The organism is Viridibacterium curvum (assembly GCF_039544165.1).
Classification (GTDB): Bacteria; Pseudomonadota; Gammaproteobacteria; order Burkholderiales; family Rhodocyclaceae; genus Viridibacterium; species Viridibacterium curvum.
The window spans coordinates 57,672-167,942 of record NZ_BAABLD010000010.1 but is presented as its reverse complement, the minus strand read 5'-3'; the positions used below and the strand labels follow the sequence as shown (position 1 = coordinate 167,942).

Below are 110,271 nucleotides of genomic sequence, written 5' to 3'. Positions count from 1 at the left end.
TCCCCGAGATTGAATACGACAAGATTGACGCGCTGCGTGGGCTGAACATCAGCATCACGACGACCGCAAAGAACGATGCCGAAGCGCGCGCGCTGCTGGCTGCGTTCAAGTTCCCGTTCAAGAACTGAGGCTCACATGGCAAAACTGTCACTGATCAATCGTGAAGAGAAGCGCCGCAAGCTGGCTGACAAGTTTGCTGCCAAGCGCAAGTCGCTCAACGATGTCATCAACGATGCCTCGCGTTCCGACGAAGAGCGTCATGCTGCCCGTCTGAAGCTGCAGCAGCTTCCGCGTAATGCCGCTCCGACGCGTCAACGCAATCGCTGCGAAATCACCGGTCGTCCCCGCGGCGTGTTCCGCAAGTTTGGCCTGTGCCGTTTGAAGATTCGCGAAGCCGCATTCCGTGGAGAGATCCCCGGCATGACCAAGGCGAGCTGGTAAGGAGATCGAAGAATGAGTATGTCCGATCCGATCGCCGATATGCTGACGCGCATTCGCAACGCTCAGATGTCCGAGAAGGCTGCTGTTGTCATGCCCTCATCGAAGCTGAAGGTTGCCATCGCCAAGGTGTTGAAGGACGAAGGTTATATCGAGGATTTCGCTGTCCGCGGCGAAGCTGCCAAGAGCGAGCTGCACATTGCTCTGAAGTACTACGCGGGTCGTCCCGTCATTGAGCGCATCGAACGCGTCAGCCGTCCTGGCCTGCGCGTTTACAAGGGTAGCGATGAGCTGCCGCGCGTGATGAACGGTCTGGGTGTTGCCATCGTGTCGACGCCGTCTGGCGTCATGACCGATCGCCGCGCACGCGCCACGAATGTTGGCGGCGAAGTTCTCTGCATCGTCGCGTAAGGAGATAAGCATGTCGCGTGTTGCAAAGAATCCGGTTGCACTGCCTTCGGGCGTGGATGCAACCATCGCTGCCGGTGAAATCGTCATCAAGGGCGCGCTGGGTACCCTGAAGCAGCGCATCCACCCGTCGGTGACGGTCGCGCGTGAGGGTGCAAACCTGGTTATCAAGGCTGTCGACGGTGCCGTTAACGCCAACGCGCTGTCCGGTACGACGCGTGCTGTCATCAACAACATGGTGACCGGTGTGAGCAAGGGCTTTGAGCGTAAGCTGAACCTGGTGGGCGTGGGTTACCGCGCTCAAGCCCAGGGCGACAAGCTCAACTTGACGCTGGGTTTCTCACACCCTGTCGTGCATCAGATGCCGGCCGGTGTGAAGGTGGAAACGCCGACGCAGACCGAGATCGTCATCAAGGGTGTCGACAAGCAGCAAGTGGGTCAGGTGGCCGCAGAAGTGCGCGCCTATCGTTCGCCTGAGCCGTACAAAGGCAAGGGCGTGCGGTATTCCGACGAAGTCGTGGTCATCAAAGAGACCAAGAAGAAGTAAGGGCGAATGTCATGAACAAGAAAGAAGCACGTTTGCGCCGGGCCCGCAAAACTCGCGCCCGTATCGCCGAGCTGAAGGTTGCCCGTCTGACGGTGTTCCGTTCCAACCTGCACATCTATGCGCAGGTGATTTCCGACTGCGGCTCCAAGGTTCTGGCTTCGGCCTCGACCGTCGAGCCAACGGTGCGTGGCCAGGTGGCCAACGGCGGCAACGTCGCAGCAGCAACCGCCGTCGGCAAGCTGATTGCCGAACGCGCAGTGGCAGCGGGCGTCCAGACGGTCGCATTCGACCGTGCCGGTTTCCAGTATCACGGTCGCGTCAAGGCTCTGGCCGAAGCGGCGCGTGAAGGCGGCCTCAAGTTCTAAGCGAGAAGACTCATGGCTAAGCAAGAAAGAAAGAAACCGCAGGCGCAAGAAGAGCGCGATGATGGCCTGCGCGAAAAGATGGTTTCCATCAATCGTGTCACCAAGGTGGTGAAGGGTGGCCGTATTCTCGGCTTCGCAGCACTGACTGTCGTTGGTGATGGCGATGGCGCTGTTGGCATGGGCAAGGGTAAGTCACGTGAAGTGCCCGTCGCTGTACAGAAGGCAATGGACGAAGCGCGTCGCAAGATGGGCAAGGTTTCGCTCAAGAACGGTACCGTTCAGCACTCCGTCATCGGACGTCATGGCGCATCCGTGGTGCTCATTCAGCCGGCTCCGAGCGGTACCGGCATCATCGCTGGCGGTGCAATGCGCGCCGTCTTCGAAGTGATGGGCGTGACCGACGTGATCGCCAAGTGCTTGGGCTCGACCAATCCTTACAATGTCGTCCGCGCTACGCTGGACGGTGTGTTCAAGATCAACACCCCTGCCGAGATTGCCGCAAAGCGTGGCAAGACGGTGGAAGAGATTCTGGGGTAATCATGGCCGACAAGAAGATTCGTGTGACGCTCGTCAAGAGCATCATCGGCACCAAGGAGTCGCATCGTGCAACGGTGCGCGGTCTGGGCCTGCGTCGTCTGAACCATACGGTTGAACTGGAAGATACGCCCGCTGTGCGCGGCATGATCACCAAGGTCGCCTACCTCGTGAAGTGGAGTGCTTGATGGATCTCAATAACCTGAAGCCCGCTGATGGCGCCAAGCGTGAGCGTCGTCGTGTCGGCCGCGGCATCGGTAGCGGTCTGGGCAAGACCTGTGGTCGTGGCCACAAGGGTCAGAAATCGCGTGCCGGTGGTTTCCACAAGGTCGGTTTTGAAGGCGGTCAGATGCCTATGCAACGTCGTCTGCCGAAGCGTGGCTTCGTGTCGCTGACGGCTGCTCGCAACGCCGAAGTGCGTCTGTCCGAGATCAACGATCTGCCGATCGACGAAATCGATCTGCTGTCGCTCAAGCAAGCCGGCATTGTTCCGGGTGATGCGTTGTCTGCCAAGGTCATCCTGTCGGGCGCCATTTCCCGCAAGGTTTCGTTGCGCGGTGTCTCAGCAACCAAGGGCGCGAAGGCCGCTATCGAAGCGGCTGGCGGCTCTGTAGCCTGATAACGGACTCGGAAAAGCTACGTGGCTAACCAGACTGCAACGCTGGGCAAGAGTGGGAAATTCGCGGACCTGAAGAAGCGTCTGTTGTTTCTGCTCGGCGCTCTAGTGGTGTATCGCATCGGCGCACACATCCCTGTGCCGGGCATTGATCCAGATGTGCTTGCCAAGATGTTTGAGGCGCAGAAGGGTGGCATCCTCGGGGTGCTTAATCTCTTCTCCGGCGGAGCCTTGTCACGCTTCACGATCTTTGCGTTAGGCATCATGCCGTACATCTCGGCATCTATCATCATGCAGCTGCTGACGATTGCGTCGCCGGCTCTGGAGGCCCTCAAGAAGGAGGGGGAGGCTGGTCGTCGCAAGATGACTCAGTACACGCGATACGGCACGGTGGCATTGGCGTTGTTCCAGGCAGTCAGTATTTCGGTGATGCTTGAGCAGCAGGCTGGTCTGGTGATGAATCCCGGTCTGATGTTCACGATCACTACTGTGACGACGCTGGTGACTGGCACGCTGTTCCTGATGTGGCTGGGGGAGCAGATCACCGAGCGCGGTATTGGCAACGGTATCTCGATCATCATTTTTGGCGGCATTGCAGCGGGTTTGCCGACGTCGCTAGGCGGCCTGTTTGATCTGGTTCACACCGGTGCGATGCACCCGTTGGTCGCCATTATCGTCTGCCTCTTGGTGGCCGGGGTGACGGCAGGTGTCGTGTTTGTTGAGCGTGGTCAGCGCAAGATTCTGGTGAATTACGCAAAGCGTCAGGTAGGTAACAAGGTTTACGGCGGACAGAGTTCGCATCTGCCGCTGAAGCTGAACATGTCGGGTGTGATTCCGCCGATCTTCGCATCCTCGATCATCCTGTTTCCCGCAACGGCGGCACAGTGGGTGGGTAGCTCCGACAATATGCGTTGGTTGAAGGATCTGGCGGCTGGCTTGTCGCCTGGGCAGCCTGTCTACATCCTGTTGTATTCGCTGGCGATTGTTTTCTTCTGCTTCTTTTACACCGCGTTGGTGTTCAACTCGAAGGAGACAGCGGACAACCTGAAGAAGTCTGGAGCGTTCGTGCCTGGTATCCGTCCGGGCGAGCAGACCGCTCGCTACATCGACCGGATTCTGATGCGACTCACGCTGGCTGGAGCGGTGTACATCACGGTGGTGTGTCTGATTCCCGAATTTCTGATCCTGCGCTGGAATGTACCGTTCTACTTCGGTGGCACTTCGCTGTTGATCATTGTCGTTGTGACCATGGATTTCATGGCCCAAGTGCAGGCATACATCATGTCGCACCAGTACGAAAGCCTGCTGAAAAAGGCAAATTTCAAGGGCGGTGCGGCCCTGCCGGTGAAGTAACCGTATGTCGAAGGAAGATGTGATCGAAATGCAGGGTGAGGTTACTGAAACCCTGCCGAACGCGACCTTCAGGGTCAAGCTGGAAAACGGGCACATGGTGTTGGGCCACATTTCGGGAAAGATGCGGATGCACTACATCCGGATTCTTCCTGGAGACAAAGTGACGGTCCAGCTTACGCCATATGACCTCACGAAGGGCCGGATTACCTTCCGGGCCAAGTGAGAAAGATTGTTGAGGAGTTGAAAAATGCGAGTACAAGCTTCGGTTAAGCAAATTTGCCGTAAGTGCAAGATCATCCGCCGCAAAGGTGTGGTTCGTGTGATTTGTGAAGATCCACGCCACAAGCAGCGTCAGGGTTGATAGCGGCACTGCTGTTTGCTAAAATCGTTTGTTTCGCTTCTTGCGCCGTGAGGCGTTGAAGCGGCAGGTCTGGTGACAGCCTGCCAAGAACTGCAAAAAGTGGCCTCAAAGGCCCAGTGAAAGGTTAAAAGTCATGGCCCGGATTGCTGGTGTAAACATTCCGAACCACAAGCACGCTGAGATTGCACTGACCGCCATTTACGGCGTCGGTCGCACGCGTGCACAAAAGGTTTGCGACGCTGCAGGAGTTTCGCGCAGCGCGAAAGTGAAGGACCTCACCGAAGAGCAGATGGAACGTCTGCGTGATGAAGTGGGTAAGTTCACGGTCGAAGGCGACCTGCGCCGGGAAGTGACCATGAACATCAAGCGCCTGATGGACTTGGGCTGCTACAGGGGTTTGCGTCATCGTCGCGGCTTGCCTTGCCGTGGCCAACGTACCCGCACGAATGCTCGTACCCGCAAGGGCCCGCGCAAGACGATCGCTGGCAAGAAGTAATCAGGAATAAGACATGGCAAAGACTGCTGCGAAGGTTCGCAAGAAGGTCAAGAAGAACGTTGCCGAAGGCATCGCGCACGTTCACGCTTCCTTCAACAATACGATCATCACGATCACCGATCGTCAGGGCAACGCGCTGTCCTGGGCTACTTCTGGTGGCGCAGGCTTCAAGGGCTCACGCAAGAGCACGCCGTTCGCTGCGCAGGTGGCTGCCGAAGCCGCCGGCAAGGCCGCACTGGAGTGCGGTGTAAAGAATCTGGAAGTGCGCATCAAGGGTCCCGGCCCTGGCCGTGAGTCGGCTGTCCGTGCACTCAACGCGCTCGGGATGAAGATTACTTCGATCACCGATATCACCCCGATCCCGCACAACGGCTGCCGTCCGCCGAAGCGCCGCCGCATCTAAGAAGGAGTAACAAGTGGCTCGCAATCTCGACCCCAAGTGCCGTCAGTGCCGTCGCGAAGGTGAAAAGCTCTTCCTGAAGGGCGAAAAGTGCTTTACCGACAAGTGCGCCATTGAGCGTCGTGCGTACGCTCCTGGCCAACACGGACAAAAATCTGGCCAACGTCTGTCTGGCTATGGCCAGCAACTGCGCGAAAAGCAGAAGATCCGCCGCATTTACGGCGTGCTCGAGCGTCAATTCCGCAAGACCTATTTCGAAGCTGACCGCAAGAAGGGTCAGACAGGTGAAAACCTGCTGCAACTGCTGGAAGGTCGTCTGGATGCTGTCGCATACCGCATGGGCTTCGGTGCTTCGCGTGCAGAAGCTCGTCAGGTGGTTCGCCATAATGGCGTGCTGGTCAACGGCAAGCGTGTAAACATTCCTTCCTACACGTTGCGCCCCGGTGACGTGGTCCAGCTGGCCGAAGCCTCTAAGGGTCATCTGCGTGTGAAGGCTGCTCTGGAAGCTGCTGAAGGTCGTGGTTTCCCGGAATGGCTGGAAGTGGATGCCAAGGCTGGCAAGGGTGTGTTCAAGGCTTATCCGCAACGTGCGGAACTGCCTTCAACCATCAACGAGAGCCTCGTGGTCGAACTCTACTCGCGCTGATTGGCGCGAGTTTTCTGACCCGTTTCCTTGTCCTCAAGGTTTCCTTCAAGAAGGATAAGCAATGCAGAGTAACAGCCTGTTGAAGCCGCGCATCATTGACGTCCAGAACGTTTCTCCGGTTCACGCCCAGGTGGTGATGGAGCCGTTCGAGCGTGGCTACGGCCACACGCTGGGCAATGCGCTGCGTCGCATCCTGCTGTCGTCGCTTCCGGGCCATGCGGCCACTGAAGTGTCGATTGATGGCGTGCTGCACGAGTACTCGACCATTGATGGTGTGCGCGAAGATGTCGTGGACATCCTGCTGAACCTCAAGGGTGTCGTGTTCAAGCTGCACAGCCGTAGCGATACCATCGTCCGTCTGTCGAAGTCGGGTGAAGGTGTGGTCAAGGCCTCGGATATTGAAGTCTCGCATGACGTCGAGATCGTTAATCCTGATCACGTGATCGCCCATTTGGCCCCGGGTGGCAAGCTGGACATGCAGATCCGCGTCGAGCAAGGCCGTGGTTATGTGCCGGGCAACACCCGTCCGGTATCGGCTGAAAGCAAGACGATTGGTCGCGTCATGCTGGACGCTTCGTTCAGCCCTGTGCGTCGCGTCAGCTATCAGGTTGAAAGCGCTCGCGTCGAACAGCGTACCGATCTGGATCGTCTGGTCATCGATATCGAAACCAACGGTGCTGTGGAGCCGGAAGAAGCCATCCGTTACGCTGCCCGCGTGCTGATGGATCAGCTGTCGGTGTTTGCTGACCTCGAAGGTACGCCGGTTGCTGAAGTGAAGCCGACGGCTCCGACCATCGACCCGATTCTGCTGCGTCCGGTGGACGATCTGGAGCTGACGGTGCGTTCGGCGAACTGTCTGAAGGCCGAAAACATTTACTACATCGGTGATCTGATCCAGCGCACCGAGACTGAGCTGCTGAAGACTCCGAACCTGGGTCGCAAGTCGCTCAACGAGATCAAGGATGTGCTTGCTTCGCGTGGCCTCACGCTGGGCATGAAACTGGAAAACTGGCCGCCCGCAGGGCTGGAAAAGCTGAGCTGAGGCTCAGTCGGCCAAGCTGTCAGGGCATAAGGAAAATAGAAAATGCGTCACGGTAACGGACTCCGCAAGCTTAACCGCACCAGCAGCCATCGCTCGGCGATGCTGCGCAATATGACCAACTCGCTGCTGCGTCACGAGGTCATCAAGACCACGCTGCCGAAGGCAAAAGAGTTGCGTCGCGTTGTTGAGCCCATCATTACTCTCGGCAAAAAGCCTTCGCTGGCCAATCGCCGCTTGGCTTTCGATCGTTTGCGCGACCGCGATATGGTTGTGAAGGTCTTCAACGAATTGGGTCCGCGTTTTTCGGCTCGCAACGGAGGCTATCTGCGTATCCTGAAGTGCGGCTTCCGTGTGGGTGACAATGCTCCCATGGCTTACGTCGAGCTGCTGGATCGTCCGGAAGGTGGCGAGGCTGTTTCTGGCGAGGTCGTCGCTGAATAAGCAAAGCTTCTCCCTATGACAAAAGCCCGCACTTGTGCGGGCTTTTGTTTTGTACGTACTTTGTGTGGATGTTTCGGTGATGCAAATGGCCGCCCGAGGGCGGCCATTTTTCCAGGCGATGATGCCTTATTCCGTTGCGCAACCAGAGGTTGCGGGTCGGATGACTGGTGCTTAGAGCTTTGTAACGTCGCTCTTGCTGATGTCGCAGTAAGCGGTGTTCCAGAACTCACCCTTGTTGACCTGTGCTTCGCCGGGCTGTACGCCGATGGCTTGGACGCAGACCTTGGGGTTGCCGAGGCTGTAGTTCTTGATCTTCATGTTGCGAACCGTCGCCTTGTCACCGTAGTTGTAGTTCAGGCGGATGACATAACCGGCAGTGGTGCCATCCGGCTTCACGACCGGGCCGTTGATCTTGACGCCATTGGCGATCAGGTAGCGTGGGCCACCGTTGCTGGAGCAGTTACCGCAGGAAGCCCACAGACGCTGAATGCGGTCGTAGGTCTGAAAGTTGGACAGGTTGATGGTGCTGCCCTTGCCGTTGTGCTGAAAGACCTTATCGTCGGCCTTGGTGGCTGAGCCGCCGATGACGTACATGGTCTTGCCCGAGCCGCCCTTCATGGTGGCGGCGTCTTCGCAGACCTCATCCCAGACCACGTTGTTGAGTGTGCAGTTGCCGAGGCAGTGCACCCCATCCGCACCTCCACCCTTCTTGATGTGCACGTTCTTGAGCGTGGCGCCGTCGGTGAGGACGAAAACAGGTTGCTGCGATTCGGATTGGCCGTCACAGGAGGTGCCGACAGTAGCGCCGGCGTAGTCCTTCGTGCCTGAGATCGTGCTGGTGGCGGTTGCGTTGGTGATAACAGCGGCCAGGAATAGGCCCAGCAGAAGCTTGCTTTGCATGATGTTTGTCTCCGTCGTTCTGATTTGTTGGACGGCCGGATTTGGCCGGTCGCGATGAAGATTGTTCGTGCCGTGGACAAAAACCGCAAGCTGCAGCGCGTCAGACCGTGACGGGCTTCCTCAACAAGCGAGAAAGGTATCGACCAGTGTGGCTTTCCGGCACGGCTGCGATCATTTCCGGAGAGCCCGAGGCGAGGATGCGCCCGCCGCCGCCGCCGCCTTCAGGTCCGAGATCAACAATCCAGTCGGCCGTCTTGATGACGTCCAGGTTGTGCTCGATGACGACGATGGTGTTGCCGTGGTCGCGCAGACGGTGCAGTACCGTCAGCAGCAGCTCGATGTCCTGGAAATGCAGACCGGTGGTGGGTTCGTCGAGAATGAACAGGGTGCGCCCGGTGTCGCGCTTGGACAGCTCCAGCGCGAGCTTGACGCGCTGCGCTTCACCGCCTGATAGCGTTGTGGCGCTCTGGCCGAGGCGTATGTAACCGAGCCCCACTTCCATCAGGGTGTGCAGCTTGCGAGCAATGGTAGGTACGGCGTCGAAGAAGTCGAGGGCTTCCTCGACGGTCATTTCGAGTACGTCGGCGATATTGCGTGCCTTGTAGCGTACTTCCAGCGTTTCGCGGTTGTAGCGCTTGCCGTGACAGACATCGCAGGGAACGAAGACGTCGGGCAAGAAGTGCATTTCGACGCGCAGCATGCCGTCGCCCTGACAGGCTTCGCACCGACCGCCCTTGACGTTGAATGAGAAGCGGCCGGGCTCGTAGCCGCGCGTGCGGGCTTCCGCCGTGCCGGCGAAGAGTTCGCGAATCGGCGTAAGCAGACCTGTGTAGGTCGCGGGATTGGAGCGCGGCGTGCGGCCGATGGGCGACTGGTCGACGCTGATGATCTTGTCGAAGTGGTCCAGACCCTCGACGGACTCATAGGGCGCCGGCTCGATGCTTGAACCGTTGATCTCGCGCGCAGCAATGGCGTAGAGCGTGTCGTTGATCAGCGTGGATTTGCCTGAACCCGAGACGCCGGTGATGCAGGTCATGAGGCCGACGGGTAGCTCCAGCGTGACGTTCTTGAGGTTATTGCCGCGCGCACCATTCAGTTTGAGCACGCGATCCGGGTTCGGCTTGCTGCGCTTTTTCGGTACCGCGATTTCACGGCGTCCCGAGAGATAGTCGCCGGTTGCTGAGGCCGGATTGGCTGCGACCTCGGCGGGGAGACCTTCGGCAACGATCTGGCCGCCGTGCTCACCGGCACCCGGGCCCATGTCGATGACGAAGTCGGCGGCGCGGATGGCGTCCTCGTCGTGCTCAACGACGATTACGGTGTTGCCGATGTCGCGCAGGCGCTGCAAGGTGCCCAGCAAGCGGTCGTTGTCGCGCTGGTGAAGGCCGATCGAGGGTTCGTCGAGCACATACATGACGCCGGTGAGGCCGGAGCCGATCTGCGACGCGAGCCGGATGCGCTGTGCTTCGCCACCAGACAGGGTGTCGGCGCTGCGGTTGAGGCTGAGGTAGTCGAGGCCAACGTCGATGAGGAACTGAAGGCGCGCGACGATCTCCTTCATCACCTTGTCGGCGACCTGGGCTTTGTTGCCCTCCAGCTTTGTATGCTGGAAGTAGTGGCGGCATTCGCCGATGGGCAGGCTGCCGAGCTCCGGTAGGGTCTTTTCACCGATGCGCACGAAGCGCGCTTCACGGCGCAGGCGGCTACCGGCGCAAACGGGGCAGGCTTGCGTGCTGCGGTACTTGGCGAGCTCTTCGCGCACGACGACGGAGTCGGTCTCCTTGTAGCGGCGTTCGAGGTTGGGGACGATGCCTTCGAAGCTGTGTTCCTTGGTGATCATGCGGCCGGATTCGGACATGTACTTGAAGGCCAGCTTGCGTGTGCCCGAACCGAACAGCACAACCTGGCGCGCTTCTTCGGTCAGTGACTCGAAGGGCGCATCGACGTCAAAGTCATAGGCAGTTGCCAGACCCTGCAGCATCTGGAAGTAGAACTGGTTGCGCCTGTCCCAGCCGCGGATTGCGCCCGCCGCCAGGGAAAGCTCGGGGTGCGCGACGACGCGGGCCGGATCAAAGAACTCCAGCGTGCCGAGACCGTCGCATTGCGGGCAGGCGCCGACCGGGTTGTTGAATGAGAACAGGCGGGGTTCGAGCTCCTGCACCGCAAAGCCGCAGTGCGGACAAGCGTACTTGGCGGAGAACAGGTGCTCCTTGTCGGACTCCATCTCCAGCGCAATGGCCCGACCGTCCGCGTGCGACAGCGCGGTTTCGAAGCTCTCGGCAAGACGCTGGCGTGAGTCGGGACGCACACGCAAGCGATCAACCACCACGTCGATGCTGTGCTTGCTGGTCTTGGCGAGAGCGGGCACGGCGTCGATCTCGACGATCTCGCCATTGACGCGCAGACGCACGAAGCCTTGTGCGCGCAACTCCGTGATGAGCTCTTCGTGACTGCCTTTGCGTTCGCTGATGACGGGCGCGAGGATCATCACGCCCGTGCCTTCGGGCAAGGCCAGCACGTGGTCGACCATCTGCGAGACGGTCTGCGCTTCCAGTGGCAACTGGTGGTCAGGGCAATGCGGCGTGCCGGCTCGGGCGAACAGCAGGCGGAGGTAGTCGTGGATCTCGGTGACGGTGCCAACGGTGGAGCGGGGGTTGTGGCTGGTCGCTTTCTGCTCGATGGAGATGGCAGGCGACAGACCTTCGATGAGATCTACATCCGGCTTTTCCATGAGTTGCAGGAACTGGCGCGCGTAAGCCGACAGGGACTCGACGTAGCGGCGCTGACCCTCGGCATACAGGGTGTCGAACGCCAGGGAGCTCTTGCCCGAGCCGGACAGGCCCGTGATCACGGTGAGCTGATTGCGCGGGATATCGACGTTGACGTTTTTGAGGTTGTGCGTGCGCGCACCCCTGATCCTGATCCAGTCCATGAAACCGCTGTCCGCCTGTGCCGCGTTGAGTAACCCGCAACTATAGCGGCGCATGCGACTTCAAGCCATGTGTACGGGTAGGGGTCTGATAAAATCACGGACTTGCCCGGCAAACTGCAGGGCGTTCCGAAAAGTCCCCGGCGCTTGCCGCCCGCCCGAGCCCTTCATGACCCAGCAGGCCAGCCCTCAAGTCCCCGACCGCATGTCCCCCGGCGAATGGCGCGCGGGCGGCATCCTCGCGACCATCTTCGGTCTGCGCATGCTGGGCCTCTTCCTCGTGCTGCCGGTATTCTCGATCTACGCCTCGGGCTTGCCTGGCGGCGAAGACTTCCAGCGCGTCGCCTGGGCGTTCGGCATCTTCATGCTCGTGCAGGCTTGCCTCTACCTGCCGGTGGGCCTCGCTTCAGACCGCTTCGGCCGCAAACCGGTGATCGTGGCGGGCTTGCTGCTGTTTGCTGCGGGCTCCCTACTGGCGGCCTGGGCGCCAACCGTGCAATGGCTCATCGCCGCGCGGGCCTTGCAGGGAGCAGGGGCGATTTCTGCTGCCGTGATGGCATTGGCGGCCGATCTGACGCGCGAACAGCATCGCACCAAGGTCATGGCGCTGATCGGCTCCAGTATCGGGCTGGTCTTCGCGGTTTCGCTCGTCAGCGCACCTGCGCTGTATGGCTGGATCGGCATGCCCGGCATGTTCCTGCTGATTGCTGCGCTGGCGCTGGGCGCCATTGGCCTCGTGCTGTGGGGTGTGCCAGACGTGCCGCGTCCGCAGGCGGTACGTCAGCTGCCTTTGCGCAGCGTGCTGCGCGATGCTGGTTTGCTGCGACTCAACTTCGGTATCTTCGTGTTGCATGCGGTGCAGACAGCACTGTTCCTCGTGGTGCCGCGCGAGCTCCTCTCGCTGCACCAGATGCCGGCGGATTCGCACTGGCAGATCTACCTGCCGGTTGTGCTGGGCAGTTTCGTTTTTGCTGTGCCGGCCATCATGCAGGCAGAACGTCATGGCCGGACTCGCCCCATTTTCCTGGGCAGCATTCTGGTTTTGCTGCTGTCCCAGCTCGGGCTCTTTTTCGGCATGAAGCACTTCGCCGTCGTGGTGCTCATGCTGCTGTTGTTTTTCGCAGCTTTCAATGTATTGGAGGCTTCGTTGCCGGCGATGGCGTCACGCATGGCACCCACATCACTGCGGGGTGCCGCAATGGGGGTTTTCAACACCACTCAGGCCCTTGGCGTGGCATCCGGCAGTGCCGTCGGAGGCTGGATTGCGGTACATTCCGGAACCAATGGCGTCCATGTCATGACCGTGACACTGGCGTTCGTCTGGGTACTGCTGGCGTGGGGCAGTCGCCTGCCGTCACGGCGGCAGGATGATGGCAACATGGACGAAGAACGTGAAAGAGATCGCGCGTCGGCTGTAGACGCTGTGTTGCGCGCGAATTGAGGAGAGCCGGATGGCATCGGTAAATAAAGTGATTCTGGTCGGCAATCTCGGGAAGGATCCCGAGACGCGTTATGCCCCGAGTGGTGATGCGTTCTGCACGATCACGGTGGCAACCACCGACACCTGGAAAGACAAGCAGACGGGCGAAAAGAAGGAAGCCACAGAGTGGCATCGCGTCGTCTTCAACGGCCGCCTGGCCGAGATCGCCGGGCAGTACCTGAAGAAGGGGCGCTCGGTGTACATCGAAGGTCAATTGCGCACGCGCAAGTGGACCAACAAAGAAGGTCAGGATCAGTACACCACCGAGATCCGTGCCGACCAGATGCAGATGCTGGGCGGTGCGCGCGATGGTGGCGGTGACGCCCCCATGCGTCAGGACAACGAATATGGCGGCGGTGGCAACAGCCGCGCGCCTGCGCGCGACAATCGTCCCGCGCCCGCACCTTCGTCGTCTGGCGGTGGTGGCAACTTCGGTGGCGACTTCGACGACGACATTCCATTTTGAATAATCAGAGCAAGAGGCAGCGAGCATGAACGACGTGTCGCAGGGTGGCAGCAAAGCAGCAGATCGCGAGTATTGCAGCACCAGTGAGGCCGCGCAGATGCTGAGCGTTTCGCTCGGGACCGTGCAGCAGATGGTCGAGAACGGCCTGCTGGACGCATGGAAGACGGCCGGCGGTCATCGCCGCATTCGTATTACCTCGGTCGAAGCATTCCTGCGCAAGCGGCAGAGTGGCGGCTCAACGGCCACCAGCAATCTGCGCATTCTCGTTGCAGAAGATGACGTAGTCATGCAGACCCTCTACCAGCGCACGCTGGCTACGTGGGAGCTGCCTATCGACGTCAAGATCGTTGCCAGTGGCTTCGAGGGCTTGCTGGAAATCGGCCGCGAAATGCCTGACCTGCTGATATCCGACCTGGTCATGCCCGGCCTCGACGGCTTCGCCATGATCCGCAAGCTGCGCAGCGAGCCCAAGCTGGCTCAAATGGACATCATTGCGGTGACCGGTCTTTCGCCAGAAGACATCGACAAGGAAGGCGGCCTGCCGGATGACGTGATCATCTACAACAAGCCCATTCCTTTCCGCGAGCTCAAAGGGTACATCCAGGCGAAGCTGGTGCAGACTCAGCGCCGCGGTGCCGTACGCGGCTGATCACGGCATGCACATCCCCAAAGCGGGCAATCGCCTCAGGCGACTGTCCGCTTTTTTGTGTCTGTCGTTGGCGGGCCGTCTTGCGACTGCTGACACGGCCCGCATCGAGTACCCCTCCGTGCACGTCGCCTTGCGCGCATTGCTGTCACGCCGCGACATCAAGATAGAAGTCCGTGACCGCTGGACCATCATCCAGGACGCGGCCGGGCAGATCTGGACCTTCGTGCCGATAGACCACCCGGCGTATCCCACAGTGATGCGCCAACGTATTTTCCGCAGCGCTGACGGAGCCATTCATTCCGACATGGCTGCGCTGTGCGAGGCCGAGAAAATGCCCTGCGACAAGGTCATGGAAATCCTGCGCCAGCGCAACCGCGAAACTGCGGCCGAGTTGAAGTTCCGCGAGACACAGACCGAAGCGCTTGCGCCCTGAGTGCGGCGGCGCATCCATACGCCTGAGATGCCGTGATCAGTGCGATTCAGGCTTGCTGGCTGCGGCAGAGATGCGTTGCAGCGCCTCGTCCAGCATGCTGCGGCTGCAGCCGAAGTTGAGGCGCAGGAAACCCGCCGCGCCGAAGTCCCGACCGTCCGACATCAGCACTCCGTGCTCGGCAAAGTGGCGCACCGGGTTGTCGAACTGCAGCGCGCGACAATCCAGCCAGGCGAGGTAGGTCGCTTCGACGGGCGTCGTCGTGATCCCCGCAATGTTGCTCACGGTTTGCTGAATGCGCTCAGCATTGCCGCGCAGATAGTCCAGCAGGGCCCGGCGCCAGGTGTGGCCGTGTCGATAGGCCGCCTCGGTGGCGACGAGTCCCAGCGAGTTCGTGTGGGGCACGATGCCGTCGGCGGTGCGCTTGAGGCTGGCCCGTAGTTTCGCATCGCTGACTACGGCGAAAGCGCTCGACAAGCCTGCGATGTTCCAGGTCTTGCTCGGTGCCATCAGCGTGATGGTGCGACGAGCAATAGCTTCGCTCAGCGAAGCGACAGGGATGTGCGGCCGGGATTCGTCGAGCACGAGCCCGCAGTGGATTTCATCCGAGCAGATCAACAGATCGTGCGCTTCGGCATGCGCGGCGAGGGCTGCGAGTTCGTCGCGTGAAAAGCTGCGACCCAGCGGGTTGTGCGGCGAGCACAGCATCAGCATGCGTGTGCGGCTCGTTGTACGCGCGCGCAGATCATCCATGTCGCAAACCCAGCGCGCACCGTCATGCACGAGGTCGCTGCGTACCAGGCGGCGTTTCGTATTGCGCGGCGCTGTAAGCATGGGCGGGTAGACCGGCGTCAGCGTCAGCACTTCATCGTCCGGCTCCCCGGCCAGCGCGCAGGCCAGGTTGAAACCCGTCACCACGCCCGGCAGCAGCACGATCCAATCCGGGTCGATGCGCCAGCCATGATCGCGCGCCAGGCCTTCGACAATGGCGTCCAGCAGTCCGGGCCAGGGCAGGGCGTAACCCAGCACACCGTGGTCGATGTGTTCGCGCAAGGCAGCCAGCACTTCGGCTGGCGCGGCGAAATCCATGTCGGCTACCCACATCGGCAGCACGTCAGTGCCGGCGACCCGGTCCCACTTCATGCTGTGGAAGCGCCCGCGGTCGGGCGGCGTGTCGAAGTCGTAGGTGGGCATGGCAGGGCGACACAAGGTGCTGCACGGGGGACGACACAAGGGGCGCCTCCGTTTGTGCAGCAAGAGGAGGGACGCCGATCTGCCGATTCTATCCGGTGCGCCGCGCACTGACGCTGTACGCCTCTCGGCGCTGGCATGGAGCGTGCATGTATTCCAACTAGTATACAAGATAGCGGGCGGTGGCTTTTCGCGCAACACATTGATTTGTTTGTGTTACGTGTCGAGGCGCCAGAGCTGCTGGGCCGGGCAAGGCGTAGTTTCCGGTCGCGTTGGTGCAGGAGCGGCCCGCTAATGGTGCCGGGCCTGCACGAGCACACAGCTGGCTTCCGTACCGCAGTCGACGTAACGCCCCGGGCGAAGGTCCGGGTCTTTCAAATCACGACTGTTTGACTGGAGAGATTCATGAAGCCCCTCAATCCGCTGCCCCTTGCTACCGCCGCCGACGGTGCCTCCCAAACCGTAACCGGGCCCGTCTCGGACACGCGCCGCAAACTGCTTGGCGCCGGCGCGGCTGGCGCTGCGCTGGCCGCAATCGGCGCGCCAGCCATCGTCAATGCCCAGGCCTCGCCGAAGATCCGCATCGGTTTCTGGCCGGTCGCTTCTGCGTTGCCGTTCTTCGTCGCCGTGGAGAAGGGCTATTTCAAGGAAGCCGGCCTCGACGTAGAGCCGCTCAAGTTCGCCAGTGCGCAGCAGGTCATGGAGGCCATGCTGTCGGGCCGGGCCGAAGGCAGCTCCAACGGCACCGCCTCGGCCGTGCTGGCCATCGGCGAGATCGCACAGCCGGGCCTCTTCAAGATCTTCTGCACCAACCCCACCAATGCCAAGTTCATCCTCGACGAATTCGTCGTCGCCAAGGACAGCCCGATCAAGAGCCTTGCCGAACTCAAGGGCAAGAAGGTCGCATCGGGCCCTGGCATCCAGAACGTGACGCTGGCCAAGGTGATGCTGGAGAAGGCGGGCGCGGGCCAGGTTGCCGTGACCGAGCTGCCCATCGGCCAGCACGTCGCGGCACTGGCGGCCGGGCAGGTCGACGCGGTTTACACACTGGAGCCCACGGGCACCGCTGGCCGCCTCAGCGGACTGACGCGCACGCTGGAAGTCGGCGTCGTCGCCAAGTACATCCTCGGTGACCCCATGGCCCCCTGGCACGGTGGCGCAGCGAGCCTGACCACCGAGTTCATCAAGAAGTACCCCGACGTCACGAAGAAATACATCGCCGCCTACAAGCGTGGCGTCGACCTCGTGAAGACCAAGCCCGACGAAGCGCGCCCGCACCTCAAGGGCAACACCGCCATCGAAGGCGCGCTCACCGCCGAAGTGCCAATGTCCGACTACCTGTTCTCCACCGACTTCAAGCCCAGCGATATTGCCTACTTCCAGAAGTTCTACGACCTCTTCTCGGACAAAGGCATTTTCGAGAAGCGCGTGCTCGTCGACACACTGCTCTACAAGGGTTAAGCCATGTCCGAGTCCGCAACCGAAACGCCAGCCGCTGAAGGTGCGCCGGCAAAACCCTGGGCAGTTCCCACCGCCACGCCGGCGGTGGCACTGCCGAGGAAATTCCCTTGGCATGCGCTGCAGCCCATCATCGGGCCGCTCGTGCTGTTCCTCATCTGGGACCTCGTGGTGCGCTTCGGCCTCATCAAGATCGTGCTGCTGCCATCGCCCTGGGCCACGCTCAACACGCTCGTCACCGGGCTTGCAGGCGGCCCGCTGCTTGTCGACTTCCTCGTCACCGTCAAGCGCACGCTGCAGGCCTTCTTCATCGCCGGCATCGTGGGTGTGCCGCTGGGGGTCCTGCTCGGCAGCAACGAGCGCGCGTACCGCAGCGTCGAGTTCCTCATCGACTTCTTCCGCTCCACGCCCTCGTCGGCGCTGATCCCGCTGTTCCTGCTGATCTTTGGCGTGAGTGACGTCAATAAGATCGCCATCGCCGCTTTCGGCGCCTTGCTCATCGTGCTGTTCAACAGCGCCTACGGCGTCATGAACGCACGCAAGCAACGCGTCATGGCGGCCAAGGTCATGGGCGCCACGCGCTGGCAGATCTTCAAGGACGTGCTGATCTGGGAGAGCCTGCAGCCCACCTTTGTCGGCCTGCGTTCGGCCGTGTCGATGGCCCTCGTGATCGTCATCGTGGCCGAGATGTTCATCGGCTCCGACACCGGTCTGGGTCACCGCATCATCGACTCGCAGCAAGTGCTCAACGTCAAGAGCATGTACGCATCGATTCTCGCCGCTGGCGCGCTGGGCTACGTGCTCAACATCCTCGCGCTCGTCATCGAGCGCCGCATCGTCCACTGGAGCGGGAGGTAATCATGCGCCCCATCGACAACATCGCCGAACTCACCCCGCCCGCGCAGCCCTTCGTGCGTGGCCCGGCCGGCACGCACATCACCATCCGTGGCCTCACCAAGTACTTCGCCGGCTGGCCGCTGTACGAGAACTTCAATCTCGACATCCCCAAACACAAGATCGTCTCGGTGTTCGGCCCCAATGGCTGCGGCAAGTCCACGCTCATCAACATGATCGCCGGGCTCATCCCCATCGATGCCGGCGAGATCCTGTTCGACGGCAAGTCGCTGAAAGACACCAAGATTGGCTACGTCTTTCAGAACTACCGCGAAGCCATGTTCCCTTGGCTGCGCACCATCGACAACATCGCGTATCCGCTCAAGCTCGAAGGCAAATCACCCATCGAGATCAACCGCCGCATGGAAGAACTCGTCGCCTCCTTCAGCGTCAAGTTCGACCTCAACCGCTACCCGTATGAGCTATCCGGCGGGCAGCAGCAGACCGCGTCCATCATGCGTGCGCTGGCTCCCAACCCCGAGGTGCTGTTCCTCGACGAACCCTTCTCCGCGCTGGACTTCGAGATGACCCTGTTCATCCGCGAAAAGCTGCAGGAAGTGTTCATCCAGACCGGCACTACGATGATGCTGGTGTCACACGATCTGGAAGAGGCCGTGTATCTCGCCGACGAAGTGTTGCTGCTGACGAAGCGGCCGACCAAGGTGGCGGAGATACTCAAGTACGACGATCCGCGACCGCGTACGGTGGAGACGCTGTCGACGCAGAGCTTTGTCGATATGAAGAAGCTGAGCTTGGAAATATTCCAGCGTGAGGTGAGGCGTTGAAGTGGCGGCGCTGAAGTTTTGCAGCGGGGAAGAGGCGAACCACGGGCCGTGAGGCCCGTGGTTTATCGCGCTTGCTGTGGCCGCTGGCCCGCACTCCCAGGCAGTCGTAGCAGTCCCCTCCCCCTCGGGGGAGGGTGCCCCGTCAGGGGCGGGAGAGGGGAAATGGTCCGTGCCTGCGATTGCTACTTGCGTTGGGCACGCACCATCCCACCTCTCCCGGCGCATTGCGGCGGCTGTTTGCCCATGCCGACCCGCTAACACATCCAGTGCAATGTCCTGCAGTTACTGCGCCTTTCTTGCTATAGGAGGGAGGAGCTGTGCTTTGCAGAATACCCTTTGATCATGAACACGAAAATTACGATCAACTTAAATACGATAGCGAGTCCGGGCGCCCCAATAAGATTGGAAATCAAAAAGCCGCCCGCAAAAAAAGCAACCCAGAAAAATATCTTTGTTCGCGCCTCCATGTCGCTTCCAAAAAGGAAGTGAGCTACGACCATTGCGGCGAAAGTGGAAATTGAAAAAATCATGGATATTCCTTTGAATGGGTTTTCATGGTTAAACCTGTCGACCTAGGTTTTCGTCATAGGCAGGCTTGTATCCAAGCCCGTCTTTGTCTGGGTCGCAGGGGGCAATAAGCAAAAGCGCATCGCACCGGATGTTTGCCCAAGCAAACCATTCAACACATCCGGCGCAATGCCCTAGGTTATTGCATCCTACTGGTTGCCTCGAGGTTAGTGTGCCAAGCACTCTTCTACGCTGGCTGGCCCGCAAGAGTCGTCGCAGCTTATCGACTGGCTGAACACCTCTATTCCGAATCCCAGGATCACAGGTCTTATGAGCGAAGCGCGGTGACTCGCTGCAAAGCCAAGGCCTGTGTCCTCTACTCTGCAGATCAGGCCGGAGGTGAGTTCTTCGTTAAGTTCTGGATGTATGACTGGCCCCATGACGAAAATGGGAGCGAAGACGATCCACTGCCATTGCCACACACACATTGCTAGCAATGGGAGAGCAATCGCGAGCTTGGCGTATCGACTTCTGAACCTGAACAGGAGTCCAGAAAGGAAGCCAAGAACGAGGGCAGAGGAAATGCATACAAGGAATAGTGACGCGGTTGTATAGGCGGATACGCTGCTGCCCAGGACGAGCAACACCCCCGCAGCCAGACAGGCAATAGCAATGCGAACAGGCCTTTTGTAGCCAAAGGGTAAGCGGGGGAAGAAAACGCAAAGGAGGCATCCTGCAACAAGGAAGACCAACGCCCCTGCACCAAAAGTGGCGGCTGCTTGTTCAAAGCTCACTCTTTGCCTGACTTGTAGTGGTCGGATCTGTATGTCCGATTTTGGTTAGTAGTACGGACGTCGTAAGGCGGAATTACCACTCCGCCCTACGCGCTGAGGCGAAATGCTGAAATGCAAGACCTGACCCCGGTGCCCACTGAAATTCAAGACCTGACCCCAGTGTTTCCTACACGGCCGGGTTCTGAAGCGACTTCAGCAGGCGGCAAAACGCCACGAGTGCCAAAAACAACAAAGCCACCAAAAATCGCCGCTCATCGGCCCTATCGGAATCGAGGATTCTTGAACTTAGACTGCATGCAAGTGAAGACAAGCGTAAATATGCTGATCGCCGCACTGAAATATTTTGGAATTGGAACGCCGTAGCGCTAAATGGCTACGTTCGTCGGACGAGCGGAGGGCTAAGTTTCTCTGATGGAAACGTGACCCAAAAAATGGCGTTAAAATGAATACAACAGGAGCCACTAGATGTGGTAGTCGCCCGAAAGCAAACCCCGACATTTAGTCGTTTAAAAGCAGGAGGTATGTGCGATGAAGAGAAGAAAGTCACTGCCTGCGGTGTAGTCATCCGCCGTGGGCAGGAAAGAGGAAAACCGGGTGTCGTTTTCTCAGGGCAACACCCGGCCTCCAGGATGACTGTGCAACAGCCAGCGAGGGAGCGCATTTGCACGCCCTTGCTGGTCCTTAGCGTACTTCACAGAGGCATATCTGCCTAGTGAATAGATATACAAGGATCAATATCATGACTTCTTTGACATGCACTTGGAACGGACTTACGTTCCACGCCTACCTGCCAGATGTTCAGTGGGCAGATGTTGCTGGTATCTACATCTTTGCCAAGCAAGGTCCAAACGGCTGGCAACCTTCATACGTGGGACAAACGATCAGCTTTAAGGATCGCTTGAACAACCACGAACGTTGGCCTGAAGCGGCTCGGATGGGCGCAACGCACATCCTTGTTTTAGTTGTGCCCTTGCAGGCGGACCGAGACCGGATCGAAGAGCAACTCATCCAGGCCTGTTCGCCGCCGCTTAACACGCAGCTCAAGCCGGACCGTGTTAGCACCACGAGTCTGTCGGCGGCACTTGGTCTGCGTGGCATCCACCCAACGTCGAAGCGTTAAGTAGCAAAAAGGGCCAACCCGCATCATGGTTGGCCCTTCCTATGGCGTGTTCACATTAGCCAGATGTAAGTGAATCGCCCCGGGTTTTCTAGACACATCGCAGCCTTACACTTGAAGTCCAATGGAGGAGTCTATGTGCAGGTTAAGCTCGCCACATAAGCCCGCCACCCACCAAACTCACTGATGTCCTGTGCGCCTTGCAGGGCGATGGCTTCGCAGAGAAAGCCTTTCACGACTTCCCCATCATCGAGCACCACGCTGCCTATGCCTAGCGGTGCGGGGATGCGCGAGACGAAGTCGCCGAAGGCGGCGGCTGAGAGTTCCCACACTTGCAGCTTGAGGGCGACGCCGCCTTCGGCGACGCGCTGCATGCCGGGCTTGGGGGGCACGGTGCCGGGCAGGGCGTAGAGGCGGTATTGGGGGGCGCTTTCGCAGTCGCGCACGAGGCGGCCGGCGCGTTCGGTGAGTTCATGGTTGAGCGGCATGCCATCCAGATGGGCGCCGACGACGGCGAGGCGGATGCTGCCCGGCTGCGCGGGCCATTCGAAGCGCGAGGAGGCGGAGGGCAGGGCGTGCGGCGTGCCGCCGCAGGGCAGGGCGCTTTCGCGGTGGTATCGATCACCAAGTTTTGCGAGCGCGGCGTCATGCCAGGCGGGTGCGAAGAAGGTGATACCGAAGGGAAGGCCGTCGGGGCGCATGCTCGATGGCACGGCGAGCGCGCAGAGGTCGAGCAGGTTGGCGAAGTTGGTGTAGGTGCCGAGGTGGCTGTTGAGGCGCACGGGGTCGGCGCGCACGGCGTCGATGCGGTAATGCGTGGGCGCAGTGGGCAGGGCGATGACGTCGCAGGCGGCCCAGGTGGGGGCGACCTTGGCGCGCAGGGTTGCGAGGTGGGTGTAGCCGCGATGGGCGTCGACAGCGCTGTAGCGCAGCCCCTTCTCGACGATGCTGCGCACGGCGGGTTCGATGGCATTCGGGTTGTCGCGCAGCAACTGCTGCGTGGCCTCCAGCCGCTCAGCCACCCAGGGGCCTTCGTAGAGCAGCGCGGCCGTCTCGCTGAAGGGGGCGAAGTCGAACTCGACGAGCTCGCCCATTTTTGCGAGGCGGTCGAGCGCGGCGGCGTAGGCGACTTCGGCCGTGGTGTCGCCGAAGAACTCGCGTTGGTCCATGCGCGGCACGCCGATGCGCAAGCGCTTGGGCAGTCCGACGGGCAGGGCGGTGCGCGACAGGGGATCGGCCGCATCGCGGCCTGCGGCCAGGCTCATGACTTCCCAGCCATCGCTGCAGTTGAGGGCGAAGACGGAGACGGTGTCCAGCGAGCGGCAGGCTGGCACCATGCCCGCGCCGGAGAGCATGCCGCGCGTGGGCTTGTAGCCAACGATGTTGTTGAAGGCGGCGGGCACACGGCCCGAGCCTGCGGTGTCGGTGCCCAGTGAGAAGCTCACGGCGCCGGCCGCGACGGCGACGGCTGAGCCCGAGCTGGAACCGCCCGACACGTGTTCGCGGCTGAACACGCTGCTGGGTACGCCGTAGGGGCTGCGTACGCCGACGAGGCCGGTGGCAAACTGGTCGAGATTGGTCTTGCCGATGAGTATGGCGCCGGCATCGAGCAGGCGTTGCACGACGGTGGCGCTGACTTTGGGGATATAGCTGAACTCGGGGCAGGCGGCCGTGGTCGGGATGCCGGCGACATCAATATTGTCCTTCACCGCGAAGGGGATGCCGAACAGCGGCAGCTGCGTGGCATCGGCCGCGTCCAGTGCGCGCGCACGTGCCATGACATCTTCGCGCGGCAGGCGGTAGATCCAGGCCAGCGGGTCGACGCGGGTGTCGATGTGGTCAAGCAGGTCCTGCATGCGCGCACTGACGGTTTCGCCAGCGGCATAGGCCGCACGCAGGGCGCTGAATGACAGGTCGGGGCTTTCTGGCAGCGGAGGCAGGGCGAGTGACATGGGCAACCTTTCTTGTATACAAGTGGGTATGCTGCAAGTCGCATGCCATCGGAAGTACAGCGGGCCTGACGCTGCAAGTGGCTGATCTTGTGTAATTTCGGGTGTGATCGTGCGGGTGCTTGCGCGGGGCGTGCTTCGCGGTGAAGCGCTGTGCAGGCGCGATGCGCCGCGCTGGTGCATGGCTGCGGAGCATCGAAAAACCGCATCAGGGGGTTTGCCGGGGCATGCGCTGCAGCCTTTGCTGCGGCTGGATCGCGTGGAGCGGAAATTGCATGTCTACCGGCATGTATTCAAGGAGGGAGCATGGAGTCGTCGCAGTCAGGCAGGGAATCCGGCAGCAACATGAAGAGTGCCGCCGAGGGTGTTGTGGACTGGCGCCAGTACGCCCTTGCCGTATCGGCCGCGCAGGGCTATGCGCTGGATGCGGCACAGCTTGAGCGCGTGGTGAAGCAACTCGAACTGGTGTCTGCCGTGGCTGCGCCGTTGCTGGCGCTGGAGCTGCCTGTGGCGCTGGAGCCTGCGCCGGTGTTCAAGCCATGAGCGGCGTGGTGAAGGGAGATGGAGAGACGCTGCACGCCTGGCAGATGCAGGATCTGGTGGTGCGTGGCGAGATCACGGCCAGCGAGCTGGTGACGCAGGCGCTGGCGCGGTTGGCGCAGCGCGATGGCGAGCTCAAGTCCTACACCGATGTGACGGCGCAGCGTGCGCTCGACGAAGCCCTGCAGATCGATCTGCGGCGGCAGCGTGGCGAGGCCCTGCCGCCACTTGCCGGTGTGCCCTATGCGGTGAAGAACCTGTTCGACGTGACGGGCCTGCCCACGCTGGCGGGCGGGCATCGCGAGCGTGCCGGGGCTGCTGCGTCGCTGGACGCGACCCTCGTGCAACGTGCCACGGCAGCAGGTGCTTGCCTGGTCGGTGCGCTCAACATGGACGCGTATGCCTATGGCTTCACGACCGAGAACTCGCTGCATGGCGTGACGCGCAATCCCCATGATCCGTCGCGCGTCGCTGGTGGCTCGTCGGGCGGTTGTGGCGCGGCCGTGGCGGCCGATCTGTGCGCGTTTTCTTTGGGGTCAGATACCAACGGCTCGATCCGCGTGCCCTCGTCGTTCTGTGGCGTGTTCGGCCTCAAGCCCACATTCGGTGGCCTGTCGCGCGGTGGCAGCCGGCCCTTCGTGCATGGCATCGACCACGTCGGTCCGTTCGCGCGTTGCGCACGCGACCTGGCCCGCGTCTTCGATGTACTCAGCGGCCTTGATGTGCGCGATCACGCCTGTACGCGCGCTGCAGGCAGCGCCGTCGAACCTGCTGTCGTGAGAGCTTTTGCCGAGGGTGTGCAGGGCTTGCCGGGTTTACGTGTAGCGCGCCTGACGGACTACTTCGACCAGTGGAGCGGCCCCGACGCACGCGCCGCCAGCGAGACCGTTGCGAAAGCATTGGGCGCACAGGACGAGCTCACGCTGCAGGACGTTGCTGCTGCGCGCGCGGGTGCCTTCGTCATCACGGCCAGCGAGTCGGGTCAGCTCTACCGCAGCGAGCTGCAGCAGCACTACGAGCTGATGGAGCCACTCAACCGCGACCGCATGCTCGCCGGCAGCCTGCTGCCCGCCAGCTGGTACGTGCAGGCGCAGCGCTTCCGCCTCGCCTTTCTGCAGCAGATGAAGGCGCACTTCGAGCGCTATGACCTGCTCATCGCACCGGCCACGCCTGTCGTGGCGACCAGGATTGGCCAGGAGTGGCTCGACCTGCCCGCCGGGCGCGTGCCGACGCGGCCGTCGATCGGTCTCATGACGCAGCCGATTTCTTTCGTGGGCCTGCCCGTCGTGGCGGTGCCGCTGCCCACGGCAGGTGGTCTGCCCATTGCGGTACAGCTCATCGCTGCGCCGGGGCGCGAAGATGTGGCGCTCGCTGCTGCAGCGGCGCTGGAAGCCGTCGGGCTGACATTCGATACGAGCGGGGGAGCGGCATGATGGGCAGGCAAGGGCAGGGCGATGGCGTCGACAACCCTGTCGCGCGCGCGGGCTTGCTGGCTGCGTCAGACCGTTACGAGGCCGCACTGCTGGCCAACGATACGGCGACGCTCGACGCGCTCTTCTGGCACGACGCGCGCGTCATGCGCATCGCCGCGAAAGATGAGTTGCGTGGCATTGACCGCATCCGCGCATTCCGCGCCAATCGCTCGCTCAACGAGCTGGCGCGTGAGTACCTTTCGCGTGATGTCGTGAGCTTCAGCGACGATGCCGGCGTGGTGAACATCGTCTTCCGTCGCCAGCTCGACGGCCAGATCGGACGCCAGAGCCAGACCTGGGTGCGTCTGGCCGGCGAATGGCGTATCGTGTCGGCCCACATCAGCTTCAGGTCGCCCTGATCCGCAAGGCGCCACCTGCGGTGCAGACAAGTACGAAGGAGACGCATGTCCTCATACAACAAGGCAGACCAGCAGGACGCCGACGAAGCCAGCGGGCTGGGCCTCGCCGGATCGCGCGTCGACTATGTCTATGGTCGCGTCAAGGAAGACATCTTCGACTTCCGCCTGCTGCCCGGTGACCGCTTCACCGAAAGCCAGATCGCCGAGCGCCTCAAGGTGAGCCGCACACCGGTGCGTGAAGCGCTCTATCGCCTTGAACGCGAGGGTTACCTCTTCGTGCACTTCCGCAATGGCTGGAGCGTGCGCCCCTTCGACTTCGCGATGTTCGAAAACCTCTACGAGCTGCGCATGGTTCTGGAGACTGCTGCCGTGCGCAAGATCTGCGACACCTCTGATCTCAGCCGCGTCGAGACCCTGCAGAACACCTGGCTGGTGCCGGCCGAGGAGCGCGAGACAGATTCACTGCGCGCCTCCGAGCTCGACGAATCTTTCCACACCACGATCGTCGACGCCGCCGACAATCCCGAAATCGCCCGCGTGCACAACGACGTGATCGAGCGCATCCGCATCATCCGCCGCCTCGACTTCACGCAGGAATATCGCGTCGAACGCACCTACGAAGAGCACGGCAAGATCCTGCAGGCGCTCATGCGCCGTCGCGCCGACCAGGCCGTGATGCTGCTCAAGAGTCACATCGAAGAGAGCCGGGCCGAGGTGCGCAAGATCACCATTCACAGATTGCAGGCGGCGCGGCAGAGCTGAGTCCTGGACACACTTGGCGCTTGTTGCAAGCATCTGGTGCGCGAAAAGTGCGTCAAACCTCCGCGCTATACTGGCGTCCCGCCCGCAGGCGGTATGACGAATGGGGGAACCATGCATGACAAGAATTGCGCCGCCATGCGGCACTGTGCAATCAGTGCGCTACTGGCCCTGACGCTGGTTGGCTGCATCAAGAAGCCTGAATTGAAGCCCTTCACACCCGCAGAGTGCGCATTGACTGCGCAGATGCCCGGTGTGCCTGCACGCCGCACGCTCGATACCGCCGGACCCCTTGGTCAGTTCAAGGCTGTGGTCTATGAGAGCAGGTTTGACGACGTAACCTATACGCTGATGTGCGCACAGCTCACGGATGACCAGGTCAAGGCATTGCGGAGAACCAACCAGCGCGCGATGCACGAGAAAACGGTCGCTGACGTTGTTGCCAGAATGCGGGGTACGGTACTGGCGACCGGTACGCCGGAAAGCAACGGCAGAGTGAGGGAGTACGGTTACTCCGCGCTTATTGCGGACGGAGGAGATCGTCAGCGGACATCCGTCAGCTTCTTCGTTCACGGCAGCGTCTACGCGCAACTCATTGCGACCTATCCCAACCCCGCTTCTTACAATCAGGAGCATTTTGCGAATCTCTTCACCGAGTTGATGACGCTGAATTGAGGAGGCTGCGGGCTTGCCAGCGCGGGCGTCTCACCGGAGTGAAGATTGGCGCATCGACCGCGGTTGGTTTGCGTCGCGTTTTTCGCGAATTGGCGGAAGCGAATCTCCTCTCGCGGTACCTGAACTGCCTCAATACCCGATGGTTGAATCCTGCACATCCGGCCAGTTGTCCGCTCCGACGAGCTGCATTACTTTTGTCTTGCCATCTCGCTTAGCGGGGGCGCGTCGAGGGACGCAGAATGCAGGCGGAGGATGTAAAGCATGTGGGTAAAGCTCAGGTGTACTGTTTGCGCAGATGTAGTGAGTCTGGACTACGACGAATACATTGATCTGCAGAAAACCCAGCACCAACTCGGGTGTAACGATGAATGCTCTGGTGAGATGCGCCTCTATGGCCCCATCCTCACAAGGAGACGCACGGCACAGATGTTTCCGGACTACCTCAAGCAGAGGGACCGGAAATCGCTGACGCGTGCGGCCAAGGGCAAGAAGCGAACCTGGTCGGAGGCCAACGAGTCTGATGACGAGGGGACTGACGATGACGATGGTTTGGGCGAGGCCACGCCCGATGCCAATAAAAAGCAAAAGTACTTGGATGATGATGATGATGATGAGTACCTGCTGCCAGCCACATTCAATCGCGAGGGGCGCTTGACCATCGATTCGATGGAGGTTCTGGCCAGCAGCAGCAACCCGCTTGCGGGGTTGAAAGCCAAGTCACCAGGTCGGATGACCGTTACCAATGCGATACCGGGCGAGCGGAGCAAGTCTACGAATACCGCGATGGGCGGCATTGCGGCCTGGCGGCATGCGCGCAGTGCCAAGGCGCCAAACTCCAAGCGCTACTGTTTGGGGTCGAAGAACTACTACGAGTGGTGTCACCTTCATGCGGATTCGCTTGGCGGCAGTTGTGTCGAGCTCAATCTCGTTGCTGCGCACTACGCCGTCAATACTTACATGATGATCATCGAAGCGGAATTGAAGGGAAAGTCGGGCCTGGAAACCGAGGTGACAGCATTTTGTTCGCAGGACGATATTGCGGACTGGATCGAGTACAAGGTATTTGCCAAGGGCAAGTCGGCTCCCCTCCTCGTGGAGTTGATTGATGGGCGCATCACGAACTTCAGCCGCAGCGACATGAGCGCTCTGCAGGGGCGTCTCAAGAAGGCGGGGATTCGCTAAGCCGGTGACGCTTGGCGAAGGCATCCTGCGGGGACCGCATGACGTGGCATCGCGTCCTGGTTTAAAGACAGCGCACGCATGTTGATGATCGGCAGAGTTTGCTGCCCCAGGATGCCCTGTGTGCCCCCGACGGGGCACCATTGACGTGCCGCAGCTCGATGAATCACTTTTCACCGCGTTGCCAAGTAATTGATTTTTCTGGACCTGCTTTGTCGAAGCGGCCGTGGCATGTGCTTTGCTAGTCTTGCATACAAGACGGTGCACAAATATTTGGGCGCCCGGTATTGACACTCAGACAGGGGAAGAACACATGGCTCGTCAAGGTTTTGATCGTCGCAATTTCCTGAAAATCGCTGCGGCTTCGGGTGCGCTGGCTGCGCTGTCGGATGTCGCGCTCGCACAGGGCAAGTCCATCGTGGTTGGTTTCATCTACGTCGGGCCGCGCGATGACTTCGGTTACAACCAGGCGCAGGCGCAGTCGGCTGCAATCGTCAAGAAGATGCCCGGCGTGAAAGTGCTGGAGCAGGAGAAGGTTGCCGAGACCGCCGATGTGCAGAAGGTGATGGAGTCGATGATCGAGCAGGACGGCGCTTCGCTGATTTTCGCGACCTCGTTCGGTTACTTCGATCCGCACGTGCTGAAGGTGGCAGCCAAGTACCCCAAGGTGTTCTTCGCCCACTGCGGCGGCATGTGGACCGAAGGCAAGCACCCCAAGAACGTGGGCAGCTTCTTCGGTTACATCGACGAATGCCAGTACCTCAATGGCGTGGTGGCCGCGCACGTGTCGAAGAGCAAGAAGCTTGGCTTCGTGGCCGCCAAGCCCATCCCGCAGGTGCTGCGCAATATCAACGCCTTCACGCTGGGCGCGCAGTCGGTTGACCCGGCATTCACAACGCGCGTGATCTTCACGGGTGACTGGTCGCAACCGGTCAAGGAGGCCGAGGCCACCAACAGCCTGATCGACCAGGGCGTGGATGTGCTGACCTGCCACGTCGATGCGCCCAAGGTGGTGGTCGAGACGGCCGAGAAGCGCGGCGCCTTCACCTGTGGCTATCACGCCAGTCAGGCGCCGCTCGCTCCGAAGGGTTATCTGACCGGCGCGGAATGGGACTGGACGACGCCGCACAAGTTGCTTGTCGAAGCGGTGAAGGCGGGCAAGCAGCCCTCGAACTTCCTGCGCGGCGGTTTGAAGGAGGGCTTCGTCAAGACTTCGCCTTACGGCAAGCCTGTTCCCGCCAAGGCGAAGACGCTTGCTGATGGCATCAAGGCCAAGATGACCAAGGGTGAGTTCGTGATCTTCAAGGGGCCGATCAAGGACAACAAGGGTGCCGTGGTGATTGAGGCCGGCAAGTCGCTGACGCAGCAGGATCCGGTGCTGGAGGGGATGAACTACCTCGTGGAAGGCGTCATCGGCAGCATTTGATCCATGAGCCTACTGCGCGAACCGATCGCTGCGTTGGGCGGTGCTCGCAATCCTCATTGCCCTCAGGCAACTCCGGTTGCTGCGCTCCGTCCGCCTTGCGCTCGGCCCGCTCGCTACGGCTCATGAACCAAATGAGGCATTTGACCTTACACCGCGGTTCCCTTGGTGGGAGATCGGAGAAAGTCCCCTCCCGTCTCGTCATTCCCGCGAAAGCGGGAATCCAGCGTCGTTCGAGCAGTCACTGGATTCCCGCTTTCGCGGGAATGACGGACGAAGAAGTTGTGCCTGATAGCCGTCGATTCCCTAAATGCACGCATCCATAGAACGCCTTCTCGTCCCCATCGGTGCGGTTGTCATCGCGCTGATGGTCTTCGCAGTCTTCGTGTCGATGGCGGGCTATCCGCCGCTCGAAGTATTCCAGCTCATCTACAAGGGCGGCTTCGGTAGCGGCTTCTCATGGAACAACACGCTGCAGCGCGCGGCGCCGCTGATTCTCACCGGGCTGGCCGTGGCGCTGCCGGCGCGTGCGGGGCTGGTGATCATCGGCGGCGAGGGCGCTTTGGTGCTGGGCGGGCTTGCCGCCGCCATCTTCGGCAACTACGTCCTGCAGACCCCCACGCTGCTCTCGCAGATCCTCATGCTGCTCGCCGGCGCCATGGTGGGCGCGGGGTGGATCGCACTGTGCGGCTGGATGCGCCACGCGCGGGGCATCAACGAGACCATCTCCAGCCTGCTGATGGCCTACATCGGCATCGCGCTGCTCAATCACTTTGTCGAGGGGCCACTGAAAGACCCGGCCAGCCTCAACAAGCCTTCCACCATGCCCATCCCCACCGCCAGCATGCTGGGGCTGACGCCGGGATTCGATGTGCATATCGGACTGCTCATCGGTGTCGTCGTGGCGGTCGTGGCCTGGCTGGTGCTGCGCTTCACCACGCTGGGCTTTGCGCTCAAGGTGGTGGGGGGCAACCCGCGCGCGGCGCAACTGGCCGGGCTGCGCGTCGGCGTCTGGCTCATCGCCGCCTGCGCGGCGGGGGGCGCCTGTGCGGGCCTGGCGGGTGCGATTGAAGTGGCCGCGGTGCATGGGTCGGCGAATGCCTCACTGATCTCGGGCTATGGCTACGCCGGCATCCTGATTGCCTTCATGGCACGGCAGAACCCGCTGGCCGTGGTGCCGGTGGCCATGCTCATCGGGGGTATCGGTGCCGCGGGCGGCATGCTGCAGCGGCGTCTGGACATGCCGGACGCGACGGTGATGGTGCTGCAGGGCATGGCCTTCATCGCCATCCTCGCCAGCGAGACGCTGATGGGTAGCCCGTGGCGCAAGATTGCAGCGCGTTTGTGGGGCATCGAGATTCCGCCGGAAAAGGGTAAGTCATGAACGAAGCCGCGCAATCACTGGGTTGGTGGGGCGTGCCGCTGGCGGTGCTGGCAGGCGCCATCCGGGTTTCCACACCATTCATGCTGGTGAGTCTGGGGGAGTGCATCACCGAGAAATCGGGCCGCATCAATCTGGGCCTGGAGGGAATTCTGGTGTTGGGGGCGATGGCTGCCTACGGCACCTCGCTTGCTACCGGCTCGCCGTGGATTGGTCTTTGGGCTGCAGCCTTTGCAGGGGCCTGCCTTGGCCTGCTGCATGCCATCCTGTGCAGCCTCAAGCGCGTCAATGACATTGCCATCGGCATCGCGCTGATGCTGTTCGGCACCGGGCTGGCGTTCTTCCTCGGCAAGCCGTACATCCAGCCCAAGGCGCCGACCTTGCCGTCGATACCGCTCGGGTTCTGGAGCGATTCACCTCAGATACGTGCGGCGCTGGAGATCAATCCGCTGTTCCCGGCCGGCATCCTGCTGGCCATCTTCCTGCACTGGGCCTTCAAGAACACCGGTTGGGGCATGCGCCTGCGCATCGTTGGCGATTCGGCTGACGCGGCGCGCGCGCTGGGCTACCGCATCCTGCCAGTGCGCTTCGTGGCCACCATGCTCGGTGGCGTGCTCGCCGGTCTCGGGGGAGCCTTCCTGTCGCTCTACTACCCCGGCAGCTGGAACGAATCGCTGTCTAGCGGGCAGGGCATGATTGCCATCGCGCTGGTCATCTTCGCGCGCTGGCAGCCGATGCGCTGCGTGTGGGCCGCGCTGCTGTTTGGCGGTGCGGGCGCGCTGGGGCCAGCGCTGCAAGGGGCGGGCGTGACAAGCGGGTATCACCTCTTCAACGCCGCGCCGTATGTGCTGACCCTGCTGATCCTCATTGTGAGCTGTTCGCCAAAGCGTGCCCTGCAAGGCGCACCGGGTGAGCTGTCGCTGACGCGGAGCTAGAAGCATGAGTGGACTGGGTGGTCTCAACAAATCGCCGAATGGTGTCGTGGTCGGGCTGGTGCAGATCCAGAACCCCTGGGTGGTGACGCCTGCCGATGTGGCGAAGCAGACGGCGCGCATCGTCGAACTGGTGGGCAAGGCGCGCCGCAACAACCCGGCGATGGATCTGGTGGTGTTCCCGGAGTACAGCCTGCACGGCCTGTCGATGGACATCAACCCGGAGATCATGTGCACGCTGGACGGGCCCGAGGTTGCGGCTTTCAAGGCCGCCTGCGTCGAGCACCAAATCTGGGGCTGCTTCTCGATCATGGAGCTCAACCCCGGCGGCAATCCCTACAACAGCGGCATCATCATCGACGATACCGGCGAGATCCGCCTGTACTACCGCAAGCTGCACCCCTGGATTCCGGTCGAGCCCTGGGAGCCGGGCAATATCGGCATTCCCGTCTGTGATGGCCCCAAGGGCGCGAAGCTGGGCCTGATCATCTGCCACGACGGCATGTTCCCCGAGATGGCGCGCGAAGCCGCCTACAAGGGCGCGGAGATCATCATCCGCACGGCGGGCTACACCGCACCCATTCGGCATACCTGGAAGATCACCAACCAGACCAACGCCTTCCACAACCTCGCGCAGACGGCCAGTGTGTGCCTGTGCGGCAGCGATGGCTCGTTCGACTCGATGGGCGAGGGCATGTTCTGCAACTTCGACGGCACGGTGATGGTGGAAGGCAGCCACCGGCCAGACGAGATCATCACCTGCGAGCTGCGGCCCGACCTGGTGCGGGAGGCGCGCATCCACTGGGGCGTGGAGAACAACATCTACCAGCTTGGCCATCGTGGCTACGTGGCGGTGAAGGGCGGCGCACAGGATTGCCCCTACACCTTCATGCATGACATGGTGGCGGGCAAGTACCGCCTGCCCTGGGAGGACGAGGTGGTGCACAAGGATGGCAGCGCCTGCGGCTTTGCGCCGCCGGAGCGACGTTACAAAGGACCCGAAGCATGACCACGCTGAAGTCGACGCCCTATGCCTGGCCCTTCGACGGCGCACTGCGCCCCGACAACACGGCACTGATCATCATCGACATGCAGACCGACTTCTGCGGCGTCGGTGGCTACGTAGACCGCATGGGTTACGATATCTCGCTGACGCGCGCCCCCATAGCCCCGATCAGCCGACTGCTCGCCACCATGCGCGCCAAGGGCTACACCATCATTCACACACGCGAGGGGCATAAGCCCGATCTTTCCGATCTTCCTGCCAACAAGCTGTGGCGTTCGCGGCAGATCGGCGAAGGTGGCGTCGGCATTGGCGACCCCGGCCCCTGCGGGCGCATCCTCGTGCGCGGCGAGCCGGGTTGGGAAATCATCCCCGAACTTGCGCCACTGCCGGGCGAAATCATCATCGACAAGCCGGGCAAGGGCAGCTTCTGCGCGACCGACCTTGAGCTGACGCTGCGTGTGCAAGGCATCCGCAACATCATCCTCACCGGCATCACGACCGATGTCTGTGTGCACACCACCATGCGCGAGGCGAATGATCGCGGCTTCGAATGCCTGCTGGTCGAAGACGGCTGCGCAGCGACCGATGCAGGCAATCACGCAGCGGCCATCAAGATGGTGCACATGCAGGGCGGGGTGTTTGGTGCGACAGCGATGAGTGAAGCGGTGCTGGAGGCGCTGGGATGAACATGGACACGCGTTGCTGTTCCCTCTCCTTGAGGAGAGGGTGGCCTGACAAGGCCGGGAGAGGTGGAATGGTGGAAGCGTGCGTGCTGCGTGACATTTCCCCTCACCCGCCCCTGACGGGGCACCCTCTCCCTGGGGAGAGGGAACGGCAACGTGCAGGGGGATTGCAACCATGATCCCGGTCGAGGCAGTGACACCACAAACCGGCGCCATGGCGCTGGAAGTCATGGGCATGGGCAAGCGCTTTGGCGCACTTGCGGCCCTTGACGACGTGTCGTGCAGCATTCCTGCCGGCAGTTTTCACGCCTTGCTGGGTGAGAACGGCGCGGGCAAGAGCACGCTCGTCAAATGTCTGGTCGGCTTCTACAAGCAGGATGCCGGCAGCATTCTGATCGATGGCCGCGAGACCGACATCCCCAGCCCGGTGACGGCGTCCCAGCTGGGCATCGGCATGGTGTACCAGCACTTCACCCTGGTGCCGTCGATGACGGTAGCCGAGAACCTGGTGGCGGCACGCGGCAAGTTGCCGTTTGCCATCAACTGGGCGCGCGAGATTGCGCAGCTCGAAGCCTTCATGCAGAGCGTGCCGTTCAAGATCGCGCTCGACAAACCAGCCAGCGCGCTGGCGGCGGGCGAGAAGCAGAAAGTCGAGATCATCAAGCAGCTCTATCTCAAGCGTCGCTTCCTGATTCTTGATGAGCCGACCTCGGTACTCACGCCGGACGAAGCCGATGAGGTGCTGGGCCTGGTCAAGGATCTGACGCGATCGCAACAGCTCACCGCGCTGATCATCACGCACAAGTTCCGCGAGGTGACGGCTTATGCCGATGCGGTGACGGTGTTGCGGCGTGGCCGGCTGATCGGCGGTGGCAGCGTGGCGGAGCTTTCCATCGAGCAGATGGCCGAGATGATGGTGGGCAACAAGGTGGAGACCTCGCGCAAGCGTGCCGAGCGCGAGCCGACGCCGGATGCACCGCCGCGTCTGCGCATCGAGGGATTGCTGGCGTTGGGCGACAACGGGCTGCCGGCGGTGAAGCAGCTGAGCCTTGCGATCCGCCCCGGCGAAATCCTCGGCATCGCGGGGGTGTCGGGCAACGGGCAGCGCGAGTTGGCCGAAGTGCTCAACGGGCAGCGCGACAGCGAGGCCGGACGCATTCTCGTGGGCGACAAACCCTTCGGCGGCTCACGGGCCGAGCGCGCTGCCTGCAAACTCTACAGCCTGCCGGAAGAGCCGCTTAAGAATGCGTGCGTGGCACCCCTGTCGGTCGCAGAGAACATGGCGCTGCGCAATTACGACCAGGCGCCGATTTCGCGCGGGGGCCTGTTGAGTGGCAGCGCGCTGCGCGAGCAGGCCAGGCGCTTTGTCGAGACCTTCCGCGTCAAGACGCAAGGCGTCGATGCGCCGATATCGTCGCTGTCTGGCGGCAACGTGCAGCGTGCGGTGCTGGCGCGCGAGCTGTCGTACCCGGTCGAGGTGCTGATCGTCGCCAACCCGGTGTTCGGGCTGGACTTCGGCGCGGTTGCCGAGACCCACGCCCGTATCATGGCGGCGCGTGCCAGCGGGGCGGCGATCCTGCTGATCTCGGAAGACCTCGACGAGCTGCTGGAGCTGGCAGACCGCATCGCTGTCATCAGCGAAGGGGAGCTCGTCTACGAGGTCGACGCCGCCGAGGCCGACGTGCGGACGCTGGGGCAGTACATGGGCGGCGGGCATCACGCCGAGGCGGCCTGAACGGCTTGCGCAGACCTTGATCGTCGGCTGCTTTTACAGCAGTCAGCCCCACATGACATCGGCTTTCTGCCAAACTTCTGTCTGGTAACGATTTTGTGACTTTTGGCACATTCTCTGCTCCGGAGTCGCAAACGCGCCCGACGCGACACAACAACACGCAGCACAGGAGATCGTCATGCAGTTCAAGCCCCGGCAACTCGCCGCAGTCCTCGGTTTCGCCCTCTCCCTGGGTCTTGCCGCCTCACCCGCCAGCGCCAGCTACGTAGTGGATACCGGCACGCCGACACAGAGCGGCATGTGGATGTTCAACGCCAATCAGTACTTTGCGGGCGAGTTCGATCTGACCAGCAGCGCCGTGCTCAACAGCATCGAAGGCTTCTTCAGCACCGATTCGGGCAGCGTGGCGATCAGCATTCACGCCGATGGCGGCAGCCTGCCGGGCAGCATCCTCTACACGGCCAATCTGACGACAGGCACGGGCAGCGAAGCCTGGCGTGGCTTGTCCGGCCTCGACTGGGCGCTGACAGCGGGGGAGTACTGGGTGTCGTTCAAGCCGACCTTCACCTCGTCCTACGCCAGTTTCGGCAGCGGTGTGTCGTCGCCGATGTCGCAATACGCGCAGGGCAGCGGCAGCTATGTCTGGGCTGATGAGGGGCCGCACTTCTTCGACTTCCTGAATGCTGGCGTGCGCATCGATGCGACCGTTGCGGCTGTGCCCGAAGCGTCCACCGCCCTGATGTATGGCGCAGGGCTGCTGGTGCTGGGCGGTCTTGCACGCCGCCGTGCATTGCGCAGCTGATCAAAGCTGAGGCGCGACGCCGCAGGGGCCCTGTCGTGCTCCTGACAAACCAAAGTAAAAACCCGGCCGAGGCCGGGTTTTTACTTGCTGCCTGCCTGATCACAATGCGTGATCAGTGTGCGATCAGAACGAGGTCACGTCGGTCGTGCTGACGTCGCAGACTGCACCGTTCCAGGTTTGACCCAGGCTCTTCGATGAGCCGTTGTGGTCGGTCACGCCGGTGTATTCCACGCAGATCTTCGGCGAGCTCTGGTTCGGATTGCTGCTGGTCGGCTTCGGTGCGGTGTAGCCCTGGACCTTGAGGTTGCGGATGGTGATCTTGTCGCCATAGTTGCGGTTGCCGCCAGCGACGGTGTCACCGACCTTGCCGTAGATGGTGACGTTGCTGATCTTCGCGGTGCGCGGGCCGCCGTTGTTGGTGCAGTCACCGCAGGAGCGCCAGAGCTTGCCGATGTTGGTGGCCGAGAAGTTCTCGACGATGGTGGTGCTGTTCTTCGAGTTGTGCTGGAAGACCTTGTCCTTGGCTTCGTATGCAGCGCCGCCGCTGACGGTCATGGTGCCGCCTTCGGAGAGGTTGGAGGCTGCGTCTTCGCAGACGTCTTCCCACACCACGTTTTCGAGACGGCAGTTGCCGCCCACGCAGTGGATGCCGTCACCCGCCTTGCCAGCTGCGAGGCGCACGTTCTTGATGGTGGCGTTGTTCAGCGTGAAGACGGGAGCCTGGCCTTCGCCGTCACCCGAGCAAGCCGTGCCGATGGTCTTGCCGCCGCAATCGACCGTGACGTTGGTGAGTGTTGCGCCACCGACGCACTGGTTGCTGGTGGTCGTCGAGGACGACGAGCTGGCGACTGACGAGGATGCCACGGACGAAGCAACGCTGCTCGCCACGGATGAGGACGACTTGCTGCTGGAGCTGGAAGCAACGGACGAAGCGACGCTGCTGGCGCTGCTGGTCGTGGTGTTGCTGTACGAACACCATGCCGAGGAAGGATAGGTGTTGCTGGGGTAGTTGGCGCTGGAGCAGACGAAGCTGCCGGTCTTGACGGCGTAGACGAAGGCATCGTTCTTGCCGAGTGCGGTGGAGCGGGTACCGGTCATGGTGCAGGTGGCGCCAGTGTTCTGGACGCACTTGGTGTAACCGGAGGGATAGTCGGCGGCGTGGGCAGACACGCCGAGGCCAAGCAGGGCGACGACGCCCAGTGCGCGGGAAAGCTTCATTGTCTTGTCTCCAGAGAGTGTTATTGCTTCCCGCTCATTGGTGGGCGGCAGGAAGTGCGCGCAGTTTGCTGACTCAGTAAAAATGCGCAATCCGCAACGCACAACAGCAAAATCGGCATTTCCCGCTGTTTATTCCTCTGGAATAGGCGGAGATCGGTCACACGCGGCGTTTACGTGTCGAGAGATTTTTTGTTGCGCGGCAGCAAAAACAATTCCGGCCGATGCACGAATGCATCGGCCGGTGTCATCGCGTCACCTGGCGGCAGTTGCGTATCAGCCCGCGAGGTGCTCGAACAAGGCTGTCGAGAGGTAGCGTTCGCCGAAGGAGGGGATGACCACCACGGTGGTCTTGCCGGCGTTCTCGGGCCGGCGCGCGACATCCAGCGCGGCCCAGATGGCGGCGCCGGAAGAGATGCCGACCAGCAGGCCTTCTTCGGTCGCAGCGCGGCGGGCGAGGTCGAAGGCGTTGGCGTTGGTGACGCGCACCACTTCGTCGTAGATCTCCGTATTGAGAATGGCCGGCACGAAGCCTGCGCCTATGCCCTGGATGGGGTGCGGGCCGCGCTGCCCGCCAGAGAGCACGGGGCTCGCGTCGGGTTCGACGGCGACGATCTTCACGCCGGGCTTCTTCGCCTTGAGCACTTCGCCCACGCCGGTGATGGTGCCGCCCGTGCCGATGCCCGAGACGAAGATGTCGACGCTGCCATCGGTGTCGCGCCAGATTTCCTCGGCCGTCGTGTTGCGGTGAATGGCCGGGTTGGCCGGGTTGTCGAACTGCTGCGGGATGAAATAGCGGCTGTCGGCAGCTGCGAGCTCCTGTGCTTTCCTGATCGCGCCGGGCATGCCTTCAGGGCCAGGGGTGAGGATCAATTCGGCGCCGTAGGCCTTCAGCAACAGGCGGCGTTCCTTGCTCATGGTCTCCGGCATCACGAAGGCACACTTGTAGCCGCGCGCTGCGCACACCATGGCGAGGCCGATGCCGGTGTTGCCCGAGGTGGGTTCGAGGATGATGGTGTCCGCCTTGATGAGGCCGGCCTTCTCGGCCGCTTCGATCATTGCGTTGGCGATGCGGTCTTTCACGCTGTGGGCCGGGTTGAAGAACTCCAGCTTGGCGAGCACCGTGCCGTCGATGCCGGCAGCAATGCGGTTGAGTTTGACGAGCGGCGTGTTGCCGATCAGCTCGGTGACGTTGGCAGCGATTTTCATGTGAGGCTTTCTCCAGTGCGGAGTGAGCATTCTATGCCCCCGTCGGACACTGGAGGGATGACGCAGGGCAATGAAAAAGGGGCCCGCAGGCCCCTTCTCTTTGCATGTTGCAACCTTTACTTTGCCGCTGCGCCCGGGCCCGAGTTGCGGAACTCGAACATGCGATTGACCGGATACACCGTAGGCACCTTCGGGTTGCCGAACTGGATGGTCTGCTCTTTCTCCGAATCGAAGGGACGATTCGTCGATGCAGCAGCGGCCCACGGCGCTTCCTTGGCGATGTGCTCGCCGATGTAGGAGTTGCGGATCACCACCATGCCATTCGGGTAGTGCTTGCCACCGTCCTTGGTCACCAGGGGGGCTGCACCTTCGTCCCACGAGCGGCCAAGGTGCAGGGTCTTGCCTGCCTTGTTGCCGTCGCTGGTGAACTTCGAGTTGGTCACGAGGTAACCGAAGGGAAAGTTGTTCGGCTGGCTCGGGGCGAACACAAAGCCGCCTTCAGCGCCGCCGCGTGTGGTCAGCGATTTGAACTCGACCTTGTCGAACACCACCACCGCGCGGCCGAAGACGAAGTCGACGTCACCTTCGATGTAGCTGTTGGTGACGAAGACACGATTGATGAGACCCATGTCTTTCGACTTGAACATCACCGTGTCCTGCTCGCCGAGCAGGCGCACGTTCTCGAGAATCACCTTGTCGCCACGCGTGTTGAGCGCTACGGCCTGCGTGCCACTCTTGGGGCTGGGGCTCTCGTCATAGTCGTTGGAGACGGTGATGTTCTTGGCCTGGAAGCCGTCGCTGTAGGCGAGGAAGGTGGAGCTGCCCGAGGTGCCGTAGGTGTCGGCACCCTTGCGGCCTTCGCAGGCGTTGGCAGTGACTTCCTTGTCCTTCTTGGAGCCTGCGCCGATGTTGCCCACGATCAGCACCTTGCTGGCGTCACTGCTCTCGCCGTAAATCGTGACCGGCGCGGTTTCCTTGAGGCAGACCTGTTCGCGGTAGGTGCCGGGCTTGACCAGTACGTAGACGCGCTCGGTGCCGCCCTTGGCGGTGATGGCATCCACGGCGGCCTGCACGGTCTTGTGCGTGCCACTGCCGTCTGCTGCGACGGTGTAGGTCGGCTTGAATTTCGAGACGTCGCCGATGCCGTTCTTGACCGGATCCCACGGGTCATTCGTCGGCGCGTCGATCATGCCGCCCTGGGCGAAGTAGTTGGCCATGGTGTGCTGAGCTGCCTTCTCGACCGTCAGTTGCGGGCGCTTGGCTGTGCTGGCGGCGACAGGGCCTTCCAGCGAGGTGGCGCAGGCGCCCAGCACCAGGGCCGAGAGGACTGCGAGGCTCAGTTTCACAATCGGTTTCTTCACGTGTCTTCTCCTTTGGTTGGCAGGCTTTTGCTGCCGGATGGAACCGGGAACAAGAATCTACGCCGGGGCTGCCGGAATGCCAAGTTCTGTCGCGGCAATTCAAGGCGCTTGTTGTCTGCACGCAACGTGCGTGACGGCATGCTGACGGGGATAAGGCGTGATGTTGTGATTTCAGATCAGCCGCGCAGAAAATTGCCCCGCGGCTTGCGGCTTGCTCAGAGCTTGCGGATCTTGTCGAGCAGAGCGGTTGTGGAAGTCTGGTGCTCGAAGGGGATGCTATGCACGCTGCCGCCCCAGCCCAGCACTTCGGTGTAGCCGACGATCTTCTCGACCGGCCAGTCGCCGCCTTTGACGAGGATGTCGGGGCGCGCCTGCAGGATGCGTTCGATGGGCGTGTCTTCGTCGAACCAGGTGACCATGTCGACGCAGCCCAGTGCAGCCATGACCGCAGCGCGGTTGGGCAGGGCGTTGACCGGGCGGTCGTCACCCTTGCCGAGGCGCTTGACCGAGGCATCGGTGTTGAGTGCCACGATCATCGAGGCGCCCAGCGCGCGCGCCTGGGCGAGGTAGGTCACATGCCCGCGGTGCAGGATGTCGAAACAGCCGTTGGTGAACACCAGCGGACGCGGCAGGGCCGCGATGCGTGCAACGAGTGACTCGGGTGGGGCGACCTTGTCTTCAAAGGCGGGGCGCGCGTACTCCATCAGGCGGCGGCTGCAGCGGCGCTCACCGTCTTGCGGAAACGGTTGAGGTCGGTCACGGTCTCGAAGGTCTGGCCGAAGAGGCTGGACAGGTTGCGCAGGATGCCACCGACGACGCGCGCCTCGTGTTCCTTGCCGAACTGGATCTGGTTGTCGAGCCAGTGCTCCAGCCAGTCGGGGTTGGGCATGCGCGATTGCACGGTGTCGTTGGGGAAGAGTTCCTTGTTCACGTGCAGATTGGTCGGGTGCAGCGGCTTGCTCGAGCGCGAGCTCGATGCCATCAGCACGCCGACCTTGGAGAATGCGGCGCGCGCCGTGTCGCCAGCCTGATCGATGGCCTTCTTCATAAACTTGAGATAGGCGCCACCGTGACGGGCTTCGTCGCGCGAGAGGTGATCGTAGATCTTCTTGATGACCGGCTCGGTATGCCATTCGGAGGCGCGGCGATACCACTGCGTGAGGCGGACTTCGCCGCAGAAGTGCAGCATCAGGGTCTCGAGCGCGGGTGCGGGTTCGAATTCGAAACGCACGGCGTGCAGCTCTTCTTCGGTGGGCACGAGGTCGGGGCGGAAGCGGTTGAGGTATTCCATCAGCACCAGCGAATGCTTCTGCTCTTCGTAGAACCAGACCGACATGAAAGCGGAGAAGTCCGAGTCGTGACGGTTGTCGCGCAGGAACATCTCGGTGGCGGGCAGGGCGGACCATTCAGTGATGGCGTTCATCTTGATGGTGATGGCCTGCTCTTCACTCAGCAGCTCGGGCTGGAACGTATCCCAGGGCACGTCGTCAGCCATGTTCCAGCGTGCGGATTCGAGGGATTTGAAAAGTTCCGGATAAAGCATTTTCGATGGTCTCTGTTGGGGCCGGTGGCCTGTTGGTTGCCGCTGGGGCGGCCTGGTTGCAATCAGTCAGGCGGGCGCAAATTCTACGCTGCGGCGCCTGCGCAATTGTGACAAGCCCGTGATGGCCAGCCGCAAACGCGTTTGACTCGCCATTGTAATCGGCAGTAGCCGTCAGGCGAAGCCGGCGTGGTTCAGTTTGCGTGCTGGCTGCGCCAGTGATGCACTGCCACAGGAATATCCTGGATAGGCCCCAGGATTTTTACGCGCGCAATATCCAGTACGCGCTGCGCAACACCACCGCCACCGGCCCAGATCTCACAGCCGGCCGGCAGGCCTGCAGAGAGTGTTTGCAGGGCAGAAACGGCGTGGCGCTGCGGAAAGCTCGCAGAGAAAGACAGCGCGAGGATGTCGAAGTTTCCGCTCTGCATGGCTTTTTCGACGTCGGTGAGTGGCGTACGGGTGCCGAGCGAGACACATTGCGCACCCTCGGCCACCATCAGGGCTTCGGCCATCAAGAGGCCCAGCCCGTGCACTTCTTCGGGCAGGGTGGTGAGCAGGATGCGGGGCGGCTGGCGGGTTTCGCCACGCTGGCTGATCGCAGCGCGGAGCAGGTTCTGTACGTGTTCGGTGTAGAGGTGTTCATCGGCAATTTCGATCGTGCCGCGCATCCAGGCCTCACCGACGGCCATGTTCAGCGGCGCAATTGTGTCTATGACAAACCTGTTCAGACCTTGTCGCAGCAAGCACTGTTGCAGCGCCGAGCGCAGGGCTTCGTTGCTGTGCAGGCGAACGAGGTCAATGATGGCGGCGAGGCTGCCTTGCAGTTCGGCCACGGGCGAGGCGGGCGCCACGCCGGGTTGGGCCTGCAGCCAGCCGTCCCATTCGGCGTCCGGCGTGGCGAAGATCTTGCCCGGTCGCCAGCCGAGATCCATCAGGCGCTTGATGCGATGCAGCCGTTCGACCTGGTCGAGCGGGTAGAGGCGCTCGCCGTGCGGGTCGCGCAGGGGGTTGGGAAAGCCGTAACGGCGCTCCCACACGCGCAGGGTGTCCTTGCCGAGGCCGGTGTCGCGCTCGACGGCAGCGATGGACATGCCGGCGGGCGTGTTGGGTGAAGGGTTTTCGGGTGATGCGCTCATTTTGTCTAGGACAAAGTTGTTGACCTTGGGCTGGCCTGTTGCTAGTGTAAGTCATCGCTTCAATTTGTCTAGGACAAATACGAAGTTTGTCTAAGGAAATCTTGATGAACGCACCCGACCGCATTTTTCTGCCCGACGTACAGTCTTCGCCTGACCAACGCCAGCTGACCATCCAGCATGTGGGTGTGAAGGGTCTGCGTTATCCCCTGACCCTGCTGGGCGCCGACGGCCCGCAGGCCACGGTGGCGACTTTCGCGATGGACGTCCGTCTGCCGCCAGAGGTCAAAGGCACGCACATGTCGCGCTTCGTCGAAGTGCTTGAAGCGCAGCGCGAGGCGCTGGACCTGCCCGGCGTGGAAACGCTGCTGGCGGGGATGCTGGAGCGGCTGGAGGCGGAAGCGGGGCGCATCGTGATGCGTTTCCCGTACTTCATCCGCAAGGCGGCCCCCGTGTCGGGCGTCAGCAGCCTGATCGATGTCGAAGCCGAAATCTGCGCCGAGAAGGATGCCGCCGGGCTGACGGCCATCACGCTATGCGTGGTGGTGCCGGTGACCAGTCTGTGTCCGTGTTCGAAAAAAATTTCCGAGTACGGGGCGCACAACCAGCGTTCCCACATCACACTGCGTGTCACGCTCCGTGAGTCGCTGGCCATCGAGACGCTGGTGCGTATGGCTGAAGAAGAAGCCTCTTGCGAGGTTTTCGGCCTGCTCAAGCGCCCCGATGAGAAGTGGGTGACCGAACGTGCCTACGACAACCCCAAGTTCGTCGAGGACCTGGTGCGCGATGTGGCGCTGCGGCTCAAGGCAGATCCGCGCATTGCGCACTGGGTGGTGGAGTCCGAAAACTTCGAGTCGATTCACAACCACTCTGCATACGCCCTGATTCGCGGTAGCAATGACGCGACCGGTGCCGAGGCAGCACACTGAGCGGGGGCTCGCATGAAAGCAGAACAATTACCGGACGCACGCGACACGCGGGGGCTGAAAGTTGCGGTGGTCGGCGGCGGCATCTCCGGGTTGGGGGCAGCCTGGCTGCTGAGCCAGCGCCACGCGGTCACGCTGTTTGAAGCCGGGCGTTACGCCGGTGGCCATGCCAACACGGTGGACGTGACGGTGGATGGCATCACGCATCCGGTCGACACGGGCTTTCTGGTGTTCAATCGCCGCACTTACCCCAATCTGTGCGGTCTGTTCGAGACCCTGCAGGTGCCGGTGGCCAACAGCGAGATGAGCTTCTCGGTGAGCCTGGCCCAACCCGACATCGAGTGGGCCGGCACCGACCTCGTCTCTCTGTTTGCGCAACCTGCCAATCTGGCGCGCCCGGCTTTCTGGGGCATGCTGGCCGACATCCGGCGCTTCAACGCCGAAACCACGCGTCTGGCGCGTGAACACAATGCGCCCGCGATGTCGCTTGGCGAGTATCTCGACCGCAACGGCTACGGCGAGGCCTTCCGTCACTGGTATCTGATCCCGATGGCGGCTGCCATCTGGTCTTGCCCGACGCAGCAGATGCTGGCTTACCCGCTCGCGACATTCCTGCGCTTCTGTCACAACCACGGGCTGCTGCAGATCATGGATCGCCCGCAATGGCAGACGGTGGCCGGCGGGTCGCGCGAGTACGTGCGCCGCATCACCGCGCAACTCTCCGATGTTCGTCTCAACACGCCTGTCATTGCCGTCGAGCGTGAAGCCGCCGGGGTGAGCGTGCTCACCGCACAGGGCAGCGAGCGCTTCGATGCGCTGATCTTCGCCTGCCACAGCGATCAGGCGCTGCGCATTCTGGGCCAGCAGGCTTCGTCGCTCGAAGAGGCCGTGCTGGGCGCCGTACGTTACCAGTACAACCGCGCCCTGCTGCACACCGATGCGGGGCTGCTGCCGCGACGCAACCGTGCCTGGTCGGCATGGAATTACCGCGCCGGCGCGGGCCGCGCTGATGACCGGCCGGTGAGCGTGTCCTACCTCATCAACCGCCTGCAGCCCGTGCCCTTCCGCAGCCCGGTGGTGGTTTCGCTGAACCCGTTCGATGAGCCCGCGCCTGGTTCGTTGATCCAGTCTTTCGATTACGAACACCCGGTCTTCGATCAGGGCGCCATCGACGCGCAGGCGCATCTGCCTATGCTGCAGGGGCGCAACCGAACCTGGTTCTGCGGCGCCTGGACGGGTTATGGCTTTCATGAAGACGGGCTCAAGTCGGCGGTCGACGTTGCTGCGCAGCTGGGTGTGGTGGCGCCCTGGCGTGCCAATCCCCTGCCGCAGGTCGAAGAGGCGCTGGCCTGAGCGCCGGCAGCGAGGGATCCATCATGCGTGAGCCCCTACAAGCACAGATTGCAGCAGGCAGCGTGATGCACGAGCGGCATGCGCCGGCGGTGCATCGCTTCGTGTATCGCCATTTCACTCTGCGCCTGCCGCTGTCGCAGCTTGCCGGGCTACGCGTGCCGCTGCTGGGTATCAACCGGCGGGGACTGATGGCGGTGCACGAACGCGACCACGGCCCGCGCGATGGTTCGCCCCTGCTGCCGTGGATTCGCGCGCAGCTGGCACGCAACGGGCTTGCCGAAATTGCCGATGGCGAGGTGATCCTGCAGACGCTGCCGCGTCTGTTCGGTTACGTCTTCAACCCGGTCAGCTTCTGGTTCTGCCACGACAGCCAGGGTGCGCTGCGTGCCGTGCTGGCCGAGGTCAGCAACACCTTTGGCGGGCACCACAACTATCTCGTGGCGCATCCGGACGGACGCGTCATCGGCCCGGACGACGAGATCGCCGCGCGCAAGCTGTTCCATGTTTCGCCCTTTCTCGACGTGCAAGGCACTTATCGCTTTCGCTTCCGCGAGCGTGGCGGCTTCCTGTTTGTCGCCATCGATCACGCTGACGACGCGGGCGAGACCGTGCTCAGCACGCGCATGTCGGGGCGTTTGCAGCCGCTCACCGGGCGCAGTCTGCTGCGTGCGTGGCTGTCCAGTCCGCTGCTGACCTTTGCGGTCATTGGTCGCATCCACTGGCAAGCCCTGCGCTTGCTCGTCAAGCGCGTGCCCTTCGTCGGCGCGCGTCCTTCGAGTCGTCCGGCCACGGCGCCGGAAGCTTCCTCCATCCCTGTCGCAGAGAGCTCAACATGACTACAACCCTGCATCAATCCGTCGCCCTGCAAGGCAAATGGCCGCGCAGTGCCGAGCTGGTCATCGGCATGCTGGGCCACCTCAAGGGCGGCTCCGTGAATCTGCATCTGCCGGATGGCAGTAGCCAGCTCATTGGCGACGCGCATCTCGTTGCCAATCTGCGCGTGCATGACTGGGGCATGTTCGATGCCGTCTTCACGCGCGGTTCCATCGGCTTTGGCGAGTCCTTCATGGCGGGTGAATGGGAGACCGACCATCTGGCCGATCTGCTGACATTGCTGGCCCAGAATCGTGAGTCCCTGTCGCGCGCCATTCATGGTGATGCGCTGCGCCTGATCTTCCACCGCCTGTGGCATGCGCTGCGCGCCAACACGAAAAAGGGTTCGCGTCGCAACATCGAGGCGCACTACGACCTGGGTAACGACTTCTACCGCCTGTGGCTGGACGAGACGATGACCTACTCGGCCGCTTGCTATGCCACGCCTGATACCCCGCTGGCCGAGGCGCAACGCGAGAAGTACCGCCGCATCCTGCGCGAGCTGGACGCCAGGCCGGGTCAGCGCATTCTCGAAGTGGGCTGCGGTTGGGGCGGTTTTGCCGAAGTGGCCTGTCTGGAGTTTGGTTGTCGCGTGCACGGCATCACCCTGTCGCCGTCGCAGTTGGCGTGGGCACGTCAGCGTGCCGAGCAGGGCGGTTTTTCGTCCAAAGTGATTCTCGATTTGTGCGATTACCGCGACATGGAAGGAAAATTCGACCATGTCGTGTCGATCGAAATGATCGAGGCCGTGGGTGAAAAGTTCTGGCCGACCTACTTCCGCAAGCTGCACGACTGCGTCCTGCCCGGCGGCAAGGTCGTGATTCAGGGCATCAGCATCGCCAACGATCTGTTTGCGCATTACCGCCGCGATGTCGACTTCATTCAGCGCTACATCTTTCCCGGTGGCATGCTGTTTTCGCCCGAGGTGCTGCAGCGCGAAGGCACGCGCGCGGGTCTCAAGCTGGTCAGTGATACGCCCTTCGGACTCGACTACGCCCGTACCCTGGCCGAGTGGATGCAACGCTTCAACGCGGTGCGTGCCGAGGTGCTGGCGCAAGGCTTTGACGAGCGCTTCATCCGCATGTGGCAGTTCTACCTCGCTTACTGCGAGGCGGGCTTCCGCGCAGGCTCGACCAATGTGCATCACTTTGCGCTGGTGAGGGCGTCATGAAGGCCCGGCTTGCGCTGCTGATCTGCCTGTGGGCGATGGCGTCCGGCGTGCAGGCCATTCCCGACGCGGCCCGCTCGCACGCTGACAGCTGGCGTGCGCAAGGGCAGGGCGAAATGCGCTGGTTCGGCCTGAAGCTCTACGACGCCGAGTTGTGGGTCAGCAGCCTTAATTTCGATCCCACCAAGGTGTTCGCCCTGAAGCTCACCTACGCGCGCAACTTCGAGGGCAACAAGCTGGCCTCAGCCAGCATCGACGAGATGCAGCGCCAGGGGCGGCTGGAGCCTGCGCAGGCGGCACGATGGTTGAAGGCGCTTGAGCGCGTTTTCCCCGACGTGAAGGAAGGGCAGCACATCACAGGCGTCTTCCTGCCGGGCAAGGGGGCTGCGTTCTATCTCGATGGCAAGCCGACGGGTGAGATTGCCGACGTTGAGCTTGCGCGGCGCTTCTTCGATATCTGGCTCGATCCGCGCACACGTGAGCCATCGCTACGCGCCGGCCTGCTCGGATCGAAGTCGTGACGGTGCTGGCCGGGCGGTCGATTTTTGCGTATGGCATTTTCGGTCTGCCGCTGGCCTTCGTGGCCTTGCCGATCTACGTGCATGTGCCCCACCTCTACAGCAGCGCCTTCGGCATGTCGCTCGCGCTGGTCGGCACCGTATTGCTGATCGCGCGTCTGGGGGACGCCTTCATCGATCCGCTGATCGGCCACGTCAGCGATCGCTGGCCGCAGCGCAAGCTGAGCATTGCGCTGGCCCTGCCTGCGCTGGCACTTGGCCTGTGGGGCCTGTTACGCCCACTGAGCGATGCGCCGGGCGCGATCTGGCTGGTGAGCATGCTGGCCCTGGTGTATCTCGGCTTTTCGCTGGCCAGCGTCAATCACAACGCCTGGGGCGCCGAGCTGAGCCAAGACCCGCACGAGCGCACGCGCATCACGGCGACACGCGAGGGCTTCGGGCTGGTGGGCGTGGTGCTCGCTTCCGTGCTGCCCGGGCTGCTGTCGGATGTCGCGCTGACCGGCATGGCGCGACTGGCTGTCGTATTTGTCGCGCTGCTGCTCGGGTGTGCAGCACTGACCCTGGGCTTTGCGCCGCTGCGTTCAGTGGGTGCGGTACAGGCACCCCAGCTCCAGAGCTCCCTGCTGGAACCTGTGCGCAGTGCGCGCTTTCGCGCGCTGCTGTGGGTGTTTGCGATCAGTGGCATTGCGGCGGCGATCCCTGCATCGCTGGTGCTGTTCTTCATTGCCGACGTGCTGCAGGCGGAAGCGAAGTCGGGAGCTTTCCTGGCGATCTACTTCGTCTGCGCAGCAGCAGGCCTGCCGGGCTGGGTGTGGTTGTCGCGCCGCATCGGCAAGCTGCGCGCATGGCTCGCGGCGATGCTGCTGGCGGTGCTCGTCTTCGTGTGGGCGGGCACACTCGGCACGGGTGATGTGGTGGCGTATGGGTTGATCTGTGCACTCTCAGGCCTCGCGCTGGGGGCCGACCTGGCGCTGCCACCGTCGATGCTGGCTGACACCGTGGAGCGCGATTCCCTGGGGGCGGGTGCCTGCTTTGGTTGGTGGAACTTCGTCACCAAATTGAACCTTGCACTGGCAGCAGGTCTGGCGTTGCCCTTGCTGCAATCGCTGAAATACACACCGGGCCAGCGCGATGCGGATGGGCTGGTAGCCCTGGCAGTCGTCTACGCCGCCGTGCCGGCGGCGCTCAAGCTTGTTTCTGCGGCCTTGCTGTGGCGAGGGCGTCACCTGATTGCGGAGAACTGACATGAAACATCTGAAAAACCTGTTGCTGCTGTGTCTGGCCGGTCTGCTGATGAGCTGTGCCAGCGTCGAGATCGGTGACTACGCGAAAGAAAATCCGACGCTGGACCTGCGTACCTACTTCAATGGCACGGTGGACGCCTGGGGCATCTTCCGCGACCGCTCCGGCAAGGTCGTCAAGCGCTTCACCGTGGTCATCGATAGCAAGTGGCAGGGAGATACTGGTGTATTGGACGAGCGCTTCGTCTACAGCGACGGCACAACGCAGCAGCGCATCTGGACGCTCAAGCGCCAGAGCGACGGCAGCTACATCGGCACGGCGGCCGACGTGGTCGGCGAGGCGCGCGGCGAGCTGGCCGGCAACGCACTGCGTTGGCGCTACGTGATGGCGCTCGACGTTGACGGCAAGATCTACAACGTGGATTTCGACGACTGGATGTACCTCATGGATGACAAGGTGATGCTCAACGTCTCGGCGATGAGCAAGTTCGGCATCCACCTCGGCGAAGTGACCCTGTCGTTCAAGAAGCGCTGACATGGCACTCAATCCGAAGATCAGCGACTGGCGCGGCAAGCGCGTGTGGGTCGTCGGCGCGTCCACCGGCATCGGCCTGGCCCTTGCGGAAAGGCTGTCGGCGCAAGGCGCTCGCATCGTGATGTCGGCGCGCAATGTGTCCCGCCTGCAGGCGGCAGCGGATAGCGTGCCAGGCGCTGTCGCCGTGCCTCTGGATGTCAGCGACGCCAGCGCCTGGCCCGGGGCAGAGGCGCAGGCGCGTTCCGCACTCGGTGGCATCGATGTGGTCGTGCTCAATGCCGGTACCTACGCCCCCCTGCGTGCCTGGGATCTGGCGACCCCTGCAGGGCTGGCGACGGCGCGGCAGACCTTCGAGACCAACCTGATGGGTGTCTATGGGGGGCTGTCTGCGTGTTTGCCCGACATGCTGGCGCGGGGCAGCGGTCACGTCGTCATCGTCGGCAGTGTGGCCGGTTACGGCGGTTTGCCCAAGGCTGTCGCCTATGGGCCGGGCAAGGCTGCGCTCATCAATCTCGCCGAGAGTCTCTACATCGATCTCGCGCCGCGCGGCATCGCCGTCACCATCGTGAGTCCCGGTTTCGTCGAGACGCCCCTTACCGCGCAGAACGACTTCCACATGCCCGCGCTGATCACCGCTGCGCAGGCGGCAGACAACATCCTGCGCGGCCTGCGTGCAGGGCGTTTCGAGATCCACTTCCCGTGGCGCTTCAGCGGCTTTCTCAAATGCCTGGGCTTGCTGCCGAGATGGGCCTACTTCCGTCTCGTCGGGAGGCTGGCATGAACACGCAAGCCCGGCTGGATGCGCTGGTGCGCTGGTACGAGACGCTGACGCCAGACAGCGTGGCGCAGGTGGCGACGCACTACGCGGCGGATGCGCACTTCATAGACCCCTTCAACGATGTGCGCGGCGTTGCTGCCATCGGCGCGATCTTTGAGCACATGTTCCGACAGGTCGAGCTGCCGCGCTTTGTTGTGGAGCGCGCCTTCGTCCTCGACAACGAGGCCATGCTGCGCTGGCGTTTCGAGTTTGTCTCGCAGGGCCAGGCGAAGGTTGTGCCTGGGGCGACAGCCTTGCTTTTCGACGCGGAGGGGAAGGTCTGCAGCCACCGTGATTACTGGGACCCTGCGCGTGAAATCTACGCCGGGCTGCCGCTCGTTGGTCCTCTCATCCGCTGGCTGACGCGCCGGCTGACTGCCCCCATGTCCCGCCTTTAGCAAAAACGTCGCAGATTGGGGTACCCTTCGCGAACTGCAGGGTAACGTTGTGCGCCGTATGCCGGTTTTCGTAACGGTTTGTAACAGCGGAATCCCGGCTCGACAGTAATCGTCGGGTCGCGCGGAAAGCAGTCAGGACGACCGGAAGACTATCTGGTTGGTCCGGAATCGCAGCGGTCGATGCAGGACTGGTTGCGGGCGCGACGTTGATGTGGGTACGACGTGAGAAAGCCAAGATGAACCCGTTTGTTCGCAACATCCTGCTCGTGGACGACCACGCGCTCCTGCAACACGCTTTGTCGGCCATGCTTGAGCCGCTTCTCTCCGGGGGGCACATCACCTGTGCATCCACCGCGCAGGAAGCCGTGGCCTCGCTGCGTAGCGGGACCAAATTCCATCTCGTCCTGCTGGACCTCAAGCTGCCCGACAGCGACGGTCTGCGTCTGCTGAGCACCTTGCGCCGCGAAGCGCCCGGCGTGCCGGTGGCGGTATTTTCCGGTCAGGATGCGCCCATTTATCGCCAGTTGGCTCGCGAGGCCGACGTCGATGGCTTCCTCAGCAAGTCGATGGCACCCAATGCCCTCGTCGAAGGCGTACGCGTCTTGTTGTCCGGTCGCCGCTTCTTCGACGAGCCGGTACGCGCACTGGGCGAGAGCCGTCCGCGCCCCAAGCTCAGTCCCAAGCAGGAACGCGTGCTGTGCTGTCTCATGGAAGGCCTGTCGAACAAGGAGATCGCGATCAAGCTCGATCTCTCCGAGCGTACGGTCAAGATGCATCTCACCTCGGTATACCAGGTGCTGGGCGTGAACACCCGCTCGCAGGCCATCCTCGTTGGCCAATCGCTCAATCTGGCGATGCCGTCCGACGATGCGTGAGGCAGGCGCAGCACGCGGACTGCTGATCGCCCTTGTCGCGGCATTGATGGCGTCAGCAGGTCTGATGCTGAGTCTGTCACTGGTATCGCCGCTCATCATCGTCTGGTTCCTGGTCCTGCTCGGCAGCCTGTTGTGGGCGCTTTGGCGGGTGTATCAATGCATGGCCTGTCCGCGCGAAGAGGCCGGCGCTGCGCCCGAGATCGATCAGGACACGGGTTCGCAGGATGCATTGGCTTTCCTGTCTGTTGTCGGGCACGACCTGCGCCAGCCCTTGCAGGCTTTGTCGCTGTATTCCGCAACGCTGGCGACACATGAGCTGCAGCCCAATTCGCGTCAACTCGTAGCGGGCATGGAGACAGCGGCCGAGACCCTGTCGCTGCAGTTCGAGGACGTGATGGCCATCGCCAAGCTCGAGTCGGGCCGTATTGCCTTCGACCTCAAGCCGGTCTCGCTCGGTGCGTTGATGACCAGCACGGTGGCGGCGTGGCTGGGCGAGGCGCACATGCGCTCCATCCATTTGCGCTACGTTCCGACCAGCATCAAGGTGTGGGCCGACGAGGCCCAGCTGGCGCGCGCACTCGACAAACTCGTCTCGCATGCCCTGCGCATGACCGAAGAAGGGGGCGTGCTGATCGGTTGCCGCCGCCGTGGTAGCCAGGTGTGGCTGGAGGTGCGCGACACCAGCGGTGGCGTGGCGCCCGAGCTGCAGGACCTGGTGTTCAAGCCTTTCTCGACTTACGGTCAGCGCTTGCCTGACCGTGCGCTGGGAATCGTGCTGGCGCAACGCATCGTGCGGCGCCTGGGGGGCAACCTGGTGCATCGCTCGCGTGATGGACGTGGCAGTGTCTTCACCATGTCTTTCGAGCGCTATACAGCCAAGTAAGAGCCAGGCAAGCCGCGGCTGCAGCTCAGAGCATGTCGGCCGAGACGACGGCGCGCAGCACGACCTGCTCTTGCTCATCGCGTTCGCGCAGCTTGAACCACCACAGCGCTCCCTTGCGGAAACTCAGTTCTTCATCGACGCCGGACAGCAGCAAAGATGCCGCGCGTCCCAGTGAAGGCTGATGCCCTACGACCATCACGGCGCCCCCCGCACTGGGCCAGCCTGTGGCGGCCAGAAGTGTCGGCGCGTCGGAACGCGTGCTGACGTCTTCGCAGGTTTCAAAACGCTTGGTCCAAGCCAGGATGGTTTGCTGTGTGCGCAATGCCGGGCTGACGAGAATGCGGATGTCGGTCGGGGCGTGCTCGTCGAGCCAGGCAGCGATGCGTTGCGCTTGCTTGAGGCCCTTGGCAGTCAGGGGGCGGGTTTCGTCAGGGCTGCCGTCGGCAGCTTCGGCGTGGCGCCAGAGCAGAAGATCCATAGACTTCTTGTCAGTGAGTGACGGTTACGAGCGGGCGCTTATTTTGCGCCCTTTGCGTTACGCGATTTTTGCCAGGGCGGCACTTCGTCCAGCAGGTTTGCGACGCGCTTGAGTGCGCGGCTGCTGCGCTTTTCGGCATGTGCCGCATGCCACCCACCCACCCAGACGATGGCCGCCGTGGTTTGCGGGTGCTGGACTTGCCAGTCTTTAAGTCGCTCCAACCCGACGGACACATCGTTGATCTCGCCCAGACTGTCCAGGGCGTCGCTCAGTGCGCGCTGGTAGCGTCGCATGGCCTTGTCATCGAAGAGGCTGGCAAAGAAGTCGCTGGCGTAACGCAGGCGTTTGCAGGCAATCCGCAGGCTGTGCAGGTCTTCGGTGGCCGCGCTGCTGGCGGCCAGGGTCAGGCGGGCGGCGACGCGCTTGCGCAGACGGCGCAGGTTATCGGCAGCAAATTCGACGAGTCGTGCGGGCTCGGCGTCATCGACACTTTCCGTGGTGCGATCAAGCAATGCGTGCAGTGCCTTGAGGAACTGCAACAGGAGCAGTCTGCTGGGCGGGGCGGCCAGCACGCCGAGGGCCTGGGTGCGGGCGTGCGCGGCCGTGACGGAGACCTGCGAATAGAGTGCGGCGAAATCTGGTGCGCCAGTGGCGCAGCCCGGTGCCGACAGTACGGCGTCGCGCAGCACATCCATGTCGCGCGCACCGCCGAGCGAGGCGGCGAGGTGGCCCAGCTCAAGTTGCCAGTGACCGGCAAAGCCCAGTGGCAGGTGCGCCTCGAAGACGCGCAACAGGGTGCGCAGGCGGCGCAGAGCGACACGCAACTGGTGGATGAATTCCGGGTCGTCATGCCGCAGGGCACCGAGCATGTTGCCCTGCCAGCAGCGCAGCGTGTCGCTGGCGAGCTGGTGGAAGGCCTGGGTCAGCGTCATGTCTGCCGTCAGGCGGTTGCGTGGCGCGCGCAGGGCTGTCGGTGGCGTATTGAGGAAAAGCTGGTAACCGCGTTCGGCCTTGCTGGTGTCTTCGGGGGTCAATGGCAGATCGATGGCCAGTTGCATGGCGAGGTCGATGAGATCACTGCCGCTGCCTTCGACAAGTTCCAGCTCCAGTTCGGCGATGGGGCGTTCCTTGTCGCCAGCGCGTACGCTGCCGGTGTCGAGCATCATCAGGATGCGCACGCCTGTCCGCGGAGCGTACTCGCGGGTTTCCCGTTTGAAGACGGTCGAGAACAACGGAGTGATTTCGTCAGCATGCGTTTCGAGCAGCGCACGTGTCGCATCGTCGTCGACGTGTGAGAAGTCGAAGGCGTCACGGAACGGGTGCTCCCACTCCGGGCGTGCGGAGAGACCGCCTGATGACGCCCGCGCGCACTTGATGGTCTGCAGCGTGCGGTTACCGATGCGGCGCGTGCGCAGGGCGATGCGTGCATCACCCAGCAACAGGCCCGGCGTGTCGAAGTAGACGTTCTCCAGCGTACTGGCGCGACCGACTTTGGCGGCGCTGGCAAAGAGCGGGTGAGCGGCTATCTGCGCCTGTGTGCCGGGCGGGAAGGCCAGCTTGAGTTCGATTTCCAGAGCCATGTGTGAAGGGGACGGCTGTAATGGGGGCGCAATATACCGGGCTCGGGCGGTCGCGATCTACCGCGCAAATGTGACAACTCAGCACACCAGGCGTGGCGCTTGAAGCCGGTAGCGCGATGGTGGGTGTTCAGCGCTGCGGTGTGGACTCTGTCGCGCGCCAGTGACCGGATTTGCCGCCGGACTTTTCCAGCAGGCGGACTGACTCGATGATCATGCCGCGATCCATGGCCTTGAGCATGTCATACAGCGTGAGCAACGCAACGCTGACGGCGGTCATGGCCTCCATCTCGACGCCAGTGCGGCCGACCGTTTCGGTCGTGGCGGTGCAGCGTACGCTGCTGCGGGCTTCGTCGATCTCGAACTGCACATCGACGTGTGTCAGCGGCAGGGGGTGGCACAGCGGAATCAGCTCACCCGTGCGCTTGGCCGCCATGATGGCCGCGACGCGTGCGACACCAATGACGTCGCCTTTACCTGCCGTGCCTGTCAGCACGCGTTGCAGCGTCGCCGCCTGCATGCGGATGCTCCCGGCAGCAACGGCGCGGCGGGCTGTTTCGGCCTTTTTGCCCACGTCGACCATGTGGGCATCGCCGGAGGCGTTAAAGTGGGTAAGTTTGTCGGTCATGGTTGTGAATGCTTACAACTTCGCTCGGGCGCTTGCGAAGGCAGCGCTATCATAACGCCATGCTAGTTCCCCATGATTCCCTTCGCGGACTCGCCCGGCGGGCACTGTGTGTCGCGCTGGCAGCCAGTCTGGCCATCCATCCGGTAGCGGCGCAGCTGCCCGAGCTGGGCGATGCGTCGCAGTCCGTGCTGTCGCCGGCCAAGGAGCGCAGCATCGGCGAGACGGCGATGCGCGAGATCAGGCAGTACGAACCAAGTTATATCGACGATGCCGAGGTCGAATACTTCCTGAATCGCCTCGGTCGTCGTCTCGTGCAGGCTACGGACGCTAAACCCGAGGACTTCCTCTTCTTTGCTCTGCGTGACCCCACCATCAACGCGTTTGCCATGCCCGGCGGCTTCATCGGCGTGCACTCCGGTCTGGTGCTGGCCAGTCAGAGCGAGTCGGAGTTGGCGGGCGTGCTGGCGCACGAAATTGGCCACGTGCAACAGCACCACATCGCGCGCATGCTCGACAAACAGAGCGGGGCCAGTGCCACCATGCTGGCGGCATTCCTGCTGGCGATTCTGGCCGCCGGACGCGGACCCAGTGGCTCGGCGATGGCTCAGGCCACCCTGGCCGGCACGCAAGCGGCGTTGATCCAGAATCAGCTGAGCTATTCGCAGGACTTCGAACGCGAGGCCGACCGCATAGGCTTCCAGACCCTGTCGGCATCCGGTTTTGACGTGCGCGGCATGGCAAATTTCTTTGACCGCCTTGGCAAGGCCATGCGCAGCTCTGAGCGCTCGGAAACAGCTTATCTGCGCACCCACCCCTTGAGCGTTGAGCGTATGGCCGACATGCAGGGGCGCGCACAGGGGGCTGTGCCGGGTGTGGTGGCAGACAGCAACGAGTACGTGTTGATCCGGGCGAAGCTGGATGCGGAAGCTGGGCTGCCCAAGGATGCTCTGGCACGTATCCAGGCCAGACAGGCGCCGCGGCGTCAGGATCAGGCAGCGAAGCTGTATGCACTGGCGCGGGCCTATACGCGCGACAACCGGGCGACGGAGGCGCAGAAGGCCCTCGCTGATCTGCGCGCGATGCGATTCGAATCGCCGTTGGTGGATTCGATGCTTGCAGACATGTTGTTGCGACAGGGCAAGGCGGCCGAGGCCGAGCAGGTGTGCGGTCAGGCATTTGCGCGCTATTCCGACGCGCGCTTTCTGCTGCTGTGCCAGGTGCAGGCCCTGACCGAGAGCGGCAAGCCGGAGCGTGCAGCACAGCTTGCGCGTGACGCGCTTGTCGATACGCCGAACGACGAGCGTCTGTGGATACTGCAGGCCAAAGCCTATGCGGCGCAGGGCAAGGTGGTCGAGCAGCAGCGGGCAATGGCCGAGCTGTACGTGGTTCGTGGCAACCTGATTGCTGCGGTCGAGCAATTGCAGCTCGCCCAGCGTGGCGGCGGTGGCGATTTCTACACGCAGTCTGCCGTCGATTCGCGCTTGCGCGAACTGCGCAACCGCCTGCGCGAGGAGCGCCGGGAGGGGCGGCCGAACGGGCTACAATAGGCCCTTCTGCCACTCCTTTCCGGGGCCTCAATGCACACCCACGATCAGGAACTCGACGTGCGCGGCCTGCAGTGCCCGCTGCCTATCCTGCGTACCAAGAAAGCCCTCGCCGACATGACGACCGGGCAGGTCTTGCGCGTCGTCGCAACTGACCCCGGCACAGTCAAGGATTTCGCAGCGTTCGCACGTCAGACCGGACACGAGCTGTTGGCGCCCGGCGATGGCCCGGGGCCGGAGTTCGTCTTTCTCATCCGCCGGAAATAAGCCTTGGCCCTGCGTTCCGTTGTTTACAAGGTAGATCTGGGCATCTCGGATCTCGACCGTTCTTACTACGCCCAGCACAACCTGACGCTGGCGCGCCATCCTTCCGAAACCGACGAGCGCCTGATGGTGCGTCTGCTCGCATTTGTCCTGCACGCCAGCGAGACACTGGAGTTCGGCAAGGGACTTTCAAGTGACGACGAGCCTGCGCTGTGGGATCGCGATCTGACTGGCGCCGTGACGCGCTGGATTGAAGTCGGTCAGCCCGACGAGCGCTTGCTGCGCAGGGCTTGTGGCAAGTCGGATGAGGTGGTGCTGTATGCCTATGGCCGCGCGGTGGATGTGTGGTGGCGCCAGAATGCGTTGGCACTGGCGCGTCTCGACAAGCTACGTGTCTGGAAGCTCGATGAACAGATCTGTGCGGACCTGCTGCGCTTCGCCGATCGTGGCATGCGCCTGCAGGCGACTTTGCAGGATGGCGAGCTGATGCTGTCGGACGACCAGGACACGGTACACATCCGCCCGGTGCCCATGGGCGAAGCCTGAGCTGGAGAGGCGCCATGAAGAGAGAGGAAAGACAGATCCGCCATCTGGCCGAGCATCTGCTGCATTCCGGCGTGGGTGACTTGAGTCCGCATGAGCGACGCGCCCTCAACCGCATCGCGCGCCGCATGCAGGCCTCGATCTCTGACCCTGACACCGACCCGAACGCCAATCCGCTCAATGATGATGGCATCACCTTCGGCGAACGTCTGGCCGATCGCGTGGCGGAATTCGGGGGGTCCTGGAAGTTCATCTCGATCTTCGGCATCTTCCTCATCGGCTGGGCCATCCTCAACACGGAATTGCTGCGCGCCAAAGCCTTCGATCCCTATCCCTACGTGTTCCTTAACCTCGTGCTGTCCATGCTGGCAGCCTTGCAGGCACCCATCATCATGATGTCGCAGAATCGCCAGGCGGCGCGTGATCGCCTGACGATGCTGCGCGACCTCGACATCAACCTCAAGGCCGAAGCGTCGATCATGGCGCTGCACAAGCGGCTGGATCAGCTGAGCTGGCAGTTGCTGGGCGATCTGGATCAGCTCAAGCGCGCGCAGCGTGATGGCGGTGCCGCGGAGAAGCCTGCCGGGCACGCCACGCCCTACAGCGGGGCGACGAAAGCAGGCGATAGCGACAAGCAAGGCTCGGCATGATCATCGTGCTTGCGGGTCTGCTGACAATCCTGGTCGTGGTGGTGGCCTGGCTCGCACTGCGCGTGCAAGCGTTGTCGCGTGATTCGGCCGCGGCATCTGCCACGCTGGCGCAGAGTCTCGATACGCAGCTGGGAGCGGCGCATCGCGCCATGCTCAACGACATGCATGCCGGGCTGGATCGTCTTGGTGACCGCCTACAAAGCGTGCAGACCGACAATGCCGAGCGCTTGCGCACCCTGGTGGGTGAAGAACTCAAGACGACGCGCGAAGCCATGCACACCCTGACGCTCAAACAGGAGCAGGCCAAGGCCGAGATGCTTACGCAGATGCTTGAGAAGCTCGGCGAGACGGCGCGTGCCGACCGTGAGTTGTTGCAGGACGGTTTGCGCAAGGCCGTGCTGCAGCAGACCGAGAGCACGGCTGCCTTGACGCTGGCGATCAACGAGCGACTGGATGCGATCACGGGTGTGGTCAATCAGCGTCTCGACGAAGGCTTCAAGAAGACCAACGAAACCTTCGCCAATGTGATGGCGCGTCTGGCGACGATTGATGAAGCGCAGAAGAAGATCGGTGATCTCACCGTCAATGTCGTGAGTTTGCAGGAGCTGCTCGGCGACAAGAAGACGCGGGGTGCGTTTGGTGAGGTGCAGCTCGAAGCGCTGGTGCGCAACGCCTTGCCGCCCGATGCATACCAGTTCCAGCATCAGCTCTCGTCTGGCGTGCGTGCAGACTGCATGTTGACGCTGCCTGAGCCGACGGGTCGGGTGGCGGTGGACGCCAAGTTTCCGCTGGAGAACTATCACCGGATGTTCGAACCGGGCTTGGCCGAAGTGGAGCGCAATGCGGCGCAGAGCCTGTTCAAGCAGGACATCAAGCGACATGTCGACGCGATCGCGAACAAGTACATCGTGGCCGGTGAAACTTCGGATGGGGCCGTTATGTTCGTGCCGGCCGAGGCGGTGTTCGCCGAGATCCATGCCCACCACCCTGACCTTGTCGAATACGCGCAGAAAAAACGCGTGTGGATCGTATCGCCGACCACGCTGATGGCTGTGCTCAACACGGCGCGTGCGGTACTCAAGGACGTCGAGACACGCAAGCAGATCCACGTCATCAAGGATGCGCTCAGCAAGCTGGCCAAGGATTTCGGTCGTTTCGACGAGCGCATGAAGCGTCTTGCCGATCAGATTCGCCGTGCGCACGAAGAGACGCAGGAGGTGCACATCTCCAGCCGCAAGATCAGCAGCCACTTCGAGAAAATCGAATCGGTGCAGATCGAAGATGTGCCGAAGATGCTCGAAAACAGCGACAACCAGTGAGCGTTACTGTTGTGCTTGTTGCAGCGCCTGCCAGTCGTTGAGATTGCACAGCGCGCCGGGTGTGTCGTCGAACGAGACCTGCCGAAGGCCCATCTGATCGGTCCAGTGTCTTACCTTGCCGTTGCCGCTGTCTAGCGAAGCGCTCAGCGAAGCAAGCGCACTGCGCGGGACAAGCATGAAGACCGGTTGCAGATGACCGCCGGCGAAGGCCACCGATGGCGCTGCTTGCTGCATGCGCTGCGCGTAGTCGGCAGGCAGATTCAGTGTGTCGACCGGGCAGGTCAGCAGCCAGTCGGTTTCGCACACGGATAGCCCGGTTTCTATGCCGGCGAGCGGGCCTGCATGGTCGGGGCGCAGATCGGTGACGACCGGGAACCCCAGCGCGGCGTAGCGATCCAGATTGCGATTGGCGCTGATGACGAGTTTGTCGACCTGGGGCTGCAGTTGCGCGATCAGGCTTTCAATAAGGCTGCGGCCCTCGAACTCCACCCAGCCTTTATCGGCGCCACCCATGCGAGTGCCGAGGCCACCGGCGAGGATCAGTCCGGTGACGTTCATGGCTCATTCATCCGCCGATGTACGACATCTCGATCTTGCCGCCCGTAGCCTGGCCGGCGTGACGCAACTCGGAATAGCGGTCTTTGCGTGCTGCCCAGACGCTGGCAATCCAGGCGGCGACTGCGCTGTCGTCCTCATTGAGTGTGCGCAAGTGTGTCGTGAGATCGTGCCCTTGTGTTGCGAACAGGCAGGTGAACAGCTTGCCTTCGGGTGAAAGGCGTAGTCGCGTGCAGTCGCGACAGAAGGCTTGTGTCACCGAGGCGATGACGCCGATTTCCGCGCTGCCATCGACGAGTCGCCAGCGCTTGGCAACTTCGCCTGTGTAGTTCGCTTCGATGGGCTCAATGGGGTATTCGCTGGCGATGCGTTGCAGGATTTCGCGCGCGCCAAGCACGTCTTTCATCTGCCAGTGATTCGTTTCGCCCACATCCATGAATTCGATAAAGCGCAAGATGTGCCCACTGCCACGGAAGTGACGCAGCATGTCGAGGATGGCGTGGTCGTTCACGCCGCGCTGCACGACCATGTTGATCTTCAGCTGCCTGAAGCCAGCGGCTTCGGCCGCTGCTATGCCCTTGAGCACGTCGGCGAGTGGCACGCTGCTGTCACTCATGCGCGCATGCGTGGCTTCGTCGAGCGCGTCCAGACTCACGGTCAGGCGCTGCAGGCCGGCATCCTTTAGCGCTTGTGCGTGGCGGGCAAGCAGGGCGCCATTGGTGGTCAGCGTGAGATCGATGCCGGGAAGCTGCGCCAGCATGGCAACGAGCTTGTACAGATCCTTGCGCATCAGAGGCTCGCCGCCTGTGAGGCGGATCTTGGTGACGCCCAGATCGGCGAAGATGCGCGCGACGCGGGTGATTTCTTCGAAGCTGAGCAGGGATTGGCGTGGGAGGAAGGGGTGGTCGGCGCCGAACTGCTCGCGCGGCATGCAGTAGGCGCAGCGGAAGTTACAGCGGTCGGTGACGGATATGCGCAGGTCCTGTAGCGGACGGCGCAAGGTGTCCACAAGCGGCAAGTCCGGAACAGCGGACGGGCGGCGCAGCGACGAGAGCGGAACGGCGTGTGTGTGCGGCGCAGCTTTCATGTCTGCATTATCGACAGGAAATCGGGGCTGTACAAACGCCGCCAGGGCAGGGTGATCGGCCCAAACGTAAAGAGCCCGTTCAGGTTTCCCCGAACGGGCTCTTCGATTCTGGCTCCTCGACCTGGGCTCGAACCAGGGACCTACGGATTAACAGTCCGGCGCTCTACCGACTGAGCTATCGAGGAACAAATGAGGCTGCGAATTATAGACACGTCTTCTGGCAATGTAAAGCGCTTGGTGCGAGTGAGGAACCGCAAGGCGGCTGTGAGCGGCGCTCGGGCCTTGATTGCGCTAGAGTTCGCAGCATTCTCGCCTTGCGGCGCAAAGACTTACTTCCGGGAGCTTCGATGACCCTCATGACGCGTTTACTTGCCGTTTTTGCGCTGGCGGTGCTGCTGACCGTGCTGATTCCGACGAAAGCGGCCAGCCCCGAGTCCTGGCTGGGTCTGCCGGTGACTTTCAGTGAGGACGGCTACGGTTTCCATCCCTGGCCGGCCAAGGTAATCAAGGACATCAAGGTTCATACGCCTGATCCAGTGACGATGAACAAGGGTTGGGTGACGCCCGACTGGGCAGCGTGGATCACGGGCGGCAAGACCAATCGCATCCAGCTGGAAGTCGACGAGATTGTCGCCAAACCGTCTTCGCTTCTTCGGTTTGGTACGGTGGATGGCAAGACCACGCGCAAGGTGACTTCGCTCAAATTTGCGAAGCTCAAGCTCTTGTTGGGGAATACCTCCATTTCCTTGCCCGCAGGCCGCATGGAATTTGCCGAAGACGGCACGCTGAAGCGCGCCACCATCGATATCGAACAGCTCGTCACGCTGGAGGCTGCGCCGGTTGATGGCAAGCTGGTGACCTTCTTCAAAACGGGCAACTGGAAGTGGGGCGTGCTATCTGGCCTTCGTTTTGACCAGGTCGTTGCGCAGGGCAGTCTGACGGACGACCTTATCCTGTTCGACAAGATCGGCGCAACCGGCTTGGGTGGTTCTGTCGAAGGCGTTGTCAGCATTGCCGTGACAGACGGGTTCGCTGTCGCTGGCGATATCCAGCTCGACAAGATGTCGGCGCAGGAGTTGCTGAGCGGATTCTTTGCCGGGCACACAGTGCAGGGCACGGTGACGGCCAAAGCGAAATTCTCGGCGGCGGCGAAAACGCTGGAAGAGCTGGAGAAGGCCGTGGTGACGGCCAGTGGCAGCTATTCGGCAAAGTCCGGCAGTATTGACCGGTTCGGTTTGCTGGAGGGGATCAGGCGTCCCAATTCCGGCTCGGCTGGTGGTGGCCTGACGCGTTACCAGACGCTTGAAGGCTCATTCTCAGGTGCGACGGGCAAGTCGTCTGCGGTTTCGATCCGGCGTTTGGATGGCAACAACCTGCAAGGCTCGTCAAGTTTCCAGGTTTCGCCTGAAGGCAAGTTGCAAGGGACGGTGTCTGGCTCCCTGCGTCTGCCGAATGGTGAGGTCAAGGCCCGCTCGATGTTACTCGGTGGTACGGTCAAGGCTCCGGATGTCGTCGTGCCCTGATTTTCCCGGACAGGAATGAGTTCGTCGTCACTGTTTGTCGCCTGCCTCTGCGCAGAATGGTGCGGCAGTTGTCGTGAGTACCGTCCGGCGTTCGACGCCCTGGCTGTGCGGATGCCTGGCGTCGAATTCGCTTGGGTAGATATCGAGGATGAGCCGGAGATTGCCGGCGACATCAATGTCGAGAATTTCCCGACCATCGTGATCCAGCGCGGCGAGAGCGTCATGTTCTGCGGTGCCATGTTGCCGCATGTCACGCAGCTGGAGCGGCTGATCCAGACGTATTCAGAGCCGGGTGCGTCGGGACCTTCCGCATCCACACAGAGTGCTATGCAGCAGATTGCGAACGTGCGTGAGCGGATTCGGCAGCGATAGCTGTTCGGTCGTTCAGACAAAAAGCAAAAAGGCCCTTGCGGGCCTTTTTGCTTTTTGGTGTTGGCGCTGCTTACTTCAGCACGGCAGCTATCGCATCGGCCACGTAGTCAATGTTCTTGCTGTTGAGCGCAGCGATGCAGACGCGGCCAGTCGACACGGCGTAGACGCCGAACTCGGTCTTCATGCGTTCTACTTGTTCAGCCGTCAGGCCGGTGTAGCTGAACATGCCGCGTTGCTTCAGCACGAAGCTGAAGTCCTGCTTCACGCCGCGAGCATTCAGCTTCTCGACGAGGGCGCTACGCATTTCGCGAATGCGCACGCGCATGCCGGCCAGTTCTTCTTCCCATTGCTGGCGCAGTTCGGGCGAAGAGAGTACGGCTGCGACGACAGCCCCACCATGGGTCGGCGGGTTGGAGTAGTTGGTACGCACCACGCGCTTCACCTGCGACAGTACGCGGCCGGCTTCGTCCTTGCTGGCGGCAACGATAGTCAGCGCGCCGACGCGCTCACCGTACAGCGAGAAGGACTTCGAGAACGAGCTCGACACGAGGAACTGCAGGCCGGACGCAGCGAACAGATCCAGCGCCACGGCGTCTTCCTTGATGCCATCGGCGAAGCCCTGGTAGGCCATGTCAAGGAAGGCGATGAGGTTGCGTTCCTTGATGGCGGCCACGACTTGCTTCCACTGGTCTGCGGAGATGTCGGCGCCAGTCGGGTTGTGGCAGCAGGCGTGCAGCACGACGATGCTTTGTGCGGGCATCTGGCGCAGGTCGGCGAGCATGCCTTCAAAGTTCACGCCGCGCGTGGTGGCGTCGTAGTAAGCGTAGTTGCTGACGGGGAAGCCGGCCGACTCGAACAGCGCGCGATGGTTTTCCCAGCTCGGATCAGAGATGTAGACCGTGGCATTCGGCAGCAGGCGCTTGAGGTAGTCGGCGCCAACCTTGAGGGCGCCCGTTCCGCCCAGTGCTTCGATGGTGAGCGTCTGACCGTTACTGATCAGTGCGGAATCCTTGCCGAAGAGCAGGGTAGCGACCGCGTTGTTGTAGGCGGCCAGACCTTCGATTGGCTGATAGCCGCGCGCCGGTGCAGCTTCGAGGCGGGCTTTTTCGGCGGCCTTGACTGCGCCGAGCAGGGGAATCTTGCCTTCGTCGGTGAAGTAAACGCCCACGCCCAGGTTGACCTTGGTGCTGCGGGTGTCAGCGTTGAACGCTTCGTTCAGACCCAGGATAGGGTCGCGCGGTGCCATTTCGACGGCGGCAAAAATCGACGAACTCATGAATGCTCCAGCGGTGGAATAAGCCCGATGCGCCTCGCATCGGGACGGTAAATGCGGAATAATCAACGGCTCAGCTTGCCAAACGTTGACGGCAGGCGGAAAACCGAGACAACTCAACATTTTAGCATGTCAGACGCAGCCCCCGAACCTGCCGTTGTAACGTTTGATGGCAGCCCCTTTCGCCTGCACCAACCGTTTCCGCCGGCGGGTGATCAGCCGTCGGCCATTGCGCAGCTGGTGGAGGGGATTGGCGATGGTCTGATGTTCCAGACCCTGCTGGGTGTGACGGGCTCGGGCAAGACCTACACGATGGCCAACGTCATCGCCCGCACCGGTCGCCCGGCCTTGGTGCTGGCGCCCAACAAGACGCTGGCCGCACAGCTCTACGCCGAGTTCCGCGAGTTTTTCCCCGAGAACGCGGTCGAGTACTTCGTCTCTTACTACGACTACTACCAGCCCGAGGCCTATGTGCCGTCGCGTGACCTGTTCATCGAGAAGGACAGCGCGATCAACGAGCACATCGAGCAGATGCGCTTGTCAGCAACCAAGAGTCTGCTGGAGCGGCGCGATGTCGTGATCGTCGCGACCGTTTCATGCATTTACGGTATCGGTGATCCGGCCGACTACCACAGCATGATCCTGCACCTGCGCGAGGGCGAGAAGATGGGGCAGCGCGATCTGCTTCAGCGCCTGGTTGGCATGCAGTACGATCGCAATGACGTGGATTTCTCGCGCGGCAGCTTCCGTGTGCGTGGCGACATCATCGACATCTTCCCGGCGGAGAACGCCGAGCTGGCTGTGCGTGTGGAGATGTTCGACGACGAGATCGAACACATCACGCTGTTTGATCCGCTCACTGGCCATCTCAAGCAGAAACTGGGGCGCTTCACTGTTTTTCCCTCCAGCCACTATGTGACGCCGCGCGCCACCGTGATGCGGGCCGTCGAGAAGATCAAGGAAGAGCTGCGCGAACGCATCGAGTTCTACCAGAAGGGCGGCAAGCTCGTCGAAGCGCAGCGTATCGAGCAGCGCACGCGTTTCGACCTGGAGATGCTGACCGAACTGGGCTTCTGCAAGGGTATCGAGAATTACTCGCGCCACCTCTCCGGTCGTGCAGCGGGCGATCCGCCGCCAACTCTGATCGATTACTTGCCACGCGATTCGCTGATGTTCGTCGATGAGTCGCACGTGGCGATACCGCAAGTTGGCGCCATGTTCAAGGGCGACCAGGCGCGCAAGCGCAACCTCGTCGAATATGGATTCCGCCTGCCTTCTGCGGCGGACAACAGGCCGCTCAAGTTTGACGAGTTCGAGCGCTTGATGCCGCAGAGCGTTTTCGTGTCGGCGACGCCGTCGACCTATGAGGAGGAGCATCAAGGGCAGGTTGTTGAGCAACTCGTGCGGCCGACGGGCTTGGTTGATCCGGTAGTTGAAGTCCGCCCGGCGACGACGCAGGTTGATGACGTGCTGATGGAAATCCGCAAGCGTGTGGCGGCCAATGAGCGTGTGCTGATCACCGTGCTGACCAAGCGCATGGCGGAAGACCTGACGGACTACCTGACCGAGAACGGTATCCGCGTACGCTATCTGCACAGTGACATCGATACCGTGGAGCGTGTGGAAATCCTGCGCGACTTGCGACTCGGTGAATTTGATGTGCTGGTGGGTATCAACCTGTTGCGCGAGGGGATCGACTTGCCCGAAGTGTCACTGGTGGCGATTCTGGATGCGGACAAGGAGGGTTTCCTGCGCTCCATCCGTTCCCTGATCCAGACCATCGGCCGTGCCGCGCGTCACCTTAATGGCACGGCTATCCTCTATGCGGACCGCATGACGGACTCGATGCGCGCTGCCATTGGCGAGACAGAGCGTCGCCGGTCCCGACAGATCGCCTTCAATCAAGAGCATGGCATCACACCGAAGTCGGTCAATAAGCGCATCAAGGACATCATCGACGGCGTTTATCAGTCTGACGAAGAGAAGATCACGTCGGGCCTGGCCGAGCCCCGTGCTGACTATGCGTTGATGGACGAAAAAGCCCTGGCCCGCGAGATCAAGCGCCTCGAAAAGGAAATGACCGAAGCGGCCAAAAACCTTGAGTTCGAGAAAGCGGCGGCGGCGCGTGATGAGCTTTTTCGTCTGCGTCAGCGCGCTTTTGGGGCCGACCACCACTGAAGCCGACGATGAAACGCATTCTGTTTGTTTGTACTGGAAATATCTGCCGCTCCCCGACTGCTGATGGCATTGCGCGTCACTGGGCGGCGCGGCTGGGTCTGGATCGCGAGCTGGAGTTTGATTCAGCGGGCACGCATGCCTACCACGATGGCGAAGCGCCGGATCCACGTGCGCAGAAGTCGGCGAAGAAGCGTGGTTACGATTTGTCGCGCCTGCGCGCGCGGCCCGTCGTGCCGCAGGATTTCGAGCGTTTCGATCTCATTCTCGCGATGGACCGTGGCCACTACGTGTGGCTGAAGCGGGAGTGTCCGCCCGAGCTCCATCACAAGATCGCGATGTTCCTGAGCTTTGCGTCGCCGGCAAGCGAGAAGGACGTGCCTGATCCGTACTATGGCGGGCCTGATGGGTTCGAGCATGTACTCGACCTGTGTGAAGACGCAGTGCAGGGAGTGCTCGATCGCTTTCGTTGATTCTGCGGATTGCAATCTAGCTCGCTTTGCTGACGAATTGAGACTCCTTCGTTTTCTGGGGGGGGCTAGCGGGTCGTTCCTCTCGTGTCGACCAGCCGGCGCCAGGCGCCTGCGGGACGGAGAGCCCGGGCAGGCTGGTTGCGCAGGCTACAAGGTTTGTTGCGTGCGACTTTTTCTGTGGAATCCGGACATCACCGACCGCGGGCGTCGCGACAGAGGGGGCAAGTCTGCATGCCGCCCGTTCGGATCAGCGTTGCGGAGTCTTACCCGCTGCGGCGAGGAGCAGAAAGATGCTCGGGCGGCGATCCAGATCGGGACGTGGCTTGCGTCGCCAGTCGGCAACGCTGTGGCAGCGGATTTCTTCGTCCGCCGTGCTGAGGGAGCTTGCCACGCAGAGCAGCGTGTCGGGGCTGCACTGGTTCAGCAGGGCATCGAGCATGGCGGCGTTGCGGTAAGGCGTCTCGATGAACAGCTGGGTGCGTTGCCACTGGCGCGATTCGCCTTCCAATGCCTTGATGCGCTGAGTGCGTTCCGATGCGTTGATTGGCAGATAGCCATGAAAGGCAAAGCTTTGTCCATTCAGGCCCGAGGCCATCAAGGCCAGCAACAGGGAGGAGGGGCCCACCAGAGGTGCGACCCTTAAGCCACGCTCATGGGCGCGGCGCACGACCAGAGCGCCGGGGTCCGCCACCGCTGGACAGCCGGCTTCCGACATCAGGCCAATATTCCGGCCGGTTTCGAGTGCATCCAGCCGGCCATCAATCCAGCTGGTGTCGGGCGGTTCTGGCAGCTCGTGAATCTCCAGGCTTTGCAGCGGCGCAGGGTGGCCCAGGCGTTTGATTTCGGCGCGGGCTGTTTTTGCGCGTTCGACGATGAAACACTCGATGCCGCCGAGTATTTGCAACACTTCGGGCGGATGCGTACTGGCGTGCTCGCCAGGACCCAGCCCGACAGGGATCAGGAACAGCCGGCCAGCGCTCATGGCACCGTCACGCCAGCGTTCCGCAGCATGCGACAGAGCGCGATCAGCGGCAGACCGACGAGGGCGTTGGGGTCGTCGCCACGCATGTATTCCAGCAGGCTGATGCCCAGACCTTCTGATTTGGCGCTGCCCGCGCAGTCCAGCGGTAGCTCTTTTTCGACATACCGGCGGATTTCCGTGTCGTTCAGCTGCCGGAAGCGGACTTCGGTGCTGACGCCGTCGACCTGTTGGCTGTTGTCGCGGCTATCTAGCAAACACAGTCCCGTGTGGAAGAACACCGACTGCCCGCGCATGGCCTGCAGCTGAGCTATTGCGCGCTCAATCGTGCCCGGCTTGCCAAAACGTTCGCCACCGGATTCTGTTTGTCGGTACGCAACCTGGTCGCTGCCGATGATCAGGGCGTCCGGGTGGCGCACAGCCACGGCCCGGGCCTTGGCAATCGACAGCCGCTCGGCTGTGACTGTGGGCGCTTCGCCCGGCAGTGGGGATTCATCCACGTCGGGACGGTCTGTTTCAAATGCCAGCCCAAGTCTTTCAAGGAGTTGCCGACGATAAGCAGAGGTGGAGGCGAGGACGAGCCGGGGCATGGGACTAGGCTGGCTTTGACAGCGAGGGGCCAAAATAATATCATCGACTGTTTATGCCGCACCAAAAGCCGGAGTCTTCCTTGCGTTTGTCAGACCCGTTCGAGTTCGCTCGGCGTGGTCAGGTGCTGGAAGGCGAGTTGTCCGTACGCCAGCTTGAGCGTGTGCTCGAGATGGTCAGGCCGGACGGCCTTGAGGCTGCTGTCAGCTATCGCTGGGAAGGTTGCCGGCGGGGCGATGACGCATTTCTGGTGCTGCGGGTTTCCGGTGATCTGGTGCTGGCTTGCCAGCGATGCCTGACGGATGTTGTGTGTTCCGTCAGTGTGGAGCGGCGTTTCCTGCTGGTGCCTGAAGGAGAAGATCTGCCCGATGATGATCTGGCAGACGATCTCGCGGAAGACGATTTCGACCCGATTCATGCGGGGCGCAATCTGGATGCCTTGAGTCTGTTGGAAGACGAGGTTCTGCTCTCGTTGCCGGCTTTCCCTATGCATCAGGATTGTTCCGCACCGAATGGCAGTAGCGGGGCGGTCGAGCAGGTTCAGGACGTGGTGTCACCGTTTGCGGCACTGGGTAAATTGAAGCGCGGGAATTGATTTTCGCGTGAGTTTTCAGGAGTAGAAAATGGCTGTTCAACAGAACAAGAAATCCCCGTCGAAGCGCGGCATGCACCGTGCGCACGATTTCCTCACCGCCCCGGCGCTGGCTGTCGAGCCGACCACGGGCGAAGCACACCTGCGCCACCATGTGTCGCCGTCGGGCTACTACAAGGGCAAGAAGGTCCTCAAGGCCAAGGGCGAGTGATTCGCCTGCTGAACGGGGTCACCCGTTCCCCGGTTGTTCCGACTGATTCAGTGTCACGTCATCGCGCTTAATGGACGTCACAATCGCAATTGACTGCATGGGCGGCGATCATGGCCCCTCGGTCACGCTGCCTGCTGCCTGTGAGTTCCTGCGATCAGACCCTGAAGCGCGGGTGGTGCTCGTCGGGCTGCCCGAGGCTTTTGTCGGCGTCCATGCCGAGGAGTTGAGGGCTTTTGGCGATCGCGTCCGTATCCAGCACGCCAGCGAGGTCGTCGCGATGGATGAGGCGCCCGCGTTGGCCATGCGTGCAAAGAAGGATTCTTCCATGCGCGTGGCGATCGATCTCGTCAAGAACGGCGAAGCGCATGCGGTCATCTCCGCCGGCAATACCGGCGCGTTGATGGCCATCTCGCGTTTTGTCCTCAAAACGCTGCCTGGTATTGATCGACCGGCCATCGTGCAGGTTTTGCCCACTACGCATGGTCAGACCTACATGCTCGACCTCGGGGCCAATGTCGATTGCACGGCGGACCACCTGCTGCAGTTCGGCATCATGGGTGCCATGCTGGTCGAGGCGGTGGAGCACATTGAGCGTCCTGAAGTGGGGCTGCTCAACATCGGCACCGAGGAGATCAAGGGGAACGAAGTCGTCAAGCAAGCTGGAGAGTTGCTGCGTGGCAGCGGCCTGAATTTCGTCGGTAACGTCGAAGGGGACGACATCTACACAGGTGTTTGTCAGGTCATCGTCTGCGACGGCTTTGTCGGCAACGTGGCACTCAAGGCTTCCGAGGGGCTGGGCTTGATGCTGTCGACTTTCATCAAGGAGGAGTTCCGCCGCAGCTGGTTTACTCGCCTCTGTGCGCTGCCTGCCTTGCCTATCCTCAAGCGTTTCCGCCGTCGTGCGGATCATCGCCGGTATAATGGTGCCGTCCTGCTGGGTCTGCGCGGCGTTGTCGTCAAAAGCCATGGCTCAGCAGACGTCTTCGCTTTTGGTCAGGCGCTGTTGCGCTCCGCCGGAGCGGTTCGCAATCAGCTCATTGAGCGCATCGAGCGACGCATGATCGACTACATCAATACGCACTCGCCTGCACTGGATGCCGGTCTGCCCATGACGGGCGAGGCGCAGGCAGCAAATCAGGTCGTTCGCACAGCATGATCTTCTCGCGTATTGCGGGGACGGGCAGTTTTCTGCCCGGCGCTCCCGTCACGAACAATGATCTCGTCTCGCGCGGGATCGAAACCTCCGACGAATGGATTGCCGAGCGTACCGGCATCCGTGCCCGCCATCTTTCCGAGCAAGGGCTCAAGACCAGCGATCTGGCCGCTGGCGCGGCACGTAACGCGCTGGATATGGCCGGGCTGACGCCAGCGGACATTGATCTTCTGATCGTGGCCACGACGACGCCGGACATGATTTTTCCCAGTACGGCCTGCATCGTGCAGCAGACCTTGGGCATCCCTGCCGGCGCGGCAGCTTTTGATGTGCAGGCTGTCTGCAGCGGTTTTGCCTATGCGCTTGCGACCGCTGACAAGTTCATTCGCTGCGGTGATCACAAGCGCGTGCTGGTGATTGGCGCCGAGACGCTCTCGCGCATCGTTGACTGGAATGATCGTTCCACCTGCGTACTGTTCGGCGATGGTGCGGGCGCTGTGGTGCTGGTGGCTGACGAGAGGCCTGGCATTCTCGCTTCGGCTCTGCATGCAGACGGCGGCCAGCAAGGCATTCTGAATGCGACAGGCGCTTTCACGCGTGGTGAGATCACCGGCTCTCCGTTCCTCAAGATGGACGGTCAGTCTGTCTTCAAGCTCGCCGTACGTGTGTTGGGCGATGTGGCGACCGAGGTGCTGACCAAGGCGTCGATGACGGTCTCTGATCTGGACTGGCTCATTCCCCATCAAGCCAATATCCGCATCATGTCAGCGACCTCGAAACGTCTGGGTGTGCCAGATGACAAGGTGGTTGTTACCGTGGATCGCCATGGCAACACTTCGGCGGCTTCCGTGCCCTTGGCGCTGGATACCGCCGTGCGCGACGGCCGCATCCAGCGTGGCCACAGCGTTGTGCTGCAAGGCGTGGGAGGTGGCTTTACCTGGGGTGCAGTGCTGCTGCGCTTCTGACAGTGCTGCGCGCTGTCGATCTGATTTTCCGGAGTCAATCGTGACGAAATTTGCAGGCGTTTTCCCGGGGCAAGGCTCCCAGTCGGTCGGCATGATGGCGGCCTATGGTGATCTGCCCGAGATCCGTTCGACCTTTGCTGAGGCGAGCGATGCCGTCGATCAGGATCTGTGGCAGATGCTGGCTGATGGTCCTGCCGAGTTGATCAACCAGACCGTAAATACCCAGCCGCTGATGCTGACTGCTGGCGTGGCTGTGTGGCGCGCCTGGCTGGCATCGGGCGGCGCACGTCCGGCTGTTGTGGCGGGCCACAGTCTTGGCGAGTATTCGGCGCTGGTCGCAGCGGGTGCTCTGCAATTCGCGGATGCTGTGCGTCTGGTGCGCTATCGCGCTCAAGTCATGCAAGAAGCCGTCGCTTTGGGCGAAGGCGCCATGGCTGCCGTGCTGGGCCTGGAGCCAGACGTGATCGACGCAGCCTGTGCCGAAGCGGCGCAGGGGCAGGTGGTTTCTTCGGCCAACTACAATTCGACCGGGCAGATCGTGATCGCTGGCCATACGGCGGCTGTCGAGCGCGCCATGGAGGCCTGCAAGTCGCGTGGCGCCAAGCGCGCAGTGCTGCTGCCGGTCTCTGCGCCGTTCCATTGCGCGCTGATGAAGCCTGCGGCCGAGAAGCTTGCGGCGCGTCTCGCCGATGTTTCGGTTCAGGCTCCGCAGATCCCGGTGCTGAACAACGTTGATGTGGCAGCCCTCAGTGATCCGGCAGCTATCCGTGATGCGCTGGTGCGCCAAGCCTATAGCCCCGTTCGCTGGATCGAAACGATCCGCAGCATGCATGCTGATGGCGTGCAGGCCGTCTATGAATTCGGCCCCGGCAAGGTGCTGGCGGGACTGGTGAAGCGTATCGAAGGCTCCTTGACTATCGAGGCGCTTGTGGATGCAGCGGGCGTGCAGCAGCTGGCTGCGGCCTGATTCAATTCTTCGGGAGACATCTCCATGTTCAATCTGGAAGGACAAGTTGCACTGGTGACGGGCGCAAGCCGTGGCATCGGTGCTGCGATTGCGCAGCAGCTGGGCAAGGCGGGTGCGACGGTTATTGGCACCGCGACCTCTGAATCGGGTGCAGAGTCGATCTCGGCTGCGCTGCGCGAAGCCGGCATCAAGGGCCGCGGCCTCGCGCTGGACGTCACCGATGCGGCGGCCGCAGAGGCCGCCGTGGCGCAGATCGAAGCCGAGTTTGGTGCAGTGGGCGTGTTGGTGAACAATGCGGGCATTACCCGAGACAACATCGCACTGCGCATGAAGGACGAGGAATGGGATGCGGTGATCAACACCAATCTCAAGGCGGTGTTCCGCATGTCGCGTCTCGTCATGCGCGGCATGATGAAGGCCCGTGCGGGTCGCATCATCAGCATCACCTCGGTGGTGGGGAGCTCGGGCAACCCCGGTCAGGCCAACTACGCTGCCGCCAAGGCTGGTGTGGCCGGCATGACCCGCGCGCTGGCGCGCGAGCTGGGTAGTCGCAACATCACGGTTAACTGCGTCGCGCCGGGCTTCATCGACACCGACATGACGCGCGAGCTACCGGATGCTCAGCGCGATGCCCTGCAAACCCAGATTGCCGTCGGCCGTCTGGGGCGCCCCGAAGAAATCGCCGCCGCTGTCGTGTTCCTGGCGTCGCCCGAGGCCAGTTACGTCTCTGGCGTCACGTTGCACGTCAATGGCGGCATGTACATGGGCTGATGCCCCAGGATTTCAAGCCGGCGAAGATGGCGGAAGTTGCCGCTTCTTTCTGCTAAAATGGTTGAGTTTGTCTGAACTGAACACACGCTTTTACTGCAAGGAGCAATTCATGGAGAACATCGAACAGCGCGTTCGCAAGATTGTTGCGGAACAACTGGGCGTTAACGAAGCTGATATCAAGAACGAATCGTCATTCGTTGATGATCTGGGTGCGGACTCGCTGGACACCGTTGAACTGGTGATGGCGCTCGAAGAAGAGTTCGAGTGTGAAATTCCGGACGAGGAAGCCGAGAAGATCACCAACGTTCAACAGGCCATCGACTACGTCAGCGCCAACCTCAAGGGCTGATTGGTTTGTGAACATGGCGGCGGCTGCCCTCGCAAGGGTGCCCGCCGCCAAATGCTTTTTTGAGCCCCGATGGCATGTTGTAAAAGCCACGGGGATGAAATGAAGGAGTCGCTCTTGTCGCGCCGCCGAGTCGTCGTCACCGGGCTGGGGATCATCTCTCCTGTCGGAAATTCTCTCGCTGAAGCCTGGGACAACATCACGCATGCCCGCTCAGGCATCACTCAGGTCACACGCTTCGATGCTTCGGGTTTGCCTACGCGCATCGCAGGTGAGGTCAAGAATTTTGATGTGGCGAACTACCTGTCGCCCAAGGAAGCACGTCGTTTCGATACGTTCATCCATTACGGCCTCGCGGCCGCGATTGATGCGTTGAAGGACGCCGGCATCGAAGCCAATCCGCCCTACGCTGAACAGGTGGGTGTGTGTATCGGCTCGGGTATTGGTGGTCTGCCACTGATCGAAGAGACGCACGAGGCTTCGCGTGAAGCAGGAGTAAAGAAGGTGTCGCCCTTCTTTGTACCGGGTTCGATCATCAACATGATCTCCGGCATCCTGTCCATCAATTACGGTTTCAAAGGCCCGAACTTCGCTACGGTGAGCGCCTGTGCAACGGGTAACCACTCCATTGGTGAAGCGCAGCGCCTCATCGAGTACGGTGATGCCGACATCATGATTGCTGGCGGCGCCGAGTCGACGGTGTCGCCCCTGGGGCTTGGGGGGTTCTGCGCGGCCAAGGCCTTGTCGACGCGCAATGACGATCCTGCAACTGCCAGCCGTCCCTGGGATGCTGGCCGCGACGGTTTTGTGCTGGGTGAAGGCGCTGGCGTGCTCGTGCTCGAAGAGCTGGAGCACGCGAAGAAGCGTGGCGCCAAGATCTATTGCGAAATCGCCGGTTACGGCATGAGCTCGGACGCGTACCACATCACGGCGCCCAGCGAGGGTGGCGAAGGTGCTGCGCGCTCCGTGCGCAACGCACTGCGCAATGGTCGTACCAGTCTGGAAGAAGTGAACTACGTCAATGCGCACGGCACTTCGACGGGCTTGGGCGATATCGCGGAGACGCTGGCGCTGAAGCTGGCATTCGGTGACTACGCACGCAAGCTGGCGATCAGTTCGACCAAGTCGATGACGGGTCACCTGCTGGGTGGTGCTGCAGGCATCGAGGCGGTCTTCACGGCGCTGGCCATCCACAATCAGGTTGCGCCGCCGACGGCCAACCTGCATGACCCGGATCCGGCTTGCGATCTGGACTACGTGCCCCTGGAAGCACGTCCGATGAAGATCGACGTAGCCATTTCCAATTCGTTCGGCTTCGGCGGAACGAACAGCACGCTGGTCTTCCGCAAGGTCTGATCGGAGCGGGCGCCTTGCCTGGTGCGCCGCGCAGCATCGCACTCGAATGGTCGCCGACCCTGTGGTCGGCGACCATTTTCTTTTGTGTGCTGCCTGCACTGACTTGTGTGCCTGCCGAAGTGCCGCGCGTGCTGGCTTCAGGTGTCTGGGTTGTGACGCCGTGGATACTGTGGCTGAGTTGTCGCGTTGGTTGGCGTTTGCGCGGGGCTTGCTTGAAGCCGGACGAGGATGGCGCTGTGCTGGAGGTGGCGGGACGGCCGCGACGAGGCCGGGTGCTGGCGGACAGTCTGGTGCTGGGTTACTGTGTTGTGCTGGTCTGGGTGCCGGAGGCTGGTGGTCGGGCTGAGCGCTTTTGTCTGTTGCGTGATGGTTTTGATGTCGAGGCCTGGCGGCAGCTCAAGATCTGGGTGCGCTGGACTCTGCGGGACGCCTGAGGGGGTCAGCTGTTCCAGCGTTTGAGGCGCAGCGGGAAGCGGCGGTTGCTGAGAATGGTGGATTTGGCGCGTTTGGCTGTCTCGGGGTAATCGCGAGAGAAGTGCAGGCCGCGCGTCTCTTTACGGCGCAGAGCGCTGCGCACGATGAGATCCGCCGTGGTGACGAGGTTGCGCAGCTCAATGAGGTCGTTGCTGACGCGGAAGTTGGCGTAATACTCGTCGATTTCGCGTTCCAGCAGGCGAATGCGGTGCTGGGCGCGTTGCAGGCGCTTGGTGGTACGCACGATGCCGACGTAGTCCCACATGAAGCGCCGCAGTTCGTCCCAGTTGTGCGAAATCACGACTTCTTCGTCGGCGTCGGTCACGCGGCTTGCGTCCCATACCGGCAGGTCGGTAACCAGCTTGCGTTGTCCGCTCAGGATGTCGCGCGCGGCGGCATCGGCGAACACGACGCATTCGAGCAGGGAGTTGCTGGCCAGGCGGTTGGCGCCATGCAGCCCGGAGCAAGCCGTTTCGCCAATGGCGTAGAGCCCGGGCAGATCGGTGCGGGCGCGCAAGTCGATCATCACGCCACCGCAGGTGTAGTGCGCGGCGGGCACGACGGGGATGGGTTGCTTCGTGATGTCAATCCCCAGCTCGGCACAGCGCGCCAGGATGTTGGGGAAATGCTCTTGCAGGAAATCGGCGGGCTTGTGGCTGATGTCGAGGAAGACGCTATCCAGGCCACGCTTCTTCATTTCGAAGTCGATGGCGCGTGCCACGATGTCGCGCGGTGCCAGCTCGGCACGCGGGTCGTGTGCCGGCATGAAGCGCTTTCCGTCGGGCAGTTTGAGCAGTCCGCCTTCGCCCCGTACGGCTTCCGAAATCAGGAAGGACTTGGCCTGCGGGTGATAGAGACAGGTCGGATGGAACTGGATGAACTCCATGTTGGCGACGCGACAGCCCGCGCGCCAGGCCATCGCAATTCCGTCGCCGGTCGCGGTATCCGGGTTGGTCGTGTAGAGGTAGACCTTGCCGGCGCCGCCAGTGGCGAGCACGGTGTAGCGTGCGGCACAGGGTTCGATTTGGCCGCTGCGGATATCCATCAGGTAGGCGCCGAGGCAGCCTGCGGTCGATTTGCCGATCTTGTGGCCGACGATGAGGTCGACGGCGATCGTGTGTTCGAGGATGTGGATGTTGGGGTGGCGTTTGACACGGTCGATCAGGGTTTCCTGGACGGCCGCACCCGTGGCATCGGCGACGTGGACGATGCGGCGGTGGCTGTGGCCACCTTCACGCGTGAGGTGCATGCCCCAGGCGGTTTCGTCGTCTGGCGTGAAAGGGACACCCTGCTGGCGCAGCCATTCGATGGCGCCGCGTCCGTTCTCGACCACGAAGCGCGTGGCGTCGGGGTCGTTGAGATGGGCGCCAGCGACCAGAGTGTCCTGGTAGTGGGCTTCAACAGAGTCTGATGGGTCGACCACGGCGGCGATGCCGCCCTGAGCCCAGGCGCTGGCGCCGGCTGAAAGCTCGCCCTTGGTGACCAGCGCAACCTGCAGGGTGTCGGCGAGACGCAGGGCGAGCGATTGGCCGGCCAGGCCGGTGCCGAGGATCAGGACGTCAAACTGCTTCAAGCGGGAATCCTTGTGGAGTGCGTCACGGGGCGCGCAACGCGGCGACTATATCAGCCATGAACTTGCTGCGGGTTGCGTTGTCTGACGGCTCAACTGGGACTTCAGGAGGGAATGTCTGGCCGTCGCGAGTGCACGCAGGTAGTACCAGGGTAGGGGGCGGTAAGGGTAGATGGAGGGCGCTGGGGGCGCTTCCGTTATACTCGCCAGCCAGCATGGCGTGCCGGGGGCGCAGCGGGTTTGATGAGCGACAGGGAAATTGATCAGCAACTGGTTGAGCGTGTACAACGCGGCGACAAGCAGGCCTTTGGTTTGCTTGTGTCGAAGTACCAGCGCAAGCTCGCCCGGCTGTTGTCGCGCATGATTCGCGACCCTGCCGAGGTGGAAGATGTAACGCAGGAAGCGTTCATCAAGGCGTATCGGGCTTTGCCAGCGTTTCGTGGCGAGAGCGCGTTTTACACGTGGTTGTACCGGATCGGTATCAACACGGCCAAGAATTACCTGGTGTCGCAGGGGCGCAGGGCGCCGACGACGACACCGACCGATTCGGAAGATGCCGAGTCGATGGATGATGGAGATGCGTTGCGTGACATCGACACGCCGGAGCGTCTGATGATGACGCGCCAGATCGGCGAGACGGTGAACGCAGCAATGGATGCTTTGCCCGAGGAGTTGCGCACAGCCATTGTGTTGCGTGAGATTGAGGGTTTGAGTTACGAAGAGATCGCCAGTGTCATGGATTGCCCCATCGGCACGGTGAGATCGCGGATTTTCAGGGCGCGTGAGGCCATCTCCGAAAGGATCAGGCCCATGCTGGATATCGCGCCTGATAAGCGCTGGTGAGGTGTGTGATGACGAACGAACGGATTTCAGCCTGGCTGGATGGCGAATTGCAGGGTGGCACGGTTGCTGCCGACGCGGCGACGCGCGAAGCCTGCGAAGCATGGTGGCTGATTGGCGATGTGATGCGCCGGGAAAAGCTCCTGTCACCCGATTTCTCGCTGCGCGTGATGCAGGCGCTTGAGAACGAGCCCACCGTTCTGGCGCCACGTTCCGCGCCAGTCGTCGCTGCTGAGCGTCCGGCGGCCAACATGCCGCGCTGGATGCCGGTTGCTGCCGCAGTGTCAGGTGTGGTGGTGGTGGCTTGGGCCATGCTGGGCACTCGCCCCGATCAGCGCCCCGCCGCAGAGGTCGCCGTAGTGGCCAAGGCCGCACCGGCTGAGCGCAACGTTCTGGCGCTGGTGCGTGCGCCAGCTCAGCAGGACGATGAGACGCGTGCCTATCTGCTGGCGCATCAGGCTAATGGGCGCGGTGTGCAAATGGCGGGCGTGTCGGGTTATGTGCGTCCGGTTTCCTTTGATCAGGGGTTGGTCGCTTCGCGTTGAGAGGGCCGGGCGTGCGCAGCTTGTGTTTCGTCGCGTTGATGGGTGTGGTCGGCATGTCGCCGGCCTTTGCGGGAGATGCGCTGACCTGGTTGCACCGCATGAACCAGGCTTCCCGCAGTACCAATTTTGCGGGTGTTTACGTGTATGAAAGCGGCGGTCGCAGCGAGAGTGCCCGCATTACGCACGTGACTGATGGTTCCGGTCAGCAGGAGCGCCTTGAGTCACTGGACGGCGCGCAGCGCGAAGTCATCCGTTTCAACGACGAGGTAAAAACCTTTCTGCCCAGCGAGCGTTTGGTGGTCATCGACCGCGCGGCGACCGGGAGTTTTCCGGGGCGCCTGGTGGCGACGATGGGGGGGCTCAGCGATTTCTATGTGATCCGCATGGGCGAGACCGGCAAGGTGGCATCGCGCGATGCGCAGGCCATCCGCCTGGAACCGCGCGACGATATGCGTTACGGTCACGAGCTGTGGGCCGATGTGGGTACTGGCTTGCTGCTCAAGGCGAGAATGCTCAAGTCTTCCGCCGAAGTGATAGAGCAGTTTGCCTACAGTGAAATCCAGATCGGGCCTCAGGTGGATCGTGAGAGGGTCAAGGCGCGCTATTCACGTGGATCGGACTGGAAGGTTATCAATGCGCGCGGTGTGGACCTTCGGCCGGAGGATGCCGGTTGGGCTTTCAACGGACTGCCGCCCGGATTCCGTCAGATTTCCTTGTCTCGCCGTCCCATCCGCAAGGATGCGCCTGAGGCGTTGCACGCGGTCTTCTCCGACGGCCTGGCCAGCGTCTCGGTGTTCATCGAGCCTGGTGGTGGCCGCAGCGTGCCGCCCACGCATAATCTCCTGGGCCCCGTCTCCATGTATAGAAGTACGCGCGCCGATGCGGTTGTCACAGCCGTGGGTGAGGTACCGCCGGTGGCGCTCAAGCGAATTGCCGAAGGCGTAACGCCCGCTAATCCGCCAGTGGCTGGCAAGAATTGAGTCCCCTGTGAGGCTGCAAGCCCGGGTTACCCGCGTGGTCGATTTGCGGACCTTCGTCCGCGTTGAAGCGCAAGACGGCGGCTGCGGGCGCTGCCATGAAGCTGGTGGTTGCCGCAGCGACATGCTGGGCGATGTGTTCGGTCCGCGTTGTCGGGAATACGAAGTCGAGAATCCTGCTGGTGCCGTGCCGGGGAGTCGGGTGCTGGTCGAGGTGCCGGATGGCATCCCGTGGCGTGCGGCCATCTTGGCCTATGGTTTGCCCCTCTTTGCATTGCTGTCAGGCGCGCTGGCGGCTGCCTGGGGTGGTGCCTCCGAACCGCTTGTGATTGTGAGCAGCCTTGGCGCTCTGGTATGTTCGATCCTTTTGCTGAGGACGCCGCGCATTCGTGCCTGGCTGCGCAGTGTGCGTCCCCGGCTGGTCGAGATACTGGAATCCTGATGACGCGTTTCATCCCGGGCAGCCTCGCTGCCCGCTTTGCTGCCATCCCGGGCGCAGCGCTGGCTCTATTCGTTGTTGTGGCGTTAACGCAGCCGGCTGCTGCCCGCGAGTTGCCGGAATTCGCTCAGCTGGTGGCGAAAAATGCACCCGTGGTGGTCAATATCACCGCAACCCAATCTTCCCGCCGTGCCGAGAACCCCTTGCGCAGTCTCGGGGACGATACGCCTCTGCCCGACTGGCTGCGCCGATTTTCGCCGCGCAAGGAAGCTCCGGTGCCGGGCGAAGAAGAGCAGGCCACAGGCTCGGGTTTCATCATTGGCGCAGACGGCTACATCCTGACCAATGCCCACGTAGTGGAGGGCGCGGACGAAATCCTGGTGCGCCTGTCGGACCGTCGCGAGATGCCGGCCCGCGTTGTCGGGCGCGACCAGCGTAGCGACATAGCCCTGCTCAAGGTGGATGCCAACGGTTTGCCCGTTGCGCGTCTGGGCAGGCCTGAAACACTCAGCGTCGGTGACTGGGTACTGGCCATCGGTTCACCTTTCGGTTTCGAGAGTACGGTGACGGCTGGCATCGTGAGCGCCAAGGGCCGTGCCTTGCCAGACGAGACTCTGGTGCCCTTCATCCAGACGGATGTGGCCATCAACCCGGGCAATTCGGGAGGGCCCTTGTTCAACCTCAAGGGCGAGGTGGTGGGCATCAATTCCCAGATCTACTCCCGCTCGGGCGGTTTCATGGGCATTTCTTTTGCCATTCCGATCGACGTGGCGCTGGATGTGCAGGCTCAGCTGCGTCAGTACGGCTACGTGCGGCGCGGACGTATCGGCGTGATCATCCAGGACGTGACGCGCGAGATTGCTGACAGCTTTGGCATCAGTGAAGCTCGTGGGGCCCTGGTCAGCGGTGTGGATCCGGATGGCACAGCGATCAAGGCGGGTGTAGAGCCAGGGGATATCGTGCTGGCTTTTGGCGGCAAGCCGGTTGCCGATTCCATCGAGATGCCCCGCATCGTCGGGGTCGTGCGGCCGGGCAGCAAGGTGCCGATGCAGATCTACCGTGCAGGCAGTGTGCGCGAGCTGATGGTCGAGGTCGGCGAGTTTGCCCGCCTTGAAGCTGATGCCCCAACAACCCCCGTCAAGGAGCCGGTGCTGCGTGGCGCCAATAGCCTTGGGCTGGTGACGCAGGATCTGACGCCTGCCCAGAAGCGAGAAATGGGGCTCAATGGCGGAGCGGCTATCCGGCAGTCCGCCAGCGTTGCGGCGCGGGCCGAGTTGCGTGCAGGAGACGTCGTCACCGCGCTGGTGAGCCGCGGCAAGCTCGTCGAGGTGCGCTCGGCCGAGCATTTCAACCAGCTGACGAATGCGCTGGCCCCTGGCGCGGCGGTCACCCTGCGTGTACAGCGTGGCGATGCCCAGAATTTTGTCGGTCTGCGTGTGCCAGCCAGGGCGGTAGCCCGGCCGGCGCGATGAAAGCGGCTGCCGGTCACTGCCCTCGGCTATAATCGTCGGTCGCGCAAATTCAGGGTTCCAAAGGGCGTCTAGCGCGCCCTTTTTCATGTCGAATGCAGCACATACGCAACTTTTCCATCATCGCCCACATCGATCACGGCAAGTCCACGCTGGCTGATCGCATCATCCAGCGCTGCGGCGGTTTGTCCGACCGTGAAATGGAGGCGCAGGTGCTCGACTCCATGGATCTGGAGCGCGAACGCGGCATCACCATCAAGGCGCAGACGGCAGCGCTGACTTACGTGGCGCGTGATGGGAAAAAGTACAACTTCAATCTCATCGACACACCCGGGCACGTCGACTTCTCCTACGAGGTGAGTCGCTCGCTGGCTGCTTGTGAGGGCGCGCTGCTGGTCGTCGATGCGTCGCAGGGCGTGGAAGCGCAGACTGTGGCCAACTGCTACACCGCGTTGGAGCAGGGCGTTGAAGTAGTGCCCGTGCTCAACAAGATGGACTTGCCTTCAGCGGACCCGGACAATGCGCGGCAAGAGGTTGAAGATGTGATCGGCATCGACGCGACCGATGCGATCCCCTGCAGCGCCAAGACCGGCATGGGTATCGACGACATTCTGGAAGCCGTCATCACGCGCATGCCGCCGCCAGAGGGTGATCCGGAAGCGCCGCTCAAGGCGCTGATCATCGACTCGTGGTTCGACAACTACGTTGGCGTCGTGATGCTGGTGCGTGTGGTGGATGGCACCATGCGCCCCAAAGATAAACTCCTGTTCATGAGCACCGGTGCGCAGCAACTGTGCGAACAGGTTGGCGTGTTCTCGCCAAAGTCCGTGCAGCGCGAATCGCTGTCGGCCGGACAGGTGGGTTTCGTCATCGCCGGCATCAAGGAGCTCAAGGCGGCCAAGGTTGGCGACACCATCACCATCGCCAACAAGGCGGCACCGGAGCCGCTCGACGGTTTCAAGGAAATCAAACCACAGGTGTTTGCCGGCCTCTACCCGGTGGAGTCCAGCGAGTACGACCAGCTGCGCGATTCGCTCGAAAAGCTCCAGCTCAACGATGCGTCGCTGCAGTACGAACCGGAAGTGTCGCAGGCCCTGGGCTTCGGCTTCCGTTGCGGCTTCCTCGGTTTGCTGCACATGGAAATCGTGCAGGAACGCCTGGAGCGCGAGTTCAACATGGATCTCATCACGACCGCACCGACTGTGGTGTACGAGGTCGTGATGAACAACGGCGACATCATCAAGATCGAGAATCCATCCAAGCTGCCGGAAATCTCGAAGATCGCCGAGATCCGTGAGCCCATCATCACGGCGACGATCTTCCTGCCGCAGGATTACGTCGGCACGGTCATCACGCTGTGCAACCAGAAGCGCGGCAACCAGGTTGACATGCACTACCACGGTCGCCAGGTGAAGCTGGTCTATGAGATGCCCATGGCCGAAGTAGTGATGGACTTCTTCGACAAGCTGAAATCCGTGTCGCGTGGCTACGCTTCGCTGGATTACGAGTTCAAGGAATATCGCGCAGCTGACGTGGTCAAGCTCGACATGCTGGTGAGCAGCGAGAAGGTCGATGCGCTGTCTGTCATCGTTCACCGCGAGAATGCCGTGTACCGTGGCCGCGAACTGGCCGCCAAGCTGCGCGAACTGATCCCGCGCCAGATGTTCGACGTGGCGATCCAGGCCGCAATCGGTGCGAACATCATTTCGCGCGAAACCATCAAGGCCCTGCGCAAGAACGTGCTGGCCAAGTGTTACGGCGGCGACATTTCGCGCAAGAAGAAACTGCTGGAGAGGCAGAAGGAAGGCAAGAAGCGCATGAAGCAGGTGGGCAATGTGGAGATTCCGCAGGAAGCCTTCCTCGCCGTCTTGCGTGTCAGCGATGGCAAGTAAGGCGCCGTCGCCCTAAACAATCAATTCGAGGTGCTTGTGGATTTCGCCCTGATCCTGTTCCTGTTGTCTGTTGTGACCGGTGCACTCTGGTTCTTCGATGTGTTCAAGGCCCGCAAGCTGCGTAGCAAGGGTTCGCCTGACCCGTGGTGGGTTGAGTACGGCGCCAGTTTTTTTCCCGTCATCCTGCCGATTTTCCTGTTGCGCTCGTTCTGGGTCGAACCGTTCCGCATCCCTTCGGGCTCAATGGTGCCGACCTTGATGGTGGGCGACTTCATCCTGGTGAACAAGTACACCTACGGGGTGCGTTTGCCGGTGCTCAACAAGAAGATCATCGAAGTGAACCTGCCCCAGCGTGGTGATGTGATGGTCTTCCGTTATCCGCAGGACAAGACACAGGACTACATCAAGCGCGTTGTAGGCTTGCCTGGCGACAAGATCGAATACATCAACAAGCGCCTGACGGTGAACGGGGTGGCGGTGCCGGTCAAGGACGCGGGCGATTTCGTGGAAGGTACGGTGACCAACCAGCGCTTCCTGGAAACCTTGGGTGACGTCGAGCACGCCATGCTCAACAACCCGGCCGACAATCGCAATGCGATGAGCATTCCGCATCCCTACAACGAGAACTGTGTGCGTTCGGCCCAGAACGTGATCTGTACGGTGCCGCCAGGCCACTATTTCATGATGGGCGACAACCGGGACAACAGCGCCGACTCCCGTGTTTGGGGCTTTGTGCCGGAAGAGAATATAGTGGGTAAGGCATTCTTCGTCTGGTTCCACATCGACAGCATTCTGCCCTTCCCGAAGGGCATCGATTTCAGTCGTATTGGTAGTTTCAAGTAAGCATTCTTGAGAGGGAGGGCAGGCTCATGCAAGGTTTCAAGCGCAAGCAAAGCGGTCTTACACTCGTATCGACCTTGATCGTTGGTATGTTCCTCGTGGCGGCATTGATGCTCGGACTCAAGCTGGTGCCGGTGTTTACCGAGTATTCCGCTGTGAAGGGGGCATTCAAGTCCATTATCTCTTCGACGGATGTCCAGCAGTCCGCCACTGTTTTTCGCAACGCCTTTGCGAAATACGCGCAGATCAACGACATCAACTCCGTAGATCCGCAGACAATTGTCGTCACCAAGGAAGACGGACGTGCTTACCTGTCCGTCGACTATCGCCGTGAGGTCGAGCTGTTCGGCAATTGCGGCCTGTATTTCGACTTTTCGGTCGCCTCGGAAGGCGCCAAAGGCAAATGAGGTTTGTGAGTTCGTGAGCCTGGATGCCCTGCAACGCGGCATCGCGTATCACTTCAAGGAAGCGCGTCTGCTGCAGCAGGCGCTGACTCACCGCAGCTTCAGCGCGGATCATTACGAGCGTCTCGAGTTCCTCGGCGACTCCGTCCTCAACATGGTTATTGCCACGCAGCTGTATGCGCGTTTTGCGCAGTTGCGTGAAGGTGAACTGTCTCGTTTGCGGGCGCAGCTGGTGCGGCAGGACGCCTTGCACGGCATCGCGATCGGACTTGGTCTGGGGGCGCTTTTGCGATTGGGCGAGGGAGAGTTGCGCAGTGGCGGTGATCGCCGTCCCTCCATCCTTGCCGATGCAACAGAAGCCTTGATTGGTGCGGTCTTTCTGGATGGTGGTTTTGGCGCTGCAGAGCAACTGGTCGTGCAGCTCTACATGCCCTTACTGGAAGGGCTGGATCCACAGCGCAGCCTCAAAGATCCGAAGACGGCCCTGCAGGAACTCTTGCAGGCACGTCGTTTGCCTTTGCCGAACTACGAGCTCGTCGAGACGCGCGGGGAGGCACATCAGCAGGAGTTCGAAATGGCCTGCGTGATCCCCTCCCTCAACATTCACACCCGCGGCAGCGGTAATAGCCGTCGCATTGCGGAACAGGCGGCAGCGCAGCAGGCGCTCGCCCAGATTGGAACAGCATGACTGATAACTCCGCGCCCGAAGTCCCGCAGGCATTTCATACGGGTTACATCGCCATCGTCGGCCGCCCCAATGTCGGCAAGTCCACGCTGCTCAATCGCTTTGTCGGGCAGAAGGTCAGCATCGTCTCGCGCAAGGCGCAGACCACGCGCCATCGCGTCACGGGCGTGCTGACCGAGGGCAACAATCAGTTCATTTTCGTGGATACACCCGGATTCCAGACTCGGCACAAGAATGCGCTCAACCGCACGATGAACCGCACGGTCACGCAGGTTTTGCCGGACGTGGATGTGGTGGCGCTGGTGATCGAAGCCGGGCAATTTGGCCCGGCGGATCGCCAGGTGCTGGCCTTGCTGCCCGAGGGCGCGAAGGTCGTGCTGGTCATCAACAAGATCGACATGCTCGAGGACAAAGGCGAGGTGTTGCCCTTTCTCGAGAAGATGGCGGCCGAGTATCCCTTTGCCGACATGGTGCCGGTCAGTGCCCAGCGCGGTAACAATGCGCCCGAGCTGCTGCGCACGCTGGCGAAATATCTGCCCGAGGGCGAGCCGGTGTTCGGCGAAGATGACATTACTGATCGTTCAGAGCGCTTTCTGGCGTCAGAATTCATCCGCGAGAAGCTGTTCCGCCTGCTTGGTGAAGAGCTGCCTTACGGCATGGCGGTCGAGATCGAAAAATTCGAGGTGCAGGGTGGTTTGCGGCGTATTTTTGCGGCCATCATCGTCGACAAGGCCGCGCACAAGGCCATGGTCATCGGCAAGGGGGGTCAGCACCTCAAGCGGATTTCGACCGAGGCACGCGTCGACATGGAAAAGCTGTTCGACGGCAAGGTCTATCTCGAAGTCTGGGTCAAGGTAAAGAGCGGATGGGCCGACGACGAACGTGCGCTCAAGTCGCTCGGGTACGACTGACCGGCCGCAATGGTCTCAACACGCCTGCGCATCGATGAAGCCAGTGCTTTCGTGCTGCATACCTATCCTTGGCGCGAGACCAGCCTGATTGTTGAAACTTTTGCGCGTGATCACGGCCGCTTGCCACTGGTGGCCAAGGGGGCGCGGCGGCCAGCATCACAATTGCGTGGCGTATTGATGGCCTTCCAGCCGCTGGCGGTCAGCTGGACCGGCAAGGCCGATCTGAAAACGCTTACGGCAGCGTCCTGGCTCGGCGGTCAGGCTCTGCTGGCGGGGCGGGAACTGCTGTGCGGCTATTACCTCAACGAATTGCTGATTCGCTTGCTGCCGCGCGAAGACGCGCATCCCGTGCTGTTCGACCACTATGCGCAGACCATTGCCGCGCTGGCGGCCAATGCGCCCACCGAGCCTTTGCTGCGCAGCTTCGAACTGGCCTTGCTGCGCGAGCTGGGCTACGGGCTGACTCTGGACGCGGAGGCTGATACGGGTGAAGTCGTGCGGCCGGAACGACGTTACGTGTTCATCCATGAACGCGGTGTGGTTGAAGCCGACCGCGACATGGGCGATATTCCAGTGCTTGACGGTCATGTATTGCTGGCCATGGCGCGCGACGATTTCTCGGCGCCCGCCACCTTGTCACAGGCGCGCAGCCTGATGCGGCGATTGATGCACCATCATCTTGGTGGGCAAGCGCTGGAGTCCCGGCGCATTCTCATGGAGTTGCAGGAACTATGATCGAACTGGGCGTCAATATTGACCACGTCGCCACGCTGCGCCAGGCGCGCCGCAGCTATGAGCCGGACCCGGTGTGGGCCGCTGTCGAAGCGCACCTGGGGGGAGCAGACGGCATCACCGTGCATTTGCGCGAAGACCGTCGGCACATCCAGGATCAGGACGTGCGTCGTCTGCGCGAGCTCACCCATATCAAGCTCAATCTCGAAATGGCGGCTACCGCCGAGATGGTCGGCATTGCCTGCGACATCAAGCCCGAGATGGCCATGCTGGTGCCTGAAGGTCGCCAGGAGGTGACGACCGAGGGTGGGCTGAACATCGTCGGCAACGAAACCGAGCTGCGTGACGTCATCAGCCGCCTGCGCGACGCAGGCATCATGACCAGCGTCTTCATCGACGCGGATCTGGCGCAGGTTGAGGCGGCTGCGCGCATCGGTGCGCGTGTCTGCGAGATCCACACCGGGCCGTATGCCCATGCGTTTCATGCCAAGGGGCGCGATGCGCGCAGCCCGGCAGTGCTTGAAGAGCTCAACCGCATCCGCGTGGCTGGTCATGCCATCGTCGATCTCGGCATGCGTTTCAACGCCGGTCATGCGCTCAACTATTTCAACGTGCAGCCCGTGGCGGCTTTGCCCGAAGTGCGTGAGCTGCACATCGGCCACGCCATCGTCAGCCGTGCCGTGTTCATGGGCTTGCGTGGTGCTGTGGCGGAAATGAAGCGCCTGATGCGTGAAGCAGCCTTGCGCGCGCCGGGGCAACACACAGCATGATTTTCGGTATCGGCACCGACATCGTGTCGGTGGCTCGCATCCGCGAGGGGTTGGCGCGCCACGGCGAACGCTACGCCGAAACCATGCTCGCCGAGCCTGAACATGCCGATCTGGCGCGCGCCGCGGATCCGGCACGCTTTCTTGCCAAGCGTTTCGCCGCCAAAGAGGCCTTCTCCAAGGCATTCGGCACCGGGTTGCGTGCCCCCGTCACGCTGCATGCAATCGCGGTGACGCACAATGAATTGGGCAAGCCAGCGTTTTCGTTCAACGAGGCGTTGGGGGCTTTGATGCGCGAGCGTAGCCTGGTGGCGCAGCTGTCGATCAGCGATGAAAAGGAATACGTGGTGGCTTTCGCCATCATCGAGCAACTGGACAGGACCTGACATGAGCTTGCAGCAACCCCTTGGCCCCGTGATGTGTGATGTGGTGGGCCACAGCCTGAGCGATGCCGAGCGCGAAATCCTGCAGCATCCGCTCGTCGGCGGCGTCATCCTCTTTACGCGCAATTACGACAATCCCGATCAGCTCGCTGCGCTGTGCGCCGAGATTCACGCACTGCGCAATCCTGCATTGATCATTGCCGTCGACCACGAAGGCGGGCGCGTGCAGCGCTTCCGCAGCGGCTTCACGAGACTGCCGGCGATGCGTCGCATCGGCGAGGTCTGGCAGCTCGACGCGCAGCATGCGCGTTATCTCGCACAGGATACGGGCTACGTGCTGGCCGCCGAATTGCTGGCGCAAGGAGTGGATCTCTCCTTCACGCCCGTGCTTGACCTGGACTATGGTCACAGCAGCGTGATCGGTGACCGTTCGTTTCACCGCGATCCGCAGGTTTCAGCCGAGCTGGCCTATGCGCTATCGCTGGGTCTGCGCGAGGCTGGCATGGGCTCGGTCGGCAAACATTTTCCCGGCCATGGTTTTGCCGAGGCCGATTCGCACGTGGCAATGCCGACGGATTCGCGCGAATTCGACGAGATCTGGCGCGAAGACATCGTGCCTTATCGACATGAACTGAAGCTGGTGCTCAGCGGCGTGATGCCGGCCCACGTGGTGTACGAGAATGTGGATCCCAATCCGGCGGGCTTTTCGCGCTTCTGGCTGCAGGATGTACTGAGAAGCCGCATCGGCTTCAATGGCGTCATCTTCAGCGATGACCTCACCATGGAAGGCGCCACAGTCGTCGGTGACATCGTTGCACGTGCCGATGCGGCGCATGCTGCAGGTTGCGACATGGTTCTGGTGTGTAACCGCCCCGACCTGACTCACGATCTGCTGTCTCGCTGGCAGCCGCAGGTGTCGGCGGAATCCGCCGCGCGCATTGACCGGCTGCGGCCGACTGCGCGCATGCACCCTGAAACCCTGCCGGTGGAACCTCGCTACCAGCAAGCCTGGCACAGCCTGCAGCAGCTCACTGCAACGTGAAGTTGTAGCTGAAGCTGCGCGTACTGCCATTCACGACCACGTTGCTGATCGTGACTGTATAGGTCACACCTGTCGTCAGGCCGCTCACTTTCCACTGCAGGTTGTTGGCGAGGCCGTAGCCCGCGTAGTCCGCGCTCTGTTCGCTGATCGTCAGTGTCGTGTTGTCGGGCCGTGCAACCGTGATGGTGGCGCCGGCAAAACTCACCTGCCCACTGCCATTGGCATTCGCATTGGTCTTGCTGGCAACGACCGAGAACGACAAGAACCAGCTGGTCGAGAACTCGCTCGCCGGGTAGTTGCCGTACGGATAGGCGACGAAGTCATTGCTCATGCTGACGCTGCTGGCTGCGCCGCCGATCACCTTCAGTACGGATGACATGTATTTGTTGCTGGTGCCACTCGGCTGACCATCGACGCGGCCGTAGGTCGTAGTGGCGAGGAAGGGATAGAGCACCCAGCGGCGGTGGCCCAGCGAACTCACGTTGTCGTCGATGAGGTAGCCGACTATGGCATCGCTGCTGGCGATGTTCTGTGTCGTGCTGCCGCTGGTCCAGGAGAGATGGAGGTTGCTGCTGCCGGCCAGAGACGCCGCGTTTGCGGTATAGCAGAGCCCGCCGCTGCTGGGGCTGTGCGTCAGTGCCTTGTTGGCGACCATGTACATGGCGGCTTCTGCCGCGCCGGCGTCGAAGCTGCTGTCGTAGCTCACGGCTGCGAGACCATGGCGTGCGCGTACTGCGTTGAGCTTGTTCAGTACGGCCGTGCGTTCACTGTCTTTCAGTTGACCCGGGCTGCACGTTGCTACGTCTGGCTGTGTGAGATACAGGCCGGAAGAGACGCTGCTGCCCGCTGAGCTGGCTGACGAAACAGCTGACGAAACAGCTGACGAAACGGCTGACGAAACGGCTGAGGAGCTCGTCGATGAAGCGACGCTGGCGCTGGAGGACTTGCTGGACGAGGCGCTGCTACTGCTGCTGCTCGTAACGCTGGCGGTACTCGATTGGCTGCTGGCCTTGCTGCTGCTCGCGCTGGATGATGCGCCGGTCGAGCCCGTGCTGCTCCCACCTCCACCGCCGCCTCCGCCACAGGCACACAGAGCGCACAGGAGCAGGGCGGGCAGATGATGGATCAGGCCGGAGGCGAGGTGTTTCAGTGGTTGGGGCATGGCGGAGGGTCCGGGAGCGGTACGGCAGAGTTGGCGCATTCTGCGGCAGGCGCTACGCAGGACCGCAGGATTTCCGCCGGTCTGCGATGGATGCGCGGGAGCGTCCGTGACTGTGCGCCGTGAAGGACGCCCGGCGGTACACTGCGCGGCATGAATGACAGTTCAAGCGATCAGCCCGGCAAGCCAGCCGCGGACGTGCCGGCAGGGCAGGCCGATGCGTTACCCGTCTTCGATGCGAAGAGCTTCCTGCGCGGTTTGCCGGAAAGCCCCGGCGTCTATCGCATGATCGGCGCTGATGACGAGGTGCTCTACGTCGGCAAGGCCAAGCTGCTCAAGCGGCGGGTGTCGAGCTACTTCCAGAAGAATCATCCCAGTCCGCGCATTGCGATGATGGTGTCGAAGATTGTTCGCGTAGACATCACCGTCGTGCGGTCCGAGGCCGAGGCGCTGATTCTCGAGAACAACCTCATCAAGACGCTCAAGCCGCGCTACAACATCCTCTTTCGCGACGACAAGAGCTACCCCTACATTGCCATCTCGGGTGACGAATCACCGCGTCTGTTCTACTACCGCGGCGCTTTCGAGAAAGGTGTGCGCTACTTCGGCCCCTATCCCTCGGGTTGGGCTGCGCGCGAGAGCGTGCAGTTGCTGCAGCGCCTGTTCCTGCTGCGCACCTGCGAAGACCCGGTTTTCAACAACCGTTCGAGGCCGTGCCTGTTGCACCAGATCAAGCGCTGTTCCGCGCCCTGTGTGGATGTGATCGACAAGGAAAGCTATGCGCGCGATGTGAAGGTGGCAACGCTGTTCCTGGAGGGCAAGCATTCTGACGTGATCGACAACCTGACTGCGCGCATGCAATCGGCATCCGAGCGCTTTGCTTTCGAAGAAGCGGCCGTTTTCCGGGATCAGATCCGCGCGTTGCAGACGGTGTTGCACAAGCAGTTTGTCGACTCCGGCAAGGACGAAGACGTCGATGTGCTGGTGGCGCTGGAGACGGGCGGCATGGTGTGTGTGAACCTCGCCATGGTGCGTGGTGGGCGTCATCTGGGTGACCGGCCGCAGTTCCCGAATGGCAGCGAAGGCTTGTCGGCGACGGATGCGCTGCTGGCTTTTCTCGAACAGCATTACCGTGACCACCCGGCGCCCGCCAAGATCGTGCTCGAAGGTCTGTCGACCGAGCTGGCTCGGAGCGTGCTCGACGAAGTGCTGGAACGCACGCCCATCATCACTGCAGCGCGCTACCAGGGTGAGAAGGCCTGGGTAGAGATGGCGCTGCTCAACGCCAATCTGGCTATCGAGACGCGTCAGCGTGAAAGTGGCCGTGCCCAGCATCAGCTGGAAGCCTTGCGTGTGGCACTGGGCATCGACGAGGCGCCGCGTCGCATCGAATGCTTCGATATCAGCCACACGCAGGGCGAGGCAACTGTTGCCTCGTGTGTGGTGTGGGAAGGCGAGGGCATGAAGAAGTCCGAGTACCGACGTTTCAACATCGCGGGCATCACGGGGGGCGACGACTACGCGGCGATGCGCCAGGCGCTGACGAGACGCTATGAAAAGGTTGCGGCGGGTGAGGGCGTGCGACCCGACTTGATCCTCATTGACGGGGGCAAGGGGCAGATCGGTGTGGCCTGGGAAGTGCTGACCGAACTGGGGCTGGAAAGCATCGCCATGGTGGGTGTGGCCAAGGGTGAAGAACGCAAGGCGGGGCTTGAGCAGCTGATTTATCCGGATGGTCGTCCGCCGCTGGCTCTGGGCGGTGAGCACCCTGCGTTGCACCTGATCCAGGTCGTGCGTGATGAGGCCCACCGTTTCGCGATTACGGGTATGCGGGCGCGGCGGAGCAAGACACGCCTGACCTCGAAGCTCGAAGACATTCCCGGTGTGGGCCCTACCCGACGCAAGAAGCTCATCGAAGCGTTTGGCGGGCTGGCGGGTGTAAAAGAGGCGACTGTCGAAGATTTGTGCCGCGTCGAGGGGATCAATCGTAAAATCGCCGAACAGATCTACAACGCACTGCGCGGTTAGCGCGGCCTGACATGTTCAGCAACGTCCCCCTCCTGCTCACCTGGGCCCGCATCCTGCTCATCCCCGTCGTCATCGGCGTGTTCTACCTGCCGGAGGATGTGCTCAGTCGCGAGCACCAGAACATCGTGGCCTGCGTCGTCTTCGTCGTTGCGGCGCTGACTGACTGGCTTGACGGTTACCTTGCACGCAGCTGGCAGCAGACCTCGGCTTTCGGGGCTTTCCTGGATCCGGTGGCCGACAAGCTGATGGTGTCTGCCGCACTCGTCGCGCTGCTGCGACTCGATCGCTGCGACGAGTTTCTTGCCTTCATCATCATCGGTCGCGAAATCACCATCTCCGCACTGCGTGAATGGATGGCCAAGGTGGGTGAGGACAAAAGCGTTGCGGTGAGCTTCGTCGGCAAGCTCAAGACGGCTGCGCAGATGACGGCCATTCCCATGCTGCTGTTCCATAACGACCTGTTCGGTTTGCCCATCCACGCCATGGGTACGGTGCTGATCATCATCGCGGCCATCCTGACCGTCTGGTCCATGGTCTATTACCTGCGCCGTGCAGCACCTGCCTTACGCAAGCGCGTCTGAGCGCGCGTAGCGCACGACGGGCTTGACAAATGTCGATGCTGCATTAAAATGCGCGACTCTCATGCGGGAGTAGCTCAGTTGGTAGAGCGCAACCTTGCCAAGGTTGAGGTCGCGAGTTCGAGACTCGTCTCCCGCTCCAGATTCCAAGGGAAAGCGCCGCTTTCCCTTTTTAGTTGAATAGGTTTGAAGCAGGGCGCGGTAGCAAAGCGGTTATGCACCGGATTGCAAATCCGTGTAGGTCGGTTCGACTCCGGCCCGCGCCTCCAGGTTTGAAGCAGTAAAGGTTTTGCGGGAGTAGCTCAGTTGGTAGAGCGCAACCTTGCCAAGGTTGAGGTCGCGAGTTCGAGACTCGTCTCCCGCTCCAGATGAAAGGGTGAATCGCAAGATTCACCCTTTTTGTTTTTCGGGCTTGTGCTGCTTACGCCGCAACGCAGCTTGAATCCCCGGAGTGCTCCGGCTATGTTGCCGGGGGCCGTCAGTCCTGACGGCATGAGTGGTATGCAGCATGTTGAGTCGAGCACATTTCACTGAAGCCGGCGATCTGACCGGTTTGCCGGGGAACTGGTATGAGGGCGGTGTAGTCTGGCCAGACTACACCGGCGCGGGCCTGTTCAATCTGGCGGTTTCGCTGGCGCGCAGCTGCGGCGTGCCTTTGCCCGATTCCTACCTGGATCTGCTTTTGCCGGACGGCTCCCGCGCCTCGTCCGTATGGCATGCCCACGACACGCTGGTGTTCTTCCTCATTGATGGTCTCGGCGATGACTTCCTGTTTCGTAACCGCGGCATCGCGCCGAATCTGTGGCGTGATCGCGTCGGGGCTCTGAGCTCGGTCTTCCCCACGACCACGGCGACCGCCATCACTACCTTGATGACGGCGCAGCCGGCCGCAGTGCATGGTCTGCTGGGTTGGTTCGTGCGTGACGAGCAGAGCCAGAGCATCGTGGCGCCGCTGCCGATGCGCCACCGTGGCGGCGCGCTCGTTTCCGACGAAGCCTTGCTGGCGCGCATTCTCAGCACGCCGCCGATGCTGGAGCACGCCACGCGCGCCACGCGCTTCGTTACCTTACCGGATCTGGCGGGCGGACCTTATAGCCTGCACCATCGTCAGGATGCGAGCGTGCATGCTTACGACACGCTGGATAGCCTGGCCTGGAGTGTCTTCCGTGCGGCGCATGAGCTTGATGCGGCGGGTACCGGGCGTGGCCGCTTCGTTTATGCCTATACGCCCCTGCTGGATGCTTGCGGGCACGATTTCGGCATGGAGTCCGAACAGTCGTGTCACATGCTGGCGATGATTGATCAGGTCTACGGAAAGATGCGTGAGTTGTTGCCCGATGCAGCCTTCGTCGTGTCGGCTGATCATGGCTTTATCGATAACCCGGTTGATCGCCAGATCGTGTTGTCGGATCACCCCGAGATTTATCGCATGCTTCGCGGCCCGCTGACGGGTGAGCAGCGCGTGGCGTACTGCCATGTGAAGCCAGAGTTCCAGGCCAGTTTCGGTCAGCGGGTGGCTGATCGTTTTGGCGACTACTTGTTCGCGATGCCGGCCGCGCTGGCCTTCGACGCCGGCCTGTTCGGTCCTGGCTCGGGTGCCGAGGCCTTGCTGCGTGGCGGTGACTGGCTTTTGATTCCGCGTGATGACTGGACCGTTGCAGATCGTTTGCCGGGCGAAGGCGGTTACCGCATGATCGGCGTGCATGGTGGCATGTCTGCCGGTGAAATGCGGGTGCCGCTGATTCTGGCCTGAGGGGCGCTGCTCCGACTTTCCTGTCACGTGCCTGCAACAGGATTGTCAGCGTGACGTCATCCAGCCTGCCTATGCTTCAAGCGTCAATGATGCTTGCGCAGGGAGCTGGTGATGAAATTCAAACCCGTGTTGCCCGGAGTCCTGAACCCTGCGGGGTGGAAGTGGCGTCAGCGCCGCGCCCAGAAGCGCGCACGCCGCGCGGCTGCCATCCGCCTGGATGGCCTGTTTCCCTTGAGTTTTGTACCCGAGTCGTCGGTCAGCCGCCGCACGATTTGAGCCTGCGGATGCGGGCCAGGTGAAGACTTAGTGCAAGTCTTCCTTGGCGACGGGGAGCGGTAGCACGCCGATGCCTTCTTCCAGAAGGCTGTCGATGTCCTGATGGGTCATGGTGCCGCGCAGGGGCCGATCTTCGGCATCGCCGTGGTGGATGCGCAGGACTTCGAGCGTGAATTCACCGCCCACGTCTTCAGCGTCGGCCGCCTGATCTTCCAGTTTCTGAACAAGCGTGCGCAACAGGGCCTTGGCGTTGCTGAGCTCCTGCGCCGTGGTATCGGGTGCGCGGTCGGTGCTGCGACGGCCCACGAACGGGGCTGAGGGCAAGCGTTCGATCTTGTTCGCATCACACACCGGGCAGCGGATCTGGCCTGCTGCCTGCTGGCTTTCAAGCGATTCGTTGGAGGCGAACCAGCCTTCGAAACGGTGCTTGTATTCGCAAATGAGGTCGACGACGATCACGGTAAGTCCCGATTGCCAGCCAGCTGGCTTCCCAAACAAAGGAGCGGAAGATAGCATGGCGCGCCTATGCTGTCCCCGTCGAGACTGTCTGCCCCGCTTTTGTTGCTGGCGCCCATGGAAGGGCTGCTTGACGAAATCCTGCGCGACGTTCTGACACGCAACACATTTTTTGCGGCAACGGGTTCATCCGCTTACGACTGGGCGGTCACTGAGTTCATCCGGGTTTCGGGCAGTTTGTTGCCGGCGCGTTGTTTTACGCGGATTGCGCCCGAGCTGCACAATGCTTCGCGGACCCGTTCCGGTGTCAAGGTGCGGGTCCAGTTGCTCGGTTCGGATCCAACCTGCATGGCGGACAACGCGTATCGCCTTGCTGCGCTTGGGCCTGCAGGCATTGACCTCAATTTCGGGTGCCCTGCACCGACGGTGAATCGTCACCGTGGCGGCGCCGTGCTACTGGATGAACCGGAGCTGCTCTACCAGATCGCCCGCGAAGTCAGTGCTGCCGTGGGCGGCCGCATGCCCTTTACCGCCAAGATGCGTCTCGGCGTGCAGGACAAGCTGCGCGCCGTCGAGGCCGCGCAGGCCTTGGCCGAGGGCGGCGCGGAAATGTTGGTGGTACATGCTCGTACCAAGGCCGAGGGTTACAAGCCGCCAGCGCATTGGCCCTGGATTGCGCGCGTGGCCGAGGGGGTGCCGATCCCGGTCGTGGCCAACGGCGAAATCTGGAACCTTGGGGATTACCGGCGTTGCCAGGCAGAGAGTGGCATGCAGGATGTGATGATCGGGCGTGGCGCGGTTGCGGACCCCTTTCTGGCGGCGCATATCCGCAACGCGACGGCTGGTCACGAAAGCCGCGACCTGGATGCTGAGTGGCAGGCTTTGCAGCCGGTCCTGGTTGATTTCTGGCAGGCCGTGCAGCGCAAGGTGGAGCCACGTCATGCGCCTGGCCGCCTCAAGCAGTGGCTCAACCTGCTGCAGCGGACTTATCCGCAGGCCGGGCAGCTGTTTCTGCAAGTGCGCCCGTTGCGAACAATTGCGGAAGTTGATCCGCTGCTGAAGACTGCGGCCTGAGTAAAGATGTACGCCAATTCCCGAGAAATCAGCACGGCGCAGACCGGGCCGCATGAGCGCCTGGTCGAACTGGTACAGCGCCACCGTGACGCGCCGTTCCGCAAGCCGGTGACCGTGCCTAGCCAGCAGGCTTTCGACGAGGCCCTGGCGCGTTGGGATGGTCGTGCGCCGATCTTGCTGGATGCCGGTTGTGGTGTGGGCTGGAGCAGCTTGCGTCTGGCGCGTGAAAACCCCGAGCACTTCGTGCTGGGGGTGGATCAGTCAGCGGATCGCCTGGCGCGCGGCAAGCCCGGCGAGATGCCGGACAACCTGGTTTTCGCGCGTGCCGATCTGGTCGACTTCTGGCGTTTGTTGCATGCGGCGGGCATTCGTCTTGATCAGCACTGGCTGCTCTACCCGAACCCCTGGCCGAAGATCGGTCAGCTGCACAAGCGCTGGCACGGCAGCCCGGTTTTCCCGACGCTGCTGGCGCTGGGCGGTACCCTGGAATGCCGTAGCAACTGGCGCATCTATATCGAGGAACTGGCGCTGGCGATCGGTGTGCTGACTGGGCGGGCGCCAGATCCGGAGGCATTTGAAGCGCCGGATCCGCTTACGCCGTTCGAGCGAAAGTACCGCGATTCCGGACAGGCGCTGTATCGACTGCGCACACAGATCGCCTGAGTCGTGAAGGCGTCGTTCAGGCGCCGACTATCGCGGTCTGGATCTGCGTGATGACCGGATCGATCTCTCCGATCTGCACGGCGATGGCGCTGAAGTTGTCGCTGTTGGTCGCCATGTTGAGTTCGATGCGACGCGCCATGCTGTTGAGCCATTCGGCAACGGACGACGAGTCTTCGAGCATGGCTTCCATGACGCGTTCTTCGAGCAGCTCCCACCAGCCATCGCTGCAGATCAGCAGCACGTCACCATCGATTAGTTGTACTGGAGGGCCGGAGACGCTGATCGTCAGCTCGTCGGCATTGCCGATGGCGGCCGTCAGCAGGCTGCGATGAGGATGCGCGCGGATGATGCTGGTGTCACCGTAGCCGGCGTCGATGAATTGCTGCACCACGCTGTGGTCACGCGTCTGAAAGACGACACGGCGTTCGCGGAACAGATATACCCGCGTATCGCCGACGTGACCCCAGGCGGCCGTGAGCGTTTGCGAATCGATCAGCAGCACCGTGGCCGTGGCGTGCATGTTGTCGCCTTCTGGGTGGGCTGCCTTGTGTGACATGACGGCGTTCTGCGCGGCTTCCAGCAGGGCGGCTGCGGTCTCGCTGGTAGCGGGCAGTTGCGCCACGAAATTGTCGAGGATGGTGCGTACGACCATCTGCGAAGCGACATCGCCACTGCCGTGGCCGCCGGCACCGTCCGAGACAATCCAGCAGCAGCTCTGCTCGCTGGTCTGGTAGCCGCACGAATCCTCGTTGCGGGCACGACGGCCGGGGTGGCTCAGTTGGGCGGTCTGGATAGTGGCGGACATGAGGCTCAGGGGGCTTCGGATGGGGGCGGCGCTGTACGGGCTGCGTACAGTCTGGCGCATTCCTCCTGCAAAGTCCGCAGGAAGAGCGTCTGGAAAACGACGGAATTGACAGTTTCCATCGCGCCGTGTTCTGTCAGCCGGTCAATGCACTTCTGCAGTGTGAATTGCAGCAGGCGACCGACGCCCTGCATGCAATCGGGATCGAGCGCATGCGGCAGGGTTTCGAAACTACCCAGTGCGAGCCCTTTGCACAGCGCTGCCGCGAGCTGGGGGGCTGTCGGTGTCGCCGGCGCAGCGGGTGGTGAGGCTACAGGCTCGGCTGCGGGCGGTTCGACAGGTTCCAGATCCATCGCCGTTACGATGGTCGATACGCCGTCGAACTCGAAATCGCCATCCAGTTCGATATGCAGGCTGGCGTCGCTGTCGGCGTGATGATCATTGGCGACGACTTCAACCGGGGAGGGCGGTGCGGGCGGCGTGACCTGCCCTTCGGCGCCACCAATGACCTTGGCGCGCATCTTGTAGTCACCCATCTCGATGATGTCGCCGTCATAGATGGGTTTGCTGTTGCCGCGGCCGACACGCAGGCCGTTAACCAGAGAGGGATTGCCGCCGTTGTCGTTGAGCACGAAGTGGTCGCCGTCGAAAGCGATACGCGCTTGCACCCGCGATAGCACGCGTGACTCGTCGCGCAGTACCAGCTGGTTTTCGTCCTCGCGGCCGATGCTGCCGCCGCTCTCGTCAAAGATGTAAGCCTGATTGACGACTGGGGCACCACCGCAGAACTGGATCACCGAGATGCGAATGAGCATGGTGTCTGCTGCGTCAGCTGTTGGCCCTCACTGGCCGAGCAGCTTGTCCAGATCCTGGTTGAGGCGCTTCATGTACTCGCGCTCGGCGTCGCTGCGGCTGCGGTCCTGCTTGCTGGGCGGCTGCTCGGTCTTGCCTTTCTGTGTCGGAGCAGGTGCGGGCGCTGGCGCAGCCGGCCGGGTCGGGGCCGGAGTGGGGGCTGGCGTCGGAACGGGCGCCGGGCTCGGTGTGGGGGCAGGTGTCGGTGTCGGTGCAGGGGCGGCCACTTCGCTGATCGTGGTCTGGAAAGCCTCGAAGCGATCTGTGCAGTCAGCCTTGCCGCTGCAGTCTACGTCGCCAATCAGGCTGCCCAGCCCGCTGGAGGCGAGGGTTTGCTCAAGATCCTTGCGCGACGTCGTACTGAATTCACCTGTTGCCGTGAACGGAGATTTGCTGCTTTCGCGCTTCTTTTCAGAGATCAGCGCGAGAAGCTTCCAGTTGCCGACCGGGGGCGTGGCCGTAAAACTCCAGGGCTTGGCCAGCTTGCTGCGCGGCACTTCGAATTTCTGGTTCGCGGCAATCGCGTTGTCGCCATCAGCGCTGTTCGGGAATAGCCGATAGACCTTGTCCTCGGCTTCATCGAACAGATAGAGGTAGAGGAAGCCGGCACGTTTGGCTTGCAGGCTGAGGCTCAGCGCGCCACCGGGCAGGTTGACGGTGGCAGGGGCATCGACGCTGAGGCCGAAGCTGAGGTCCGAGGCCTTGATCGTGCCATCCATGGCGGCGGTCAGGGTGTTGAAGCGCAAGGGGGCGGGTGCAGCAGCCGACGTGCTGGCATTTGCCGTGACAGCCGCGCTCTCTACAGGGGTGGCCATCTTCGTCTTGTAGTACCAGGCACCGCCGAATGCGGCCACGGTCACTACGGCGCCAAGCGCAATCAGCGGCATCGCGCTCTTCTTGCGAGGAGCTTCGTCATCATCATGGGTGATTGCCGGGGCTGCGGCTTTCGGCGGCGCCTTCTTGGCTGGCGCCTTGGCCGGCGCGGGGGGCGTCATCGGTGCGGGCGCAGAGCCGTCGAAGCCGATGGCTTCGCGCATGGCGGCGATGGACTGCGGGCGGTCTTCGAGCTTGACGTTGAGGCAGCGATCGATGCCTTGCAGGAAGCGGTCGCTGTACTTGCCAGCGGCAGCGCTCAGTGCCAGCGGTTCGTAAGCGTCCTGCATCATGCGGCCGACCGATGGGGGCGGCTTCTGGCCAAGGATGGTGAAGTAGACCGAGGCGCCGAGGGCGTAGATGTCAGTCCACGGGCCCTGTTTCATTCCGGGCATTTCGGCGTACTGCTCGATGGGCGCGTAGCCCGGCTTGAGGATCACCGTCAGGGCCTGCGTCATGTCACTGATGACGCGGCGGGCGGCGCCGAAGTCGAGCAGGATGGGGCGGTCGCCCGCCAGCAGCATGATGTTGTCAGGGGCGATGTCGCGGTGGAAGATCTGGTCGTTGTGAATGGCTTCCAGTGCGTCCATCACGGGCGACAGCACCTTGCGGATCCAGGCTTCGTCCGGCGGCGTGTTGCGCTCGGCAAGCGCGTCCTTGAGCGTTTTGCCTTCAAGGAAGGGCATGGCCATGTAGGCGGTGCCGTTGGCTTCCCAGAAGCGGTAGACCTTGATCAGGGCGGGGTGGTCGTACTGGGCGAGGATGCGCGCTTCGTTCACGAAGCTGCGCAGGCCGATGCCGAAAGTTTCACGCTGCTTCTCGGAGCGTACGCTGACCTGGGCGTTTTCTGAGCGCGAGGCCAGCGCCGAGGGCATGTATTCCTTGAGTGCGACCCGGCGGTGCAGGGAATGATCCTGTGCGAGGTAGACGATGCCGAAGCCGCCTTCACCGATGAGGTCAAGGATCTCGAATTCGCCCAGCTGGGTACCGATAGGCAGGGAGTTCTGCGAACCCTGGTGACCGCGCGGGGCGGCTGCGCTGCTCAGAATGACGGTATTGTTGTCTTGTGGGTTGGCCACCAGGCGTCCTCGCTGACGTGTGTCCTGACTTGTTGATCCGGATTTTCGTCGGGGTGCGCGCGTTTGCGCGTCAGACAGCCATCAGAGCCATCAATCCCGTTTAAACCCGGACTTTATCTGGTCAGGCACTACCGCAGCAAGCACGGCCGCACCTTGGGGCGCATGCCTGTGGGGCTGCTCAAGAGCGTTCGCAGGCCGATACGAACCACTTGCGGATGTCGGTGGCCGGGATCACGCGGCCGACGTATTTGTCGATGTTGGGGTCGAGTGTGCAGGCCTTGAGCTCAGCGCCACTGCAGTTGTAGATAAGCTGGATCGTCAGCGCCTGCCCGCGACAGTCGTACTTGATGCCGATCTTGCGGGCGTTGCTGGCGTCGCCGGTGCGCAGCCATGAGAAGACGTTTCCCTCGGCCAGTTCCGAGTTGGCATCAACTTCGAAGTTGACTTCGCGACCCTTGGCATCCTTGTCGGACGACATCAGTTGCCATTTGTGCCGGAACAATCGGTCATCCATGATCTCACGGCTCACCCGGCTGGCGCAGTCGCTGAGATTCTGGCGCTGGCACTCGCGCACCTCCTTGCTGATCATGGGGATGGCCAATAGCTTGGAGATCTCGGGCGGGTTGCTCGCTGCTTGCGGGGTGGTGGTCCCGGGTGCAATCGGTCGGGCAGGTGTCGGCGGTTGGGCGGCCGCTGTTTCAGCCGCCGCATTCGTTTGTTTGGCCAGTTGCTCGACAGCAACCGTCGAGGCGCTCAGGGTGGGCGTGAAGTAAAGCTTGCCGTTCTCGCTCTGACGGTCGTTTTCGAATTCACCTTCCCAGTAGTCGCCGTTGGCCCATGTATAGCGGCCCATGCCGACCTTCTTGCCGCCTTGCCACAGGCCTTTGTACACGTCACCGCTTTTCCATGTGTAAGTGCCTTGACCATGTGCCTGACCGAACTCGAACTGCCCCTCGTAGCGATCGCCCGAGCTTGCGAAGGCGCGTGAGCCCTGGCCGTGTGGCTGTCCATTGCGGACCTCGCCCTCGTACCGATCACCATTGGCCGAGATGAAGACCCCGCGCCCCTGAGGCATGCCTTCTTGCCACTGGCCGTCGTAGATCAGGCCGTTGGCCCACTCGAACTTGCCCTTGCCGTGCCGCACGCCGGCTTTCCACTGGCCGACGTAGCGGTCGCCATTGGCGTCTCGCGAGCTGCCTTCGATGTCGGGCTGCCCGGCGCTGAAACGACCTTCGTAGCGGTCGCCATTCTTTGTGATGCGCACACCCTTGCCGTTCGGCAGGCCATTGGTGACCTCGCCTTCGTAGCGGTCGCCATTGGGGAAGAGGATATTGGCGAGACCTTCCTGGCGGTCATCGCGCCAGTCGCCGTCGTAGACCTGGCCGCTCTTCCAGCTGAACTTGCCCCGCCCGTTGCGTTTGCCATCGACCAGGTTGCCGATGAAGCGGTCACCGTTGTCCCACTGGATATCCACTGGGCCCGTGATGGCACCAGTCGTGGGGTGCAGCACGAAGCTGCCCGAGATGGTCGAGTCGCCCACACGGATGGACTTGCTGACGCCCGGTGTCGCGGCGACGGGGGCGGTGCTGTTGGTGACGCCCATGACCTGCTGGCCGGGAACCCGATCCGCAGCCAGCGTTTGACCGCACCAGAAGGTGATTAGTACGGCGAAAAGGCTACCGGTAGAGCAGCTGAGAAAGCGTTGTTCCATGTAGGCGGGGGGGCGATCAGAGCCTTCGGCGGGCTGACCTTGCAGGAAAGCGGAGGCCTGCGTGAGATTGCCGGCAGCGCGGAAAATTCCGTGAAGCGGCGCAGGCCGGTTCTGGCGAAGTCCGTCGCGAGATCGCATTGTGTTGACACCTGTTATTTATCGTCAGCAAACCCGGTGTGGTTGAGGCCACGTGTCCTGTCGGTTTGCCATTGGTCCGCACGCTCCCACGTGCTTGTTCATTCTAGCCCGGAAGCCGCGCGCGGGGCCCCATTCCGGTGCCCTGACAACGGCTTGCTCATTACCCGGTCAAGTGTTGGTTTGGCTTGAGTTGACGCCTGTGCAGAAAGTCACGCAAAGGGTGTGTCAACTACCCCGAGGGGTACGTCGGGAAAATACTTATGTAGGGCAGAATCAACGCTCTACTAAAACCGGTTGTCATGGAGCAGAGTCATGAAAATGAAATTTTTTGCAGCGGCGGTATTGGCGGTCTCCACCGGCTTGGCGCAAGCCGAGCAGGTGAGTTTTGTCTTCAACTACACGGATGCAGCCGGTTTTGGATTCAACGATGCCGCGCTGGGCGCACAGCGTCGAGCTGCGGTGGAGCTGGCTGGACAATACTGGGGCAGTTTGCTGCAAGCCAGTTACGCTGGGGAAACCATCAACCTGGGCATGAGCTTCAATGCAAACAGCACCAGTCTGAACCCCTTGTCCGCATCGAGTCTCACTACGACCTATGCCAATGCAGCGATGGACAACAAGGGGTTGGCGAACGTCCAGTACGTAGCGCCGCTGGCCGAGCATCTGGCTGGCCGCAATCTGAACGGTACGGCGATGGACTACAACCTCGTGTTCAACCCGAACGTGAATACCTATCTGGGACTGGACGGGAATCCGGGCGCCAACCAGTACGATTTTTTCAGCTACAGCCTGCGAGCCATCGCCCGCACGCTGGGTGTGGTCACACGTTTCGATCGTTCCGCCTCTGCAACGCAAGGCGCCTACTTTCAGCAGTACGACCCCGCCAGCAATAGCTACAAGATGATGCCGGGCATCTACGACACTTTCCTGGTTGACGGTACGGGCAAGACTCTGACCAGCATGACTAACGCCCAGCGTCTGGCAGCGGTGACGACCGGCGACGTGTTCTGGTCAGGTGCGAACGCAAATGGTCAAAACGGTGGTGTTCCGCTTGAGCTCAACGTGATGCCCCTGAATGCAGACGGTACGGTCAATGGCAATGCCCTCATTTATATGGATACCAACAACACCAACAATCTGCTGACCTATCTTGGCATCCAGCCGGGTGAGACTCAGGGCCTGGATGCCCAGACTGCCGGGATAATGAAGGACATGGGCTGGACGCTTTCCGTGCCGCTGCCGGTACCCGAAGCCTCAACCTACGCCATGTTGCTGGCTGGCCTCGGCATGATCGGCTTCATGGCGCGCCGTCGCAGCGCTTGAGCCGTTACCGCTTCGCCAAGGAAACCCGGCTTCGCGCCGGGTTTTTCGTTGGGGCCGGGCAGACCTGCCATAATCCGCCGCAGTTTTTGCCCCGCTGTGAGTATTCATGTTGCCCAACGAGCACGACGAACCTGATCTGTTCGGTGACGAGCCCGTCGCCGTAGTCCCCACACCCGCAGCGCCCGCCGAGCCGCCTCCGCCGCCCGCCGCGCCGACGCTGGCCGAGCTGCCGGACGACCACCTGCCCATCGCGGCCTTCGCCGAGCGCGCCTATCTCGCCTACGCCATGAGTGTGGTGCGAGGCCGTGCCTTGCCGCAGGTGGAAGACGGCATGAAGCCGGTGCAGCGACGCATTCTCTACGCCATGAGCGAGATGCGCCTCGCGCCCGGCGCCAAGCCGGTGAAGTCGGCGCGCGTGGTGGGCGACGTGATCGGTAAGCTGCACCCGCACGGCGATCAGTCGGTGTACGACGCCGCTGTACGTCTGGCGCAGGACTTCTCGCTGCGCTACCCCTTGATTGATGGTCAGGGCAACTTCGGTTCGCGTGACGGCGATGGTGCGGCTGCCATGCGCTACACGGAGATGCGCCTCACACCCATCGCCGATCTGCTGCTGGGCGAGATCAACATGGGCACGGTCGATTTTGTGCCCAACTACGACGGCGCGTTCGAAGAGCCCAAGCTCTTCCCGGCACGCCTGCCCATGTTGCTGCTCAATGGCGCATCCGGCATCGCTGTGGGCATGGCGACCGAGTGCCAGCCGCACAACCTGCGCGAAGTGGCGGCCGCCGCACAACTGCTCATCAAGAAGCCGCACGCCTCGCTGGACGAGATTCGTGCCGTGCTGCCGGGGCCGGATTTCCCCGGTGGCGGGCAGATCATCTCGCCCGACAGTGCGCTGCGTGATGCCTACGAATCGGGCCGCGGCTCGATCCGCATGCGCGCACGCTGGCGCATCGAGCAACTGGCGCGCGGCGCCTGGCGCGTGATCGTCGACGAGTTGCCGCACGGGGTGTCGGCAGCGAAGGTGCTGTCCGAGATCGAAGCGGTCACCAACCCGCAGCCCAAGGCGGGCAAGAAGGAGGTGACGCAGGAAGAGAAGAACACCAAGGCGCTGGTGTTGGGCATGCTCGACACGGCGCGTGACGAGTCGTCAGACAAGGCGCCGGTGCGCATCGTCTTCGAACCCAAGACGCGCACGCAGGAGCCGGACGAATTCATGCGCGTGCTGCTCGCGCACACCAGCCTGGAAGCCTCGGTGCCGCTCAACTTCACGGTCATCGGCCTCAATGGCCGGCCGGCACAGAAAGGCATCCGCGACCTGTTGTGCGAATGGATAGGCCATCGCTTCGTCACGGTTGAACGGCGTACGCAGCATCGTCTTGATCAGGTCGAGCGGCGCATCCACATCCTCGAGGGCCGCCAGATTGCCTGGCTGCACATCGACGAGATCATCAGGCTGATCCGCGAGTCGGACGAACCCAAAGCCGAGCTGATGGCGCGCTTCGGTCTGTCGGACACGCAAGCCGAAGACATCCTCGAAATCCGCCTGCGCCAGTTGGCACGTCTCGAATACATCCAGATCGAGAAGGATCTCGCGACGCTGCGCGACGAACGCGCCGGCCTCGTAGAACTGCTCGAATCGCGTCCGGCGATGACGAAGTTGATCCTCAAGGAAATCAGCGAGGACGCGAAGAAATACGGCGACGACCGTCGCACGCTCATCGAGGCCGCCGTGCCCGTGGCTGCGGTCGAGACCCCGGTGCTTGATGAGCCAGTCACGGTCATCCTGTCGAAGAATGGCTGGGTGCGTACGCGTCAGGGTCACGGCATTGATCCGCAGACGCTCAGCTACAAGCAGGGCGATGCGGCCTTTGCCATCATCGAGTCGCGCACGGCCTGGCCGCTGGTGGTGCTCGATACGCAGGGGCGCGCCTACTCGGTACGCGTGTCTGATCTCCCTGGCGGGCGTGGTGATGGCGTGCCCATCACGACGCTGATCGAACTGCAGAGCGGCGCCCGTGTCGCCCAGGTGCTCTCCGACAACCCGGACACCTACTGGCTGTTCGCCAACTCCGGCAGCTATGGCTTCATTGCCCAGCTCGCCGAGCTGGTCAGCCGCAATCGTGCCGGCAAGACCTTCATGACGATGGAAGACAAGGAGACGGTGCTGGTACCCGCACGTTGCGAAGGCGAGTGGATCGCTGCCGCATCGGGCAATGGTCGCCTGCTGTACTTCCCGCGGGCCGAGCTCAAGGTCATGCCGCGTGGTCGTGGCATGGTCATCATGGGTCTCGACGACAAGGAGGCACTTGCCGCCGTGTGCTGCCCGCCGACCGATGCCGTGCTGATACGTGGTGCAGGCCGTGGCGGCAAGGAGACCGAGTTTGTCGTCAAGGGCGTGGCGCTGGAAGCCTGTCGTGGCAAGCGTGCGCGCAAGGGCGAGACGCTGGCGCCGAAGGTCAAACCGACCGGTCTGTCAGGCGTCTGATGCGGCCTGTCATCGCGGTGCGCCCACCTGCGTTAAACGGTGGAGCATCGCGAGAGGCCCCATGACGCTATCGACCCGACACATCCGCGAAACCTGCCTGGCCATCGCGCTCGGCGGTTTCATTGCGGCAGCTGCCGCAGACGACAATTTCTGCGACGACTTCAATTCGTCGACGCCACCTTTTCGCCCCGGCCAGGTGTGGGAACTGGGTTTCGTCTACGCTGATCGCGAGCCTCCGCCGCCACGCGCCGAGACCGTTCCCTTGGCGCAACCCGGATACCGCTGGGCGGCGGGCTACTGGACCATGCGGCAGTGCCGTTTTGTGTGGATCGCGGGGCGCCTTCTGGTCGACCGGCCGGGCCATGCCTGGCAGGACCCGCAATGGGAGTCCTGGGAGTCTGGCTGGCGCTTGCGACCCGGTATGTGGGTGCGGTGGCAGCCTTCGGTCACCATGCCGGCACAGCGGCTGCTGCGTTGAGGGCGCACTCCGCTTGTCTCCTGCTTGGCGGTGCAGCATGAAAAGAATTGGAGATTGTGTGACGTTTGCCCTAGCATTCGACCCTGCAGTATGGGTGTGCCGCAGGGCATAACGCTGCGACACAACGAGAACAGAAGCAAACAGATTGCTTTTATCCAGGAGACTTCGCATGCATTTTTCAAAGCTTGCCATGGGCCTTGCTGCCCTGGCGTTCATGGGCGCTGCGTCTGCCGCCAACCGCCCCAGTGGCTACGTCACGATTTGTACCGAAAACAAGACCTGCTCGGTGGCAACGAGCACAAATGTGGCTTTCGGCCGTGCCGACAAATTTTTCTACAAGGTGCTGACGGGGAGCTTTGTGTGTAACGAAGCGACCTTTGGCGGTCGTACTGCAGGCGGTGTGAATGAGTGTTCGGTGCCGAGCGGCACGGCGTCCAGCTCGTCTTCCGTGGCCTCATCTTCGTCTTCCAGCAAGTCCAGCTCGTCGTCGTCCGTCGCATCGTCGTCTTCGTCCAGTGTTTCCAGCGCTTCCTCCAGCGTCGCATCATCGACCAGCAGCAGCGGCTCGACGCCAGTTCCGGGCTGGACGGGGCCGGTCAACGTTTGCGAACCCGGCGCGCTGATCCACAACACCACGCTCGATTGCGGCGGTAAGTCGATCGGTCTTTCCTGCGCAGGTAGCAGCGAAACCCAACCGGCCGTGCTGACCCTCATCAACGCGACGGTCAAGAACGTTGTGATCCCCGCAGGGGGCGGTTCGGATGGTATCCACTGCGGCTGGGGTAGCCTTGGCAGCGGTCTGGGCACCAACGTTCAAGGCGGCACCTGCACCCTGGAAAACGTGAAGTGGGTTGAAGTCTGCGAAGACGCAGCCTCGATCGGCAACGGTCAGGTCGGCACCACCATGAACATCAAGGGTGGTACGGCCGCCAACGCGGATGACAAGGTGTTCCAGAACAACGGGATCAACGCCACGCTCAACGTCAACGACTTCACCACCACGGGCTCGATCGGCAAGCTCTCGCGTTCGTGTGGCGATTGCACCGGCAATGGCGGCCCGCGCTTCTTCAACATCAACAACGTGACGATGGAGAAGGTCTCGACCGTGATTGGCGTGAATGGCAACTACGGCGACAAGGCCACGCTGCGCAACATCAAGATCAAGGGTTACAAATCCGGCAGCCCGAAGGTGTGTGTGGAATACGTGGGCGTGCAGAAGGGTAATGGCTCTTCTTCGACGGTTGGCGAAAAGTGGAACACTGCCAACTGTGACGTGAGCCCGTCGGATGTGACGGCTTACTGATCTCCACAGTACCGGGACAGTTTGCAAACTGTTCGGCAAGTAAAAAGCCCCTGCGATTTACGCAGGGGCTTTTTTGTTTTGTGGCGACAAGCAGGTTTTGCTGCCTGACGCGTGGAGGCGTGAACGTGATGTTCACTGCCTCTCAAAGTGCTTTGGCGAAGTCATGTCGTGTATCAAAGCTTTGGTCTTGTTGGTATCAAGGCTTCTTGGCTTTGCTGTCGTGCGAGGCTTTGAGTTTTTGCAGGATCTCGGCCTTCTGTTCTTCTGTGTAACTTAGTCGGCCCGAAATCGTGACTTCGCCATTCGAGGTGGTGTGAATCGTCGCGTTGCAGGTTGTGAAGATGTAGGAGGGGGCGTACAGCCAGGGCGTGTTCTTGCTCGATACCGCCGTCACCGGTCCTTCGGTATAGAAGCCACCATTCTTGCGCTGCATGTCGCTCATCTTGACGGTGAACGCCGAGCCAGGCATCTGGTTGCAGGAGAACCTGACCGACTCGACGCCGTCCGGGTCGATGTTCAGCATCAGACCGAACTGCCAGCGCATCGATAGCTCGGGGGCCTCGACCCCGACAGGGGTAAACAAAACGAATTTTCCGTACTGATTCTGTGCCTGTGCGAAGGTGCTGGCGCATGCCAGGGCGCAGGCAATTATTGCGGGAGCGACTTTTCTCATGTGAGTCCTTGGGCGAGGTTTACTGATCTGCATTCTGATCTAAGCAATGCAAGCCAGACGATATCTCACGCTGTGCGGATTGGAGTGGAAAAAGTCATTCTTTTAAACAGACCTTCCGGGATGGCTGTTGCCATTACGGCCGACAAAGTATTTCAGGGCAGCAGTGTCAATGTAATGCTCGACGTCTGTGACTTCGCTAGCATTCTGGTGCCGCCAAACGATCGTACTTTTGCAACATTCACGTTCTGCAGATAGCACACGATGATGATAGATGTGAACGGTAACTGCAGCGACAAGCCCCGACTGTGCGACACCATACAGATTCAAGCCGTCACGTCCGGCATCCTGTCGGAAGTGACGGTTTGTTGATTGCCAGCTGAGTGCTGGCTCTGTGCTGCATGCTGGGGTTTGTGTCAGAGAGCACTGATTTTCAGCGCCGCTATATCCCCATCGAAATGGCGATCCAGGGTTTGTTCTTTCTGCCAGTGACCGTGCCCGCGCCCCAGTCATAGCCGATCAGGTATGCAATCTTGAACTGCGAGTCTTCCGCACCGAGCGTTGAGGTGAAGCCGGTCGCCATGGACCACACGGCTCGTGTCCCGGAGTCCCCTGTGTTGTTGGTGATGGCACCGACCCCGCCACCGATGACTATTGAAGTCCTTTGCGTTGAAAACCAATCGACCGAATAGCCGACGTAGGCTAGCGTTGAAGGATTCGCGGCGAACGAGTGATCGCTCAGCTGATATTTGTACGGCACGAAGAGCGCCCCCCAGCTTGTGCCACTGCGGCGATACCCATAGTTCTTGAGTTCGCTTTGCATGAGTTTGTACTGGACGTCCTCTGCGGTGTTGTTTTGTGTTGAATCCGGTGTCTCTTTCGATTTTGAAGACCCAAATACCCTGCCGCCGTCCAGGAAGTTCACGAGCCATCCAGATCTGACGTGCAGGTAGATTTCGAAGTCCTGACCGTCTGCCGTCGGAACAATTCGGTCAATCAGGAATTTTGTGTGCGCAGGCCCGGTCATTTTGCTGCTGCCTGCTTTTGCAGGAGCGTTGACTGGTTCAAAAATCGGCGCATCGACACGCAGCTTCAAGGTATCTCCCACCTTCAGCGCTGCGCCACTCTCTGGAATGGTTGGTGGTTTGTTCGATGCAGATGCAGGGGTCTTCTCATCTGCTTTTTTGTCTTGGGCGTGACTTGGCGACATGCATGTCAGCAACATGATGCTGATGGCAAAAATGAATTTCCGGCGTAAATGCTGGTTCATGTTTAAGACTCCCTGTTGGTGGTGCGATAGGCGGGATGGATGGCACAAAGCAAACGATGGCGCATCGCCAAGCCGTGCCATGGTGTACGGGCATATCGTTTCGGTAGCTGTTCGACCGGGAGTGCTGAAATCCTTGGTAGCCGACAGCGCTGGAATGAGCGGCCTGGTATTTCCCGAGAGGGTTTGCCGAGCGAGGGGGCATCAGTGCGTTCCGCAGTCAGTTGTGCAGGTGCGTTCATCCGCGCACGAGAAAGGCGGCAGATGTTTTTCCAGCCCTTCGGTGGCGGCTAAATGACCTGGCGGTAAATGATAATGGCATACGCGGCTGGGGTTTTGAACCACAGGCGTCTCGTGGGGCGAAGGAGAAGTGGCGAAGCCGGCACGCTGGGTATGACGTAGCGCGCCCGAGTGCCACCGGGTTGCGGTGATATGCATTCTGACTCTCCCTGCGGGTGCTCACCGGCAACGGGGTGTTACGGGTGGCGGGGTTTGATAACCCTCTGTCATTAACGCTAGAGCGCCTTTGTTGCATTGCAAGTTAACGTCGCCCGACATGCCCTTGTGGACATGTGCCATTTGCGTTTGTGTCGTAAATCGCTGATTTGGCAGATTCAGTGCTGTGCTAGGTCACGGCATGTTTGAGCTAGGCATGGCCATCGCGTCAGGTTGACTGGCGCTTCGCAAATAACTGTATAAAAATACAGCTTTCTGCCTTTGCTCTTCCCGGACCGGCCCTTGCCTTGTGCAG

At 61.9% G+C, this 110,271-nt stretch carries 117 protein-coding genes and 4 tRNA genes (1 of these 121 cut by a window edge); 93 read left to right on the top strand and 28 right to left on the bottom strand.

The features are described from left to right. From rplE to rplQ, 16 genes are all read left to right on the top strand, one after another. Positions 1-128, top strand: partial view of a 50S ribosomal protein L5 gene (gene rplE, locus ABEA02_RS14445; protein ID WP_345533798.1) — the end only. It extends 412 nt beyond the left edge of the window; only the last 128 of its 540 coding nucleotides appear in the window; the start codon falls outside the window, past its left edge; it ends in the stop codon at positions 126-128. Between the two features lie 7 nt (positions 129-135). Next, positions 136-441, top strand: coding sequence for a 30S ribosomal protein S14 (rpsN, locus tag ABEA02_RS14440; RefSeq protein ID WP_345533797.1), 306 nt, complete (start codon positions 136-138; stop codon positions 439-441). 12 nt (positions 442-453) lie between these two features. Further along, positions 454-849 (top strand): 30S ribosomal protein S8, encoded by a 396-nt coding sequence (gene rpsH / locus ABEA02_RS14435; RefSeq protein ID WP_345533796.1) that lies wholly within the window; start codon positions 454-456, stop codon positions 847-849. Positions 850-859: 10 nt separating this feature from the next. Beyond that, positions 860-1,393: a 50S ribosomal protein L6 gene (gene rplF / locus ABEA02_RS14430; protein WP_345533795.1), complete on the top strand. Its 534-nt coding sequence runs from the start codon at positions 860-862 to the stop codon at positions 1,391-1,393. Between the two features lie 11 nt (positions 1,394-1,404). Next, positions 1,405-1,758 carry a 50S ribosomal protein L18 gene (rplR, locus tag ABEA02_RS14425; RefSeq protein WP_345533794.1) on the top strand — a complete coding sequence of 118 codons (354 nt, stop codon included), beginning with the start codon at positions 1,405-1,407 and terminating at the stop codon, positions 1,756-1,758. A 12-nt stretch (positions 1,759-1,770) separates the two neighbouring features. Further along, on the top strand, positions 1,771-2,295 hold the full coding sequence (gene rpsE, locus ABEA02_RS14420) for a 30S ribosomal protein S5 (protein WP_345533793.1): 525 nt from the start codon (positions 1,771-1,773) through the stop codon (positions 2,293-2,295). A 2-nt stretch (positions 2,296-2,297) separates the two neighbouring features. Further along, entirely contained in the window at positions 2,298-2,480 is a 183-nt protein-coding gene (gene rpmD / locus ABEA02_RS14415) for a 50S ribosomal protein L30 (protein ID WP_345533792.1), read from the top strand. Continuing rightward, positions 2,480-2,911, top strand: a complete 432-nt coding sequence (gene rplO / locus ABEA02_RS14410) for a 50S ribosomal protein L15 (RefSeq protein ID WP_345533791.1) — start codon at positions 2,480-2,482, stop codon at positions 2,909-2,911. The genes rpmD and rplO overlap by 1 nt, the downstream gene beginning before the upstream one ends. 21 nt (positions 2,912-2,932) lie before the next feature. Then, complete coding sequence (secY, locus tag ABEA02_RS14405; protein WP_345533790.1) at positions 2,933-4,261, top strand: preprotein translocase subunit SecY; 1,329 nt, start codon at positions 2,933-2,935, stop codon at positions 4,259-4,261. 4 nt (positions 4,262-4,265) lie between these two features. Then, positions 4,266-4,484 carry a translation initiation factor IF-1 gene (infA, locus tag ABEA02_RS14400; protein ID WP_345533789.1) on the top strand — a complete coding sequence of 73 codons (219 nt, stop codon included), beginning with the start codon at positions 4,266-4,268 and terminating at the stop codon, positions 4,482-4,484. Between the two features lie 24 nt (positions 4,485-4,508). After that, positions 4,509-4,622, top strand: a complete 114-nt coding sequence (gene rpmJ, locus ABEA02_RS14395; RefSeq protein ID WP_345533788.1) for a 50S ribosomal protein L36 — start codon at positions 4,509-4,511, stop codon at positions 4,620-4,622. Positions 4,623-4,755: 133 nt separating this feature from the next. Beyond that, complete coding sequence (gene rpsM, locus ABEA02_RS14390) at positions 4,756-5,118, top strand: 30S ribosomal protein S13 (protein ID WP_345533787.1); 363 nt, start codon at positions 4,756-4,758, stop codon at positions 5,116-5,118. Positions 5,119-5,131: 13 nt separating this feature from the next. Beyond that, positions 5,132-5,521, top strand: a complete 390-nt coding sequence (rpsK, locus tag ABEA02_RS14385; RefSeq protein WP_327597095.1) for a 30S ribosomal protein S11 — start codon at positions 5,132-5,134, stop codon at positions 5,519-5,521. 13 nt (positions 5,522-5,534) lie between these two features. After that, the gene (gene rpsD, locus ABEA02_RS14380; RefSeq protein WP_345533786.1) at positions 5,535-6,164 is read left to right on the top strand and encodes a 30S ribosomal protein S4; all 630 of its coding nucleotides are present in this window, start codon (positions 5,535-5,537) and stop codon (positions 6,162-6,164) included. Positions 6,165-6,225: 61 nt separating this feature from the next. Next, positions 6,226-7,206, top strand: coding sequence for a DNA-directed RNA polymerase subunit alpha (locus tag ABEA02_RS14375; protein ID WP_345533785.1), 981 nt, complete (start codon positions 6,226-6,228; stop codon positions 7,204-7,206). 42 nt (positions 7,207-7,248) lie between these two features. Beyond that, on the top strand, positions 7,249-7,647 hold the full coding sequence (rplQ, locus tag ABEA02_RS14370) for a 50S ribosomal protein L17 (RefSeq protein ID WP_345533784.1): 399 nt from the start codon (positions 7,249-7,251) through the stop codon (positions 7,645-7,647). Between the two features lie 171 nt (positions 7,648-7,818). Here the strand turns inward: rplQ and ABEA02_RS14365 are convergent, their stop codons facing one another. Continuing rightward, the gene (locus tag ABEA02_RS14365; RefSeq protein WP_345533783.1) at positions 7,819-8,547 is read right to left on the bottom strand and encodes a pectate lyase; all 729 of its coding nucleotides are present in this window, start codon (positions 8,545-8,547) and stop codon (positions 7,819-7,821) included. 100 nt (positions 8,548-8,647) lie between these two features. Continuing rightward, entirely contained in the window at positions 8,648-11,479 is a 2,832-nt protein-coding gene (gene uvrA / locus ABEA02_RS14360) for an excinuclease ABC subunit UvrA (RefSeq protein WP_345533811.1), read from the bottom strand. 166 nt (positions 11,480-11,645) lie between these two features. On the opposite strand from uvrA, the gene ABEA02_RS14355 reads away from it, so the two are divergent. The 4 genes from ABEA02_RS14355 to ABEA02_RS14340 are packed head-to-tail and all read left to right on the top strand — an operon-like array spanning position 11,646 to position 14,504. Beyond that, positions 11,646-12,917: an MFS transporter gene (locus ABEA02_RS14355; protein ID WP_345533782.1), complete on the top strand. Its 1,272-nt coding sequence runs from the start codon at positions 11,646-11,648 to the stop codon at positions 12,915-12,917. A 10-nt stretch (positions 12,918-12,927) separates the two neighbouring features. Further along, positions 12,928-13,422 (top strand): single-stranded DNA-binding protein, encoded by a 495-nt coding sequence (gene ssb / locus ABEA02_RS14350; RefSeq protein ID WP_345533781.1) that lies wholly within the window; start codon positions 12,928-12,930, stop codon positions 13,420-13,422. Between the two features lie 25 nt (positions 13,423-13,447). Then, on the top strand, positions 13,448-14,071 hold the full coding sequence (locus tag ABEA02_RS14345) for a response regulator (RefSeq protein WP_345533780.1): 624 nt from the start codon (positions 13,448-13,450) through the stop codon (positions 14,069-14,071). Positions 14,072-14,078: 7 nt separating this feature from the next. Then, a complete protein-coding gene (locus ABEA02_RS14340; protein WP_345533779.1) occupies positions 14,079-14,504 on the top strand; it encodes a hypothetical protein in 426 nt (141 codons plus the stop codon). Between the two features lie 36 nt (positions 14,505-14,540). Here the strand turns inward: ABEA02_RS14340 and ABEA02_RS14335 are convergent, their stop codons facing one another. Continuing rightward, complete coding sequence (locus tag ABEA02_RS14335; protein WP_345533778.1) at positions 14,541-15,695, bottom strand: MalY/PatB family protein; 1,155 nt, start codon at positions 15,693-15,695, stop codon at positions 14,541-14,543. Positions 15,696-16,097: 402 nt separating this feature from the next. Between ABEA02_RS14335 and ABEA02_RS14330 the strand changes: the two genes are divergently transcribed. The 4 genes from ABEA02_RS14330 to ABEA02_RS14315 all read left to right on the top strand — a co-directional run bounded on the left by ABEA02_RS14330 (position 16,098) and on the right by ABEA02_RS14315 (position 21,250). Next, positions 16,098-17,153, top strand: a complete 1,056-nt coding sequence (locus ABEA02_RS14330; RefSeq protein ID WP_345533777.1) for an ABC transporter substrate-binding protein — start codon at positions 16,098-16,100, stop codon at positions 17,151-17,153. A 3-nt stretch (positions 17,154-17,156) separates the two neighbouring features. After that, a complete protein-coding gene (locus tag ABEA02_RS14325; RefSeq protein WP_345533776.1) occupies positions 17,157-18,008 on the top strand; it encodes an ABC transporter permease in 852 nt (283 codons plus the stop codon). Between the two features lie 2 nt (positions 18,009-18,010). Beyond that, positions 18,011-18,829 (top strand): ABC transporter ATP-binding protein, encoded by an 819-nt coding sequence (locus ABEA02_RS14320; RefSeq protein ID WP_345533775.1) that lies wholly within the window; start codon positions 18,011-18,013, stop codon positions 18,827-18,829. A gap of 2,040 nt (positions 18,830-20,869) precedes the next feature. After that, the gene (locus tag ABEA02_RS14315; RefSeq protein WP_345533774.1) at positions 20,870-21,250 is read left to right on the top strand and encodes a GIY-YIG nuclease family protein; all 381 of its coding nucleotides are present in this window, start codon (positions 20,870-20,872) and stop codon (positions 21,248-21,250) included. Positions 21,251-21,381: 131 nt separating this feature from the next. Here the strand turns inward: ABEA02_RS14315 and atzF are convergent, their stop codons facing one another. Further along, positions 21,382-23,199 carry an allophanate hydrolase gene (atzF, locus tag ABEA02_RS14310; RefSeq protein ID WP_345533773.1) on the bottom strand — a complete coding sequence of 606 codons (1,818 nt, stop codon included), beginning with the start codon at positions 23,197-23,199 and terminating at the stop codon, positions 21,382-21,384. Positions 23,200-23,502: 303 nt separating this feature from the next. Between atzF and ABEA02_RS14305 the strand changes: the two genes are divergently transcribed. The 13 genes from ABEA02_RS14305 to ABEA02_RS14245 all read left to right on the top strand — a co-directional run bounded on the left by ABEA02_RS14305 (position 23,503) and on the right by ABEA02_RS14245 (position 36,139). Next, positions 23,503-23,739 carry a DUF4089 domain-containing protein gene (locus ABEA02_RS14305; protein WP_345533772.1) on the top strand — a complete coding sequence of 79 codons (237 nt, stop codon included), beginning with the start codon at positions 23,503-23,505 and terminating at the stop codon, positions 23,737-23,739. Next, positions 23,736-25,169, top strand: coding sequence for an AtzE family amidohydrolase (locus ABEA02_RS14300; protein WP_345533771.1), 1,434 nt, complete (start codon positions 23,736-23,738; stop codon positions 25,167-25,169). Before ABEA02_RS14305 ends, ABEA02_RS14300 begins: the two co-directional genes overlap by 4 nt. Beyond that, complete coding sequence (locus ABEA02_RS14295; RefSeq protein ID WP_345533770.1) at positions 25,166-25,567, top strand: AtzH-like domain-containing protein; 402 nt, start codon at positions 25,166-25,168, stop codon at positions 25,565-25,567. The genes ABEA02_RS14300 and ABEA02_RS14295 overlap by 4 nt, the downstream gene beginning before the upstream one ends. A gap of 45 nt (positions 25,568-25,612) precedes the next feature. After that, positions 25,613-26,329 carry a GntR family transcriptional regulator gene (locus tag ABEA02_RS14290; protein WP_345533769.1) on the top strand — a complete coding sequence of 239 codons (717 nt, stop codon included), beginning with the start codon at positions 25,613-25,615 and terminating at the stop codon, positions 26,327-26,329. A gap of 36 nt (positions 26,330-26,365) precedes the next feature. After that, the gene (locus ABEA02_RS14285) at positions 26,366-27,001 is read left to right on the top strand and encodes a hypothetical protein (protein ID WP_345533768.1); all 636 of its coding nucleotides are present in this window, start codon (positions 26,366-26,368) and stop codon (positions 26,999-27,001) included. Between the two features lie 300 nt (positions 27,002-27,301). Continuing rightward, positions 27,302-28,183 (top strand): hypothetical protein, encoded by an 882-nt coding sequence (locus ABEA02_RS14280; RefSeq protein ID WP_345533767.1) that lies wholly within the window; start codon positions 27,302-27,304, stop codon positions 28,181-28,183. Between the two features lie 310 nt (positions 28,184-28,493). Continuing rightward, entirely contained in the window at positions 28,494-29,606 is a 1,113-nt protein-coding gene (locus ABEA02_RS14275) for a BMP family ABC transporter substrate-binding protein (protein ID WP_345533766.1), read from the top strand. Positions 29,607-29,913: 307 nt separating this feature from the next. Further along, complete coding sequence (locus ABEA02_RS14270; RefSeq protein ID WP_345533765.1) at positions 29,914-30,987, top strand: ABC transporter permease; 1,074 nt, start codon at positions 29,914-29,916, stop codon at positions 30,985-30,987. Continuing rightward, the gene (locus ABEA02_RS14265; RefSeq protein ID WP_345533764.1) at positions 30,984-31,919 is read left to right on the top strand and encodes an ABC transporter permease; all 936 of its coding nucleotides are present in this window, start codon (positions 30,984-30,986) and stop codon (positions 31,917-31,919) included. Before ABEA02_RS14270 ends, ABEA02_RS14265 begins: the two co-directional genes overlap by 4 nt. A 4-nt stretch (positions 31,920-31,923) precedes the next feature. Beyond that, the gene (locus tag ABEA02_RS14260; RefSeq protein ID WP_345533763.1) at positions 31,924-32,925 is read left to right on the top strand and encodes a formamidase; all 1,002 of its coding nucleotides are present in this window, start codon (positions 31,924-31,926) and stop codon (positions 32,923-32,925) included. Then, complete coding sequence (gene biuH, locus ABEA02_RS14255) at positions 32,922-33,608, top strand: biuret amidohydrolase (RefSeq protein WP_345533762.1); 687 nt, start codon at positions 32,922-32,924, stop codon at positions 33,606-33,608. The genes ABEA02_RS14260 and biuH overlap by 4 nt, the downstream gene beginning before the upstream one ends. Before the next feature lie 172 nt (positions 33,609-33,780). After that, the gene (locus ABEA02_RS14250) at positions 33,781-35,340 is read left to right on the top strand and encodes an ABC transporter ATP-binding protein (protein WP_345533761.1); all 1,560 of its coding nucleotides are present in this window, start codon (positions 33,781-33,783) and stop codon (positions 35,338-35,340) included. A gap of 175 nt (positions 35,341-35,515) precedes the next feature. Beyond that, complete coding sequence (locus ABEA02_RS14245; protein WP_345533760.1) at positions 35,516-36,139, top strand: hypothetical protein; 624 nt, start codon at positions 35,516-35,518, stop codon at positions 36,137-36,139. A gap of 123 nt (positions 36,140-36,262) precedes the next feature. Here ABEA02_RS14245 and ABEA02_RS14240 read toward each other — a convergent pair whose 3' ends face one another. From ABEA02_RS14240 to ABEA02_RS14215, 6 genes are all read right to left on the bottom strand, one after another. Further along, positions 36,263-37,357, bottom strand: a complete 1,095-nt coding sequence (locus ABEA02_RS14240) for a pectate lyase (protein ID WP_345533759.1) — start codon at positions 37,355-37,357, stop codon at positions 36,263-36,265. Between the two features lie 273 nt (positions 37,358-37,630). Then, entirely contained in the window at positions 37,631-38,563 is a 933-nt protein-coding gene (gene cysK / locus ABEA02_RS14235) for a cysteine synthase A (protein ID WP_345533758.1), read from the bottom strand. A 116-nt stretch (positions 38,564-38,679) separates the two neighbouring features. Then, entirely contained in the window at positions 38,680-39,924 is a 1,245-nt protein-coding gene (locus tag ABEA02_RS14230) for a pectinesterase family protein (protein WP_345533757.1), read from the bottom strand. A 215-nt stretch (positions 39,925-40,139) separates the two neighbouring features. Then, entirely contained in the window at positions 40,140-40,628 is a 489-nt protein-coding gene (gene rfaE2, locus ABEA02_RS14225; protein ID WP_345533756.1) for a D-glycero-beta-D-manno-heptose 1-phosphate adenylyltransferase, read from the bottom strand. After that, the gene (locus ABEA02_RS14220) at positions 40,628-41,467 is read right to left on the bottom strand and encodes a ferritin family protein (protein WP_345533755.1); all 840 of its coding nucleotides are present in this window, start codon (positions 41,465-41,467) and stop codon (positions 40,628-40,630) included. The genes rfaE2 and ABEA02_RS14220 overlap by 1 nt, the downstream gene beginning before the upstream one ends. A gap of 191 nt (positions 41,468-41,658) precedes the next feature. After that, positions 41,659-42,603, bottom strand: a complete 945-nt coding sequence (locus tag ABEA02_RS14215) for a MerR family transcriptional regulator (RefSeq protein WP_345533754.1) — start codon at positions 42,601-42,603, stop codon at positions 41,659-41,661. A gap of 104 nt (positions 42,604-42,707) precedes the next feature. Here ABEA02_RS14215 and folE2 point away from each other — a divergent pair, with 104 nt between their 5' ends. The 11 genes from folE2 (at position 42,708) to ABEA02_RS14160 (ending at position 52,187) form a co-directional block, all read left to right on the top strand. After that, positions 42,708-43,529 (top strand): GTP cyclohydrolase FolE2, encoded by an 822-nt coding sequence (folE2, locus tag ABEA02_RS14210; RefSeq protein WP_345533753.1) that lies wholly within the window; start codon positions 42,708-42,710, stop codon positions 43,527-43,529. Between the two features lie 12 nt (positions 43,530-43,541). Beyond that, entirely contained in the window at positions 43,542-44,879 is a 1,338-nt protein-coding gene (locus ABEA02_RS14205) for an NAD(P)/FAD-dependent oxidoreductase (RefSeq protein ID WP_345533752.1), read from the top strand. Positions 44,880-44,902: 23 nt separating this feature from the next. Continuing rightward, positions 44,903-45,715, top strand: a complete 813-nt coding sequence (locus ABEA02_RS14200; RefSeq protein ID WP_345533751.1) for a DUF1365 domain-containing protein — start codon at positions 44,903-44,905, stop codon at positions 45,713-45,715. Beyond that, positions 45,712-46,923, top strand: coding sequence for a class I SAM-dependent methyltransferase (locus ABEA02_RS14195; RefSeq protein ID WP_345533750.1), 1,212 nt, complete (start codon positions 45,712-45,714; stop codon positions 46,921-46,923). The genes ABEA02_RS14200 and ABEA02_RS14195 overlap by 4 nt, the downstream gene beginning before the upstream one ends. Beyond that, positions 46,920-47,441, top strand: coding sequence for a chalcone isomerase family protein (locus tag ABEA02_RS14190; RefSeq protein ID WP_345533749.1), 522 nt, complete (start codon positions 46,920-46,922; stop codon positions 47,439-47,441). The genes ABEA02_RS14195 and ABEA02_RS14190 overlap by 4 nt, the downstream gene beginning before the upstream one ends. Next, a complete protein-coding gene (locus tag ABEA02_RS14185) occupies positions 47,438-48,682 on the top strand; it encodes an MFS transporter (protein WP_345533748.1) in 1,245 nt (414 codons plus the stop codon). Before ABEA02_RS14190 ends, ABEA02_RS14185 begins: the two co-directional genes overlap by 4 nt. 1 nt (position 48,683) lies before the next feature. Next, positions 48,684-49,214, top strand: coding sequence for a DUF3833 domain-containing protein (locus tag ABEA02_RS14180; RefSeq protein WP_345533747.1), 531 nt, complete (start codon positions 48,684-48,686; stop codon positions 49,212-49,214). A 1-nt stretch (position 49,215) separates the two neighbouring features. Next, complete coding sequence (locus ABEA02_RS14175; RefSeq protein WP_345533746.1) at positions 49,216-49,995, top strand: SDR family NAD(P)-dependent oxidoreductase; 780 nt, start codon at positions 49,216-49,218, stop codon at positions 49,993-49,995. Beyond that, on the top strand, positions 49,992-50,429 hold the full coding sequence (locus ABEA02_RS14170; protein WP_345533745.1) for a nuclear transport factor 2 family protein: 438 nt from the start codon (positions 49,992-49,994) through the stop codon (positions 50,427-50,429). The genes ABEA02_RS14175 and ABEA02_RS14170 overlap by 4 nt, the downstream gene beginning before the upstream one ends. Positions 50,430-50,665: 236 nt before the next feature. Further along, complete coding sequence (locus ABEA02_RS14165; protein ID WP_345533744.1) at positions 50,666-51,304, top strand: response regulator; 639 nt, start codon at positions 50,666-50,668, stop codon at positions 51,302-51,304. Continuing rightward, entirely contained in the window at positions 51,297-52,187 is an 891-nt protein-coding gene (locus tag ABEA02_RS14160) for a sensor histidine kinase (RefSeq protein ID WP_345533743.1), read from the top strand. The genes ABEA02_RS14165 and ABEA02_RS14160 overlap by 8 nt, the downstream gene beginning before the upstream one ends. 25 nt (positions 52,188-52,212) lie before the next feature. Here the strand turns inward: ABEA02_RS14160 and ABEA02_RS14155 are convergent, their stop codons facing one another. The 3 genes from ABEA02_RS14155 to moaC all read right to left on the bottom strand — a co-directional run bounded on the left by ABEA02_RS14155 (position 52,213) and on the right by moaC (position 54,870). Next, on the bottom strand, positions 52,213-52,665 hold the full coding sequence (locus ABEA02_RS14155; RefSeq protein ID WP_345533742.1) for a SixA phosphatase family protein: 453 nt from the start codon (positions 52,663-52,665) through the stop codon (positions 52,213-52,215). A gap of 38 nt (positions 52,666-52,703) precedes the next feature. Continuing rightward, a complete protein-coding gene (locus tag ABEA02_RS14150) occupies positions 52,704-54,245 on the bottom strand; it encodes a CYTH and CHAD domain-containing protein (protein WP_345533741.1) in 1,542 nt (513 codons plus the stop codon). A 127-nt stretch (positions 54,246-54,372) separates the two neighbouring features. Further along, positions 54,373-54,870: a cyclic pyranopterin monophosphate synthase MoaC gene (moaC, locus tag ABEA02_RS14145; RefSeq protein WP_345533740.1), complete on the bottom strand. Its 498-nt coding sequence runs from the start codon at positions 54,868-54,870 to the stop codon at positions 54,373-54,375. Between the two features lie 59 nt (positions 54,871-54,929). Between moaC and ABEA02_RS14140 the strand changes: the two genes are divergently transcribed. The 5 genes from ABEA02_RS14140 to ABEA02_RS14120 are packed head-to-tail and all read left to right on the top strand — an operon-like array spanning position 54,930 to position 59,190. Continuing rightward, on the top strand, positions 54,930-56,417 hold the full coding sequence (locus tag ABEA02_RS14140) for a M48 family metalloprotease (protein WP_345533739.1): 1,488 nt from the start codon (positions 54,930-54,932) through the stop codon (positions 56,415-56,417). 30 nt (positions 56,418-56,447) lie between these two features. Continuing rightward, positions 56,448-56,681, top strand: coding sequence for a sulfurtransferase TusA family protein (locus tag ABEA02_RS14135; RefSeq protein WP_345533738.1), 234 nt, complete (start codon positions 56,448-56,450; stop codon positions 56,679-56,681). Between the two features lie 3 nt (positions 56,682-56,684). After that, positions 56,685-57,224: a YaeQ family protein gene (locus ABEA02_RS14130; RefSeq protein WP_345533737.1), complete on the top strand. Its 540-nt coding sequence runs from the start codon at positions 56,685-56,687 to the stop codon at positions 57,222-57,224. Positions 57,225-57,238: 14 nt separating this feature from the next. Continuing rightward, positions 57,239-57,871 (top strand): DUF1003 domain-containing protein, encoded by a 633-nt coding sequence (locus ABEA02_RS14125; RefSeq protein WP_345533736.1) that lies wholly within the window; start codon positions 57,239-57,241, stop codon positions 57,869-57,871. Further along, the gene (locus ABEA02_RS14120; protein ID WP_345533735.1) at positions 57,868-59,190 is read left to right on the top strand and encodes a DNA recombination protein RmuC; all 1,323 of its coding nucleotides are present in this window, start codon (positions 57,868-57,870) and stop codon (positions 59,188-59,190) included. Before ABEA02_RS14125 ends, ABEA02_RS14120 begins: the two co-directional genes overlap by 4 nt. Before the next feature lie 3 nt (positions 59,191-59,193). Here ABEA02_RS14120 and mobA read toward each other — a convergent pair whose 3' ends face one another. From mobA to ABEA02_RS14105, 3 genes are all read right to left on the bottom strand, one after another. Continuing rightward, positions 59,194-59,748, bottom strand: coding sequence for a molybdenum cofactor guanylyltransferase MobA (gene mobA / locus ABEA02_RS14115; RefSeq protein ID WP_345533734.1), 555 nt, complete (start codon positions 59,746-59,748; stop codon positions 59,194-59,196). Between the two features lie 7 nt (positions 59,749-59,755). Further along, complete coding sequence (gene moaA / locus ABEA02_RS14110; RefSeq protein ID WP_345533733.1) at positions 59,756-60,832, bottom strand: GTP 3',8-cyclase MoaA; 1,077 nt, start codon at positions 60,830-60,832, stop codon at positions 59,756-59,758. A gap of 109 nt (positions 60,833-60,941) precedes the next feature. Continuing rightward, positions 60,942-61,017, bottom strand: a tRNA-Asn gene (locus tag ABEA02_RS14105). Between the two features lie 171 nt (positions 61,018-61,188). On the opposite strand from ABEA02_RS14105, the gene ABEA02_RS14100 reads away from it, so the two are divergent. Together ABEA02_RS14100 and ABEA02_RS14095 are read left to right on the top strand one after the other, a co-directional pair. After that, positions 61,189-62,355 (top strand): AsmA family protein, encoded by a 1,167-nt coding sequence (locus tag ABEA02_RS14100; RefSeq protein ID WP_345533732.1) that lies wholly within the window; start codon positions 61,189-61,191, stop codon positions 62,353-62,355. Between the two features lie 15 nt (positions 62,356-62,370). Continuing rightward, positions 62,371-62,727 carry a thioredoxin family protein gene (locus ABEA02_RS14095; protein WP_345533731.1) on the top strand — a complete coding sequence of 119 codons (357 nt, stop codon included), beginning with the start codon at positions 62,371-62,373 and terminating at the stop codon, positions 62,725-62,727. 70 nt (positions 62,728-62,797) lie between these two features. On the opposite strand, the gene ABEA02_RS14090 is transcribed toward ABEA02_RS14095, so the two are convergent. After that, on the bottom strand, positions 62,798-64,003 hold the full coding sequence (locus ABEA02_RS14090) for an amino acid aminotransferase (protein ID WP_345533730.1): 1,206 nt from the start codon (positions 64,001-64,003) through the stop codon (positions 62,798-62,800). 126 nt (positions 64,004-64,129) lie between these two features. Here ABEA02_RS14090 and uvrB point away from each other — a divergent pair, with 126 nt between their 5' ends. After that, positions 64,130-66,178, top strand: a complete 2,049-nt coding sequence (gene uvrB / locus ABEA02_RS14085; protein ID WP_345533729.1) for an excinuclease ABC subunit UvrB — start codon at positions 64,130-64,132, stop codon at positions 66,176-66,178. 8 nt (positions 66,179-66,186) lie between these two features. Beyond that, on the top strand, positions 66,187-66,648 hold the full coding sequence (locus ABEA02_RS14080; protein WP_345533728.1) for a low molecular weight protein-tyrosine-phosphatase: 462 nt from the start codon (positions 66,187-66,189) through the stop codon (positions 66,646-66,648). Positions 66,649-66,895: 247 nt separating this feature from the next. On the opposite strand, the gene ABEA02_RS14075 is transcribed toward ABEA02_RS14080, so the two are convergent. Beyond that, positions 66,896-67,630 (bottom strand): SAM-dependent methyltransferase, encoded by a 735-nt coding sequence (locus tag ABEA02_RS14075; protein ID WP_345533727.1) that lies wholly within the window; start codon positions 67,628-67,630, stop codon positions 66,896-66,898. Continuing rightward, positions 67,627-68,217: a Maf family protein gene (locus ABEA02_RS14070; protein WP_345533726.1), complete on the bottom strand. Its 591-nt coding sequence runs from the start codon at positions 68,215-68,217 to the stop codon at positions 67,627-67,629. Before ABEA02_RS14070 ends, ABEA02_RS14075 begins: the two co-directional genes overlap by 4 nt. A 122-nt stretch (positions 68,218-68,339) precedes the next feature. On the opposite strand from ABEA02_RS14070, the gene ABEA02_RS14065 reads away from it, so the two are divergent. The 9 genes from ABEA02_RS14065 to ABEA02_RS14025 all read left to right on the top strand — a co-directional run bounded on the left by ABEA02_RS14065 (position 68,340) and on the right by ABEA02_RS14025 (position 75,010). Beyond that, the gene (locus tag ABEA02_RS14065; protein ID WP_345533725.1) at positions 68,340-68,810 is read left to right on the top strand and encodes a YceD family protein; all 471 of its coding nucleotides are present in this window, start codon (positions 68,340-68,342) and stop codon (positions 68,808-68,810) included. A gap of 28 nt (positions 68,811-68,838) precedes the next feature. After that, the gene (gene rpmF / locus ABEA02_RS14060; protein ID WP_345533724.1) at positions 68,839-69,018 is read left to right on the top strand and encodes a 50S ribosomal protein L32; all 180 of its coding nucleotides are present in this window, start codon (positions 68,839-68,841) and stop codon (positions 69,016-69,018) included. A 70-nt stretch (positions 69,019-69,088) separates the two neighbouring features. Continuing rightward, complete coding sequence (gene plsX / locus ABEA02_RS14055; RefSeq protein WP_345533723.1) at positions 69,089-70,174, top strand: phosphate acyltransferase PlsX; 1,086 nt, start codon at positions 69,089-69,091, stop codon at positions 70,172-70,174. Beyond that, positions 70,171-71,136 carry a beta-ketoacyl-ACP synthase III gene (locus ABEA02_RS14050; protein WP_345533722.1) on the top strand — a complete coding sequence of 322 codons (966 nt, stop codon included), beginning with the start codon at positions 70,171-70,173 and terminating at the stop codon, positions 71,134-71,136. Before plsX ends, ABEA02_RS14050 begins: the two co-directional genes overlap by 4 nt. Before the next feature lie 40 nt (positions 71,137-71,176). Continuing rightward, entirely contained in the window at positions 71,177-72,103 is a 927-nt protein-coding gene (gene fabD / locus ABEA02_RS14045) for an ACP S-malonyltransferase (RefSeq protein ID WP_345533721.1), read from the top strand. A gap of 24 nt (positions 72,104-72,127) precedes the next feature. Beyond that, complete coding sequence (gene fabG / locus ABEA02_RS14040) at positions 72,128-72,874, top strand: 3-oxoacyl-ACP reductase FabG (protein WP_345533720.1); 747 nt, start codon at positions 72,128-72,130, stop codon at positions 72,872-72,874. Positions 72,875-72,983: 109 nt separating this feature from the next. After that, positions 72,984-73,223 carry an acyl carrier protein gene (acpP, locus tag ABEA02_RS14035; RefSeq protein ID WP_345533719.1) on the top strand — a complete coding sequence of 80 codons (240 nt, stop codon included), beginning with the start codon at positions 72,984-72,986 and terminating at the stop codon, positions 73,221-73,223. 114 nt (positions 73,224-73,337) lie between these two features. Beyond that, positions 73,338-74,576 carry a beta-ketoacyl-ACP synthase II gene (gene fabF / locus ABEA02_RS14030; protein ID WP_345533718.1) on the top strand — a complete coding sequence of 413 codons (1,239 nt, stop codon included), beginning with the start codon at positions 73,338-73,340 and terminating at the stop codon, positions 74,574-74,576. A gap of 14 nt (positions 74,577-74,590) precedes the next feature. Next, positions 74,591-75,010 carry a YgfX family protein gene (locus ABEA02_RS14025; protein WP_345533717.1) on the top strand — a complete coding sequence of 140 codons (420 nt, stop codon included), beginning with the start codon at positions 74,591-74,593 and terminating at the stop codon, positions 75,008-75,010. A 5-nt stretch (positions 75,011-75,015) separates the two neighbouring features. On the opposite strand, the gene nadB is transcribed toward ABEA02_RS14025, so the two are convergent. After that, entirely contained in the window at positions 75,016-76,623 is a 1,608-nt protein-coding gene (gene nadB, locus ABEA02_RS14020) for an L-aspartate oxidase (RefSeq protein ID WP_345533716.1), read from the bottom strand. Positions 76,624-76,863: 240 nt separating this feature from the next. On the opposite strand from nadB, the gene rpoE reads away from it, so the two are divergent. From rpoE to nagZ, 14 genes are all read left to right on the top strand, one after another. Then, positions 76,864-77,463 (top strand): RNA polymerase sigma factor RpoE, encoded by a 600-nt coding sequence (gene rpoE / locus ABEA02_RS14015; protein WP_345533715.1) that lies wholly within the window; start codon positions 76,864-76,866, stop codon positions 77,461-77,463. An 8-nt stretch (positions 77,464-77,471) separates the two neighbouring features. Next, on the top strand, positions 77,472-78,005 hold the full coding sequence (locus tag ABEA02_RS14010) for a sigma-E factor negative regulatory protein (protein WP_345533714.1): 534 nt from the start codon (positions 77,472-77,474) through the stop codon (positions 78,003-78,005). Between the two features lie 11 nt (positions 78,006-78,016). Further along, complete coding sequence (locus ABEA02_RS14005) at positions 78,017-78,985, top strand: MucB/RseB C-terminal domain-containing protein (RefSeq protein ID WP_345533713.1); 969 nt, start codon at positions 78,017-78,019, stop codon at positions 78,983-78,985. Between the two features lie 7 nt (positions 78,986-78,992). Then, positions 78,993-79,424: a SoxR reducing system RseC family protein gene (locus ABEA02_RS14000; RefSeq protein WP_345533712.1), complete on the top strand. Its 432-nt coding sequence runs from the start codon at positions 78,993-78,995 to the stop codon at positions 79,422-79,424. After that, the gene (locus ABEA02_RS13995) at positions 79,424-80,893 is read left to right on the top strand and encodes a Do family serine endopeptidase (protein ID WP_345533711.1); all 1,470 of its coding nucleotides are present in this window, start codon (positions 79,424-79,426) and stop codon (positions 80,891-80,893) included. The genes ABEA02_RS14000 and ABEA02_RS13995 overlap by 1 nt, the downstream gene beginning before the upstream one ends. Before the next feature lie 92 nt (positions 80,894-80,985). After that, positions 80,986-82,782, top strand: coding sequence for a translation elongation factor 4 (gene lepA, locus ABEA02_RS13990; RefSeq protein ID WP_345533710.1), 1,797 nt, complete (start codon positions 80,986-80,988; stop codon positions 82,780-82,782). A gap of 36 nt (positions 82,783-82,818) precedes the next feature. Next, the gene (gene lepB, locus ABEA02_RS13985) at positions 82,819-83,625 is read left to right on the top strand and encodes a signal peptidase I (protein ID WP_345533709.1); all 807 of its coding nucleotides are present in this window, start codon (positions 82,819-82,821) and stop codon (positions 83,623-83,625) included. 26 nt (positions 83,626-83,651) lie between these two features. Next, positions 83,652-84,029 carry a DUF4845 domain-containing protein gene (locus tag ABEA02_RS13980; protein ID WP_345533708.1) on the top strand — a complete coding sequence of 126 codons (378 nt, stop codon included), beginning with the start codon at positions 83,652-83,654 and terminating at the stop codon, positions 84,027-84,029. Positions 84,030-84,042: 13 nt separating this feature from the next. After that, entirely contained in the window at positions 84,043-84,714 is a 672-nt protein-coding gene (rnc, locus tag ABEA02_RS13975; protein WP_345533707.1) for a ribonuclease III, read from the top strand. After that, a complete protein-coding gene (era, locus tag ABEA02_RS13970; RefSeq protein WP_345533706.1) occupies positions 84,711-85,622 on the top strand; it encodes a GTPase Era in 912 nt (303 codons plus the stop codon). The genes rnc and era overlap by 4 nt, the downstream gene beginning before the upstream one ends. Positions 85,623-85,631: 9 nt before the next feature. After that, the gene (gene recO / locus ABEA02_RS13965) at positions 85,632-86,357 is read left to right on the top strand and encodes a DNA repair protein RecO (protein ID WP_345533705.1); all 726 of its coding nucleotides are present in this window, start codon (positions 85,632-85,634) and stop codon (positions 86,355-86,357) included. Further along, positions 86,354-87,124 (top strand): pyridoxine 5'-phosphate synthase, encoded by a 771-nt coding sequence (locus ABEA02_RS13960; protein ID WP_345533704.1) that lies wholly within the window; start codon positions 86,354-86,356, stop codon positions 87,122-87,124. Before recO ends, ABEA02_RS13960 begins: the two co-directional genes overlap by 4 nt. Next, the gene (gene acpS, locus ABEA02_RS13955; RefSeq protein WP_345533703.1) at positions 87,121-87,507 is read left to right on the top strand and encodes a holo-ACP synthase; all 387 of its coding nucleotides are present in this window, start codon (positions 87,121-87,123) and stop codon (positions 87,505-87,507) included. The genes ABEA02_RS13960 and acpS overlap by 4 nt, the downstream gene beginning before the upstream one ends. A 1-nt stretch (position 87,508) precedes the next feature. Continuing rightward, on the top strand, positions 87,509-88,546 hold the full coding sequence (gene nagZ / locus ABEA02_RS13950) for a beta-N-acetylhexosaminidase (protein WP_345533702.1): 1,038 nt from the start codon (positions 87,509-87,511) through the stop codon (positions 88,544-88,546). On the opposite strand, the gene ABEA02_RS13945 is transcribed toward nagZ, so the two are convergent. Beyond that, entirely contained in the window at positions 88,533-89,708 is a 1,176-nt protein-coding gene (locus ABEA02_RS13945; RefSeq protein WP_345533701.1) for a CAP domain-containing protein, read from the bottom strand. The two genes, nagZ and ABEA02_RS13945, sit on opposite strands and share 14 nt — an antisense overlap. Positions 89,709-89,858: 150 nt before the next feature. On the opposite strand from ABEA02_RS13945, the gene uvrC reads away from it, so the two are divergent. The 7 genes from uvrC to ABEA02_RS13910 all read left to right on the top strand — a co-directional run bounded on the left by uvrC (position 89,859) and on the right by ABEA02_RS13910 (position 94,340). Beyond that, complete coding sequence (uvrC, locus tag ABEA02_RS13940; RefSeq protein WP_345533700.1) at positions 89,859-91,733, top strand: excinuclease ABC subunit UvrC; 1,875 nt, start codon at positions 89,859-89,861, stop codon at positions 91,731-91,733. An 11-nt stretch (positions 91,734-91,744) separates the two neighbouring features. Further along, complete coding sequence (pgsA, locus tag ABEA02_RS13935; protein WP_345533699.1) at positions 91,745-92,314, top strand: CDP-diacylglycerol--glycerol-3-phosphate 3-phosphatidyltransferase; 570 nt, start codon at positions 91,745-91,747, stop codon at positions 92,312-92,314. Between the two features lie 63 nt (positions 92,315-92,377). Beyond that, positions 92,378-92,453, top strand: a tRNA-Gly gene (locus ABEA02_RS13930). 53 nt (positions 92,454-92,506) lie between these two features. Next, positions 92,507-92,580, top strand: a tRNA-Cys gene (locus ABEA02_RS13925). 22 nt (positions 92,581-92,602) lie between these two features. Next, positions 92,603-92,678, top strand: a tRNA-Gly gene (locus ABEA02_RS13920). Positions 92,679-92,819: 141 nt separating this feature from the next. After that, positions 92,820-94,064 (top strand): alkaline phosphatase family protein, encoded by a 1,245-nt coding sequence (locus ABEA02_RS13915; protein ID WP_345533698.1) that lies wholly within the window; start codon positions 92,820-92,822, stop codon positions 94,062-94,064. Positions 94,065-94,175: 111 nt separating this feature from the next. Further along, positions 94,176-94,340 (top strand): hypothetical protein, encoded by a 165-nt coding sequence (locus ABEA02_RS13910; protein ID WP_345533697.1) that lies wholly within the window; start codon positions 94,176-94,178, stop codon positions 94,338-94,340. A gap of 27 nt (positions 94,341-94,367) precedes the next feature. On the opposite strand, the gene ABEA02_RS13905 is transcribed toward ABEA02_RS13910, so the two are convergent. Beyond that, entirely contained in the window at positions 94,368-94,799 is a 432-nt protein-coding gene (locus ABEA02_RS13905; protein WP_345533696.1) for a DUF1178 family protein, read from the bottom strand. A 66-nt stretch (positions 94,800-94,865) separates the two neighbouring features. Between ABEA02_RS13905 and ABEA02_RS13900 the strand changes: the two genes are divergently transcribed. Then, complete coding sequence (locus ABEA02_RS13900) at positions 94,866-95,870, top strand: tRNA dihydrouridine synthase (protein ID WP_345533695.1); 1,005 nt, start codon at positions 94,866-94,868, stop codon at positions 95,868-95,870. A gap of 6 nt (positions 95,871-95,876) precedes the next feature. Beyond that, on the top strand, positions 95,877-96,533 hold the full coding sequence (gene trmB, locus ABEA02_RS13895) for a tRNA (guanine(46)-N(7))-methyltransferase TrmB (RefSeq protein WP_345533694.1): 657 nt from the start codon (positions 95,877-95,879) through the stop codon (positions 96,531-96,533). A 16-nt stretch (positions 96,534-96,549) separates the two neighbouring features. On the opposite strand, the gene ABEA02_RS13890 is transcribed toward trmB, so the two are convergent. From ABEA02_RS13890 to ABEA02_RS13875, 4 genes are all read right to left on the bottom strand, one after another. Further along, positions 96,550-97,338, bottom strand: coding sequence for a PP2C family protein-serine/threonine phosphatase (locus ABEA02_RS13890; RefSeq protein WP_345533693.1), 789 nt, complete (start codon positions 97,336-97,338; stop codon positions 96,550-96,552). 5 nt (positions 97,339-97,343) lie between these two features. Beyond that, a complete protein-coding gene (locus ABEA02_RS13885) occupies positions 97,344-98,150 on the bottom strand; it encodes an FHA domain-containing protein (RefSeq protein ID WP_345533692.1) in 807 nt (268 codons plus the stop codon). A 27-nt stretch (positions 98,151-98,177) separates the two neighbouring features. Next, entirely contained in the window at positions 98,178-100,139 is a 1,962-nt protein-coding gene (locus ABEA02_RS13880) for a protein kinase domain-containing protein (protein WP_345533691.1), read from the bottom strand. A gap of 178 nt (positions 100,140-100,317) precedes the next feature. After that, positions 100,318-101,988, bottom strand: coding sequence for an MORN repeat-containing protein (locus ABEA02_RS13875; RefSeq protein WP_345533690.1), 1,671 nt, complete (start codon positions 101,986-101,988; stop codon positions 100,318-100,320). A 312-nt stretch (positions 101,989-102,300) separates the two neighbouring features. Between ABEA02_RS13875 and ABEA02_RS13870 the strand changes: the two genes are divergently transcribed. The 4 genes from ABEA02_RS13870 (at position 102,301) to ABEA02_RS13855 (ending at position 107,583) form a co-directional block, all read left to right on the top strand. After that, on the top strand, positions 102,301-103,311 hold the full coding sequence (locus tag ABEA02_RS13870) for a PEP-CTERM sorting domain-containing protein (RefSeq protein ID WP_345533689.1): 1,011 nt from the start codon (positions 102,301-102,303) through the stop codon (positions 103,309-103,311). A gap of 106 nt (positions 103,312-103,417) precedes the next feature. Further along, positions 103,418-105,802, top strand: coding sequence for a DNA topoisomerase IV subunit A (parC, locus tag ABEA02_RS13865; protein WP_345533688.1), 2,385 nt, complete (start codon positions 103,418-103,420; stop codon positions 105,800-105,802). Positions 105,803-105,863: 61 nt separating this feature from the next. Continuing rightward, positions 105,864-106,280, top strand: a complete 417-nt coding sequence (locus tag ABEA02_RS13860) for a hypothetical protein (RefSeq protein ID WP_345533687.1) — start codon at positions 105,864-105,866, stop codon at positions 106,278-106,280. A gap of 169 nt (positions 106,281-106,449) precedes the next feature. Beyond that, positions 106,450-107,583, top strand: coding sequence for a pectate lyase (locus tag ABEA02_RS13855; RefSeq protein ID WP_345533686.1), 1,134 nt, complete (start codon positions 106,450-106,452; stop codon positions 107,581-107,583). A gap of 196 nt (positions 107,584-107,779) precedes the next feature. Here ABEA02_RS13855 and ABEA02_RS13850 read toward each other — a convergent pair whose 3' ends face one another. Together ABEA02_RS13850 and ABEA02_RS13845 are read right to left on the bottom strand one after the other, a co-directional pair. After that, on the bottom strand, positions 107,780-108,166 hold the full coding sequence (locus ABEA02_RS13850; protein ID WP_345533685.1) for a hypothetical protein: 387 nt from the start codon (positions 108,164-108,166) through the stop codon (positions 107,780-107,782). A 529-nt stretch (positions 108,167-108,695) separates the two neighbouring features. Beyond that, complete coding sequence (locus ABEA02_RS13845; protein ID WP_345533684.1) at positions 108,696-109,523, bottom strand: hypothetical protein; 828 nt, start codon at positions 109,521-109,523, stop codon at positions 108,696-108,698. Positions 109,524-110,271 lie beyond the last annotated feature (748 nt).

Coding starts and splice junctions, on each gene's coding strand:
- rpsN (WP_345533797.1), top strand. CDS start 136: ATGGCAAAACTGTCACTGATCAATCGTGAAGAGAAGCGCCGCAAGCTG.
- rpsH (WP_345533796.1), top strand. CDS start 454: ATGAGTATGTCCGATCCGATCGCCGATATGCTGACGCGCATTCGCAAC.
- rplF (WP_345533795.1), top strand. CDS start 860: ATGTCGCGTGTTGCAAAGAATCCGGTTGCACTGCCTTCGGGCGTGGAT.
- rplR (WP_345533794.1), top strand. CDS start 1,405: ATGAACAAGAAAGAAGCACGTTTGCGCCGGGCCCGCAAAACTCGCGCC.
- rpsE (WP_345533793.1), top strand. CDS start 1,771: ATGGCTAAGCAAGAAAGAAAGAAACCGCAGGCGCAAGAAGAGCGCGAT.
- rpmD (WP_345533792.1), top strand. CDS start 2,298: ATGGCCGACAAGAAGATTCGTGTGACGCTCGTCAAGAGCATCATCGGC.
- rplO (WP_345533791.1), top strand. CDS start 2,480: ATGGATCTCAATAACCTGAAGCCCGCTGATGGCGCCAAGCGTGAGCGT.
- infA (WP_345533789.1), top strand. CDS start 4,266: ATGTCGAAGGAAGATGTGATCGAAATGCAGGGTGAGGTTACTGAAACC.
- rpmJ (WP_345533788.1), top strand. CDS start 4,509: ATGCGAGTACAAGCTTCGGTTAAGCAAATTTGCCGTAAGTGCAAGATC.
- rpsM (WP_345533787.1), top strand. CDS start 4,756: ATGGCCCGGATTGCTGGTGTAAACATTCCGAACCACAAGCACGCTGAG.
- rpsK (WP_327597095.1), top strand. CDS start 5,132: ATGGCAAAGACTGCTGCGAAGGTTCGCAAGAAGGTCAAGAAGAACGTT.
- ABEA02_RS14375 (WP_345533785.1), top strand. CDS start 6,226: ATGCAGAGTAACAGCCTGTTGAAGCCGCGCATCATTGACGTCCAGAAC.
- rplQ (WP_345533784.1), top strand. CDS start 7,249: ATGCGTCACGGTAACGGACTCCGCAAGCTTAACCGCACCAGCAGCCAT.
- ABEA02_RS14365 (WP_345533783.1), bottom strand. CDS start 8,547: ATGCAAAGCAAGCTTCTGCTGGGCCTATTCCTGGCCGCTGTTATCACC.
- uvrA (WP_345533811.1), bottom strand. CDS start 11,479: ATGGACTGGATCAGGATCAGGGGTGCGCGCACGCACAACCTCAAAAAC.
- ABEA02_RS14355 (WP_345533782.1), top strand. CDS start 11,646: ATGACCCAGCAGGCCAGCCCTCAAGTCCCCGACCGCATGTCCCCCGGC.
- ssb (WP_345533781.1), top strand. CDS start 12,928: ATGGCATCGGTAAATAAAGTGATTCTGGTCGGCAATCTCGGGAAGGAT.
- ABEA02_RS14345 (WP_345533780.1), top strand. CDS start 13,448: ATGAACGACGTGTCGCAGGGTGGCAGCAAAGCAGCAGATCGCGAGTAT.
- ABEA02_RS14340 (WP_345533779.1), top strand. CDS start 14,079: ATGCACATCCCCAAAGCGGGCAATCGCCTCAGGCGACTGTCCGCTTTT.
- ABEA02_RS14335 (WP_345533778.1), bottom strand. CDS start 15,695: ATGCCCACCTACGACTTCGACACGCCGCCCGACCGCGGGCGCTTCCAC.
- ABEA02_RS14330 (WP_345533777.1), top strand. CDS start 16,098: ATGAAGCCCCTCAATCCGCTGCCCCTTGCTACCGCCGCCGACGGTGCC.
- ABEA02_RS14325 (WP_345533776.1), top strand. CDS start 17,157: ATGTCCGAGTCCGCAACCGAAACGCCAGCCGCTGAAGGTGCGCCGGCA.
- ABEA02_RS14320 (WP_345533775.1), top strand. CDS start 18,011: ATGCGCCCCATCGACAACATCGCCGAACTCACCCCGCCCGCGCAGCCC.
- ABEA02_RS14315 (WP_345533774.1), top strand. CDS start 20,870: ATGACTTCTTTGACATGCACTTGGAACGGACTTACGTTCCACGCCTAC.
- atzF (WP_345533773.1), bottom strand. CDS start 23,199: ATGTCACTCGCCCTGCCTCCGCTGCCAGAAAGCCCCGACCTGTCATTC.
- ABEA02_RS14305 (WP_345533772.1), top strand. CDS start 23,503: ATGGAGTCGTCGCAGTCAGGCAGGGAATCCGGCAGCAACATGAAGAGT.
- ABEA02_RS14300 (WP_345533771.1), top strand. CDS start 23,736: ATGAGCGGCGTGGTGAAGGGAGATGGAGAGACGCTGCACGCCTGGCAG.
- ABEA02_RS14295 (WP_345533770.1), top strand. CDS start 25,166: ATGATGGGCAGGCAAGGGCAGGGCGATGGCGTCGACAACCCTGTCGCG.
- ABEA02_RS14290 (WP_345533769.1), top strand. CDS start 25,613: ATGTCCTCATACAACAAGGCAGACCAGCAGGACGCCGACGAAGCCAGC.
- ABEA02_RS14275 (WP_345533766.1), top strand. CDS start 28,494: ATGGCTCGTCAAGGTTTTGATCGTCGCAATTTCCTGAAAATCGCTGCG.
- ABEA02_RS14270 (WP_345533765.1), top strand. CDS start 29,914: ATGCACGCATCCATAGAACGCCTTCTCGTCCCCATCGGTGCGGTTGTC.
- ABEA02_RS14265 (WP_345533764.1), top strand. CDS start 30,984: ATGAACGAAGCCGCGCAATCACTGGGTTGGTGGGGCGTGCCGCTGGCG.
- ABEA02_RS14260 (WP_345533763.1), top strand. CDS start 31,924: ATGAGTGGACTGGGTGGTCTCAACAAATCGCCGAATGGTGTCGTGGTC.
- biuH (WP_345533762.1), top strand. CDS start 32,922: ATGACCACGCTGAAGTCGACGCCCTATGCCTGGCCCTTCGACGGCGCA.
- ABEA02_RS14250 (WP_345533761.1), top strand. CDS start 33,781: ATGATCCCGGTCGAGGCAGTGACACCACAAACCGGCGCCATGGCGCTG.
- ABEA02_RS14245 (WP_345533760.1), top strand. CDS start 35,516: ATGCAGTTCAAGCCCCGGCAACTCGCCGCAGTCCTCGGTTTCGCCCTC.
- ABEA02_RS14240 (WP_345533759.1), bottom strand. CDS start 37,357: ATGAAGCTTTCCCGCGCACTGGGCGTCGTCGCCCTGCTTGGCCTCGGC.
- cysK (WP_345533758.1), bottom strand. CDS start 38,563: ATGAAAATCGCTGCCAACGTCACCGAGCTGATCGGCAACACGCCGCTC.
- rfaE2 (WP_345533756.1), bottom strand. CDS start 40,628: ATGGAGTACGCGCGCCCCGCCTTTGAAGACAAGGTCGCCCCACCCGAG.
- ABEA02_RS14220 (WP_345533755.1), bottom strand. CDS start 41,467: ATGCTTTATCCGGAACTTTTCAAATCCCTCGAATCCGCACGCTGGAAC.
- ABEA02_RS14215 (WP_345533754.1), bottom strand. CDS start 42,603: ATGAGCGCATCACCCGAAAACCCTTCACCCAACACGCCCGCCGGCATG.
- folE2 (WP_345533753.1), top strand. CDS start 42,708: ATGAACGCACCCGACCGCATTTTTCTGCCCGACGTACAGTCTTCGCCT.
- ABEA02_RS14205 (WP_345533752.1), top strand. CDS start 43,542: ATGAAAGCAGAACAATTACCGGACGCACGCGACACGCGGGGGCTGAAA.
- ABEA02_RS14200 (WP_345533751.1), top strand. CDS start 44,903: ATGCGTGAGCCCCTACAAGCACAGATTGCAGCAGGCAGCGTGATGCAC.
- ABEA02_RS14195 (WP_345533750.1), top strand. CDS start 45,712: ATGACTACAACCCTGCATCAATCCGTCGCCCTGCAAGGCAAATGGCCG.
- ABEA02_RS14190 (WP_345533749.1), top strand. CDS start 46,920: ATGAAGGCCCGGCTTGCGCTGCTGATCTGCCTGTGGGCGATGGCGTCC.
- ABEA02_RS14180 (WP_345533747.1), top strand. CDS start 48,684: ATGAAACATCTGAAAAACCTGTTGCTGCTGTGTCTGGCCGGTCTGCTG.
- ABEA02_RS14175 (WP_345533746.1), top strand. CDS start 49,216: ATGGCACTCAATCCGAAGATCAGCGACTGGCGCGGCAAGCGCGTGTGG.
- ABEA02_RS14170 (WP_345533745.1), top strand. CDS start 49,992: ATGAACACGCAAGCCCGGCTGGATGCGCTGGTGCGCTGGTACGAGACG.
- ABEA02_RS14165 (WP_345533744.1), top strand. CDS start 50,666: ATGAACCCGTTTGTTCGCAACATCCTGCTCGTGGACGACCACGCGCTC.
- ABEA02_RS14160 (WP_345533743.1), top strand. CDS start 51,297: ATGCGTGAGGCAGGCGCAGCACGCGGACTGCTGATCGCCCTTGTCGCG.
- ABEA02_RS14155 (WP_345533742.1), bottom strand. CDS start 52,665: ATGGATCTTCTGCTCTGGCGCCACGCCGAAGCTGCCGACGGCAGCCCT.
- ABEA02_RS14150 (WP_345533741.1), bottom strand. CDS start 54,245: ATGGCTCTGGAAATCGAACTCAAGCTGGCCTTCCCGCCCGGCACACAG.
- moaC (WP_345533740.1), bottom strand. CDS start 54,870: ATGACCGACAAACTTACCCACTTTAACGCCTCCGGCGATGCCCACATG.
- ABEA02_RS14140 (WP_345533739.1), top strand. CDS start 54,930: ATGCTAGTTCCCCATGATTCCCTTCGCGGACTCGCCCGGCGGGCACTG.
- ABEA02_RS14135 (WP_345533738.1), top strand. CDS start 56,448: ATGCACACCCACGATCAGGAACTCGACGTGCGCGGCCTGCAGTGCCCG.
- ABEA02_RS14125 (WP_345533736.1), top strand. CDS start 57,239: ATGAAGAGAGAGGAAAGACAGATCCGCCATCTGGCCGAGCATCTGCTG.
- ABEA02_RS14120 (WP_345533735.1), top strand. CDS start 57,868: ATGATCATCGTGCTTGCGGGTCTGCTGACAATCCTGGTCGTGGTGGTG.
- mobA (WP_345533734.1), bottom strand. CDS start 59,748: ATGAACGTCACCGGACTGATCCTCGCCGGTGGCCTCGGCACTCGCATG.
- moaA (WP_345533733.1), bottom strand. CDS start 60,832: ATGAAAGCTGCGCCGCACACACACGCCGTTCCGCTCTCGTCGCTGCGC.
- ABEA02_RS14100 (WP_345533732.1), top strand. CDS start 61,189: ATGACGCGTTTACTTGCCGTTTTTGCGCTGGCGGTGCTGCTGACCGTG.
- ABEA02_RS14095 (WP_345533731.1), top strand. CDS start 62,371: ATGAGTTCGTCGTCACTGTTTGTCGCCTGCCTCTGCGCAGAATGGTGC.
- ABEA02_RS14090 (WP_345533730.1), bottom strand. CDS start 64,003: ATGAGTTCGTCGATTTTTGCCGCCGTCGAAATGGCACCGCGCGACCCT.
- uvrB (WP_345533729.1), top strand. CDS start 64,130: ATGTCAGACGCAGCCCCCGAACCTGCCGTTGTAACGTTTGATGGCAGC.
- ABEA02_RS14080 (WP_345533728.1), top strand. CDS start 66,187: ATGAAACGCATTCTGTTTGTTTGTACTGGAAATATCTGCCGCTCCCCG.
- ABEA02_RS14075 (WP_345533727.1), bottom strand. CDS start 67,630: ATGAGCGCTGGCCGGCTGTTCCTGATCCCTGTCGGGCTGGGTCCTGGC.
- ABEA02_RS14070 (WP_345533726.1), bottom strand. CDS start 68,217: ATGCCCCGGCTCGTCCTCGCCTCCACCTCTGCTTATCGTCGGCAACTC.
- rpmF (WP_345533724.1), top strand. CDS start 68,839: ATGGCTGTTCAACAGAACAAGAAATCCCCGTCGAAGCGCGGCATGCAC.
- plsX (WP_345533723.1), top strand. CDS start 69,089: ATGGACGTCACAATCGCAATTGACTGCATGGGCGGCGATCATGGCCCC.
- ABEA02_RS14050 (WP_345533722.1), top strand. CDS start 70,171: ATGATCTTCTCGCGTATTGCGGGGACGGGCAGTTTTCTGCCCGGCGCT.
- fabG (WP_345533720.1), top strand. CDS start 72,128: ATGTTCAATCTGGAAGGACAAGTTGCACTGGTGACGGGCGCAAGCCGT.
- acpP (WP_345533719.1), top strand. CDS start 72,984: ATGGAGAACATCGAACAGCGCGTTCGCAAGATTGTTGCGGAACAACTG.
- rpoE (WP_345533715.1), top strand. CDS start 76,864: ATGAGCGACAGGGAAATTGATCAGCAACTGGTTGAGCGTGTACAACGC.
- ABEA02_RS14010 (WP_345533714.1), top strand. CDS start 77,472: ATGACGAACGAACGGATTTCAGCCTGGCTGGATGGCGAATTGCAGGGT.
- ABEA02_RS13995 (WP_345533711.1), top strand. CDS start 79,424: ATGACGCGTTTCATCCCGGGCAGCCTCGCTGCCCGCTTTGCTGCCATC.
- lepA (WP_345533710.1), top strand. CDS start 80,986: ATGCAGCACATACGCAACTTTTCCATCATCGCCCACATCGATCACGGC.
- ABEA02_RS13980 (WP_345533708.1), top strand. CDS start 83,652: ATGCAAGGTTTCAAGCGCAAGCAAAGCGGTCTTACACTCGTATCGACC.
- era (WP_345533706.1), top strand. CDS start 84,711: ATGACTGATAACTCCGCGCCCGAAGTCCCGCAGGCATTTCATACGGGT.
- recO (WP_345533705.1), top strand. CDS start 85,632: ATGGTCTCAACACGCCTGCGCATCGATGAAGCCAGTGCTTTCGTGCTG.
- ABEA02_RS13960 (WP_345533704.1), top strand. CDS start 86,354: ATGATCGAACTGGGCGTCAATATTGACCACGTCGCCACGCTGCGCCAG.
- acpS (WP_345533703.1), top strand. CDS start 87,121: ATGATTTTCGGTATCGGCACCGACATCGTGTCGGTGGCTCGCATCCGC.
- nagZ (WP_345533702.1), top strand. CDS start 87,509: ATGAGCTTGCAGCAACCCCTTGGCCCCGTGATGTGTGATGTGGTGGGC.
- ABEA02_RS13945 (WP_345533701.1), bottom strand. CDS start 89,708: ATGCCCCAACCACTGAAACACCTCGCCTCCGGCCTGATCCATCATCTG.
- uvrC (WP_345533700.1), top strand. CDS start 89,859: ATGAATGACAGTTCAAGCGATCAGCCCGGCAAGCCAGCCGCGGACGTG.
- pgsA (WP_345533699.1), top strand. CDS start 91,745: ATGTTCAGCAACGTCCCCCTCCTGCTCACCTGGGCCCGCATCCTGCTC.
- ABEA02_RS13915 (WP_345533698.1), top strand. CDS start 92,820: ATGTTGAGTCGAGCACATTTCACTGAAGCCGGCGATCTGACCGGTTTG.
- ABEA02_RS13910 (WP_345533697.1), top strand. CDS start 94,176: ATGAAATTCAAACCCGTGTTGCCCGGAGTCCTGAACCCTGCGGGGTGG.
- ABEA02_RS13900 (WP_345533695.1), top strand. CDS start 94,866: ATGCTGTCCCCGTCGAGACTGTCTGCCCCGCTTTTGTTGCTGGCGCCC.
- trmB (WP_345533694.1), top strand. CDS start 95,877: ATGTACGCCAATTCCCGAGAAATCAGCACGGCGCAGACCGGGCCGCAT.
- ABEA02_RS13890 (WP_345533693.1), bottom strand. CDS start 97,338: ATGTCCGCCACTATCCAGACCGCCCAACTGAGCCACCCCGGCCGTCGT.
- ABEA02_RS13885 (WP_345533692.1), bottom strand. CDS start 98,150: ATGCTCATTCGCATCTCGGTGATCCAGTTCTGCGGTGGTGCCCCAGTC.
- ABEA02_RS13875 (WP_345533690.1), bottom strand. CDS start 101,988: ATGCGATCTCGCGACGGACTTCGCCAGAACCGGCCTGCGCCGCTTCAC.
- ABEA02_RS13870 (WP_345533689.1), top strand. CDS start 102,301: ATGAAAATGAAATTTTTTGCAGCGGCGGTATTGGCGGTCTCCACCGGC.
- parC (WP_345533688.1), top strand. CDS start 103,418: ATGTTGCCCAACGAGCACGACGAACCTGATCTGTTCGGTGACGAGCCC.
- ABEA02_RS13860 (WP_345533687.1), top strand. CDS start 105,864: ATGACGCTATCGACCCGACACATCCGCGAAACCTGCCTGGCCATCGCG.
- ABEA02_RS13855 (WP_345533686.1), top strand. CDS start 106,450: ATGCATTTTTCAAAGCTTGCCATGGGCCTTGCTGCCCTGGCGTTCATG.
- ABEA02_RS13845 (WP_345533684.1), bottom strand. CDS start 109,523: ATGAACCAGCATTTACGCCGGAAATTCATTTTTGCCATCAGCATCATG.